Origin of the sequence: Streptomyces sp. NPDC079167, from assembly GCF_040686735.1 — a bacterium.
Classification (GTDB): domain Bacteria; phylum Actinomycetota; class Actinomycetes; order Streptomycetales; family Streptomycetaceae; genus Streptomyces.
Map to the genome: position 1 here is coordinate 400442 of NZ_JBFBLO010000002.1, position 112023 is coordinate 512464.

The 112023-nt window shown below is 70.5% G+C and carries 108 protein-coding genes and 5 pseudogenes (2 of these 113 only partly in view); 39 read left to right on the plus strand and 74 right to left on the minus strand.

All coding sequences use genetic code 11. The features are described 5' to 3' along the window. The 11 genes and pseudogenes from AB0P41_RS05935 to ggt all read right to left on the minus strand — a co-directional run. Positions 1 to 216: the 5' portion of an aspartate aminotransferase family protein gene (locus AB0P41_RS05935; protein WP_365930351.1), read on the minus strand. It extends 1068 nt beyond the left edge of the window; 216 of the gene's 1284 nt are visible here — the first part of the coding sequence; it begins with the start codon at positions 214 to 216; its stop codon lies off the left edge, out of view. Next, complete coding sequence (locus AB0P41_RS05940) at positions 213 to 1055, minus strand: nitrilase-related carbon-nitrogen hydrolase (protein WP_356714420.1); 843 nt, start codon at positions 1053 to 1055, stop codon at positions 213 to 215. The genes AB0P41_RS05935 and AB0P41_RS05940 overlap by 4 nt, the downstream gene beginning before the upstream one ends. Positions 1056 to 1192: 137 nt before the next feature. Then, entirely contained in the window at positions 1193 to 2221 is a 1029-nt protein-coding gene (locus AB0P41_RS05945; protein ID WP_365930353.1) for a serine hydrolase domain-containing protein, read from the minus strand. 4 nt (positions 2222 to 2225) lie between these two features. Beyond that, positions 2226 to 3146 (minus strand): hypothetical protein, encoded by a 921-nt coding sequence (locus AB0P41_RS05950; RefSeq protein ID WP_365930354.1) that lies wholly within the window; start codon positions 3144 to 3146, stop codon positions 2226 to 2228. Next, on the minus strand, positions 3143 to 3874 hold the full coding sequence (locus AB0P41_RS05955; RefSeq protein ID WP_365930355.1) for a hypothetical protein: 732 nt from the start codon (positions 3872 to 3874) through the stop codon (positions 3143 to 3145). The genes AB0P41_RS05950 and AB0P41_RS05955 overlap by 4 nt, the downstream gene beginning before the upstream one ends. Beyond that, positions 3871 to 4053, minus strand: coding sequence for a hypothetical protein (locus AB0P41_RS05960; RefSeq protein ID WP_356714424.1), 183 nt, complete (start codon positions 4051 to 4053; stop codon positions 3871 to 3873). Before AB0P41_RS05960 ends, AB0P41_RS05955 begins: the two co-directional genes overlap by 4 nt. A gap of 212 nt (positions 4054 to 4265) precedes the next feature. Beyond that, positions 4266 to 4630, minus strand: a pseudogene (locus AB0P41_RS05965) (hypothetical protein); the annotation flags it as partial. A gap of 125 nt (positions 4631 to 4755) precedes the next feature. Further along, positions 4756 to 5136 carry a PPOX class F420-dependent oxidoreductase gene (locus AB0P41_RS05970; protein WP_356714425.1) on the minus strand — a complete coding sequence of 127 codons (381 nt, stop codon included), beginning with the start codon at positions 5134 to 5136 and terminating at the stop codon, positions 4756 to 4758. A gap of 19 nt (positions 5137 to 5155) precedes the next feature. Further along, positions 5156 to 5449: a helix-turn-helix transcriptional regulator gene (locus tag AB0P41_RS05975; protein ID WP_356714426.1), complete on the minus strand. Its 294-nt coding sequence runs from the start codon at positions 5447 to 5449 to the stop codon at positions 5156 to 5158. Positions 5450 to 5556: 107 nt separating this feature from the next. After that, positions 5557 to 6231: a glycoside hydrolase family 75 protein gene (locus AB0P41_RS05980; RefSeq protein WP_365930357.1), complete on the minus strand. Its 675-nt coding sequence runs from the start codon at positions 6229 to 6231 to the stop codon at positions 5557 to 5559. Positions 6232 to 6393: 162 nt separating this feature from the next. Next, positions 6394 to 8199: a gamma-glutamyltransferase gene (gene ggt, locus AB0P41_RS05985; RefSeq protein WP_356714428.1), complete on the minus strand. Its 1806-nt coding sequence runs from the start codon at positions 8197 to 8199 to the stop codon at positions 6394 to 6396. Positions 8200 to 8303: 104 nt separating this feature from the next. On the opposite strand from ggt, the gene AB0P41_RS05990 reads away from it, so the two are divergent. The 3 genes from AB0P41_RS05990 (at position 8304) to AB0P41_RS06000 (ending at position 11707) form a co-directional block, all read left to right on the plus strand. Continuing rightward, the gene (locus AB0P41_RS05990) at positions 8304 to 9050 is read left to right on the plus strand and encodes a hypothetical protein (RefSeq protein ID WP_365930359.1); all 747 of its coding nucleotides are present in this window, start codon (positions 8304 to 8306) and stop codon (positions 9048 to 9050) included. Between the two features lie 663 nt (positions 9051 to 9713). Beyond that, a complete protein-coding gene (gene ctaD, locus AB0P41_RS05995) occupies positions 9714 to 11321 on the plus strand; it encodes a cytochrome c oxidase subunit I (protein ID WP_365930742.1) in 1608 nt (535 codons plus the stop codon). Continuing rightward, complete coding sequence (locus AB0P41_RS06000) at positions 11318 to 11707, plus strand: cytochrome c oxidase subunit 4 (RefSeq protein ID WP_365930361.1); 390 nt, start codon at positions 11318 to 11320, stop codon at positions 11705 to 11707. Before ctaD ends, AB0P41_RS06000 begins: the two co-directional genes overlap by 4 nt. Positions 11708 to 11736: 29 nt before the next feature. Here AB0P41_RS06000 and AB0P41_RS06005 read toward each other — a convergent pair whose 3' ends face one another. The 6 genes from AB0P41_RS06005 to AB0P41_RS06030 all read right to left on the minus strand — a co-directional run bounded on the left by AB0P41_RS06005 (position 11737) and on the right by AB0P41_RS06030 (position 22488). Beyond that, entirely contained in the window at positions 11737 to 13407 is a 1671-nt protein-coding gene (locus tag AB0P41_RS06005) for a ubiquinol-cytochrome c reductase cytochrome b subunit (RefSeq protein WP_365930363.1), read from the minus strand. A gap of 123 nt (positions 13408 to 13530) precedes the next feature. Next, positions 13531 to 14541 (minus strand): SDR family oxidoreductase, encoded by a 1011-nt coding sequence (locus tag AB0P41_RS06010; RefSeq protein ID WP_356714432.1) that lies wholly within the window; start codon positions 14539 to 14541, stop codon positions 13531 to 13533. Next, positions 14538 to 16340 (minus strand): glycoside hydrolase family 15 protein, encoded by a 1803-nt coding sequence (locus tag AB0P41_RS06015; RefSeq protein ID WP_365930365.1) that lies wholly within the window; start codon positions 16338 to 16340, stop codon positions 14538 to 14540. Before AB0P41_RS06015 ends, AB0P41_RS06010 begins: the two co-directional genes overlap by 4 nt. Before the next feature lie 26 nt (positions 16341 to 16366). Beyond that, on the minus strand, positions 16367 to 17500 hold the full coding sequence (locus AB0P41_RS06020) for an enolase C-terminal domain-like protein (protein ID WP_365930367.1): 1134 nt from the start codon (positions 17498 to 17500) through the stop codon (positions 16367 to 16369). Next, positions 17497 to 19314, minus strand: a complete 1818-nt coding sequence (locus tag AB0P41_RS06025) for a thiamine pyrophosphate-requiring protein (protein WP_365930744.1) — start codon at positions 19312 to 19314, stop codon at positions 17497 to 17499. Before AB0P41_RS06025 ends, AB0P41_RS06020 begins: the two co-directional genes overlap by 4 nt. 75 nt (positions 19315 to 19389) lie before the next feature. Then, positions 19390 to 22488: an FAD-linked oxidase C-terminal domain-containing protein gene (locus AB0P41_RS06030; RefSeq protein ID WP_365930369.1), complete on the minus strand. Its 3099-nt coding sequence runs from the start codon at positions 22486 to 22488 to the stop codon at positions 19390 to 19392. Positions 22489 to 22769: 281 nt separating this feature from the next. Here AB0P41_RS06030 and AB0P41_RS06035 point away from each other — a divergent pair, with 281 nt between their 5' ends. After that, positions 22770 to 22955, plus strand: coding sequence for a hypothetical protein (locus AB0P41_RS06035; RefSeq protein ID WP_356714436.1), 186 nt, complete (start codon positions 22770 to 22772; stop codon positions 22953 to 22955). 53 nt (positions 22956 to 23008) lie between these two features. Beyond that, on the plus strand, positions 23009 to 23194 hold the full coding sequence (locus AB0P41_RS06040; protein ID WP_365930370.1) for a zinc finger domain-containing protein: 186 nt from the start codon (positions 23009 to 23011) through the stop codon (positions 23192 to 23194). On the opposite strand, the gene AB0P41_RS06045 is transcribed toward AB0P41_RS06040, so the two are convergent. The 6 genes from AB0P41_RS06045 to AB0P41_RS06070 form a co-directional block, all read right to left on the minus strand. Continuing rightward, a complete protein-coding gene (locus tag AB0P41_RS06045; RefSeq protein ID WP_356714437.1) occupies positions 23163 to 23696 on the minus strand; it encodes an SRPBCC family protein in 534 nt (177 codons plus the stop codon). The two genes, AB0P41_RS06040 and AB0P41_RS06045, sit on opposite strands and share 32 nt — an antisense overlap. A 357-nt stretch (positions 23697 to 24053) precedes the next feature. Further along, positions 24054 to 24926: an amino acid ABC transporter permease gene (locus AB0P41_RS06050; protein WP_356714438.1), complete on the minus strand. Its 873-nt coding sequence runs from the start codon at positions 24924 to 24926 to the stop codon at positions 24054 to 24056. Next, complete coding sequence (locus AB0P41_RS06055) at positions 24923 to 25567, minus strand: amino acid ABC transporter permease (RefSeq protein ID WP_356714439.1); 645 nt, start codon at positions 25565 to 25567, stop codon at positions 24923 to 24925. Before AB0P41_RS06055 ends, AB0P41_RS06050 begins: the two co-directional genes overlap by 4 nt. Before the next feature lie 16 nt (positions 25568 to 25583). Continuing rightward, positions 25584 to 26498 (minus strand): glutamate ABC transporter substrate-binding protein, encoded by a 915-nt coding sequence (locus AB0P41_RS06060; protein WP_365930373.1) that lies wholly within the window; start codon positions 26496 to 26498, stop codon positions 25584 to 25586. Between the two features lie 11 nt (positions 26499 to 26509). Further along, positions 26510 to 27253, minus strand: coding sequence for an amino acid ABC transporter ATP-binding protein (locus AB0P41_RS06065; RefSeq protein WP_365930375.1), 744 nt, complete (start codon positions 27251 to 27253; stop codon positions 26510 to 26512). Positions 27254 to 27355: 102 nt separating this feature from the next. After that, positions 27356 to 27817, minus strand: coding sequence for a DUF6278 family protein (locus AB0P41_RS06070; RefSeq protein ID WP_365930377.1), 462 nt, complete (start codon positions 27815 to 27817; stop codon positions 27356 to 27358). 107 nt (positions 27818 to 27924) lie between these two features. Between AB0P41_RS06070 and AB0P41_RS06075 the strand changes: the two genes are divergently transcribed. Further along, entirely contained in the window at positions 27925 to 28704 is a 780-nt protein-coding gene (locus AB0P41_RS06075; RefSeq protein WP_365930378.1) for an SDR family oxidoreductase, read from the plus strand. 63 nt (positions 28705 to 28767) lie between these two features. On the opposite strand, the gene AB0P41_RS06080 is transcribed toward AB0P41_RS06075, so the two are convergent. The 4 genes from AB0P41_RS06080 to AB0P41_RS06095 all read right to left on the minus strand — a co-directional run bounded on the left by AB0P41_RS06080 (position 28768) and on the right by AB0P41_RS06095 (position 32320). Continuing rightward, the gene (locus AB0P41_RS06080; protein WP_365930380.1) at positions 28768 to 29517 is read right to left on the minus strand and encodes a Clp protease N-terminal domain-containing protein; all 750 of its coding nucleotides are present in this window, start codon (positions 29515 to 29517) and stop codon (positions 28768 to 28770) included. Positions 29518 to 29580: 63 nt separating this feature from the next. Then, positions 29581 to 30360: an exodeoxyribonuclease III gene (locus AB0P41_RS06085; protein ID WP_365930382.1), complete on the minus strand. Its 780-nt coding sequence runs from the start codon at positions 30358 to 30360 to the stop codon at positions 29581 to 29583. Positions 30361 to 30394: 34 nt separating this feature from the next. After that, on the minus strand, positions 30395 to 31048 hold the full coding sequence (locus AB0P41_RS06090; RefSeq protein WP_356714446.1) for an MBL fold metallo-hydrolase: 654 nt from the start codon (positions 31046 to 31048) through the stop codon (positions 30395 to 30397). 12 nt (positions 31049 to 31060) lie between these two features. Next, on the minus strand, positions 31061 to 32320 hold the full coding sequence (locus AB0P41_RS06095) for an alpha/beta fold hydrolase (protein ID WP_365930745.1): 1260 nt from the start codon (positions 32318 to 32320) through the stop codon (positions 31061 to 31063). Positions 32321 to 32936: 616 nt separating this feature from the next. On the opposite strand from AB0P41_RS06095, the gene AB0P41_RS06100 reads away from it, so the two are divergent. Then, on the plus strand, positions 32937 to 33551 hold the full coding sequence (locus AB0P41_RS06100; protein ID WP_365930384.1) for a nuclear transport factor 2 family protein: 615 nt from the start codon (positions 32937 to 32939) through the stop codon (positions 33549 to 33551). Positions 33552 to 33614: 63 nt separating this feature from the next. Here the strand turns inward: AB0P41_RS06100 and AB0P41_RS06105 are convergent, their stop codons facing one another. Next, positions 33615 to 33914 carry a hypothetical protein gene (locus tag AB0P41_RS06105; protein ID WP_365930385.1) on the minus strand — a complete coding sequence of 100 codons (300 nt, stop codon included), beginning with the start codon at positions 33912 to 33914 and terminating at the stop codon, positions 33615 to 33617. 184 nt (positions 33915 to 34098) lie between these two features. Here AB0P41_RS06105 and AB0P41_RS06110 point away from each other — a divergent pair, with 184 nt between their 5' ends. Next, complete coding sequence (locus tag AB0P41_RS06110) at positions 34099 to 35544, plus strand: aldehyde dehydrogenase (RefSeq protein ID WP_365930386.1); 1446 nt, start codon at positions 34099 to 34101, stop codon at positions 35542 to 35544. A gap of 124 nt (positions 35545 to 35668) precedes the next feature. Here AB0P41_RS06110 and AB0P41_RS06115 read toward each other — a convergent pair whose 3' ends face one another. The 6 genes from AB0P41_RS06115 to AB0P41_RS06140 form a co-directional block, all read right to left on the minus strand. Further along, positions 35669 to 36433, minus strand: a complete 765-nt coding sequence (locus AB0P41_RS06115) for an SDR family NAD(P)-dependent oxidoreductase (protein ID WP_365930387.1) — start codon at positions 36431 to 36433, stop codon at positions 35669 to 35671. After that, the gene (locus AB0P41_RS06120) at positions 36430 to 36789 is read right to left on the minus strand and encodes a hypothetical protein (RefSeq protein WP_365930388.1); all 360 of its coding nucleotides are present in this window, start codon (positions 36787 to 36789) and stop codon (positions 36430 to 36432) included. Before AB0P41_RS06120 ends, AB0P41_RS06115 begins: the two co-directional genes overlap by 4 nt. 31 nt (positions 36790 to 36820) lie before the next feature. Next, on the minus strand, positions 36821 to 37987 hold the full coding sequence (locus AB0P41_RS06125; RefSeq protein ID WP_365930390.1) for an acyl-CoA dehydrogenase family protein: 1167 nt from the start codon (positions 37985 to 37987) through the stop codon (positions 36821 to 36823). A 55-nt stretch (positions 37988 to 38042) separates the two neighbouring features. Continuing rightward, positions 38043 to 39605 carry an ATP-binding protein gene (locus AB0P41_RS06130; RefSeq protein WP_365930392.1) on the minus strand — a complete coding sequence of 521 codons (1563 nt, stop codon included), beginning with the start codon at positions 39603 to 39605 and terminating at the stop codon, positions 38043 to 38045. A gap of 6 nt (positions 39606 to 39611) precedes the next feature. Then, the gene (locus AB0P41_RS06135; protein ID WP_365930393.1) at positions 39612 to 40283 is read right to left on the minus strand and encodes a response regulator; all 672 of its coding nucleotides are present in this window, start codon (positions 40281 to 40283) and stop codon (positions 39612 to 39614) included. A 168-nt stretch (positions 40284 to 40451) separates the two neighbouring features. Continuing rightward, positions 40452 to 41936: an APC family permease gene (locus AB0P41_RS06140; RefSeq protein ID WP_365930395.1), complete on the minus strand. Its 1485-nt coding sequence runs from the start codon at positions 41934 to 41936 to the stop codon at positions 40452 to 40454. Positions 41937 to 42229: 293 nt separating this feature from the next. On the opposite strand from AB0P41_RS06140, the gene AB0P41_RS06145 reads away from it, so the two are divergent. Then, the gene (locus AB0P41_RS06145) at positions 42230 to 43195 is read left to right on the plus strand and encodes a helix-turn-helix domain-containing protein (protein WP_365930397.1); all 966 of its coding nucleotides are present in this window, start codon (positions 42230 to 42232) and stop codon (positions 43193 to 43195) included. 30 nt (positions 43196 to 43225) lie between these two features. On the opposite strand, the gene AB0P41_RS06150 is transcribed toward AB0P41_RS06145, so the two are convergent. From AB0P41_RS06150 to AB0P41_RS06180, 7 genes are all read right to left on the minus strand, one after another. Beyond that, positions 43226 to 43849, minus strand: a complete 624-nt coding sequence (locus AB0P41_RS06150; protein WP_365930399.1) for a response regulator — start codon at positions 43847 to 43849, stop codon at positions 43226 to 43228. 36 nt (positions 43850 to 43885) lie between these two features. Then, on the minus strand, positions 43886 to 44734 hold the full coding sequence (locus AB0P41_RS06155) for an IclR family transcriptional regulator (RefSeq protein ID WP_365930400.1): 849 nt from the start codon (positions 44732 to 44734) through the stop codon (positions 43886 to 43888). 236 nt (positions 44735 to 44970) lie between these two features. Next, complete coding sequence (locus AB0P41_RS06160; protein WP_365930401.1) at positions 44971 to 46026, minus strand: maleylacetate reductase; 1056 nt, start codon at positions 46024 to 46026, stop codon at positions 44971 to 44973. A 104-nt stretch (positions 46027 to 46130) separates the two neighbouring features. Beyond that, positions 46131 to 47381, minus strand: a complete 1251-nt coding sequence (locus AB0P41_RS06165) for an amidase (RefSeq protein WP_365930403.1) — start codon at positions 47379 to 47381, stop codon at positions 46131 to 46133. Continuing rightward, positions 47378 to 47644, minus strand: a complete 267-nt coding sequence (locus AB0P41_RS06170) for a hypothetical protein (protein WP_365930405.1) — start codon at positions 47642 to 47644, stop codon at positions 47378 to 47380. The genes AB0P41_RS06165 and AB0P41_RS06170 overlap by 4 nt, the downstream gene beginning before the upstream one ends. A gap of 17 nt (positions 47645 to 47661) precedes the next feature. Then, complete coding sequence (locus AB0P41_RS06175) at positions 47662 to 48183, minus strand: flavin reductase (protein WP_365930407.1); 522 nt, start codon at positions 48181 to 48183, stop codon at positions 47662 to 47664. A gap of 114 nt (positions 48184 to 48297) precedes the next feature. Beyond that, positions 48298 to 49809, minus strand: coding sequence for an ATP-binding protein (locus AB0P41_RS06180; RefSeq protein ID WP_365930408.1), 1512 nt, complete (start codon positions 49807 to 49809; stop codon positions 48298 to 48300). Between the two features lie 152 nt (positions 49810 to 49961). On the opposite strand from AB0P41_RS06180, the gene AB0P41_RS06185 reads away from it, so the two are divergent. The 9 genes from AB0P41_RS06185 to AB0P41_RS06225 all read left to right on the plus strand — a co-directional run bounded on the left by AB0P41_RS06185 (position 49962) and on the right by AB0P41_RS06225 (position 60288). Beyond that, positions 49962 to 51104, plus strand: coding sequence for an acyl-CoA dehydrogenase family protein (locus AB0P41_RS06185; protein WP_365930410.1), 1143 nt, complete (start codon positions 49962 to 49964; stop codon positions 51102 to 51104). Positions 51105 to 51143: 39 nt separating this feature from the next. Further along, positions 51144 to 52442, plus strand: coding sequence for an aromatic ring-hydroxylating dioxygenase subunit alpha (locus AB0P41_RS06190; RefSeq protein ID WP_365930412.1), 1299 nt, complete (start codon positions 51144 to 51146; stop codon positions 52440 to 52442). Beyond that, complete coding sequence (locus AB0P41_RS06195) at positions 52435 to 52947, plus strand: aromatic-ring-hydroxylating dioxygenase subunit beta (RefSeq protein ID WP_365930414.1); 513 nt, start codon at positions 52435 to 52437, stop codon at positions 52945 to 52947. The genes AB0P41_RS06190 and AB0P41_RS06195 overlap by 8 nt, the downstream gene beginning before the upstream one ends. Next, the gene (locus AB0P41_RS06200; RefSeq protein ID WP_365930416.1) at positions 52944 to 53897 is read left to right on the plus strand and encodes a PDR/VanB family oxidoreductase; all 954 of its coding nucleotides are present in this window, start codon (positions 52944 to 52946) and stop codon (positions 53895 to 53897) included. Before AB0P41_RS06195 ends, AB0P41_RS06200 begins: the two co-directional genes overlap by 4 nt. 129 nt (positions 53898 to 54026) lie before the next feature. Then, positions 54027 to 55382: an MFS transporter gene (locus tag AB0P41_RS06205; protein WP_365930417.1), complete on the plus strand. Its 1356-nt coding sequence runs from the start codon at positions 54027 to 54029 to the stop codon at positions 55380 to 55382. Positions 55383 to 55653: 271 nt separating this feature from the next. Continuing rightward, positions 55654 to 57585 (plus strand): primary-amine oxidase, encoded by a 1932-nt coding sequence (locus tag AB0P41_RS06210; protein WP_365930419.1) that lies wholly within the window; start codon positions 55654 to 55656, stop codon positions 57583 to 57585. Continuing rightward, a complete protein-coding gene (locus AB0P41_RS06215; RefSeq protein WP_365930421.1) occupies positions 57582 to 58097 on the plus strand; it encodes a hypothetical protein in 516 nt (171 codons plus the stop codon). Before AB0P41_RS06210 ends, AB0P41_RS06215 begins: the two co-directional genes overlap by 4 nt. Before the next feature lie 260 nt (positions 58098 to 58357). Further along, the gene (locus AB0P41_RS06220; RefSeq protein WP_365930422.1) at positions 58358 to 59443 is read left to right on the plus strand and encodes an FUSC family protein; all 1086 of its coding nucleotides are present in this window, start codon (positions 58358 to 58360) and stop codon (positions 59441 to 59443) included. 74 nt (positions 59444 to 59517) lie between these two features. Next, on the plus strand, positions 59518 to 60288 hold the full coding sequence (locus AB0P41_RS06225) for an IclR family transcriptional regulator (protein WP_365930424.1): 771 nt from the start codon (positions 59518 to 59520) through the stop codon (positions 60286 to 60288). A gap of 12 nt (positions 60289 to 60300) precedes the next feature. On the opposite strand, the gene AB0P41_RS06230 is transcribed toward AB0P41_RS06225, so the two are convergent. The 8 genes and pseudogenes from AB0P41_RS06230 to AB0P41_RS06265 all read right to left on the minus strand — a co-directional run bounded on the left by AB0P41_RS06230 (position 60301) and on the right by AB0P41_RS06265 (position 67189). Then, on the minus strand, positions 60301 to 61089 hold the full coding sequence (locus tag AB0P41_RS06230; RefSeq protein ID WP_365930426.1) for an alpha/beta fold hydrolase: 789 nt from the start codon (positions 61087 to 61089) through the stop codon (positions 60301 to 60303). 25 nt (positions 61090 to 61114) lie between these two features. Further along, positions 61115 to 62100 (minus strand): annotated as a pseudogene (locus AB0P41_RS06235) (thiolase family protein); the annotation flags it as partial. Between the two features lie 6 nt (positions 62101 to 62106). Next, positions 62107 to 62495, minus strand: a pseudogene (locus AB0P41_RS06240) (3-oxoacid CoA-transferase subunit A); the annotation flags it as partial. Then, positions 62495 to 62779: a muconolactone Delta-isomerase gene (catC, locus tag AB0P41_RS06245; protein WP_365930428.1), complete on the minus strand. Its 285-nt coding sequence runs from the start codon at positions 62777 to 62779 to the stop codon at positions 62495 to 62497. The pseudogene AB0P41_RS06240 and the gene catC, both read right to left, overlap by 1 nt. Before the next feature lie 6 nt (positions 62780 to 62785). Continuing rightward, on the minus strand, positions 62786 to 63640 hold the full coding sequence (catA, locus tag AB0P41_RS06250; RefSeq protein ID WP_365930430.1) for a catechol 1,2-dioxygenase: 855 nt from the start codon (positions 63638 to 63640) through the stop codon (positions 62786 to 62788). 40 nt (positions 63641 to 63680) lie between these two features. Next, a complete protein-coding gene (locus AB0P41_RS06255) occupies positions 63681 to 64784 on the minus strand; it encodes an enolase C-terminal domain-like protein (RefSeq protein WP_365930432.1) in 1104 nt (367 codons plus the stop codon). Then, positions 64781 to 65680 carry a LysR substrate-binding domain-containing protein gene (locus tag AB0P41_RS06260; RefSeq protein ID WP_365930434.1) on the minus strand — a complete coding sequence of 300 codons (900 nt, stop codon included), beginning with the start codon at positions 65678 to 65680 and terminating at the stop codon, positions 64781 to 64783. Before AB0P41_RS06260 ends, AB0P41_RS06255 begins: the two co-directional genes overlap by 4 nt. Before the next feature lie 531 nt (positions 65681 to 66211). Beyond that, positions 66212 to 67189, minus strand: a complete 978-nt coding sequence (locus AB0P41_RS06265; RefSeq protein ID WP_365930436.1) for a LysR family transcriptional regulator — start codon at positions 67187 to 67189, stop codon at positions 66212 to 66214. A 39-nt stretch (positions 67190 to 67228) separates the two neighbouring features. Between AB0P41_RS06265 and AB0P41_RS06270 the strand changes: the two genes are divergently transcribed. Continuing rightward, the gene (locus tag AB0P41_RS06270; protein ID WP_365930438.1) at positions 67229 to 68188 is read left to right on the plus strand and encodes a serine hydrolase; all 960 of its coding nucleotides are present in this window, start codon (positions 67229 to 67231) and stop codon (positions 68186 to 68188) included. A gap of 83 nt (positions 68189 to 68271) precedes the next feature. Then, positions 68272 to 69315 carry an MBL fold metallo-hydrolase gene (locus AB0P41_RS06275; RefSeq protein ID WP_356714449.1) on the plus strand — a complete coding sequence of 348 codons (1044 nt, stop codon included), beginning with the start codon at positions 68272 to 68274 and terminating at the stop codon, positions 69313 to 69315. 409 nt (positions 69316 to 69724) lie between these two features. Here AB0P41_RS06275 and AB0P41_RS06280 read toward each other — a convergent pair whose 3' ends face one another. Both AB0P41_RS06280 and AB0P41_RS06285 read right to left on the minus strand, forming a co-directional pair. Beyond that, on the minus strand, positions 69725 to 70591 hold the full coding sequence (locus tag AB0P41_RS06280) for a GNAT family N-acetyltransferase (RefSeq protein WP_365930439.1): 867 nt from the start codon (positions 70589 to 70591) through the stop codon (positions 69725 to 69727). Between the two features lie 309 nt (positions 70592 to 70900). Continuing rightward, positions 70901 to 71209 (minus strand): annotated as a pseudogene (locus AB0P41_RS06285) (nuclear transport factor 2 family protein); the annotation flags it as partial. Between the two features lie 552 nt (positions 71210 to 71761). On the opposite strand from AB0P41_RS06285, the gene AB0P41_RS06290 reads away from it, so the two are divergent. Continuing rightward, the gene (locus AB0P41_RS06290) at positions 71762 to 73846 is read left to right on the plus strand and encodes a SpoIIE family protein phosphatase (RefSeq protein ID WP_365930441.1); all 2085 of its coding nucleotides are present in this window, start codon (positions 71762 to 71764) and stop codon (positions 73844 to 73846) included. Between the two features lie 96 nt (positions 73847 to 73942). On the opposite strand, the gene AB0P41_RS06295 is transcribed toward AB0P41_RS06290, so the two are convergent. Then, the gene (locus AB0P41_RS06295; RefSeq protein WP_365930442.1) at positions 73943 to 75391 is read right to left on the minus strand and encodes a cytosine permease; all 1449 of its coding nucleotides are present in this window, start codon (positions 75389 to 75391) and stop codon (positions 73943 to 73945) included. Between the two features lie 68 nt (positions 75392 to 75459). Between AB0P41_RS06295 and AB0P41_RS06300 the strand changes: the two genes are divergently transcribed. Both AB0P41_RS06300 and AB0P41_RS06305 read left to right on the plus strand, forming a co-directional pair. Continuing rightward, entirely contained in the window at positions 75460 to 76101 is a 642-nt protein-coding gene (locus tag AB0P41_RS06300; protein ID WP_356714454.1) for a TetR family transcriptional regulator C-terminal domain-containing protein, read from the plus strand. A gap of 23 nt (positions 76102 to 76124) precedes the next feature. Continuing rightward, positions 76125 to 77750, plus strand: a complete 1626-nt coding sequence (locus AB0P41_RS06305; protein ID WP_365930444.1) for an amidohydrolase — start codon at positions 76125 to 76127, stop codon at positions 77748 to 77750. Between the two features lie 93 nt (positions 77751 to 77843). On the opposite strand, the gene AB0P41_RS06310 is transcribed toward AB0P41_RS06305, so the two are convergent. The 5 genes and pseudogenes from AB0P41_RS06310 to AB0P41_RS06330 form a co-directional block, all read right to left on the minus strand. After that, complete coding sequence (locus AB0P41_RS06310) at positions 77844 to 78206, minus strand: MmcQ/YjbR family DNA-binding protein (RefSeq protein ID WP_356714456.1); 363 nt, start codon at positions 78204 to 78206, stop codon at positions 77844 to 77846. 14 nt (positions 78207 to 78220) lie between these two features. Then, positions 78221 to 78556, minus strand: a pseudogene (locus tag AB0P41_RS06315) (MmcQ/YjbR family DNA-binding protein); the annotation flags it as partial. A 166-nt stretch (positions 78557 to 78722) separates the two neighbouring features. Further along, positions 78723 to 80624 carry an alkyl sulfatase dimerization domain-containing protein gene (locus tag AB0P41_RS06320; RefSeq protein WP_365930446.1) on the minus strand — a complete coding sequence of 634 codons (1902 nt, stop codon included), beginning with the start codon at positions 80622 to 80624 and terminating at the stop codon, positions 78723 to 78725. Positions 80625 to 80664: 40 nt separating this feature from the next. After that, complete coding sequence (locus AB0P41_RS06325) at positions 80665 to 81843, minus strand: acyl-CoA dehydrogenase family protein (protein ID WP_356714458.1); 1179 nt, start codon at positions 81841 to 81843, stop codon at positions 80665 to 80667. Between the two features lie 22 nt (positions 81844 to 81865). Beyond that, the gene (locus AB0P41_RS06330; protein WP_356714459.1) at positions 81866 to 83443 is read right to left on the minus strand and encodes an AMP-binding protein; all 1578 of its coding nucleotides are present in this window, start codon (positions 83441 to 83443) and stop codon (positions 81866 to 81868) included. A gap of 179 nt (positions 83444 to 83622) precedes the next feature. Here AB0P41_RS06330 and AB0P41_RS06335 point away from each other — a divergent pair, with 179 nt between their 5' ends. Then, positions 83623 to 84219, plus strand: coding sequence for a TetR/AcrR family transcriptional regulator (locus AB0P41_RS06335; RefSeq protein ID WP_356714460.1), 597 nt, complete (start codon positions 83623 to 83625; stop codon positions 84217 to 84219). On the opposite strand, the gene AB0P41_RS06340 is transcribed toward AB0P41_RS06335, so the two are convergent. Then, positions 84186 to 85556: an MFS transporter gene (locus AB0P41_RS06340; protein ID WP_365930449.1), complete on the minus strand. Its 1371-nt coding sequence runs from the start codon at positions 85554 to 85556 to the stop codon at positions 84186 to 84188. The genes AB0P41_RS06335 and AB0P41_RS06340 overlap by 34 nt on opposite strands. A gap of 170 nt (positions 85557 to 85726) precedes the next feature. Here AB0P41_RS06340 and rpmF point away from each other — a divergent pair, with 170 nt between their 5' ends. After that, a complete protein-coding gene (gene rpmF, locus AB0P41_RS06345; RefSeq protein WP_356714462.1) occupies positions 85727 to 85897 on the plus strand; it encodes a 50S ribosomal protein L32 in 171 nt (56 codons plus the stop codon). A 398-nt stretch (positions 85898 to 86295) separates the two neighbouring features. Here rpmF and AB0P41_RS06350 read toward each other — a convergent pair whose 3' ends face one another. The 3 genes from AB0P41_RS06350 to rpmB form a co-directional block, all read right to left on the minus strand. Further along, positions 86296 to 86730 carry a transcriptional repressor gene (locus AB0P41_RS06350; protein ID WP_365930451.1) on the minus strand — a complete coding sequence of 145 codons (435 nt, stop codon included), beginning with the start codon at positions 86728 to 86730 and terminating at the stop codon, positions 86296 to 86298. A 256-nt stretch (positions 86731 to 86986) separates the two neighbouring features. Further along, complete coding sequence (gene rpsN / locus AB0P41_RS06355) at positions 86987 to 87292, minus strand: 30S ribosomal protein S14 (RefSeq protein ID WP_365930452.1); 306 nt, start codon at positions 87290 to 87292, stop codon at positions 86987 to 86989. After that, on the minus strand, positions 87292 to 87528 hold the full coding sequence (gene rpmB / locus AB0P41_RS06360; protein WP_365930454.1) for a 50S ribosomal protein L28: 237 nt from the start codon (positions 87526 to 87528) through the stop codon (positions 87292 to 87294). Before rpmB ends, rpsN begins: the two co-directional genes overlap by 1 nt. 68 nt (positions 87529 to 87596) lie before the next feature. Here rpmB and rpmG point away from each other — a divergent pair, with 68 nt between their 5' ends. From rpmG to AB0P41_RS06400, 8 genes are all read left to right on the plus strand, one after another. Then, positions 87597 to 87761 carry a 50S ribosomal protein L33 gene (rpmG, locus tag AB0P41_RS06365; RefSeq protein ID WP_033303001.1) on the plus strand — a complete coding sequence of 55 codons (165 nt, stop codon included), beginning with the start codon at positions 87597 to 87599 and terminating at the stop codon, positions 87759 to 87761. A 43-nt stretch (positions 87762 to 87804) separates the two neighbouring features. Continuing rightward, the gene (locus tag AB0P41_RS06370) at positions 87805 to 88059 is read left to right on the plus strand and encodes a type B 50S ribosomal protein L31 (protein WP_356714466.1); all 255 of its coding nucleotides are present in this window, start codon (positions 87805 to 87807) and stop codon (positions 88057 to 88059) included. Then, complete coding sequence (locus AB0P41_RS06375; protein WP_365930455.1) at positions 88059 to 89213, plus strand: GTP-binding protein; 1155 nt, start codon at positions 88059 to 88061, stop codon at positions 89211 to 89213. Before AB0P41_RS06370 ends, AB0P41_RS06375 begins: the two co-directional genes overlap by 1 nt. A 194-nt stretch (positions 89214 to 89407) precedes the next feature. Then, complete coding sequence (locus AB0P41_RS06380; RefSeq protein WP_356714468.1) at positions 89408 to 89710, plus strand: hypothetical protein; 303 nt, start codon at positions 89408 to 89410, stop codon at positions 89708 to 89710. Positions 89711 to 89949: 239 nt separating this feature from the next. Continuing rightward, complete coding sequence (locus AB0P41_RS06385; protein WP_365930747.1) at positions 89950 to 91428, plus strand: Y4yA family PLP-dependent enzyme; 1479 nt, start codon at positions 89950 to 89952, stop codon at positions 91426 to 91428. Beyond that, on the plus strand, positions 91418 to 92737 hold the full coding sequence (locus tag AB0P41_RS06390) for a pyridoxal-phosphate dependent enzyme (RefSeq protein ID WP_365930457.1): 1320 nt from the start codon (positions 91418 to 91420) through the stop codon (positions 92735 to 92737). Before AB0P41_RS06385 ends, AB0P41_RS06390 begins: the two co-directional genes overlap by 11 nt. A 5-nt stretch (positions 92738 to 92742) precedes the next feature. Further along, entirely contained in the window at positions 92743 to 93948 is a 1206-nt protein-coding gene (locus AB0P41_RS06395; RefSeq protein WP_365930459.1) for an aminotransferase class V-fold PLP-dependent enzyme, read from the plus strand. Positions 93949 to 94031: 83 nt separating this feature from the next. Beyond that, the gene (locus AB0P41_RS06400; RefSeq protein WP_356714471.1) at positions 94032 to 94787 is read left to right on the plus strand and encodes a class I SAM-dependent methyltransferase; all 756 of its coding nucleotides are present in this window, start codon (positions 94032 to 94034) and stop codon (positions 94785 to 94787) included. Between the two features lie 79 nt (positions 94788 to 94866). Here AB0P41_RS06400 and AB0P41_RS06405 read toward each other — a convergent pair whose 3' ends face one another. Continuing rightward, a complete protein-coding gene (locus tag AB0P41_RS06405) occupies positions 94867 to 95478 on the minus strand; it encodes a helix-turn-helix domain-containing protein (protein WP_365930461.1) in 612 nt (203 codons plus the stop codon). Between the two features lie 143 nt (positions 95479 to 95621). Here AB0P41_RS06405 and AB0P41_RS06410 point away from each other — a divergent pair, with 143 nt between their 5' ends. From AB0P41_RS06410 to AB0P41_RS06420, 3 genes are all read left to right on the plus strand, one after another. Then, positions 95622 to 96356 (plus strand): SDR family oxidoreductase, encoded by a 735-nt coding sequence (locus AB0P41_RS06410; protein ID WP_356714473.1) that lies wholly within the window; start codon positions 95622 to 95624, stop codon positions 96354 to 96356. Positions 96357 to 96394: 38 nt separating this feature from the next. After that, on the plus strand, positions 96395 to 97021 hold the full coding sequence (locus AB0P41_RS06415) for an NAD(P)-binding domain-containing protein (RefSeq protein ID WP_365930463.1): 627 nt from the start codon (positions 96395 to 96397) through the stop codon (positions 97019 to 97021). Positions 97022 to 97225: 204 nt separating this feature from the next. Then, positions 97226 to 98074, plus strand: a complete 849-nt coding sequence (locus AB0P41_RS06420) for an alpha/beta fold hydrolase (RefSeq protein ID WP_365930465.1) — start codon at positions 97226 to 97228, stop codon at positions 98072 to 98074. Here AB0P41_RS06420 and AB0P41_RS06425 read toward each other — a convergent pair. The 6 genes from AB0P41_RS06425 to AB0P41_RS06450 form a co-directional block, all read right to left on the minus strand. Beyond that, entirely contained in the window at positions 98047 to 98688 is a 642-nt protein-coding gene (locus tag AB0P41_RS06425) for a hypothetical protein (protein ID WP_365930466.1), read from the minus strand. The genes AB0P41_RS06420 and AB0P41_RS06425 overlap by 28 nt on opposite strands. Before the next feature lie 75 nt (positions 98689 to 98763). Further along, positions 98764 to 99930 (minus strand): ROK family glucokinase, encoded by a 1167-nt coding sequence (locus tag AB0P41_RS06430; RefSeq protein WP_356714477.1) that lies wholly within the window; start codon positions 99928 to 99930, stop codon positions 98764 to 98766. Positions 99931 to 100062: 132 nt separating this feature from the next. Then, on the minus strand, positions 100063 to 100923 hold the full coding sequence (locus AB0P41_RS06435; protein WP_365930469.1) for an ATP-binding cassette domain-containing protein: 861 nt from the start codon (positions 100921 to 100923) through the stop codon (positions 100063 to 100065). After that, entirely contained in the window at positions 100920 to 101969 is a 1050-nt protein-coding gene (locus tag AB0P41_RS06440) for an ABC transporter permease (RefSeq protein ID WP_356714479.1), read from the minus strand. Before AB0P41_RS06440 ends, AB0P41_RS06435 begins: the two co-directional genes overlap by 4 nt. Further along, on the minus strand, positions 101966 to 102946 hold the full coding sequence (locus AB0P41_RS06445; RefSeq protein ID WP_365930748.1) for a sugar ABC transporter substrate-binding protein: 981 nt from the start codon (positions 102944 to 102946) through the stop codon (positions 101966 to 101968). The genes AB0P41_RS06440 and AB0P41_RS06445 overlap by 4 nt, the downstream gene beginning before the upstream one ends. A 240-nt stretch (positions 102947 to 103186) precedes the next feature. Then, positions 103187 to 103948: a GntR family transcriptional regulator gene (locus AB0P41_RS06450; protein WP_365930471.1), complete on the minus strand. Its 762-nt coding sequence runs from the start codon at positions 103946 to 103948 to the stop codon at positions 103187 to 103189. 93 nt (positions 103949 to 104041) lie between these two features. Between AB0P41_RS06450 and AB0P41_RS06455 the strand changes: the two genes are divergently transcribed. Then, the gene (locus AB0P41_RS06455) at positions 104042 to 105046 is read left to right on the plus strand and encodes a Gfo/Idh/MocA family oxidoreductase (protein WP_365930472.1); all 1005 of its coding nucleotides are present in this window, start codon (positions 104042 to 104044) and stop codon (positions 105044 to 105046) included. A gap of 12 nt (positions 105047 to 105058) precedes the next feature. On the opposite strand, the gene AB0P41_RS06460 is transcribed toward AB0P41_RS06455, so the two are convergent. From AB0P41_RS06460 to AB0P41_RS06480, 5 genes are read right to left on the minus strand one after another with little or no spacing between them, the layout of a single operon-like run. Then, positions 105059 to 106255 (minus strand): cytochrome P450, encoded by a 1197-nt coding sequence (locus AB0P41_RS06460; RefSeq protein WP_365930473.1) that lies wholly within the window; start codon positions 106253 to 106255, stop codon positions 105059 to 105061. 11 nt (positions 106256 to 106266) lie between these two features. Continuing rightward, positions 106267 to 106686, minus strand: coding sequence for a PaaI family thioesterase (locus AB0P41_RS06465; protein ID WP_365930475.1), 420 nt, complete (start codon positions 106684 to 106686; stop codon positions 106267 to 106269). Positions 106687 to 106701: 15 nt separating this feature from the next. Continuing rightward, on the minus strand, positions 106702 to 107874 hold the full coding sequence (locus tag AB0P41_RS06470) for a cytochrome P450 (protein WP_365930477.1): 1173 nt from the start codon (positions 107872 to 107874) through the stop codon (positions 106702 to 106704). Positions 107875 to 107904: 30 nt separating this feature from the next. Further along, a complete protein-coding gene (locus AB0P41_RS06475; RefSeq protein ID WP_356714485.1) occupies positions 107905 to 108633 on the minus strand; it encodes a response regulator transcription factor in 729 nt (242 codons plus the stop codon). Between the two features lie 31 nt (positions 108634 to 108664). Next, the gene (locus AB0P41_RS06480) at positions 108665 to 109882 is read right to left on the minus strand and encodes a histidine kinase (protein ID WP_365930479.1); all 1218 of its coding nucleotides are present in this window, start codon (positions 109880 to 109882) and stop codon (positions 108665 to 108667) included. Positions 109883 to 110027: 145 nt separating this feature from the next. Between AB0P41_RS06480 and AB0P41_RS06485 the strand changes: the two genes are divergently transcribed. Beyond that, positions 110028 to 110231 carry a hypothetical protein gene (locus tag AB0P41_RS06485; RefSeq protein ID WP_356714487.1) on the plus strand — a complete coding sequence of 68 codons (204 nt, stop codon included), beginning with the start codon at positions 110028 to 110030 and terminating at the stop codon, positions 110229 to 110231. A gap of 37 nt (positions 110232 to 110268) precedes the next feature. Here the strand turns inward: AB0P41_RS06485 and AB0P41_RS06490 are convergent, their stop codons facing one another. Next, entirely contained in the window at positions 110269 to 111189 is a 921-nt protein-coding gene (locus tag AB0P41_RS06490) for a DMT family transporter (RefSeq protein ID WP_365930750.1), read from the minus strand. A gap of 222 nt (positions 111190 to 111411) precedes the next feature. On the opposite strand from AB0P41_RS06490, the gene AB0P41_RS06495 reads away from it, so the two are divergent. Then, positions 111412 to 112023, plus strand: partial view of a TetR/AcrR family transcriptional regulator gene (locus tag AB0P41_RS06495; protein WP_356714488.1) — the 5' portion only. It continues 42 nt past the right edge of the window; only the first 612 of its 654 coding nucleotides appear in the window; the start codon lies at positions 111412 to 111414; its stop codon lies off the right edge, out of view.

The following is a 112023-nucleotide window of genomic DNA, read 5'->3' on the forward strand; positions in this document are numbered from 1 at the left end:
GATCCGGCCGGCCTGCTCGGAGACGGCCTTGGTCACCTCGGGCAGGGCGTGCGCGGTCATCGTGGTGAGGATGCCGCCGAAGAAGTCGAGGTAGCGGTTGCCGTCCGCGTCCCAGACGTGACGGCCCTCGCCGTGGGTGAGTTCCAGCGGGTGCCGGTAGTAGAGGGCCAGCCAGTCGGGGCTGACGGCCAGGTGCCGCTCGTACAGTCCGCTCACGGTTCCACCAGCCCGTCGTACGCGTCCGGCCTGCGGTCCCGGTAGAACGCCCACTGCTGCCGAACCTGCTCGATCAGCCCGAAGTCCAGGTCGCGTACGACGAGTTCCTCCTCCTTGTCGCTCGCCACCTCACCGACGAACTGCCCGCGCGGGTCGACGAAGTAACTCGTGCCGTAGAAGTCGTTGTCGCCGTACTCCTCCTGGCCGACCCGGTTGATCGCCGCGACGAAGTACTCGTTGGCGACGGCGGACGCGGGCTGTTCGAGCTGCCAGAGATAGCCGGAGAGACCGCGCGAGGTGGCGGACGGGTTGTACACCAACTGGGCTCCGTTGAGGCCGAGTTGACGCCAGCCTTCGGGAAAGTGCCGGTCGTAGCAGATGTAGACGCCGACCTTGCCGACGGCGGTGTCGAAGACCGGCCAGCCGACGTTGCCGGGCTTGAAGTAGTACTTCTCCCAGAACCCCTTGACCTGGGGGATGTGGTGCTTGCGGTACTTGCCGAGGTACGTGCCGTCGGCGTCGATCACCGCCGCGGTGTTGTAGTAGAAGCCGGACTGCTCGACCTCGAAGACCGGCACGACGATCACCATGCCCGTCTCGCGGGCGAGGTCACGCATGCGCACGACCGTCGGCCCGTCCGGAACGGGTTCCGCCCAGCGGTAGTGCTCGGGCTCCTGGACCTGGCAGAAGTAGGGGGCGTTGAACACCTCCTGGAAACCGATGATCTTCGCACCCTGCCGGGCGGCCTCGCGCGCGTGTTCCTCATGCTTGGCGATCATGGATTCGGTGTCGCCGGTCCAGGTCGCCTGGACGAGTGCGGCGCGTACGACGTGGGACATGAGCTGCTCCTTCGACGCGGCGTCAGAGAGCCTCTGCGTTCTCTACGCCCGTAGACACGGTGCATAGGAGGAGAACGTAAGCCCCGCCACACAGCGGGGCAAGACCATCGCCGTGAACCGGCGGAGTCGATCATGTTTCACACCCGAGCGGTCCACACCGTCCCGGAGGGGGCCGCGTCCAGTCCCCGCAAGGCTCCGTACGCGGACTGGACGAACGGTGCGAGCGGGGTCGGAGCCGTGTTCGTGAGCGCCACGAGGCCCGTGGCCGAGCCGGGGAGGAACCCCGCGAAGGCGGTGAATCCCCGGGTGCCCCCGGAGTGGTGGAGCAGCGCGCCGGACGGGCGCGGGCGGAGGTTCCAGATGAGACACAGCCGCGAACCGGTCCTGGGGACGCTCAGCCGCGGCCGCTGCACCTCGGCCAGCGCGGTGCGCAGCGCCGGTTCCGGGGCGGTGTCCGGGTCCAGGAGCGCGGTCAGGACGCGCAGCAGATCTCGGGCGCTGGACCGCACGGCTCCGGCGGCCGTCAGTCCGGGCATGAGCAGGGCGGGGCGCGGACGGCCGTGCCAATGCCCGGTGATCTGGGGGCGGTCGGGGTCGCAGTCCGTGTCGGCGAGGCCGAGCGGGCCGGTGACGCGCTCGGCCAGCAGGGCGGGATAGTCGCTCCCGGTGCCGCCGGCCGCCCTCGCGAGTACGTGGCCCAGCAGGCCGCCGCCGAAGTTGGAGTACAGGACCCGGCTGCCGGGCCGGTGCCGCAGCCGGGTCCTGCGCAGCGCGGCGAGCAGATCGTCCTCGGAGAATCCGGCGTACGGGTTGCTGAGCCACCCGCTGCGTACCGCCCGGCCGAGCAGCCCCGGGGGCAGCCGTGGCAGACCTGAGGTGTGGGTGGCGAGGTGGAGGAGGGTGAACGGGGGGCCGGGGAGCCGGAAGGGCAGGTAGCGGTCGGCGCGGTCGCCGTAGCTGACCTCTCCCCGGGCGGCCAGCTCGGCGAGCAGCAGGGCGGTGAACGTCTTCGTCAGGGAGCCCGTCTCGAACCGGCTGCCCTCCCCCGCCGGTCCCCGGCAGAGCACCGTGCGCTCGGCGCCCCGCACCGCCGCGACCACGGTCGCCTTCCCCTGGGCCGCGTCCAGGAGCAGCTGGAGACCGGTGGCCGGCGGCGGTGGTGTCACGCCGTCACCGCCGCCCCGCCGCCCGGGCGAGCGCGACGGAGCCGGCGACGGCCGCGACGACGACGGTGTGCTGGTGGTCCGTGAAGCGCCGCTGCGGGTCGTCGTCCACCGGGTCGCTGTCCCGGGGTACGAGCCCGTCCTCGTGCTGGAGCGCCGCGACGGCTTCCCAGTCCTCCGCACGGCAGTAGGGGTCCTCGAGCGAAGTACCCACGATGAGCAGCTCCGTGACCAGGTCCCACTGGCCCACCTCGCGCCAGATGTCGATCCAGACGGGGATCCAGGTGCGTACGTAGTCGGCGAGTTCGGGCGGGAGTCCGCCCGGGTCGCCGCCCCAGTCGGTGAGGTGGAAGACGGTGTGGGTCATCGCGTAGGCGGTGATCCAGTTGATGGCCCAAGGCTCGGGCCGGGCACCGAGCCAGGTGGCTCCGGCCAGCGCGTCCAGGTCCTCGGTGTGCTCCAGACCCACCACCCGGGCGGCGTTGGCGACGGCGAGCCGCCGGTTCGGCAGGACCTCGACGGCACTCACGGACCGCATGCGGGCCCGGTGGACGAGGAGGCGGTCCAGCGCTTCGTGGCGGTAGCCGCAGCGGACGAAGGGGGCGTACATCTCCAGCGGGTCCGTCATCAGCGTGTGGCGGAGCTGGCGTTCGTAGATCATGTCGCCGCGCCTGAACTGCTCCCAGGTGAAGTCCATCAGGCTCTGGGCGGCGGCGAGGCGGCCGGGCCCGGCGACACCGTCGCGCAGGATCAGGGAGGCGGCGAGGGTGGTCTCCCCCAAGGGCTTGTAGACGCTGTCGGGGTCGGCCATGGTCTCGGTGGTGCCGGGCGGCAGGCCGCCGAGGTGCCGGTTGGCGTGCAGCCACGACAGCGCCCGGTCCGCCATGGTGCGGGCCGCCCTGGTGACCGGCTCGGGGATCGTCGTCATGGGTGTGCCGCCTCCTTCGGAACCGTGCCGGGCCGCTGCCCGAGGAAGTGACGGGCGATCGCCAGGTCGAGGGCGGCGCGCGGACCCGCCCCGCCCACCAGCCACACGTGTTCGGCCGCGACCTCCGGGTCGATGGGCAGTTCCACGCCCTCGTGGTGCAGCCAGGCCAGCCAGCGGACGAGGCGCACCGCGGTGGGGAAGTCGCGGCGGAGGATCGAGCGGCTGACTCCGCGGCTCAGCGGCAGGGCGCCGCGGCGGGCGGCATCGTGGACCGGGCCGTCGAGGCCGAGCGTGGCGAGCGGGGCGAGCTGTGCCATCCGCACGGACCAGCCGCTCCAGTCCTCGGCAGGGCCGGGCCCGGCGTCTTCTGCGGGTGCGGGCGCGACGGTGCTCAGGGTGTCGTCCCCGGAGAGCCGGGCGAGCAGGACCGCGGTGGCGTGATCGCGCCGGACGACCGCCGCCTCTTCGGGGGCGTCGGACGGCGGGAAGGCGTCGAAGGCCTTGACCACGACGGCGGCGTCCTGCGCCGGGAGAGTGTGGCCGGCCAGGAGATGGGGGCTGAAGACGTCGGCCCCCAGCACCCGGACGGCCGCGAGCGCCGCGAGGGTGTCGGGGGCGTCGTCGACGTACCGCGCCAGCTGCACAGCGCCCCCGGTGCCGCCGAGGGCACCGAGGACTCTGTCTGCCAGGGCGTCGGCCGCCTCGGCGAAAGCGGAGTGGGAACTCACTTGCCCCGGGGCTCCTTCGGCTCCTTGGGAGACAGGAGGAGGAGCGCGAGCAGGACGCCCGCGGCCTCGGGGGTGTAGAGCGGGGCGTCGCTGACGGCCGCCTCGGGCTCCGCCATCAGGGCGCTCAGCGTGGTGGTCTGGGCCGGTGTCGCGGTGAGGGTGATCTCCTGGGTAAGCATGGTGCCTCCACATCACTGGGGGGACATGTGCCACGTGTGCGGCGCTGCCTCGACCGACGATAAAGGGTGATTTCGGATTTATCTCGCCGAGCCCGCGCCCACTGGTGACGTGCATGGGCCACAGCGTCCGAGGACCTCTACGGTGCCGCGATGCCCGCGACCCGCAGCGCGTGGACGACACCCCACTCCCGGGCCGCCGGCACCTCCCGCGCCCCGGCCGCCCGCATCCGCCGGGCCGCGTCGGACTGCTCCCGGAGCATCACACCGAGCCGGTAGACGAGGGCCTGCCGCCCGGCCGCCTGTCGTAGGCGGCCGCGGACGCGGCGCACAGCGCGGCGGCGCGTACGGATGCCCGTGCGGCGAAGGCGGTGCCGCGCACGGCGGCGAGGTCCTGGAGCAACGACTCGACCACGTCCCAGGGCGGGACCTCCGAACCGTCGAAGCAGGCACGCATGCCGTCGGGGTCGCGCGCGCGGAAGACCCCGTACCAGCCCTGCCCGGGATCGAGCCGGTCAGCCAGACCTCGTAGGCACTCCGCGAACGCCAGTACGTCCACCGTGCGCTGATCCACCGTCACCGTCGCCCTCACCGGTCGCCAGGGGCTGGAACCTTCCGGTCCGCGGGCATTCGACCGCAGGCGTGTCACGGGAGGACTACGCACACTTTTCCGGCAGGGTGCGTCGGGAGCCGGGCGCACCCCCGTCAGAAGGTGACGGCGATCCCGGTGTGGGGCCGCTTGCCGAGTCGGGCGATCGTGGCGGGCCGGTCCACGAGCCAGAACTTCCAGGTGTACTTGCGGGCCAGCACCTTGCGGACCGCCGCCGTCCCCGGGGCGTCGAGCAGCCGGGCCGTTCCCTCGGCGCTCGGCGCGCCCTCGGCGACGCGGCCGCGGACGTCGCAGACGGTGACGAGGACCCGGCTGTCGTTGCGCAGCCGCTTGACCTTCCAGGAGTCGGACCGCGTCCAGACGTACAGCACTCCACCGTCCGCCGCGGCCCAGACGGGCGTCGCGACGGGCGTGCCGTCCTTCCGGTACGTGGTCAGGCTGACGTACTCGCTGCGGGCAAAGTCCTGGAGAGTCACGGGCGCGACCCTACTCGGCCTATGCCGAGAGCGGCAGCTCCCCCGGTTCCGGCAGCGGCCCGCGGGCGGGCGTCGGCACACACAGTGCGAGCAGTTCGTCCATCGAGAGCCCGAGGGCTCCCGCCAGCGCCGCGACCGTGAAGAAGGCGGGGGTGGGCGCCCGGCCCGTCTCGATCTTGCGGAGCGTCTCGGCCGAGATTCCCGCGCTCGCCGCGACCGCGACCATGCTGCGTCCGCCGCGCGCCTCACGCAGCACTTCGCCGAGCCGCTCGCCGCGACGGCGCTCTTCGGGTGTCAGGGGATTCCGTACCATGCCGTCATTCTAATACCGCCCTGACCGGTATTGTAATTGGCTTGCCTCGATCCGGGCCGGACGGACGGACGGCCGCACCTCCTGACGGCGCCCTGACCGCACGCCGCTCAGGCTCCCCCGGCGAACTTCCGGGCGAGCGCCTCACCGGCACTCATCGCCGCGGCGGGGCTCTCGATCGGCGACACCTCGGAGTTCTTGAAGAGGATGTAGGTGACGCCGGACGCCGTCCCCCCGGTCCTGGGGTCCGGATCGATGCCGAGCGCCTCGGCCAGGGCGTACGAGCCCTCGCCGATGATCCCGGTGGGCCCCGTGTCACCCACGACGGCGTAGCGGACCTTGCCGTCGTGGATGACGGCGGCCACACCGCCGCCCTTGATCCCCGACTTCGTGTAGTTCCAGAGCGGGCCGGGGCCGGGGACGACGACGTACGGCACCCCGGCCGAGTCCAGGGGCTTGCCGTCCGACCCCTGGAACGCCGTCCGGGGCTGGAACGAGGGGTCGGTCCTGGTGTTGCAGGCGGTCGTGGTCCGGCCGTCGCAGTCGATGTCCATGTCGGCCTCCCAGAAGACGGCCTCATCGGTCCCGCAGACCGGGACCGTGGCGGCGGCGCTGTGGTCGGTCCGGTACTTCCCCTGGGAGATCCGGGTGCAGTTCTTCACCTTGGCCAGCAGTTCGGCCGCACCGACCGGGCTCCCCCCGTTCCCGGCCCCGGCGGCGGGAAGTGCCGAGGCGAGCAGAGCGGCGCCGGAGAGCGCGGAGAGGAGCAGCATTCGCGTACGCACGGTCGTGGATGCCCTTTCACTGGACGCGAGGAACCCCGGTGGGCTCCTCCTTGCGCACGGCGGCGCGCCGTGAAAACGGCCGGCCGTGGAAAGACCTCGGGGCCGGTACGACGCTGCTGGGCGCGACATACCGGCCCCGAGGCCACTGCTACCGCCGGCCGGTCATGAACGACCGCCCGGATGCACCACCATGGCCGAGCCGCCGCCGCGCCGCACCTTTTCGGCGGCCGCGAGCCAGCGCCCGTCCGGGAGCCGCTGGACCCCGGTGGCCGCCCCGATCTCCGGATTCGCCTTGAACACGTGCCCGAGGGCCTCCAGTTCCCCGCGCACCGGGCTGTTCCACAGCCCCGGCTCGATCTCGGTCGTCGGCGAGTTGCGCTGGCTGGCACGGGGCGCGGCGATCGCGTCGACCAGGGGCAGCCCCCGGTCCAGGTGGCCGGTCAGCGACTGCAGGACGGTCGTGATGATCGTGGCACCGCCCGGCGACCCCAGGGCCAGCACGGGCTTTCCGTGCTCCAGCACCACGGTCGGCGAGATGGAGGAGCGCGGGCGCTTGGACGGGCCCGGCAGGTTCGGGTCGTGAACCGCCGGATCGGCGGGCGCGAACGAGAAGTCGGTCAGCTCGTTGTTGAGCAGGAAGCCCCGCCCCGGGACGGTGATACCGCTGCCGCCCGTCGACTCGATCGTCAGCGTGTAGGCGACGACGTTGCCCCACTTGTCGGCGGTCGTCAGGTGCGTCGTGTTCTCACCCTCGTACGTCGTGGGCGCGGCCTTGCCCCCGGTGGCGCAGCGGGCCGGGTGGCGTGGGTCGCCGGGAGCGAGCGGGCTGGTGAGGACCGCGTCGTCCTTGATGAGGCACTCCCGCGAGTCGGCGAAGCGCTGGCTGAGCAGTTCCCGCGTCGGTACGTCCTCGAAGGCGGGGTCGCCCACCCAGCGTCCCCGGTCGGCGAACGCGATCCGGCTCGCCTCGATCAGGCGGTGGAGGTACTGCGTCCCGCTCGCCTTCGAAAGGTCCGTCGACTCCAGGATGTTGAGGGCCTCGCCCACGCTCGTACCCCCTGACGAGGACGGTGCGATGCCGTACACGTCGAGGCCCCGGTAGGTGGTCTTCGTCGGAGCCTGACGCAGCGCGCGGTAGGACCTCAGGTCCCCGGTCGTCAGATCTCCAGGACGCACCACACGCGTGGCCGCCGGGTCCACGGGCGGCTTGCGTACCGTCGACACGATGTCCCGGGCCAGGTCGCCCCGGTACAGCTCGTCGACGCCCTCGCGGCCCAGCGTCCTGTACGTACGGGCGAGGTCGGGGTTCTTGAACACCGATCCGGTCACCGGCAACTCGCCGCCCGGCAGGAAGAGTTCGGCGGTCGCGGGGAAGTCGGCGAACCTCGCCTCGTTGGAGGCGGTCTGGGAGCGGAAGGTCTCGTCCACGACGAAGCCGTCACGGGCCAGCCGCTCGGCCGGTTCGAGCAGCCGCCCGAGCGGCTTGCTGCCCCAGGCGTCGAGGGCCTTCTCCCAGGTGGCGGGCGTGCCGGGCGTGCCGACGCCGAGTCCGCTGGTGACGGCGTCGGCGAAGGGGACCGGCTTCCCGTTCTCCAGGAAGAGCGAGGAGTCCGCGCTGCGGGGGGCGGTCTCGCGACCGTCGATGGTCCCTACCCGGCCCGTCCTCGCGTCGTAGTGGACGAAGTACCCGCCGCCTCCGATGCCCGCCGAGTAGGGCTCGGTGACCCCCAGAGCGGCGGCGGTGGCGACCGCCGCGTCGACGGCGTTGCCTCCCTTGCGGAGCACCTCGATACCGGCCGCCGAGGCGTCCGCGTCGACACTCGACACCGCTCCCCCGTACCCCACCGCCACCGGGGACTTGGGAGGCGGCACGGGTGGCGCGGAGGCCGCGGGGGCCGCCGCGCCGAGCGAACCGATGACGGCGATCACGAGTGGGAACGACACATTCCGGCCGACGGAACGACGCATCCGTACCTCCTGTGAGGGATCGTCCGCGCAGGGTAACGCCGTAACACCCGCATCGTCAGGACCGCCTCGGCCACACGTCCGAACGGCCGCTAATATGCCCGCTCATGAACGACGACGTGCGCAACATCGTGCTCGGCCTCATAGCCGCCGGGATCAGCGCCGCCCTCGGCTGGCTCGCCCGGACGTACCTGTGGCGGCGCAGACTCCGCCGCAAGCAGGCCTTCTTCGGGCTGCCGGGGAACAGCGAATGCCTGCTCGTCGTGAACCGCGACGCCGGCGGCGACGGCGCGGTCCACCGCCACGACGTCTTCGCCCTGCTCGAACTCTCGGCCCTCATCAAGGACTGCGCCGCGCACGCCCAGATCGTGTCGCACGACACCGCCCAGCAGGGCTTCGGTGAACGTACGGAGTTCTGCGTCGGCGGCCCGGCGTCCAACCGGCGCATGGCCGCGCACCTGCAGTCCCTGCTGCCTGGCGTGAAGATCAACACCACCCCGGAGCCGGGCCCGGACCGAGCCGCCTTCCAAGTGGGATCGGAACGCTACCGGCTGGAGCCCGGAACCTCCGAACACGTCCTGCTCGCCCGGCTCACCGGCGGCCAGGACGCCCGGCCCGTCTTCCTCCTCTGCGGCCAGCGCGCCATCACCAACCAGGCCGCCGCCCGGTACCTGATGCGCCACTACGAGAAACTGCAGCGCAAACACCGCGGCGGATCCTTCGTGCTGCTCCTGAAGGTGGTCAACTCCCAGGCCTACGGCCCCGATGTCGTGCAACTGATAGGCGACGTGACACGCGCGGCACAAGCCCCACTGCCCGCCGCCCCCCGCACCTCCCACCGCGCCACCGGCTGAGACCCGCGCGACTCGACGCCTTCGGCCCGAGGGCCCGCCGCGCACGGGAGCTCCACCCTCTCTGCGAGGCCCCCGTCATGCAGTGGCGGCCGTCCTGGCGAGCAAGGGCATGTGCAGTACGTAGGGGGTTCGCGTGGCCGGTGATGGCTGGGAACTGCCTGCGAGCCCGCGCTTACCACGGGGCATGCTGGTTGATCTTGCCGTTCGCTGAATCATCTTGGTGCAGAACGGGGGCTGCACGTCGTGGGATACCCAATTCCTGAGGGCGTCGACACGATGCTCGATGTCATCGGAGTCGGCTGGCCGAATGTCGACGAGGACGCGTACCGCGACATGGCTGACCGCGATCGGATCACCGCGCGAACGGGAACGGGACCGGCCAGCGGCCTTGGAGGAGCAGGGCGGGGCACTCTGTATCCGTTGACACGGCACGGCCTTCACTCCCTCGGAACGAATGCCCGTAATGCGAAGGTTGGCGGGCAGCGACCGCCGTGCCGGTTGCGTGGAGCCGGACAGGGAGGACACATGACGTCGCCGGGCGAGCGGACAGAGGCTGCCGAGAAGGACGCGAGGGAGGAGCGGCGTGGAACCGGCCGACGGGTCGGACAGGGCTCGAAGCTGCTGAGTCCGCTGTCGACGACCGACCACAAGGTCATCGGCAACATGTACCTGGTCACCGCTTTCGGGTTCTTCCTGTTCGCCGGTGGGCTGGCGATGCTGATGCGCGCCGAGCTTGCACGTCCGGGCATGCAGATCGTTTCGCCCGAGCAGTACAACCAGTTGTTCACCGTGCACGGCACGATCATGATGCTGCTGTTCGCCACCCCGACCTTCACGGGCTTCGCCAACGCGATCATGCCGTTGCAGATCGGCGCGCCCGACGTGGCCTTCCCCAGGCTGAACGCCTTCACCTACTGGGTCTATCTGTTCGGTGGCCTGCTGGTCGTCTCCGGCTTCCTCACCACCGGCGGTGCGGCGGCGTTCGGCTGGTTCGCCTACGCGCCGCTGAACGGCCCCCTGTTCTCGCCGGGAACGGGTGAGGACCTCTGGGTGATGGGGCTGGTGGTCTCCGGTCTGAGCACCATTCTCGGCTCGGTCAACTTCATCACCACGATCGTCTGCCTGCGCGCTCCCGGAATGACCCTGTTCCGTATGCCGATCTTCACCTGGAACGTGCTCTTCACCTCCATCCTGGCGCTCCTGGCCTTCCCGGTGCTGACGGCCGCGCTGCTCGCACTGGAGGCGGACAGGAAATTCGGCGCGCATATCTTCGACGCGTCCAACGGAGGCGCGCTGCTCTGGCAGCACCTGTTCTGGTTCTTCGGGCACCCGGAGGTGTACATCGTGGCGCTGCCGTTCTTCGGTGTCGTCAGCGAGATCCTCCCGGTGTTCAGCCGGAAGCCGGTCTTCGGCTATGTGGGTCTCGTGGGCGCCACCATCGCCATCACCGGTCTCTCCGCCACCGTCTGGGCGCACCACATGTTCGCCACCGGCGGGGTGCTCCTGCCGTTCTTCTCCCTCATGTCGTTCCTGATCGCGGTGCCCACAGGTGTGAAGTTCTTCAACTGGATCGGGACCATGTGGCACGGCTCGCTCTCCTTCGAGACGCCGATGCTGTGGTCGATCGGATTCCTGGCCACCTTCCTGCTCGGCGGGCTGACCGGGGTGCTGGTGGCCTCGCCGCCGCTGGACTTCCACCTGACGGACAGTTACTTCGTCGTGGCGCACCTGCACTACGTGCTGTTCGGCACGATCGTCTTCGCCACGTTCGCCGGCTTCTACTTCTGGTGGCCCAAACTCACCGGCAGGATGCTCGACGAGCGTCTCGGCAAGGTGCACTTCTGGACCCTCTTCGTGGGCTTCCAGGTCACCTTCCTCGTCCAGCACTGGCTCGGTGAGGAAGGCATGCCCCGCCGGTACGCGGACTACCTGGCGGCCGACGGCTTCACCGCCCTCAACACCATCTCCTCCGTCGGAGCGTTCCTCCTGGGCCTGTCCACGCTGCCGTTCCTCTACAACGTCTGGAAGTCGTACCGGTACGGGGAGAAGGTGACCTCGGACGATCCATGGGGCTGGGGCCGCTCCCTGGAGTGGGCGACCAGCTGTCCACCGCCACGCCACAATTTCCATGCGCTGCCCCGGATCCGCAGTGACTCCCCCGCGTTCGACCTACACCATCCCGAGGTACCGGTCCTGGGCGCGCCCCCGAAGGGGCCGCCGGGCCGTCACGTCCCGCAGGGCTCCGGGAGCACCCAGGAGGTGACGAGGTGAAGGGCGAGGCGTGGCTGTTCACGGGGGTGGCTCTCTTCTTCGCCGTGACCTGTGCCGTGTACGCGGCCTTCGCGCCCGATCCCGCGGGCATCGCGGCACTCGCGGTGTCCGGCCTGATGGCGGTGCTGATCGCCGCCTACCTGTGGTGGGGGTACACGCGTGTCGGCCCTCGCCCGGAGGACCGCAAGGACGCGCGGGTGCGGGAGGCGGGCGGAGCGCGCGGTTTCTTCCCCGCGCGCAGCTACTTCCCCGTCATCAGCGCGGCGGGCTCCGCCCTGCTCGCCCTGGGCACCGTGCAGGGGCTGTGGCTCTTCCTCATCGGCGTCGGCGTGCTGATCCCCGGTGTGTACGGGTTCGCCTTCCAGAACACCGACCGTGACGACTGACGCGGGACGGTGACCGGCCGGCCTCCGTCTCAGTCCGCGGAGTCCGTGCGCACCCCGCCGGCCTCCGTCCGGTCCGGTCCGGCCAGTACGGCGTCGATCTCCCGCTGCTGCTCCACGCCCACGTGAGGCCTGACCTGGTCGCGGTAGTACCAGTGGCTGAGCGATGACCGCAGCCGGAGCGCGAGCCGCCCGCGGGCCGGGGTCCGCCGGCCCGCACGCGCTTCCAGCGGCCCGGGAATGTCCCGTGCCAGCAGTACGTGACGCCGTCCGGCGGGGAGCGCCCGGTGTTCCGGCTGGTAGCCGCCGTCGACGGACTGGCGTACGTCTCCTGAGGGCTCTCCTTCCTCCAGCAGGTCCCGGTCGTGCGCCTGCAGGGCCAGGCAGAGCCGGCCGGTCACCCAGAAGGCCGTCACCGGCAGCACGAACAGAGCGACGCGGAAGGTCCAGGTCAGAGCGTGGACGGGCACGTCGAAGACGAAGGCGAGCACGTCCTGGGCGCCGGCCAGCAGCAGGACCGCGTACGCCGTGAGCGCTCCGACGCCCAGGCCGGTGCGGACCGGCCGGTCCCGCGGCCGGTCGCACAGGTGGTGTTCGCCGGTGCCCCGGGTGATCCAGCGTTCGAAGAAGGGATAGGCGTACAGCACCATGAACAGGGCGCCCGGCAGCAGTACTCCGGGGACCAGGGGGTTCCACATCAGGGTGTGTCCCCACAGCCTGGTCTCCACTCCCGGCATCAGCCGCAGGGCGCCTTCGAGGAACCCGACGTACCAGTCGGGCTGGGAGCCGGTGGAGACCTGGTCGGTGCGGTAGGGGCCGTAGTCCCAGACCGGGTTGATCTGGGCGACCGCGCCCAGCACGGTGAGCACGCCGAAGACCATGAAGAACAGGCCGGCCGACTTCGCCGTGTACTGGGGGAAGAACGGCTTTCCGACCACGTTCCGTCCGGTCCTGCCCGGTCCCGCCCACTGGGTGTGCTTCAGGTGGACGATGAGCAGCAGGTGCAGGCTGATCAGGGCGAGGAGAAGGCCGGGTACCAGCAGGATGTGCACCGGGTAGAGCCGGGAGACGATCTCCTCCCCGGGATATTCGCCGCCGAAGACGAAGAAGCTCAGGTAGGTGCCGACGACGGGGACGGACAGCATGATGCCCTGCGCGGTCCGCAGGCCGGTCCCGGACAGCAGGTCGTCGGGGAGCGAATAGCCTGCGAACCCCTCCAGCAGGGCGAGGAGGAACATGGTCACTCCCACCATCCAGTTGGCCTCACGCGGCCTGCGGAACGCCCCGGTGAAGAAGACCCGCAGCATGTGTACGCCGATGGAGGCCACGAAGAGCAGCGCAGCCCAGTGGTGGATCTGACGGACCAGCAGCCCGCCCCGGACGTCGAAACTGATGCGCAGGGTGCTGGCGTACGCCTCCGACGTGCGGACTCCCCGCAGCGGGCCGTACGAGCCGTGGTACACCGATTCGGTCATCGACGGCTCGAAGAACAGCGTCAGGTAGACACCGGTCACCATCAGTACGACGAAGCTGTACAGCGCGAGTTCGCCCAGGAGGAAGGACCAGTGGTCGGGGAAGGCCTTGCGCAGCAGTGACCGGGCCGCCTCGGTGAGCGGGAGCCGGGCGTCGACGGCGTCCACCGTTGCTTCCGCCGTGCGCCGGGCCCCGCTCCGCAGACGTGCCTTCTTCCTTGCCAGCAGCATCGGTGCGCTCGCTCCCGTCAGCCGATCGTCGAAGAGTCCGAAGTGAGCCGTACCACGCGCGACGGTCCCGGTCCCGCAGTTCGGCCCCCAGGCCGGTCGGCTCGGCGGGCTGCGGCCGCCCGGTCAGCGGAGCCGGCGTCCGGTCAGCCGCTTGCACGCCCACCCGCCGCCGAGGGCGGTGCCCGTCAGGAGAGCGGATGCCAGAACCGGGTGGTGGGAGAACCACAGCTGGGGGGCGCGGGCGTGGGAGCGTTCGTCGAAGGCTCCGTGGGCGCCGAAGTCACGCTCGTCGTCCACCGGCTCCCAGAGGTTGTGGCGGCCTTCATGGTGGTCGGGCCGGTCGGTCTCCTGGGACCTGTAGCCGGTGCGGGCGAGGTAGCGGTCCAGGAGCCCGGGGACGATCTTGTCGGCCAGGACGGTCGCGGCGGTGCTGGCGCCGACGTAGTACTGCTTGCGTCCGGGGTGGTCAGCCGCGTGGAGGACGGCCCGCGCCGCGACTTCCGGCTGGTAGATCGGCGGCACCGGCTGCGGGCTCCTGGAGAGGCGGGAGAGTACCCAGGAGAACTGCGGGGTGTTGACGGCCGGCATCTGGGCGAGGGTGATGCGCACACCGCTGCCCTCATGCATGAGTTCCGTGCGTACGGAGGAGGTGAAGCCGTTGATGGCGTGTTTGGCGCCGCAGTACACGGACTGCAGGGGGACGGAACGCGAGCCGAGGGCGGATCCGACCTGCACGATGGTGCCGCGGTCGCGCGGCATCATGCGGCCGAGTGCCGCCCTGGTCCCGTTGACGAAGCCCAGGTACGTCACCTCGGTGGCGCGCCTGTACTCCTCGGGAGTGATCTCGGTGAACGGTGCGAAGACCGAGGCGAAGGCGACGTTGACCCACACGTCGATCTGTCCGAACGCCGCCACGGCCGCGTCGGCGGCGGCTTCGGTCTGCTCGGGGTCGGAGACGTCGGTGGGCACGATCAGGGCCTGCCCTCCGGCCCGCTCGACCTCCCGGGCGGCCGCGTCGAGCCCGGCCCGGCCGCGTGCGAGGAGTACGACGTCGGCACCGCGGGCGGCGAACGCCCGGGCGGTCGCCCGGCCGATGCCGGCGCTGGCGCCGGTGATGACGACGGTCTCGGTCATGGGGTCCTCTTTCGGAGTCCGGGGACGCCGGAAGGCGCGCCGGCGAGCCGGGTGGCGGTTTCCAGCATCAGGGCGTGCACGAAGGCTTGGGGCAGATTGCCGCGCAGCTGGCGTTGGCCGATGTCGTACTCCTCGGTGTACAGACCCGGGGGGCCGCAGGCCGCGCGGTTGCGTTCGAACCAGCGCAGTGCTTCTTCCTGGTTGCCCTGTTGGTGCTCGGCCAGGGCCATCACGTAGCCGCACAGCAGGAAGGCCCCCTCGGCCTCGGCGAGGGGGCGGTCGTCGTGGCGGAAGCGGTAGGCGTAGTGGTCGCGCGTCAGCTCCTGCGCGTAGGCGCGCAAGGTCCGCAGCGTTCTCGGGTCGTCGGCGGGCAGGGCACCGCGCAGCGGAGGCAGCAGCAGGGAGGCGTCCAGACCGGGGTCGTCCGGTGAGCGCTGCCACCGGCCGGTGGGATGGGTGCTCGTGGCCGCGGTCTCCGCGACGAGGGAGTCCGCGAGGCCGGTCCAGGTGCGGGCGGGTCCGGCGGGGGCGTCCTGGGCGAGCGAGCGCAGTCCTGCGGCACAGATGAGCCGGCTGTGGGTCCAGGCCCGGTTGTCGAGTTCCCAGATGCCGGCGTCGGGTTCGTGCCTGCGGCGGGCGATGGCGTCGGCCGCGGCCCCGGCCGCCCGCCAGCCGTCGGAGTCCAGCCGGCCGTGGCGGTGGGCCGCGGCGAAGAGCAGGAGCGCCTCGCCGAACGCGTCGAGCTGGAACTGCCGGCTGACCCAGTTGCCCACGCGGTCGTAGCCCCCGGGGTAGCCGCTGAGGCCCAGCGTGCTCTGGTCGGGGATGCGCCCGCCGTCGACCGTGTAGGCGGGGGCCATGCGCGCGCCGTCCTGGTGCAGGCGCGCGGAGACGAACCGCACGGCGTCGTCGAGCAGCGGATGGGGACCGGCGGCCGCCACGGCCTGGCCCGCGTAGCACTGGTCGCGGATCCAGACGTACCGGTAGTCGTAGTTACGGCCCTCTTCCGCGCGTTCGGGGAGGCTGGTGGTGACGGCGCCCACCATGCCGCCGGTGGAAGCGGTGAGACCACGCAGAACGGTGTAGGCGTGGCGGGAGTCACCGGGGGCGAGGTTGTTCTCCAGATCGGGCACCTCGCGCCGCCACGCGCTCTCGGTGGCGCTCCATGCCCGGGAGGGGTCCGGCTTCCTCGGCAGCGGCTCCTCGCTCAGTTCGAGGACGAGGTCGTGCGAAGCACCCTGGTCCAGACGCAGGTCCATGGCCAGGCCGGCCGTACGGCGGCCGTCGGACCGGGGGCGGGCGGCGCCCGCTCCGGACCAGCGCCATCGCAGCGCCCCGCTGCGCCCGTGCCAGGTGCCGTCCTCGTCGCGCCGTACCTCCCGCAGGTCCCCCGAGCCGAAGTCGGCGTGCGGCTCCAGCTGGACCGTGAGGTGCGCTGTGCCTTCGACCGCTGTGATCCGTCGCAGCAGCACGGCGCGGCGCGGATCGCCGGGGAAGGCGAGGGCCTCCCTGCTCTCCACGATGCCGCTTCCGGTGATCCAGCGGTTGCGCCAGATCAGGGTGCCGTCCTCGTAGTAACCGCCCCAGACGAACCGGCCGCGCGGACTGACCGTGTAGTGGCCGGATCCGCCGATGAGGGAGGAGAAGAGCGCACCGGCGTCCCAGCGGGGCGCGCACAGCCAGACGATGTCCCCCAGCGGTCCGACGAGGGCGCCGCGCTCGCCGTCGGCGATGAGGGCGTACTCCCGCAGGACGTGCGGAGGGGGCACATCGTGCTGCGGCAGGTGCGGACGAGTCACACGGTCTCCGTTCCGGGCGGGGCGGGTCAGCGAAGTCGGACCCTGTAGCGTTCGGCGGCTTCTGTACGGAAGGTGAGGCCCAGGCCGGGGGCGCCGGACCCGCCGGGGCTGACCGCACCGCCTGCCGGGTCGAGGACCCCGTCGAACAGGAGCTGCTCGACGCGTACGTGGTCGTGGAACCATTCCAGGTGGCGGAGGTTGGGCACGGCGGCGGCCACGTGGGCGTGGACGTGCGGGGCGCAGTGGCCCGAGATCTCCAGTCCGGCCGCTTCGGCGAGTGCGGCGGCACGGAGCCACACGGTGATGCCTCCGCACCGGGTGGCGTCGGCCTGAGGGCAGTCCACGGCGCCGGCGTCGAGCAGCTGCCGGAAGTAGGGCAGCGCGTATCCGTACTCGCCCGCCGCCACGTCGGCGGTGACCGCGGCCCGGATCTGCGCCAGCCCCGTCAGGTCGTCGGAGGAGACGGGCTCCTCGAACCAGGTGACGTCCTGCTCCGCCAGGAACACCCCGAGACGGACCGCTTGCTTCCGCGTGTAGGCGCCGTTCGCGTCGACGTACAGTTCCGTCCTCGCTCCGATGCTCCGGCGAGCGCGGGCGATCCGGTCACGGTCGCGGTGTTCGGCCCGGCCCCAGGACTCCCCGGTCTTGATCTTGACCCGGGGGATGCCCTGGCCCTCCACCCAGGTACGGAGCTGACGGTCCTGCTGTGCGTCGTCGTACGGGGTGAATCCGCCGCTGCCGTAGACGGGCACGTCGCTGCGGCTCGCTCCGAGCAACCGCACGAGGGGGAGGCCCAGCAGGCGGGCCTTGAGATCCCACAGGGCGATGTCGACGGCCGACAGCGCCCCGGCGACCAGCCCCGGGCGGCCGGTGTTGCGGACCGCCCGGCTCATGGCCTCGTTGGCCGCCGGTACGTCCCAGGCGCTCCGGCCGCTCACGAGTCCGGCGAGCTCCTGCCGCACGACCTGGGCGGTGGCCGCCGCACCATAGGTCCAGCCCAGCCCCGTGGTCGCGCCCGCCCGCACACGGACGAGCACCAGCGTGGTGGACTGCCAGGCCAGCGTGCCGTCGCCCTCCGGGGCGTCGGTGGGGACCGTGTACGCGGCGGCCTCGACCCCGTCGATCACGGGGTCCGCCCCCCGCGCGGGGGGTGACGTCATTTCTCGCTCTGCCCGCCCGTGGCTCCGTCGCCGTGGTGACGCCCGGGAAGGAACTCCTGCACCTTGGCCTTGATGCCCTGCTTGATCATGCCGCCGCGGTCGCTGTCCCCCTTGACGATGGAGGAGACCACCGCTTCGGCCTGGTCCCGGGTGGCGTGCGGCGGGATGGGCGGCACGGCCGGGTCGGTCCGGAAGTCGATCACGAAGGGACGGTCGGAGCCGAGCGCCTGCCTCCATGCCGCCTCTACCTGGTCGGGCTTCTCGACGCGGACGCCGCCGAGGCCGATCGACCGGGCGAAGTCGGCGTAGGGGACGTCCGGGATCGCCTGGGAGGGCAGGAACTGGGGGGCGCCGGACATGGCGCGCATCTCCCAGGTGACCTGGTTGAGGTCCTGGTTGTTCAGTACGGCGACGATCAGCCGGGGGTCCTGCCACTCCTGCCAGTACTTGGCGGCGGTGATGAGTTCGGCCATGCCGTTCATCTGCATGGCGCCGTCGCCGACGATCGCGATGGCCGGGCGTCCGGGGTGGGCGAACTTGGCGCCGATGACGTACGGCACGCCGGGACCCATCGTGGCGAGCGTGCCGGACAGGGAACCGCGCATCGTCCCACGCATGCGCAGATGACGGGCGTACCAGTTCGCGGCGGACCCGGAGTCGGCGGCCAGGATCACGTCGTCGGGCAGGAGCGCGTCGAGGCTGTGGACGACGTGTTCGGGGTTGACCGGGTCGGCCTCCACGGCGGCACGGCCTTCCATGACCTCCCACCAGCGGGCGGTGTCCTTCTCGATCTTCTTGCGCCAGGCGCCGTGCTTCTTGCGCTTCAGCCGCGGGAGCAGCGCCAAGAGGGTCTCCTTGGCGTCCCCGACGAGATTGACCTCGAAGGGGTAGCGCATTCCGATGTTGTGCGGGTCGATCTCGATCTGGACGGCACGCGCCTGGTCGAACTCCGGCAGGAACTGGCTGTAGGGGAAGCTGGAACCCACCACGAGGAGCGTGTCGCAGTCCATCATGAGCTCGTAGGAGGGCCGGGTGCCGAGCAGCCCGATCGCCCCTGTGACGTACGGCAGGTCGTCGGGCAGCGCGTCCTTGCCGAGGAGTGCCTTGGCCACTCCGGCCCCGAGCAGCTCGGCGAGTTCCTGGACCTCGGCCCTGGCGCCCCGGGCGCCCTGGCCGATGAGGACGGCGACCTTCTCTCCGGCGTTCAGGACCTCCGCGGCCCGGGTGAGGTCCGCGTCGGCCGGCACGGGGGCGGAGGTGGCGGTGCCGAGGCTGGAGGGAACCATTTTGAAGGCGTGTGTGGGCGGCGAGTAGTCGAGTTCCTGGACGTCGGCCGGGATGATCACGGCCGTCACCGTCCGCCTGCTGTAGGCGGTGCGCATCGCACGGTCGAGGACGTTGGGCAGCTGTTCGGGGACGGTGACCATCTCGCAGAAGTCGGAAGCCACGTCCTTGTACAGGCTCAGCAGGTCGACCTCCTGCTGGTAGGAGCCGCCCATCGCGCTGCGGTTGGTCTGCCCCACGATCGCGACCACGGGGACGTGGTCCAGTTTCGCGTCGTACAGGCCGTTCAGGAGGTGGATCGCCCCGGGCCCCGAGGTCGCGGCGCAGACCCCGACCTTGCCGGAGAACTTGGCGTAGCCGACGGCTTCGAACGCCGCCATCTCCTCGTGCCGTGCCTGGACGAATTTCGGCTGGTTGTCCGCGCGCCCCCACGCCGCGAGCAGCCCGTTGATGCCGTCGCCCGCGTAGGAGAACACATGGTCGACCTCCCACTCGCGGAGGCGCTGCAGGACGTAGTCGGACACCTTCATCGACACGTGTTTTCCTCTCATCTCAACCGGTGTGTGTGGTTCGTCGACGGGTTGCCGTGCTGCTTCCGGTGCCGCTCACCTCCGCGTCCGGCGCAGGACCGCCCACGTCGCGGCGGCCGTGGCCGAGCCGGCGGCCACCACGGCGGCGGTGGCCGCCAGACGTGCGTCACGCTTCGGCGCCGCGGGGCGGTCGGTGCTCTTCTCGGGGTGATCGGCGGGCAGGACACCGTCGAGGCCGAGTGCCAGGGCCTCGGCCAGGTGCATGGTGCGGCGGCCGGTGTCTCCCTGCTCGATCTGGGTGCGGCAGCTGAACCCGTCGGCGAGGACCAGGGCGCTCGGCGCGGTGGCCCGTACGGCGGGCAGGACACCCTGCTCCGCGACGGTCATGGACACCTCGTAGTGGCCGCGCTCGAATCCGAAGTTGCCCGCGAGTCCGCAGCAGCCCTCGTCGAGGACGTCGGCATCGATACCCGCGCGGCGCATCAGCTCCCGGTCGGCGTCGTACTTCATCACCGCGTGCTGATGGCAGTGGGTCTGCACGGTCGCCGTCCGGGCGAGCCGGGGCGGGCTCCAGTCCCGCGGGGCGTCGTTGACCAGGAGCTCGGAGAAGGTGCGGAACTGACCGGACAGCCGCTTGACGTCCTGGTCCTCCGGCATCAGCTCCGGGGCGTCGCTGCGGAAGACGGCGGTGCAGGACGGTTCGAGGCCGACGACGGGTGTCCCCGCCTCGATCCAGGGGCGCAGGACGTCAACGGTGCGGCGCAGCACCTTCTTCGCGGTGGCCAGTTGTCCGGTGGAGATCCAGGTCAGACCGCAGCACACCGCCTCCAGCGGTACGGCGACCCGGAAGCCGGCACTCTCCATGACCCGCACCGCGGACTTGGCGACGGCGGGGTGGAAGTAGGTGCTGAACGTGTCGGGCCACAGCACGACCGTGCTCGGGTCGGCCGGGTCGGGTTCCGGCAGCCCGCGCGCGGCCCACCACTGGACGAAGGACTCCTCGGCGAAGACCGGCGCCTCCCGCTCCTCCGCCACACCCGCCAGTCGCTTCCCCAGCCGGGCCAGGCCGGGTGCGCCGAGCACGGCGTTGACCGAGCGGGGCGCGATGCGCGACAGGCGTGCCCACAGCGGGAGCCAGCCCATCGAGTAATGAGCGGCGGGACGCAGGCGGCCGGCGTAGTGGTGGGAGAGGAACTCCGCCTTGTAGGTGGCCATGTCCACGCCCACGGGGCAGTCGGACTTGCAGCCCTTGCAGGACAGACACAGGTCGAGGGCGTCCTTGACCTCGGTGGACCGCCATCCGTCCGTGACGGCCGAGTCGGCGTGGCCGCCGAGCATCTCGAACAGCAGCCGTGACCGCCCGCGCGTGGAGTGCTCCTCCTCGCGGGTCGCACGGTAGGAGGGGCACATCACGCCTCCCTCGTGGCTGCGGCAGTTGCCGACCCCGACACACCGCATCACGGCCCGGGTGAAGGAGTGTTCGTCCTCGGGGTAGCCGAACTCGGTGCCGTAGGAGCGCGGACGCCACAGCGGTCCGAGCCTGAGGTCGGCGTCCGCGCGGTGCGGAGCGGAGACCTTGCCGGGGTTCATCCGGTTGTCCGGGTCGAAGACGGCCTTCACCTCCGCGAAGGCGGCGACCACCCTCTCACCGAACATGCGCGACAGCAGTTCCCCGCGCGCCTGACCGTCCCCGTGCTCCCCCGAGAGTGACCCGCCGTAGGAGACGACCAGGTCAGCGGCGCGGAACAGGAAGGCCCGGAACCGGCCCACCCCCTCGGCCGTCTTCAGCTCGAACGGGATACGGGTGTGGACGCAGCCCTGGCCGAAATGCCCGTAGAGCGAGGGGTGGTCGTAGCCGAACTCCGCGAAGAGTTTCCTCAGGTCCCGCAGATAGTCACCGAGCCGGTCCGGAGGGACCGCGGAATCCTCCCAGCCCTCCCACGTCTCGCGGCTGTCCGGCGGCCGCGCGGTGACCCCGAGGCCCGCCTCGCGCGCCTTGAGCATCTCCTGCTCGCGCCGGGGGTCGTCCGAGAAGGAGACCCTGTTGTCGTCCTCGCTGCGGCCCAGAGCCCCGAGCAGAGCGTGGGCCTGCGCGTCGACGGCCTCCTGCGTGTCACCGCTGAACTGCACCAGCAGCCAGCTCTCACCGTCCGGGAACTGGTCGAGGGACGACAGATAGGCCCCCTCCGCCCGCATCAGCTGTGCCATACGCCCGTCGATGGCCTCCAGCAGTTCCGGCTCGCAGTGCTCCAGCAGACGGGGCACATCGTCCGCCGCGTCACAGATGTCGCTGTAACCGAGCACCACCATGGCCTCATGGGGCGGGACCGGTACGAGGTCCAGCTCCGCGCGCAGCACCGTGACGAGCGTGCCCTCACTGCCGACGAGCGCCCGGGCCAGGTCGAAGCCGTTCTCCGGCAGCAGGGAGTCGAGGTTGTAGCCGGAGACCCTCCGCGGGATGTCCGGGTAACGGCGCCGGATGTCCCCCATGTAGCGGTCGACGATGTCCTTGAGCTGCTGGTAGAGCTCGGCGCGACGGCCCCCCGCCGCGACGACGGCCTCGAACTCCTCCCGCGACGTGGGCCCCACCCAACAGCGCATCCCGTCGTAGGTCAGGATCTCCAGGCGCCGCACGTTGTCCACCGTCTTGCCGTACGCCTGGGCGGAGGCCCCGCAGGAGTTGTTGCCGATCATGCCGCCGATCGCACAGTGGCTGTGGGTGGACGGCTTCGGTCCGAACTTCAGCCGGTCGCCGGCCAGCCGCCTGTTGAGCGCGTCCAGCACGATCCCCGGTTCCACCACACAGGTACGCGCTTCCGCGTCGACCGACACCACGCGGTCGCAGTACTTGGTCCAGTCGATGACCACCGCGGCGTTCGTGCACTGTCCGCCCAGGCTCGTGCCACCACCGCGGGACAGCACCGGCGCCCCGAACTCCGCGCACACGGCGACAGCCTCCGCGCCGGCGTCGACGTCGTGCGGGATCACCACCCCCAGGGGAACCTGCCGGTAGTTGGAACCGTCGGTGGAGTAGGCGCCCCTGCTCCCCGCGTCGAACCGCACTTCGCCGCGCACCCGGGCGCGCAGAGCCGCCTCGACCGCGGCGGCTTCCGGAAGGGCGTGAGACGCGGCGTCGCCACCGCCCCGGACGTCACCCGTCGGTTCCGGGCTCATGGATGCCTCCTGGTCTCGGGCGTGGCGCCTGACGTGGGGAGCCGTGCTCCGACAAGCGCGTGGCCTGCGCCTGACCGCCGGGCACCGGGGCAAACGCAAGCGGCAGGTAATAAGAGGCCAAAGCCGTCCTCCGCGCGGAAGAGATAGCCGCGAAGCCCCGAAGCGAAACCCGGCTCGCGCCGTTCGGCGGGCGGGCGGAGGCGGCCCTCTCCCCTCCGCCGGGTCCGTTACGGGGCGGCCTCCGGGTCGCGTGCGGAGGGTGATCGTCGTACACAGGGAGCATGAGCGAGGAGAAGACGTCATGGCATCCGGGCGAGGTCGTGCCGGACAGCGGCATCTACGAGTGTGACTGCGGGGGCGGGCATCACTGGAGTACGGACGTGAAGGGACACCGTTTCCCGCCCTTCCCGCACGCCTGCACAGGCGGTTCCTGGTCGCTGCGGACCGAGACCCATCCGGACGCCTGACCGAGTGAATCGTGGCTGCCTCCTGAAGAAGGACATCGGACCGGTGGGGACCCGTGCCCGGGCTGCCTGACGTCGAGGGATTCCGCCGGCAGTCGGCCGACCGCGGCCGGCCCCTGGAATCGATCCGCCTGGCCGGCCGCCGCACGGTCCTGTGCCCGCACTGCCAGACCTGGGGGTGGCTGACGGCCGGGGGCGGGACCCCGGCCGTCAGCCCTGGCGGCGCTCCGCCGCGGCCTTGATGCCTTCGAGGGTGGCGTCCATGCCCTTGCCCAGCTCGTCGAAGCGGTAGGCGATGATCGCCTCCTCGTGCTCGGGCGTACGCTCGATGTAGTCGCTCAGTCCGCTGCGACCGGGGCCGATGGTGACCGACTGCCGCAGCACGGTGCCGTCGCCGTCGGGGGCGAGCGTGAAGGACCAGGTCGCCATCCGGTTTTCCGGGGCGTCGGCCCTCTCGCCGTAACGGCCGTCGACGTCCAGGACGCACCAGGAGAGGGTCCGGCCGGGCTCGAACTCGGTGAAGTGGGCGATGGTGCGCCAACGGCCGTTCACGGGATGCTCGTTGTGCCCGATGTAGCGCGCACCCGCCGCCGGGGAGGTCGCGCCGTCCTGCCACTCCACCTCCAGCAGCTCCGGACTCCATCCGGCCATGGCCTCGACATCGGCCACGGTCTCCCAGACGCGCGCGGGGCCGGCGGAGATCCGGATCTCACGGTGCGTGCTGGGCCCATCGGCGTATCGCATGACAACTCCCCCTGCGGGAACGGTCGTCCGCCGTCTCCGCGAGGAGGATTCTACGAGCTCCTTCCGGGGAGACGCCCGGGGGTACGACCGCCCCGTCGCCCCTCCGCGGACCTGCACGGTCGGGCACCGGGACGGCACCGGGACGGCCGTTTCCCCGTGGGCGTGGAGCCGCGCTCCACGCCCACGGTGTCCAGGCCGGTCACACGTCACCTCGTGACCTTCGCCGGTCCTCACCGCAGCGGCCGCGGCCCGGCCGGCGCGCAGCTGACCTTCTCCCCCGCCGGGCGCCCGGTACGGATCGCGTACCGGTTACGGCTGCGAGGAGTGATCACCGGCTGCTGCCGGGCGGATCGAGGGCTACCGCGGACGGCCCGGCAGCACCGTTCCGGGTTCGGCGGCGGCGACGCCCGTCCCCTCCGTCTTCGGGTTGCGCCGCTGCCGTCTGGCCACCCAGGTGGCGAACCAGGAGAGCAGCATGCACATCCCGATGTAGATGGGCGAGATCACCATGACCACGGGGATGAACGGGAGATCGTAGTCGAGGTTCGAGGCGATCAGCTTGCCGGCGTGGAGGAACTCCTCGTAGGTGATCAGATAGCCCAGCGAGGTGTCCTTGAGCGCCACCACCAGCTGGCTGATGATGGTGGGCAGCATCGCGCGGACGGCCTGCGGGGCCAGGACGTGGGTGGTGACCTGCGTCTTGCGCATACCCAGCGCGTACGCCGCCTCCCGCTGCCCCCGCTCCACGGAGTTGATCCCGGTCCGGAAGACCTCGGCGAGCACGGACCCGTTGTAGAGGGTCAGTCCGGCGACCAGCGCCGGCAGCGGCTGGACCTTGAGCGCGACGAAGATGAAGAAGATCATCACCAGTACGGGCATGGCCCGGAAGAACTCGACCAGCAGCGTCGAGATCCAGCGCACCGGTCTGTGTTCGGAGAGCCGCCCGACGGCGAGTACCGCCCCGAGTGCGAGGGAGAGGACCGCCGCGTAGGCGAACGCCTTCAGCGTGTTGCCGAGCCCGCGCAGCAGCAGCTCCTGGATCCCCGTGTAGATGAAGGGCGTCCACTTCTCGCTGGTGAACTGGTCGGTGTCGAAGAGGAGATAGAGGATCCAGCCGAACAGTGCGAGGATCACGGCCGTCGCCAGGACCCCGTAGAGCATGTGCCGCTTACGGGTGACGGGCCCGGGGATGTCGTAGAGCGCGGAGGCGGAGGCGGTGGAGTGGGTCATCGGGCGACTCCCCAGCGCTTCTCCAACAGGTTGAAGATCGCACTGATGGCGAGGGTGATGATCAGGTATCCGACGGCGATCCAGATGAAGGACCAGATGATGCTGTAGCCGAGTTCGTTGAGGGTCTTGTAGGTGCCCAGCAGCTCGGTGACGCTGAAGGCCCCGGCGATCGCGGAGTTCTTGGCGAGGGCGATCAGTGTCGATCCCACCGGCGGGATGACGGACCGGAAGGCCTGGGGCAGCACCACACTGCCCAGGGTCTGTCCGAAGGACATCCCGAGGCTGCGGGCCGCCTCGCCCTGCCCCGTGGGCACGGTGTTGATGCCGGAGCGCAGTGCCTCGCAGATGAAGGCCGAGGTGTAGCAGCCGAGGGCGAGCACCGCGAAGACCTGGAAGGGCAGGACCAGGCCGAAGCGCGGCAGGCCGAGCAGCACGGCGAAGAACAGCAGGGTCAGCGGGGTGTTGCGGAGCACCGCGACCCAGACGGTGCCGATCATCCGGAGCGAGCCGACCGGCGCGACCCGGAACGAGGCCATGACGAAGCCGAGCACCAGGGCCAGGGCCGAGGCGTAGACGGTGAGTTCGACGGTGCCGAGGAAGCCCTTGCCGTAGAGCGACCAGTTGTCTGTCAGTACATCCATGGTGGTGGCCGGCCCCTCAGTTCGACGGGTAGCGGTCGATGGGCGGCGGCTTCGGGGCGGGTACCCCGGACAGGCCCAGAGTCGCCTCGAACGCCTTCTTCCAGTTGCCGTTCTTCTCGTTGGCCTCCAGGGCGTCGTCGAGAGCGGAGCGCAGCGCGTTGTCGCTGCGCGGGACGCCGATGCCGTACGGCTCCTCGGAGAAGGGCTTGCCGACCACCTTCATCTCGTCCGGTGCCTTGGCGGCGAAGCCGAGCAGGATCGCGTCGTCGGTGGTGACGGCGTCGACCTGGAAGGTGAGCAGGTTGTCGACGCAGATCGAGTAGGTGTCGTACGCGACGAGATCCGCTTTCGGGAAGTCCGCGGCGATGCGCTGGTACGGCGTGGACCCGGCTGCCGAGCAGACGGTCTTGCCCGCCAGGTCCTGCGGACCGTGGATGTCGTTCTCGTCGGTGCGCACCAGCAGCCCCTGGCCGGCCATGTAGTAGGGCCCGGCGAAGCCGACGAGTTTCTTGCGCATGTCGTTGATCGTGTAGGTGCCGACGTAGTAGTCGATCTGCCCGTTCTGGAGTGCCGTCTCCCGGTTGGCGGAGGCGATGGTCCGGAAGCGGATCGTGTCCGGGTCGAAGCCGAGGGAGGCCGCCATCATGCGGGCGATCTCGATGTCGAAGCCGGAGTAGATCCCGCTGGCCGGGTCCTTCTCGCCGAGGTAGGGCTGGTCCTCCTTGGCGCCGACGACGAGATAGCCACGCCTCTTGGCCTTCTTCCAGGTCCTGGATTCCGGCAGCGAGAAGCCGGTGTCGACCTTGTACCGGGGCAGCGCCTCGGCCTTCGGCCCCTTGACCGGCGGGCTGCCCTCCCTGCCGCAGCCGGCACAGAGCGCGGCGATCAGGAGGCAGACCAGCACGGCCGCGATGTTCCTTTGACGCAACACGGTGCCCCCTGTCAGTGCTTGAGGATCTTGGACAGGAAGTCCTTGGCGCGGTCGCTCTCCGGGGAGGTGAAGAAGTCCTCCGGGGTGCGGTCCTCGATGATGCAGCCGTCGGACATGAAGACCACGCGGTTGGCGGCGGACCGGGCGAAGCCCATCTCGTGGGTGACGACCACCATGGTCATGCCCTCGCGGGCGAGTTGCTGCATGACCTCGAGGACCTCGTTGATCATCTCCGGGTCCAGCGCGGAGGTGGGCTCGTCGAAGAGGAGCGCCTTGGGGTCCATGGCGAGGGCGCGGGCGATGGCGACGCGCTGCTGCTGGCCGCCGGAGAGCTGAGCGGGAAACTTGTCCGCCTGCGAGGCCAGCCCGACCCGCTCCAGCAGTACCCGGGAGCGCTGGTCGGCCTCGTCCTTCTTGCGCTTGCGGACCTTCAGCTGGGCGAGTGAGACGTTCGCCAGCACGGTCTTGTGGGCGAACAGGTTGAACGACTGGAAGACCATGCCCACTTCCGCACGGAGTTCCGCGAGTCCCTTCCCCTCCTCGGGGAGCGGCTTGCCGTCGATGGCGATATGACCGGACTCGACCGTCTCAAGCCGGTTGATGGTCCGGCAGAGCGTGGATTTGCCCGATCCGGAGGGGCCGATGACCACCACCACCTCCCCGCGGCCGACGGTGAGATTGATGTCCTGCAGTACGTGCAACTTCCCGAAGTACTTGTTGACGTCCCGCAGCTCGATCAACGGATCGACGGCCATACGCTGCCCTACCCACTTATCGCTTGTGTCGAGGTCAGCGCAAACTATCCGGGGAGAAGACGCACTTCGGGGCCGACACGCACCAACGGCGCATAAGGCTGTTTATCGCGTTTTGATCTCCGGGCCGCTCTCCGCCGACTCCGCGTACATCTCGGAGAGCTCGGGGCTTCCCGACATCGCCCAGTCCAGACCGGCGGCGACCACATCGATCTCCCGCCCGGAACCCAGTCGCACCACGGGCTTTCCGCCGGCCAGGATGTCCCAGGCGGCTCCGGGGACCGTGCGCACCAGTACGGTGCCGAGGTAGAGGCCCGCGTCGTTACCCACCCACGGCAGCTCCTCCGGGTCGTCCCGCCAGATCGGCGGCAACTGGTCGAGCGCGGACAACGAGGCGGGGCTGTCGTCGAGTTCGAGGCCACACTGCCCTGCCCGGGCCCTCAGCAACTCGCATTCCGCGAACAGCTCGGCCACGCCGTCCGGATCGGTCTCGACGGCGGCCGCGAGAGCCATAGCCCGTGTACCGCCTCGGCGCTTCCGCCAGTTGTCCAGGAAGGGAATGTTCATACCACCAGGGTCCCACCCCGGACGGGTACCGCACCGCAGGGCGCGCGACTGTTCCGGTCCCGGGACCCGCCCCGTACACCCGCCGGCCACCTCTTTAGGGTACGAGGATGACGTCGCAGAACTATCTTTCCGAACTCTTCTCGCTGGAAGGCCGGGTCGCCGTGGTGACCGGCGGCAGCTCCGGCATCGGCCGGGCCGTCGCGGGCGCCCTCGCGCACGCCGGCGCGAGCGTCGTGGTCGTGGCACGCAGGGAGGCGGAACTGGTGCGGACCGTCGGTGAACTCGAAGCCGACGGCTGCCGGGCGGCCTGGGTGAGCGCCGACCTCGGGACGACCGAAGGTGTGCGCACGGCCGGCGAGGGGGCGGCCGCCGCGTTCGGCGAGCCCGACATCCTCGTCAACTGCGCGGGCGTCAACCTGCGGCCGCCGATGAGCGAGCTCGACGAGGACGTCTGGGACATCACGATGACGGTGAACCTCAAGGCCCCCTATCTGCTGGGCCGCCGGTTCGGGCCGGGCATGGCGGAGCGCGGCTTTGGCAGGATCATCCACATCACCTCCCAGCAGGCACACCGGGCGTTCGTGCAGAGCGGCGCGTACGGGGTCTCCAAGGGCGCGCTGGAGTCGCTGGCCCGCTCGCAGGCCGAGGCGTGGTCGCCGTACGGGGTCACCTGCAACACGCTGGTGCCCGGATTCGTGATGACGCCGCTCAACGAGCGGCTGTCGTCCGACCCGGAGCGGGTGGCGGCGCTGGCCGCCCGCACGATGGTGGGACGCAACGGACTGGCCCAGGACTTCGCCGGCGCCGCGGTGTTCCTCGCGAGCGCCGCCTCCTCCTACGTCACCGGGCAGTCGCTCTTCGTCGACGGCGGGTTCTCCGTGCACTGAGGCGGTCCGTCGACGCGGAATACCGCCCCTGGCCCAGGGCGGCATCCGCAGCACTTCTCCTCCTCAGCTCCGGGCGTCCGGGGCCGGCTCCCCGGCTTCGGCGACGACCGCCGCGGCGACGTCGGACGACGCCACGTCCTTGTCGACGCCCAGCCCCGTGAGCACGCCCGCGCCTCCCTCGAACTCCAGGACGGCCAGCACGATGTGCCCGGTCCCGATGAAGTCGTGGCCGAGGCGCAGGGCCTCCCGGAAGGTGAGCTCGAGGACCTTGCGGGCCCCCGCGTCGTACGGGACCAGCTCGGGGACCTCGCCGGCCGGGGCGGGCAGGGCGAGCGCCGCCGCCTCGCGGACCGTTTCCAGCGCGATCCCCTGGCCGACGATCACCTGTGCGCCGAGCGAGTCCGGCTCGGCCAGGAGGCCCAGGACCAGGTGCCCCACCCCCACCTCGTCATTACGGGCGGCGTGGGCCTCGTTACTGGCGGCCATGACGGCGTTCCTGGCCTGCTGGTCGAACTGCCCGAAGCCCTGGGACGGGTCCAGGGTCGAGGCCTCACCGGGCTTCTTGGGCACGAACCTCTTCTGGGCGGCCTGCCGGGTGACGCCCATGCTCCGGCCGATGTCCGTCCACGAGGCACCCGAGCGGCGCGCCTGGTCCACGAAGTGGCCGATGAGGTGGTCGGCGATCTCACCCAGGTGATCAGCGGCGACCACCGCTCCGGAAAGCTGTTCAAGGGTGTCGCTATGGGTCTCCTTGATCGCACCGATCAGGTCGTCGAGGCGGATGGGCGGATTGGCGCGCAGCGGCTTCGTCATGAGGCAACCCTAGGTTGACACTTATGCCCCGTCAACCCGACATTGACACTCAGGTTGCGGCTGTCAGACGTCGAGGTCCACGACCACCGGGGCGTGGTCGGAGGCACCCTTGCCCTTGCGCTCCTCACGGTCGACGTAGCTGTCCTTGACCGCTGTGGCGAAGGGGGTGTTGCCGTAGACCAGGTCGATGCGCATGCCCTTGTTCTTCGGGAAGGACAGCTGGCGGTAGTCCCAGTAGGTGTACGGGTGGTCGTACTTGAGGGGGCGTGGCACCACGTCGGAGAGGCCCTTCTCGCGCAGCCCGGCGAGCGCGGCCCGCTCGGCGGGGGTCACGTGCGTGGAGTTCTCGAAGAGTGCCGGGTCCCAGACGTCCTCGTCGGTCGGCGCGATGTTGAAGTCGCCGAGCACCGCGAACGGACGCGCACCCGCCGCGTCCGTGGCGACGGCCTTCTGCAGGGCTTCGAGCCAGCGCAGCTTGTAGGCGTAGTGGTCGTGGGCGACCTCGCGGCCGTTGGGGACGTAGACCGACCAGACCCGGGCGGGCCCACAGGTCGCCGAGACCGCCCTCGGCTCCTGCACACCCTCGTATTCCGGGCCGTCGGGCAGGCCCGTCACCACGTCCGCGAGACCGACACGCGAGAGCAGCGCGACGCCGTTCCACCGGCCGGTGGCGTTGATCGCGGACTCGTAACCCAGCTCGCGCAGCGCTTCGGCGGGGAACTGCTCCAGCGTGCATTTGGTCTCCTGGAGGCAGAGCACGTCCGTGCCGCTGCTCTCCAGCCAGGCCAGCAGCCTGGGGAGCCGGGCGGTGATCGAATTGACGTTCCACGTGGCGATGCGCATGCAGTAAACCTAACCGCTCCCACTGACAACCGGGTCAGAGACGGGTCGCGTCGCCCGGGGCCAGCCGGCCGTGGTCCGCGCCGCCCAGTGCGCCGATCTGCGTGTCGTAGATCGGGCGGGCGAGGTCGGTGAGCAGGGCGTCGTGGATGTCGATCGCACGGCGCGGCTTCACCTCGCGTACGTAGTCGATGACCTCGGAGATCTTGCTCCAGGGGGCCATGACCGGCAGCATCAGTGTGTCCACCGGGTGGTCGGGCACCGTGAAGGCGTCCCCGGGGTGGAAGACCGAACCGTCCACGAGGAACCCGATGTTGGTGATCCTCGGGATGTCCGGGTGGATCACCGCGTGCAGCTCTCCGTGCACCTGTACGTCGAGTCCGGCGGCGGTGAACGTGTCACCGTGGCCGACGGTGTGCACGCGCCCCGGGAACGCGCCGGACAGTTGCTCGGCCACGCTGCGCAGGGTCCACACCCGCGCGGCGGGGTTGGACTCCAGCGCCGCGCGCAGCCGCGCCTCGTTGAAGTGATCCGGGTGCTCGTGCGTCACCAGGATCGCGTCGGCACCGACCGCGGCGTCGTCCTCGGCGAAGCCGCCGGGGTCGATGACGAGCGTCTGCCCGTCGCGCTCCAGACGGATGCAGGAGTGGATCTTCTTGGTGAGGGTGAGGTCGACAGACGAAGCGTTCATGCACCCATCCTGCTATGCGGGCGGGGTGGTTTCCTCCTGGATCACGGACTGCGCGATCTCGAACGCCGCACCGGCCGCCGGGATGCCGCAGTAGACGGCGGTCTGGAGCAGCACCTCCTTGATCTCGACAGGTGTGAGCCCGTTGCGCAGGGCGGCCCTGACGTGCTGCGCGAGCCCGCCCAGGTGCCCGGACGCGACGACCGCGGTGAGGGAGACGCAGCTGCGGGCCTTGCGGTCGAGACCCTCCCTGTTCCAGATCTCGCCCCAGGCGTAGCGGGTGAGGAGGTCCTGGAAGTCGTCGGTGAACGCGTCGGAGGCGGCCGTGGCGGCGTCCACGTGCGCATCGCCCAGTACCTCGCGCCGGACCTTCATCCCCTGGTCGAACCGGTCGCTGCGACCGGTGGAGGCGACGTCGGGCAGGTCGACCGCGGCAGTGATCTCCGCGACGGGGACGACCGGGGCGAACGGAGCGGCGAACCCCGGGGACGGCGGCACGGGGATCGACGCCTGGGTGTCCTGCCAGGCGGTCGAGAAGTGCATGAGCAGCAGGTCGGTGACGGCGGCGGGCTGCTCGACCGGGGCCAGGTGGGAGGCGCCGGGTACGAGGGCGAGCCGGGCGTCCGGGATGCCCGCCACCAGGGTCCGGGCCTCGGCGGGGCCGGTGACCTTGTCCTCCGCCCCCACCAGGACGAGGGTCGGCACTCCGATACGGGGCAGTTCCGTACGGATGTCGAAGGCGGCCAGGGCCTCGCACGAGGCGATGTAGCAGCCGGGGTCGGTGGTGCGGACCATCTGGACGGCCCACTCGACGATGGCCGGCTGGGCGGCGGCGAAGCCGGGGGTGAACCAGCGCTCAGGGGAGGTCCGGGCGATCGGCTCCAGGCCGTTGCTGCGGACGATCACCCCGCGCTGCCGGAATTCGTCGGCGGTGCCGAAGCGGGGCGACGCGGCGATGAGCGCGAGGGCGGCGACCCGGTGAGGATGGCGCAGCGCCAGGTCGGCACCGACGGCTCCGCCGATGGAACAGCCGGCGTATCCGAAGCGCTGGACGCCGACGCTGTCCAGTGTGGCGAGGACGCGGTCGGCGAGGTCGGAGACCGCGGCGGCGGGGTACGCGGGGGCGCCGCCGTGCCCGGGGAGGTCGTAGCGGAAGATTCTCCAGTGCTGCGAGAGCTCCGGTATCTGGCGGTCCCACATGTGCCATGTGGTACCCAGGGACGGCCCGATCACCAGGACCGGAGCGTCTTCTGGCCCGTCAAAGCGGTATTGCATGGTGTTCGGTGGTGTCTCGGTCACCCGGAAAACCCTCTCATCTGTCACGAGATGTCACATCGCCGGGGTGGACCTAGCCAGTCTCGGCTCTCTCACGATGCCAGCTCCGGCGCCGGGACCCTCAAGAGACCAGGTGTGGCGCACCGGCATGTGCCCGTGTCCGGGGTCATCCTGGCGTGCCTTTCTGCAGGCCGTCCCACGTGGTGGCGGCCCCACGAAGATCCTTCACATCCGGCTTGACGTACCACCGCTTGGTCGTCCTGATATTCGTATGCCCGGCCCATCGCGCGAGGATGTGGTCGGGCACGCCGTTGTTGGCCAGGAAAGTGAAGCAGGACGAACGTGCGTCGCAGAGCCTGACCCGACGGAGCCCCAAAACCTCCGAGGAACAGCTTGAGCCGGGGCGCGCAGCTTCTCTCTCCCCCCCAGCCGCCGACCGACTCCGACGGGTTCAACGCGCGTTCTGTGTGGGCCGGAGGTCACCGGTGAGACCGGGGGCGCCGCCTACCAGGGCCAGCGGCCGTTGTCCGGCCCACTCACGTCCGCCTGACAACGGTGTTTCGGTCAGTGGACCGCACGCTGGCGGTCCGGGTGTCTCGAAGGCACAGTGCGAACCATGACCGACCAAGCAACGATCGACGCGCTCGTGCGGCGCGTCGAAGTCCTTGAAGCGGAGGCGGACATCCGCCGCCTTCAGGCCCGTTACATGTTCCTCTGCGATACTCCTTGCCCCGAGTTCGGCGTGGAGAACGACAAGCAGCGCATCGAGCTCATCCTGGACCTCTACTCCGAGGACGCCATCTGGGAGGGTGTCGGGGAGTACTACGACAACCAGTTCGGTCGGTGTGTGGGCAAGGACCAGCTTCGCGCCCACTTCAGCAACTTCTGGCCGGAGCGGCAGGATCCGAAGCTGATGATGAACGCGCACTGGCTGACATCGGAGCAGATCCACGTGCACGGTGACGAGGCCGACGGTCAATGGATCCACTTCCAGCCTTGGCTCTTCTCCAACGGTAAGGCCCTCGTCCGGGCCAGCCGGCTGAACAATGCCTTCCGCAGAACCGACGGCGAGTGGAAGATCACTCGCACGCGCACGGAGAACGTGGCGATCGTCGACCTGCCTGACTTCTTCGCCAGCAGCTACCCTTCGAAGTCAGTGCTCCTCAAGGCTCCGGGCACCAATCACACCAACGAGCACGCTCGGGACGCCGGACGACCGAGAACCTCCTGAAACCGAGGGTGCCGGGAGCTTCCCGCTGTCACACGTGGCAGCCGAATCCGCTGGGCAACTGGGTCAGCAGTTCTTCCTCGCGGGCCGGGTCCGCAGACCGATCATCGCGGTCGGGGTAGTGCCGGACCCGGCCCCGCCACAGTGCGAGACCGCGGAGCGGAATACACGGCTCATGATCCGCTCGTGTACGTCCCGCGCGGAGAGGGGGACCACGGCCCGGGGCCTCCGCACGTCTCGCACCTCCAGCGGCATGATCTCCCGGCACAGCCGGCACAGGCCGGCCAGGCCGCCCACGTCGCCGATGGGTCCCCGGGCGTGGGCGCTGTCGAAGGCGTGGTGGAAGGCTGTCCGGCCGTAGGCCACAGGTGCATGACTGACCGCCGTTGCGTGCACGCCGGCGGCCGGGTCCGGGTCGCGGAGCCGTGTGCATGCCGTGGCGACTGCCCGTGCACTCCGCGGCGGACCGGACGGCCACAACCGCGTCAGGGTCTGACTCAGTCCCGTCCCGACCGTGTCGATACGGGCATCGGACAGTGAGGAGACCTTGATGGACCATCGTCACGAGCATCTGTACATCGGTGGAGCCTGGGTGCGGCCGGCCACCGACCGCCTCATCACGCCGGTCAACCCGAGCACCGAGGAGACCTTGGGCTCGGCACCGGAGGCGGTGGAGGCGGACGTGGACGCCGCGGTCCGCGCGGCCCGCGAGGCGTTCGACGCACCTGGCGGATGGGCGGCCTGGGAACCCGGGCGGCGGGCGGATGTGATGGAGCGGTTCGCGGCGGAGCTGGATACCCGGGCGGAGTCCATCGCCTCGGCCGTGAGCAGCCAGAACGGCATGCCGATCGGGACCGCCCGGCAACTGGAGGCGGGGTACCCCAGCGCGGTCCTGCGCTACTACGCCCAGTTGGCGCGCACCTCGGAGTTCACCGAGACGCGCCCCGGACTCCTCGGCGGTCAGGTGGAAGTGCGCCGCGCCCCCGTGGGGGTGGTCGCCGCCATCGTGCCCTGGAACTATCCGCAGGTGTTGTCGACGTTCAAGATCGCCCCCGCCATGACCGCCGGCTGCACGGTGGTCCTGAAGCCGTCACCCGAGGCTGTACTCGATTCCTTCGTCGTGGCCGAGGCGGCCGTGGCCGCGGGTGTGCCGGCCGGCGTGCTCAACATCGTTCCGGGCGGCCGGGAGGCGGGCGCCCACCTGGTGTCCCACCCTGGTGTCGACAAGGTGGCGTTCACCGGTTCGACGCCGGCCGGCCGGGCCATCGGTGAGGTGTGCGGGCGGCTGCTGCGGCCGGTGACCCTGGAACTGGGCGGCAAGTCCGCCGGCATCGTGCTCGACGACGCCGTGCTGGACCCGGACGCCATGGGCGAGGACCTGGTGCGGGCCACCTTCACCAACAACGGGCAGACCTGCTTCCTCAGTACGCGCATCCTGGCGCCCCGTAGCCGGTACACGGAGGTGGTGGACCTCGTCACGGGTCTCGCCCGGTCCCTGCCGGTCGGCGACGCCCTGGACGAGCGGACGCTGATCGGCCCGCTCGTCACCTCGCAACAGCGTGACCGGGTGGAGGGATACATGGCGAAGGGGCGTGCCGAGGGTGCCCGGCTGACCACGGGAGGCGGCCGGCCCGCCGGGCTGGACCGGGGCTGGTTCGTGGAGCCCACGGTCTTCGCCGATGTGGACAACGCCTCGGTGCTCGCGCAGGAGGAGGTCTTCGGACCGGTGCTGTGCGTGCTGCCGTACGACGACGTGGACGACGCCGTCAGGATCGCCAACGACTCGGACTACGGCCTGGGCGGGACGGTGTGGACGGCGGACCCGGAGCGCGGTGCGGCGGTCGCCCGGCGCGTGCGCACAGGCACCGTCGGGGTCAACCGCTACCTGCCCGACCCCGTGGGGCCCTTCGGCGGCATGAAGGCCAGCGGGCTGGGGCGGGAACTGGGGCCCGAGGGTCTGCACGGGTATCTGCAGGCACAGTCCCTGTATCTGTGAGCGTCCACCACAACGGGTGAGGGGGCCCCGGCCGTCGAACGGCCGGGGCCCCCTCTTCGAGGGTCGGGGCCGGGGTCGCACACACCCCGCAGGGACCGCACACAACTCCCTGCCCCCTGGAGGGTCAGCGCATGAAGAGGCCCCCGTTGGCGTCCCAGCACGCGCCGGTGACGGCGTCTGCGTGCTCGGCCGCCAGCAGGACGACTGTGTCCGCGATGAACTCGGGCCGGCCGAGGCGGCCGACCGGGATCATCGCCTCGGTCCGGGCCAGCTTCTGCGGGTCGACGGTCCGCCGCACCACCGGCAGGTCCTGCGGCCCTGGGGAGACGGCGTTCACGGTGACGCCGCTCGGGCCGAGGTCGCGGGCGAAGACCTTGGTCAGGGTGGCCACACCGCCCTTGGCCGCCGCATAGTGGGCGCCCGTCGCCGTGCCGCCGTTCTGTCCGGCCAGGGATGCGATGTTGACGATGCGCCCGTCTCCGCGCTCCGCGAAGTACGCCCCGAAGACCTGGCAGCCGTAGAACGTGCCGTTGAGGTTGGTGTCGACCACCGCCGTGAAGCTCTCCGGGGTGATGTCCATCAGCGACTCGATCTTCGAGTGGCCCGCGTTGTTCACCAGGACGTGGACGGTTCCCCACCGCGTCACCAGGTCGTCGAGCGCTCGGCTGAAGGCGTCCTTGTCCCGCACGTCGAGGACCAGGCCGACGGCGCTCTCGCCCGTCGGGTCGAGTGCGGCGGCGGCCTCGGCGGCGGCCTCGGCGTCCAGGTCCGTCAGGGCGACGCGGTAGCCCTGGGCGTGCAGCCGGGCGGCGATGCAGCCGCCGAGGCCGCCGGCCGCGCCGGTCACCAGGGCGACCCGGCGGGCACCTTCGGGGGTGTGCGGGCTCATCGGGTCACGTCCGGCAGCGGACGCCCGACGCGGGCCTCGATCTTCATGTAGCGCCACAGTCCGTACTCGCCGACCTGGACGGTGCGGAAGAGGTTGCAGGCCGCGGCGACCGTCGGCTGGTCGGCGACGTCCGCGAGCACGTAACAGGTCCAGGGCCAGCCGTCCGACGGGCCGACCATGTGCTGGTCGTCGTCGATGGTACCGAGGACATCGACGCCGGGCAGCTCGTGCAGCTGCTTGAGCATGTCCACGGTGCCGGCCCAGACATCCTTGTGCTGCCCCGTCGGCAGGTCGAAGAAGTTCTGGTTGACACCGAGACAGAACAGGACGCGCAGCGGGGTGTCTGAGGAGGTCACGGGTGGTGCCTTTCGTCGGGGTGCGGACGGGTCAGAGGTAGCCGGGGAACGGCTGGGTGCCCATCAGGACGGCGCCGGCGCCGTCGTACATGCCCTCCTGGAGGAAGGCGTGCTGCGGCACCACGGAGGCGTCCCGCAGGTAGCGCTGCATGGGGCTGCCGTCGGTGATGGCCCGGATGCCGGCCAGCTGGTAGGCGGAGCGCACCACCTCGAAGGAGGTCCTGGCGAGGTGGGCGGAGGCCAGCCGCAGCAGACTGGCCTGCTGCGGGGTGGCCGCGTCACCGCGTTCCACGGTCTGCCACACCTCTTCGGTGATCTCGTAGAAGAAGGCGCGCACCGATCGCAGCGCGGCCTCGGCGCGGCCCGCGGTGATGCGGTAGGAGGCTCGGTCGGCGGCGACGGGCCCGCCGGTGTAACTGGCCCGTCCGCCTTCGGCGATGACCTGGTCCAGGGCCGCGCGGGCCACGCCGGCGCCGACGACGGCCAGCACCTGGGCGGCGTAGGGAATGACGGGGTAGCGGTACAGAGGTTCGTCGACGGTGGGTTCCCCGCCCCGGACGAAGGTCCACTCCTCCGGTACGACCTGGCCGTCGACGATCAGGTCGTGGCTGCCGGTACCGCGCATGCCGATGACATCCCAGTTGTCGACGATGTCGACCTGGCCGGGGCGGAGCAGGGCTGTCCGGGGGCGGCCGGACCGGTCCCCTTCCACCTTGACGCCGACACCGAGGATGTCGGCGCCCTTGGAGCCACTGGCGAACTTCCAGCGACCGGCGATCCGGAGTCCGCCGTCGACGCGCTCCGCGGGCTGGACGGGGAACAGGCCGCCCGCGAAGGCGATGTCGGGACCGTCCGCGTACAACTCGGCCTGGGTGTCCAGCGGAAGCGCCGCGAGGTAGATGAGGGAGGACCCGAAGCTCGCGACCCAGCCCGCCGAGCCGTCGACCACGGAGATCCGCTCGATCAGCCGCAGGAACCGGGCCGGCGGCAGCGGCTCGCCCCCGAAACGCCGCGGCGCGCCGGCCCGGTAGATGCCGGCCTTCTTGAACTCGGCGATGACGTCCCTGGGTATGTGCCGCTTCTCTTCGAATTCCTGCCGCCGTTTCGCGACCACGTCGAGGACGTGCTCGAAATACTGCGTTCGCGTGTGCTCTTCGACTGTGCCGGACGGCGAAGATGTATCCAGCGTATGCGTCATGAAATGATCCTCTGGCAACGGCCGGGAGATGTCCGATATCGCTTCGTCATCGAAACTATTCCGGTGCGCTGCTCACCGGCAATTGGGGATCCGACGGCACGTGTAGGGGTTTTCCCTTACGGTGCAGCGGCAGCCGGAAACGGAAGACGGTGCCGCACGGTTCGTTGGCGCCGGCCTCGATCTCGCCGCCGTGCCGGGTGATGATGCGGTGGCTGAGGGCGAGACCGATACCGTGGCCATCGCCCTTGGAGCTGAACGCGCCGTCGAAGATCCGCCCGGCCCGCTGGGCGGGGAGCCCCTGGCCGGTGTCCCGTACCTCGACCTCGGCGTGTCCGCCGCGCCGGTGGGTCGCCACCACCACGGTTCGCTGCCCTTCGGGTGAGCGGGCCATCTCCTCGATGGCGTTGAAGGCAAGGTTCATCACCACCTGGCCGATGAGCACCTTCTCGCACCGCACGGGAAGTTCCTCGGCGGAGTGCTCCCAGCGCACGGTCACCGACTGCTGGCGGGCTCGGACGTCCACGAAGTAGGCACAGTCGGTGACGATGTCGTCGACGTCGGCCCACTGTTTGGACTCCTCCAGGCGCACGACGTACCCGCGCAGGCTGCGCAGGATCAGCGCGGCCCGGTCCAGTTGCCGGGTGGCGTTCTCCAGCCCCCAGCGCAGGCGCTCGGGGTCCGGGTCGTCGGCGAGGCGGCCGCCGACGCCGGCCACGAAGTTGTGCGCGGCGGAGATCGGCTGGCTGACCTCGTGCGCGATGGCCATGGCCATGTCGCCCATGGCGTTGTAGCGGGCCAGGTGGTTGAGGTACTGGGCGTCGCGGCGGTGTTCCTCCTCGGTGCGCACCAGGGTGGTGATGTCGTGGAAGAGCAGCAGTGTGCCGCACAGGTCGTTCTCGACGTGGATGTACTGGCAGCGAGCGGCGAACCAACGGTCCGGGCCGCCGTCGCCGTCCGGCACGGCCAGTCGGTAACGGGTGTCGGTGACCCGGCCGCCGCGGGCGGTCGAGGTCAGCGCGTCACGCAGCAGACGGGTGGAGTCCGGGGCCAGGAAGTCGGTGAAGTCGGTGCCGACGAGTGCGTCGAGTCCGCGACCGAGGAGGGTCCCGGCGGCGGCTCCGGCGTACAGGACCCGGCCGTCGCCGTCGAGGACGACGATGCCGGCGTCGAGGCTGCGCAAGAACGCCTGGAGCCGCCCCTCGGTACGGAACAGGTCCCTGCGGGTGGCCTTCTCCTCGGCGATGTCCCGGAACTGCACCATGACGACCGGGCCCCGGGCGAGGTCCACGTGGACGGCTCTGGCCTCGCTGAGGATGTCCGTTCCGTCCTTGGCGCGGTAGCACCACTCGATGGTGCTGCTGCCCTCGTCGACGGCACGCTGCAGCCAGGCGCGGCCTTTCGCGCGGGCATAGGGCCGGGCGTGGGAACTCATGTGGGGAGCCTTCAGCGGGCGCAGTTCCTCGAGCGTGAAGCCGAGGGCGGCGCAAGCGGCCGGGTTCGCCCACAAGATGTCCTTGGTACGCGCGTCGTGCACCAGTACGCAGTGTTCCAGCGCCGCGAACAGTGCGACCAGGTCCGAGTCGGTGAAGCCGGACGGCGTGCGGGCAGGTGCGGACACCCGGCATCACACCCGGGACTGGTCGAGGCCGCAGCGCATCATGTCGCCGATCAGCGCGCCCAGGGTGTCGGCGCCGGTCTTCTCCCGGATGCGCGCCCGGTGGGCGTCGACCGTCTTCAGGCTGATCCCCAGCCGCTTGGCGATGGTCCTGCTGGGAACGCCGCCGATCACCTGGCGCAGGGTATCGCGCTCGCGGGGGCTGAGCGCGGCGAGCCGGTCCTCGACCGTCCGGCGGGCCGCTCGCCGCGCGTACCGTTCACCGGCCGTGTGCAGGCCGGCCTGCACCACGTCGAGCATGCGCTGCGGGTCGTAGGGTTTCTCCAGGAAGTCGACGGCCCCCTGCTGCAACGCCCGTACCGACATGGGTATGTCGCCGTGGGCCGAGACGAAGACCACGGGCAGCACCGCGTCCTCGGCGTTGAGCAGTTCCTGCACGCGGAAGCCGCCGGTACCCGGCATGCGGACGTCCAGGACCAGGCAGGCGGGGCGGTCCGGATCGTAGGCCGCGAGGAAGGCATCGGCGTCCGTGAAGCACTGGGTGCGGATGTGCACCGACTCCAGGAGCCAGGCCAGGGACAGGCACAGTTCGTGGTCGTCGTCGAGGACGTAGACGAGGTCGGCCGCGCCGGCGGGCGGTGTTCCCGGGCGATGGGGCTGGGAGAGCGAAGTGACGGTCATCGTTCCTCGTTTCCGAACAGGCCGTGTCCGGCTGCCACCTCACCCTCCCGGGCGGCGGCGCGACGCGGTGGTGCCGCAGACGTTAGGTGGGCTCGCCCGGGCGGCGTTCGCCGACGGGTGCACGGGAAACCGCCAACCTGTGCACCGCGCGCATACGCGTCGCCGCCTTCAGGCGGACGCCGGCACGTCCGCCGGGTCCACGGGGACGCCGTCCACCGCGTCGTCGGGCGGCCCGCCCGGCCGCAGCCGGCCCAGCACCACTCCCCCGGCGAAGACCGCGACCACCGTCAGCTCCAGCACGAGGGCCACCGCGGGGGAAGCGGAGATCAGCGTGGTGAAGTTGTAGAGGGCCAGAGCCGTCGCGCCGAGCAGCAGGGCGATGGAGACGAGCGGCGCGATCAGGGTGTTCCACCGCCTGCGGTCCAGTCCCGTACGGCGGAAGAAGACGATGACCGAGAGGGACGTGAGCAGGTACAGCAGCATCAGAGCCAGTACGCTGACGCCGCCGCCCCAGGTGAGCAGGGTCAGGACGGGATCGGCGCCTGCGAGGGCGAACGGCACGGTCAGCAGCAGCGCGAGGACGCTCTGCAGCAGTCCGGCCGCGTAGGGCGCTCCCTGGCGGTTGGTCCGGGACAGCCGGCGAGGCAGGACACCGGCGCTGCCCAGGGAGTGGAAGTAGCGGTTGATGCCGTTGTGGAAGGCCAGCACACCGGCAAGCAGCGAGGTGGCCAGCAGTATCTGCATGGTGTCGGTGGCCCAGGAGCCCAGGGTCTGGGTGACGGGAGTGAGGACCACCGCGGTCGCGTCCCCGGTGCGCAGTGCCTCCAACGCAACCGCCCCCACCCGGTCGGCGCCGTAGAAGCTCACGATCATCCAGGACACGAAGGCGAAGAACACCGAGATCAGTCCCACCGCCAGATAGGTCGCGCGCGGTACGGTCCGTGCCGGGTCGCGGGCCTCGCGGGCGTACAGGGCGGTGGACTCGAAGCCGAGCACGCAGCCGATGGCGAAGGTCAGGGCCACCCCGGGGGCCCCGCTGAAGAAGGACGAGGGGGTGAAGGAGCCGGCGAGGTCGAGCCCTCGGGGGCCGCCGCCGGACAGCAGTTCCCAGCAGGCGAAGACGAGGAGGAGCGAGGTCTCGGCGACGACCAGGACCGCCAGGAGCTTCGCCCCGAACTCGATGTTGAGGATGCCGAATCCCTGGACCAGGCAGATGGTGGCGACGGTCCAGAACCACCAGGGCAGACCGAGCCCGGTGTACCGCTCGACGATTCCCTGTACGACGACTCCGTACAGGCCGTACAGGGCGGCCTGGGTGGCGCTGTAGCAGAGCACCGCCGCCTGGGAGGCCCCCACGCCGAGGGGCCGGCCCAGTCCGCGGGTCACGTAGGCGTAGAAGGCGCCGGCGTCGGTCACGTGCCGGCTCATGGCGATGAACCCGACCGAGAAGAACGCGATCATGGCGCCGACCAGCAGGTAGGCGCCGGGGGCCCCGCCTCCGTTGCCGAGGCCCAACGGGACGGGGAGGGTACCGGCGACACCGGTGAGCGGCGCTTGCGCGGACAGGACGAAGAAGACCATGCCGGCCACCCCCACGGCGCCTTGGCGCAGGTGGGTCCGGTGCGGCGGGCTCGACGAAGGCTGCTGAGTCAAGAGGACTCCTCGGGTGGGGCGGCGGGCGTGCGGTGCAGAAGGGAGCGGCACGGCGGGAGCGCTCGGCGCCCCGGTGAGGAGTACTGTGCGCGCGCCCGGTTCCGTCGAGGTGGCATCAGGTGCACTCCGTGCCGCCATCGCATGCACGGGTACCGAGCAGCTGCCGCCGCCGCGGTCCGCTCACCGGGCCGACTCTTTACGCGCCGTGTCCCGGGGTGAAACATTGCGGATCAGGCCGGTGACAGAAGGCGGGTTACCGTCTTCGAGCAGACATCCCGCAGGTGGAGCGCGCTATGACGTCCTTGGTGACCACCGAGACCATCCTCCGTGCGAAGCGGTTCGAGCACTGGGCGCACGAGATGTCCCAAGTGTTCGGCGGCCTCGACAGCCGCCCGGTCGACCGGTCCCCCTTCCACGGCGTGGCCGTCAGCGGCTCGGTGGGCTCGCTCCGGCTCGCCTCGATCGAGGCGGGCCCGCTCTCCGTGCGCCCCTCGGCGCGCCGGACGGCTCCGGAGGAGCGGGACTGCTACAAGGTGGCGCTCCAGGTTTCGGGGACCTGCGTGGTGGAGCAGGACGGCACCCGTGACACGCTCACGCCGGGCGACATCGCCGTCTGCGACACCTCCCGCCCCTACGCCTTCACCTACGGCTCCGAATTCCGCACCGTTCTGATGCTATTGCCGCGCCCCCTGCTTCCGGTGCGCCCGGAGGCGATACGCGGTATCACGGCGCGACGGCTCACCTCGGAGGGCGGCGTCGGCGCGGTCGTGGCACCCTTCCTGCAGTCGCTCGGCGCGCAGAGCCGGGCGTGCTCCGGACCGGCCGCGCTGAGCCTCATGGACGGTGCCGTGTCCCTGGTGACGGCACTGGTTTCGGAGAAGCTGGCCCAGACGTCTCCACCGGCTCCGCACGAGGCGATGATGACGCGCATCCGCGGCTACATCGAGACCCGGCTGCCGAACCCCGGCCTGACGCCGGACGCGATCGCGGAGGCCCACGGCATCTCCCGGCGCTACCTCTTCAAACTCTTCGCCGCCGAAGGCCTCACCGTCGCCGGGTGGATCAGGACTCGCCGGCTGGAGCGCTGCGCCCGGGACCTGGCCAGTCCGGTGTCGGCCGAGCATCCGATCAGCATGGTCGCCGCCCGCTGGGGCCTGCTCGACGGCCGGCACTTCAGCCGGGTGTTCAAGTCGGTGTACGGCGAGACGCCCCGGGACTTCCGGCGGCGTGCACTGGCCGAGCACACCTTGGGCCGCTGACCCCGGGCGGGAGGTGCGGCGGTCGGCCGTTCAGATGTCGATGCGGTGCAGGAGGACGTCCCTGACCAGGGTGCCCATGTTCTCGGCGCCCGTCTTGGCCTTGATCCGCGCTCGGTGGACGTCGACGGTCTTCACGCTGGTCCCCAGCCGCTGCGCGATCGTCTGGCTCGGATGACCGTCCACGACCAGCCGGAGCACCTCTCGTTCCCTCGGCGTCAGGTGTTCCAGCCGCTGTTGGACCTGCCGGTGTCCGGCGTGGCGGGTGAACGCCTCCTCCGCGGCCCGCATGTGGGTCTGAACGATCTCCAGCATCCGCTGCGGCTCGTAGGGCTTCTCCAGGAAGTCCACGGCGCCGCCCCGCATCGCGCGGACCGACATGGGGATGTCGCCGTGTGCGGAGCAGAAGACGACGGGGGCGGGGTAGTCGCGCCGGACCAGTTCCTCCTGCAACTGAAAGCCGCTCAGGCCGGGCATGCGAACGTCGACGATGACGACGGCGGGCTCGCCCGGGTCGAACTCCTCCAGGAAGCTGGCCGCGGTCGGGTAGGTGAGCGCGACTATCTCCACGCTCTGCAGCAGGAAGATCAGCGACTGCCGTACGTCCTCGTCGTCGTCGATGACGTGGACCACAGGAGCGTTGCCGGTTTCCGTCACGGTGTGTCCCCTCGTGGGGTGGAGCATCAGGGCGGGTCATCCGGCGGCCATCACCCGATACCCGGAGTCGCTCCACGGCTCGGCGGCTCCGCGGTGCAGGCCCCGGCCGATGTCGGCGGCGGTGGCCCACAGGACCCGGATCAGGCGTTTCTCGTCCCGCCGCGCCACGGGCACGGTCGCGGAGACGGCCGCGATCAGGTGATCGCCGCCGGGGTACACGACCGGCACGGCGAAGGTCTTGAAGCCCGGTACGCACCGTTCGCGTTCCTCCGCCCAGCGTCGGGTGCGGATCTGGTGGAACTCGGCGCGCAGCGCGGCAGCGCCGGTCGGTCCGGGAACCGGGCCGGACGCGTCCAGGACGGCCCCTTCATCTTCGGCGTGTGCGAGGAACAGCCGCCCCGAGGCCGTCAGCAGGCTGGGCATCCGGCTCCCGACCACCGAGACGAGGGCTGCCTCCCTGCGGCCGGCGAGGCGCTCCAGGTAGACGCAGTCAGTGCCCTGCGGAACAGCGAGGTGGATCACCGCCCGGGTGGCCGCCCTCAGATCCATGAGGGCCGGCCGCGCCACGGTGCGCAGGCCGGCGGGACCGGGTACGAGCTGGCCCAGTTCGAAGATGCGCCAGCCGAGTTGGTACCCCCTGGCTGTCCGGGCCAGGAAGCCGAGCTGGACGAGTTCGCCGCCGATCCGGTGCACGGTGGCCTTGGGAACTCCCGACCGGCGGCTCAGCTCGGTCAGTCCCAGACAGGTCGCACCGGAGGAGAAAGCCCCCAGCAGGAGATGGGCTTTGCCGAGAACGGAACCGGAGTACAGATCGGGAGTTGAGGTCCCGAATACAGGAGTCTCCGTCTCCGGGCCTTCGAGGTCCGCCTGTGCCGTCACGTGCATACCGCGTCCCTTTGCTGTTTTCCATGTGGACACCGGTAATTGTTGAAGTCTTTTGTTTCTGTTGGCAACCCCCTGAATCGGGACAATGCAAACCGCGTACCGTCCTACGCCTGTAATTTTCTGAGAACGGAGGCCTTTCATCAAGGAGACGGGTCCGCTGGGCGGACCGGTGCGCGACGGCCCGCCGCGTGACCTTCTTGACGAGTTCCCTGCTTCCCGACGAACTGGGTAGCGACTCATCGAGGTGTTCCTCCCTCCCAGGCCGCGCTCAGCAGTGCGGTGACACGGGCCGCGGTGAGCGGGGCGGGGTTGGCGGCGGGAACCGCGGCGAGGACAGGCTCCACAGCCTGGAGGACGCCGTCCCGCGGCATGCCCAGGTCCCGCAAGGACGCCGGAGCGCCCAGCCGCGCACACAGATCGCCGAGCCCCTCGTTCGCGGTGGCCGCGTCGAGCGCCTCCGCGATCCTCCTCTCGGCCTGCGGAGCGTGGGGGGCGTTGAGGGCCAGGACATGGGGCAGAACGACGGCGTGGGTGGCGGCGTGCGGGAGGTCGAACATGCCCCCCAGCACATGACAGATCTTGTGGTGCAGTCCGGAACCGGCAGAGGCGAAAGCGACCGCGGCGAGGTAGGCACCGTACAGCGTCTGTTCGTGTCCGTGCTGTCGGCGGGGGTGGGCGGACGCCTCGAGCAGGCCGTCGCGCAGGGCCCGGAGCCCCTCGCCGGCGAGCGCGCGGTCGATGGGATCGGCTCGGGGTCCCCACATCGCGTCGATACCGTGGGCCAGGGCGTTGAGTCCGCTGGCCGCCACCAACCTGCCCGGCAGGGTGAGCAGCAAGGAAGCGTCGTACACCACGGTGGCGGGCAGCGCCCGCGAGTCCGTGCCGGTGGTCTTCTCCGTGCCCTCGCTCAGGCCCCAGACGTCCGTCGCCTCGGATCCCGCGTAGGTGGTCGGCACGGCGACGACCGGGAGCCCACTGGTCAGGGCGACGGCCTTCGCTAGCCCGGTGGCTGCGCCGCCACCGACGCACAGCAGGAGGTCGGCGTCGCAGGTCTGCGCGGCCTCACGGGCTCGCTCGGCCACCGCGACGGGCACGTGTCTGACGACCTCCCGGTGGATGTGCGCCACGCCGAGGCCGTGGGAGAGCGCGTCGGCGAGGGCGGCGGACGACGGCGAGACGATGATCATGACCCGCCGCGCGCCGAGCCGGGTCACCTCCTCGGTGACCGCGCGTACCGCCTCTCCGGGGGCGAAGACGACGCGCTGGGCCAGGGTCCGGTGTACGAATCTCATACGACGCACCCTGCCGGGGCCGGGGCCGCGAGGCACGACCGGGGCCCGGTACGCGGACCGTTCGGTGCAGCGGGAACGTCTGGTGCGGAGGGCATCCGGCGTCCTCAGCCCAGTCTCTCCTCCATCCAGATGCTCAGGGCCAGCAGTTCGCCCTCCCCGCGGGCCGGGCCGATCGCCTGGACACCGAGCGGCAGTCCTGCCTCGTCCCGCAGGCCGGGGATCGACACCACGGGAAGGCCGAGGGCCTGCCAGGCCCTGCTGAGCACAGGGTCACCGGTCTCCTCCGTGCCCGCCGGGGCGGCGCCCGGCGCGGCGGGGCCCACGACGGCGTCGTACGACGTGAACAGAGCGTCGACACAGGCGCGGGCGTCTGACACGACCCTGCGTGCGGCGAGACAGTCGGCGTCGGGTGTGGCGGCGCCGGTACGCAGCAGCCGGGCCAGCGGCTCGCTCAGCCGGTCGACGAGGGGCAGCTCCGCGGCACGCTCCCGGGCTGCCTCGTACGCCATCACCACGGGGTGTGCCGACGTGACGTCGGCGACGAGCCGCTCCTCGGGGAAGTCGTCCACGACCGCCCCGGCGGCGGTCAGCCGCTCGCGCAGCAGGCCGAGGGCCTGGCCCATGCCGTCCTCGACCACCCCGAGGGGCGCCGCGGTCCACCACAGGACGCGTGGCGGCCGGGCGGACGGGGCGGTGGGCCTGCCGCCGGTCAGGGCGGCCCAGGCCACGGCGAGGTCGCGGGCGCCGGCGGCGTACACCCCGTGGCTGTCCAGGCTGGGGCTGAGGCCGACGACACCGTCGACGGGGAAGCGCCCGTGCGTCATGACCAGGGAGGCGACACCGCAGTAGGCTGCGGGGCGGGTGACCGATCCGGCGGTCTGGGAGCCGATGGCCAGCGGCACCTGGCCGGAGGCCACGGCGGCGGCCGAACCGCTCGACGACCCGCCCGGGGTGTGCCCAAGGGCTGCGGGGTTCCTCGTGGGGCCCGGTGCGAAGAAGGCGAACTCCGTGGTGACGGTCTTGCCGACCGGTATCGCGCCGGCAGTCCGCCAGGCCCGTACGATCGGCGCGTCGGCCCGCGCGGCCGGCGCGTCGGCCCGGAGCGCCGAGCCGCACCGGGTGGGCAGTCCGGCCACGTCGATGATGTCCTTGACCCCCAGCGGTACTCCGCCCAGCACGCCGAGCGCCGCACCCGCGTCCGGCGACGGGTGCCGCTCGACCCACGCGGCCAGCTCCGGTTCGGTCTCCGCGATGCGCGAGCGGGCCCGGTCGAGGGCCGCGGCCGGGGACGTGGCGCCGGTGGCGAGGTCCCTGACCAGGTCCCGCAGGGGCCAGGGTGCGTACAGACCGCTCATGACTGCGCCCACGCCGCGTCGGCCTCCCAGTAGTCCATGCCGGCGGGACTGACCGCGTGGCGCCACGGCGAGGTGCGGCGCAGGGTGGGCTCCACCTTGCGCGTGGCCTGGTCGGCCGCCCGGGGCCCGTCGGCGTCCACGGCCCAGTGCACCCAGTTCAGTTCCCGGCCGTCGGCGTCGCGGGTGAAGAGGTCGACGTGCCGCCAGCCGTAGCCGAAGGTGTCGTTGTAACAGGTCAGGGTCATCCGGGGCGTGTCACTCACGTCGGGTGCTCCGCCTCTCAGGCCGTCAGCGACGTCGGGATGGGATGGAACCTGCGACGGAAGTACACCAGCCCGCCGTCGCAGTCCTCGCCGACGATCACCTGGGCCGCCTCGACGAACATGACGGTGTGCGAGCCGCGTTCCGCCGTGCCCGTGATGCGGCCGAGGACCGACGCCGCCGACCCGCGCAGCACCGGAGCGCTGTGGGAGTGGTCCCAGACGCTCTTGGTGACGGTGAACCTCTCCTCGGCGGGCACACGGCCGGCGAACGCCATCGCCACGTCCTCGTGTTCGGGACGGAGCACGTTGATGCAGACGTCCCGGTTCTCCCGGAAGATGTCGTGGCTGCGGCTGGAGCGGTTGACGCACACCAGCATGGTGGGTGGCGCGTCGGTGACGGAGCAGACAGCACTCACGGTGAGGCCCGCTCGGCCGCCGGGGCCGTCGGTGGTGACGATGTTGACGCCTGCGGAGAGATTCGACATCGCCTCGCGGAACATCCGTTGTGTCGGCGTCAGTTGGGTGAGGTTCTCAGCCACTGTTCCTCCTGCCGGGACCTGGGGCACCCGGGCGGACCCCGAGTAGGTCGACCGTAGAGCGCCGCGCATGGTCGGCGGTATCGAGAGTTCTTCCGTCCTCACTGAGGATTTCCCCTACACCGCCGGGGCGGTGGGGAACGCGAAGCCGAAGAGGGAACCGCCTTCGGGCCGCGGTTCGCTCCAGATCCGGCCGCGCTGGCGGGTGATGATCCGATGGCTGAGGGCCAGACCGATACCGCTGCCGTGCTCCTTGCCGGTGAAGGACTCGGTGAACGGGTCCCGGCGCAGCCCGCGCCCTCGGTCGGCCACCGTGAGCACGCCTTCTCGCGCGCCGCCGTCCCCGTCCGCCGCGGTGGTGATGAGCAGACGGCGGACGGATCTGTCGCACTCCGCCAGTTCCTCGATTGCGTCGAAGCACAGGTTGAGCACCACCTGTCCGGTCAGGACGCGTTCGCACCGCACCAGGACCGGCTCCGGGGACAGGCGCAGTTCGAGTCCGATGCCGGCGGGGTCCGCCCGCAGCCGGACGAACGGCAGGCATTCGCGGACGATCTCGTTGAGGTCGACGACCTGCTGGACGTGTTCGAGGTGTCCGACGAACGCCCTCAGGGTGCTGACGATGGCCGCCGCCCGGTCGATCTGGCGGCTCGCTCCGTCCAGGCCGAACAGCAGCTTCCCCTCCGTTTCCCGGCCGGACGCGGTGGTGTCGACATGAGTCCGTGCGCCGGCCAGGAAGTTGCGGGCGGCGGCGAGGGGCTGTCCGAGTTCGTGGGCGATGGCCATTGCCATGTCACCCATCGCGTTGTACCGCGCGAGGTAGTCCTCCCGGCGCTGCTCCAGCTCGCGCAGCGCCTCGTCCCGCACGCGGTCGGACACGTCGTGCAGGATCAGCAGGTAGACGTCGGCGGGCTGCTGGGGCAGGCGCTCGGCACTCCCCTCCAGCCAGGCAGACCGCCCGTGCGTCTGCTCCGTCTCCAGCCGCACGGGCAGGATCGGATCGGCGCCCCGCACCACGTCGCCCCAGGACGCGCGGGTCGCGCCGAGGTGGATGGTGGCGAGGGACGTCAGCGCGTGCCGGCCCGGTGCCAGGGGGTGACCGCTCAGGCCGAGATGCCCGAGCGCGGTGTCCGTGGCCGAGAGGATGACACCGGCGGCGTCCACCATGAACGCGACGGTCGAGGTGTGCCGGGTCAGTGTCTTCACGTAGGACGCGGCCAGCCGCTGCTCGGTGTCCGTGCGGTGCTCACGTTCGATGTCCCGGTACTGCACCATCACGGCGGGGCCGCGGGTCAGTTCCACCCGGACCGCGAACGCGTCGGTGGGGATGATCCGGCCCGATCTCGACCGCAGGCGCCACTCGACCCGGCCGGCACCGTGGTCGATCGCGTCCTGGAGCAGGGCCCGCGCCACGACCCGGTCGTACTGCTGAGCCGCGCTGCTGATGTGGTTGGCGCGCAGCGTGACGATCTCGCCCAGGCCGAAGCCCAGCATCGCGCAGGCGGCCGGGTTGGCCCAGAGGATCTCCTTGGTCCGCGCGTCGTGCAGCAGGACACAGGTGTCGGAGGCGTTCATCATCGCGACGAAGTCGGTGTCGGTCGGCCCGGGCGTCCGCGTGTCGACGGTCATGGGCGCCAGAGTAGGCCGACCGCGCGCGCGGCCGCATCGGCAGCTTCCGGCGTCCCGCTGAAGAAATCCCCTACGCCCAGCGAGGCCATTCCCAATTGGCCGGGTTCCCCGGCTTGCCTAGCGTCTTGTGCACCGACCGACGAAGGAGCGACGTGACGAAGCCACAGACGCCTGCCGCGGTGGCCGCGGTGACGTGGGAGTCGGCGCTTGACGAGCTGGCGCGGCGCCGCGGCGAGTTCCACGCCAAGGGTTACGTCCCACGTGACTTCATCGACCAGCTGATCGCACTCGGCGTCTACCGGGCGGCGACCCCTCGGCGCTTCGGCGGCGAACCGATGTCCCCGGCGGACTTCGTCCAGGTCGTCGAGCGGGTCGCCAGGGTCGACGGTTCGGCCGGCTGGGTCGTCGCCTTCGCCTCGGCCCTCACCTATCTGGGAGCACTGCCGCTGGACACGCAGGCCGAGATCTACCGGAACGGTCCCGACGTGGTGTACGCGGGCGGGCTGTTCCCGCTGCAGGCCGGGAAACCTACCGAGAACGGGTATCTGATCGACGGCCGCTGGAAGTTCGCCAGTGGCTGCATGGCCGCCGACTGGATCAGCGTGGGCATCCCCGGCGACGACGACAGCGGTCTGCCCCGGGCCGCGGTGCTGCGCCGGGACCAGGTGGAGATCGTGCAGGAGTGGGACGTCACCGGCATGCGGGGCTCCGGTTCGTTCGACGTGGTCGTCGACCGGGTGGAGGTGCCACGCGAGTGGACGTTCGTACGCGGCGGTCCGCAGAACCTCGACGAACCGCTGTTCCGCTATCCGCTCATCGGATACCAGGCCCAGGTCCACTCGGCCGTCGCTCTGGGAGTCGCGCGGGCCGCGCTGGACCACGTGCGGGAGGCCGGTGCCCGCACCGGCATCACCGGCGCTCCCCCGCTCGCCGCACGTGCCTACTACCGCACCACCTTCGCCAAGGCGTACGCCGCTGTGCACTCCGCGCGGGCTTTCTACCTCGATGCCGCCGAGGAGGTGTGGCAGACCGTGCTGGCGGGTGACGTACCCGGCCCGGAGCAACTCGCCCGCATCCGGCTGTCCTCGGCGAACGTCGCCGACGTCTGCGCACAGGTCGTGCACGACCTCTGCTCGATCTCGGGATCCGGGGTCATCAGCAACCACCACCCCATGCAGCTGCTGCACCAGGACGCACACGTTCCGCAGTTGCACGCGACCCTCGGCCAGGCCATGTACGACGGCGCGGGCGCTGTGCTCATGGGCCGGCCCTCGACCGTCCCGGGCTTCCTGTGAGCCGCACGGACCTCTCTCCCGAACCTGGAGGACCCTTCCATGACTGTTGAGTTCACCGCGGACACCGTCCACGGCCTCGCACCGAGCGATCTCGTGCGGGAAGACCGTGTGGCCGGGCGTATGTACACCGATCCCCAGCTCTTCGAGCTGGAGATGACGAGGATCTTCGAGCGGACCTGGGTGTGGGTCGCGCACGAGAGCGAACTGCCGAAGGCGGGCAGCTTCAAGTCGACCTACGTCGGCCGGCAGCCGGTCATCGTGGCCAAGGACCGCAAGGGCACCGTCAACACGCTGCTCAACCGCTGCCGGCACCGCGGCGCCAGCCTCTGCGAGCAGCGCACCGGACACGCCAACGGCTTCACCTGTCCGTACCACGCCTGGTCCTACGGCCTGGACGGCAAGCTCCGCGGCATCCCCTACCCGGACGGGTACGAGGGCATCCTGGAGAAGGGCGAGCTGTCCCTGCGCAAGCTGCGCACCGAGTCGTACGGCGGCATGGTCTTCGCCACCTTCGACGAGGGCATCGAGCCGCTGGCGGACTTCCTCGGCGACGTCAAACTGTGGATCGACCGCTTCATGAAGCAGGGCGGCGGCTACCCGGTGAAGGTGCTGGGCACCCACCAGTTCAAGTTCCACGGCAACTGGAAGATCCAGCTGGAGAACACCACGGACGGGTACCACTTCCCGATCGTGCACCGTTCCTGGATGGCCTCCGTGGACGCGGAGACCGCGGACATGATGTCCTTCATGACCGACCCGGCGGCCATCACCCACGGCCTCGGCAACGGCCACAGTGTCATGCAGATGGTGCCCGAGCACTCCGACCTGGACATCGACGACGGCACCGAAACGCTGCAGGCCCGCTTCACCACCCTCGTCACCGAGCTGAAGTCGGCCGGACTGGACGACGCCGCCGTCCGCAAGCTGGTCCGCGCCATGCACGGCACCGGCTTCAACCTGAACCTTTTCCCGAACGTGTCGATGTCGAACTCGTTCCTGCGCATCCTGCGACCGATCTCGGTCAACGAGACCCTCATCGAACACGTCGCCCTCGGCCCCGACGGGCCGGCGGAGATCGTGGACCCCGTCAACCGCGAACGCCTGCGCATCCACGAGCACTTCCAGGGCCCCTTCGGCTTCGGCACCCCCGACGACGCCGAGGGCTGGGACCGCGTCCAGCGCGGCGCCCAGGCCGCCCCCGAGATGCCGGTGCTGGTCAACCGCGGCCTGGCCCGCGAGACCGCCGGCCCCGAGGGATGGCCGACCTCCCACGTCACCGACGAGACGGGCATGCGCGCGGCGTACAACCAGTGGAAGCAGATGATGAGCGATGACTGAGACCCTCATGAGCACCGCGGGCACGGGGCTGACCGACCCCCGGGTGATCCGGGCGATCCAACTGGTCTGGCACGAGGCCGACCTGCTCGACCGCAAGCGGTACGAGCCGTGGCAGGACCTCTACGCCGAGGACGCGTACTACGTGGTCCCGATCGACTCGGAGACCGAGGACTTCGCCAACACGCTCAACATGGTCTACGACGACGCCCGGATGCGGGGGATGCGCGTGACGCGGATGACGGAGGGCTACGCGATCGCCGCGGTCGACTCGGCCCGCACGGTCCGTACCGTCTCCCGGTTCGTGGTCGAGAACGTCACCGACGACGAGGTCACCCTGCGCTCGGCACAGGTACTGGTCGCCTACAAGCGCGGCCGGCACGACCTGTGGGCGGGCGAGGTCACCCACCGGATCAGGCTGTCGGACGGCGGCGACCGGATCGCCCTGAAGGTCGTACGGCTGGTGGACAGCGAGGACGCGGTCCCGGCGGCGGGGTTCCTGCTGTGAGCGTGTCCGTCCGGGTCGCAGAGGTGATCGCGGAGACCCCCCAGATCCGTGCCCTGCGCCTGGTCCGGGAGGACGGCGCGCCGTTCACCCCCTACCGGGCCGGCGCCCACGTCGACGTCACGGGACCGACCGGGGTACTGCGCCAGTACTCGCTGTGCAGCCCGCCCGAGGACGCGTCCTCGCTGCTCATCGCGGTGAAGCGGGAAGCGGAGTCGCGCGGCGGCTCGGCCGCCCTGCACGAGGTGGGCGAGGGCGACCGGCTGGAGGTGGGCGAACCCCGCAACCTGCTGACGGTCGCCGACGACGCCGATCGTCACCTTCTGGTGGCGGGCGGCATCGGCATCACGCCGCTGCTGAGCATGGCGTACGAACTGCGGCGGCACGGCGCGGAGTTCACGCTGTACTACTTCGCCCGCTCGCGGGAGGAGGCGGCCTTCGTCGACCTGCTGGAACGCCGGGTGGAGTTCGGTGACCGGGTGCGCCTGCGGTTCGGTGTGCCCCGCACCGAGCAGCCGGCGGTGCTGATGCGGGAGGCCGCCGGACTCACCGCCGCCTCCCATGTGTACACCTGCGGCCCGCAGGGCTTCATGGACCAGGTGACGGCGGTGTTCGAGCCGGTGGTCGGCAGCGAGAACGTACACGTCGAGAACTTCACCGCGACCGAGATCGACACCAGCGGCGACCAGCCGTTCACCGTCGAACTCGACACCGGTGAGGTCTTCGACGTCCCGGACGACCGGTCGATCCTGTCGGTCCTGGAGGAGAACGGCATCGACGTCTTCAAGTCGTGCGAGGAAGGCATCTGCGGTTCCTGTGTCTCCGGTGTGCTGGAGGGCACTCCGGAGCACCGGGACAACTGCCTGTCCGCGGCCGACAAGGCGTCGGGCACGCAGATGGCCCTGTGCGTCTCGCGGGCCAGGAGCAGCAAGCTCGTCATCGAGCTGTACTGAGCCGTACCGGTTTCCCCGCGCACCGTCCGTGCGCCGTTCACACCACCCCCCGCACGCGCCCGCACGCGCCATTCCGGGGTGCCCTGTCCATGGGCTCCCGTCGTCCCCCTCCCCTGTCCTAGGAGACCCATGGCTTCCTCTCGGGTTGCGGCCCCCTCGCCGAGCGTCCTGCGCATCGGTATGGCGGCCGGTGTCGGCACCTCACTGGAGTTCTACGACTTCGCCATCTACGGCACCGCCGCCGCCCTGGTGTTCGGTGACGTCTTCTTCAAGACCGGTGACGCCTGGTTCGGCACGTTCATGAGCCTGGCCACGTTCGCCATAGGGTTTGTGATGGCACCCCTCGGCGCCGCCCTGTTCGGTTCGATCGGTGACCGGCGGGGCCGCAAGGTCGCCCTGCTCGGCGCGTTCGTCCTGATGGGCGCGGCCACACTGGGCATGGGGGTCCTGCCGTCGTACGCGGCCATCGGCATCGCCGCTCCCGTCATGCTGGTGCTGCTGCGGCTGTGTCACGGCCTCGCGCGGGGCGGGGAGAACGCGGGCGCCGCGGTCTTCGCGATCGAGCACGCCCCGGCGGAACGCCGGGGTCTGTACGGCTCGTTCGTGGCGATCGGCTCTCCTGTGGGCGTGATCCTGGCCAACGTGGCTTTCGCCCTGGTGCTGCTCCTGCCCGACCGGTCGGTAACCGACTGGGGTTGGCGCATCCCGTTCCTGATGGGCGGTCTGGTCGTGCTGGTCGGCCTGTGGATCCGCAAGGGTGTCACGGAGAGCCCGGAATTCGAGGACATGGCGCAGGCCGACGGAAATGACCGGGGGCCTGCGCGGATGCCGCTGAAGGAGGTGTTGCGGACGAACTGGAAGCGTGTCGCTCTGACCGCCGGCGTCAACATCGGCCTGAACGCCAGCACCTTCGCCCTGGCCACCTTCATGCTGTCGTACGCCACCGCGGACGCCCCGGAGGGCCTCGGCCTGCCCCGCCAGCCGATCGTGAACGGCAGTCTGATCGCACTCGTCTGTCACGCCCTGACGAACGTGGGCTCCGCCTGGCTCTCCGACCGAGTGGGGCGCAAACCCGTCATGATCACCGGAGCCGTGCTCTCCCTCGCCTCGGCCCTGTTCATGTTCCACGTCACCGCGTCGGGCACCGTCGCCGCCGTCAACACGGCCGTCATCGTCGGGTTCACCGTCACCGGTGTGCTGTTCGGCCCCATGTACACCTACTTCGCCGAGCTGTATCCCCGTGAACAGCGTCAGTCGGGTGTCGGGGTCGGGTTCCACGTCGGCGCGGTCCTCGGCGGCGGCATCTCACCGATGATCGCCAACCGGATCATCTCCTCGTCGGGAAACGCCCTCAACGTCGGCTACTATCTGGCGGCTCTGCTGGTTGTCTCCCTGCTCTGCCTGTTCGCCCTTCCGGAGACCTCTCCGGCCCGGCTGCGACGGCACCCGGCCGCGGTGCCCGAACCGGTCCCGGCGGTCGACTGACCGCCTTGTCGTCGTCTCGCGGCCCGCAGAACCACCGCAGGGCGGCAGGGCCACGTCGACCCCGCGGTCGTGTCGGGAAAGGCACCGTCCATCCAGTGCGCCGCGCCTGCTCCAGTGTCTCCTGACCGACCTCCTGGTGTCCCGTCCGTCGGTCCGCTCAGCGGACCGGCGTCATCACACCGGGCCGCCGAGCCGCCATGGATCGAGGCGGTCCTCGCCCACCTCACCTGAGCCCGCACCCGCCGGCCGCCCCCTCAGAAAGGAAGCACCTGTGCACAGTTCTCTGTTCGACGCCCTGACGGCTGACGAGATCCGGCGCGCCTCCGCCGCCATCCGCCGCGCGAGGATAGGTGGCTCGCGTCCCGGCTTCGGTGCCGTCTTCACCGACGAACCGGACAAGCACCTCCTGCGGGACGGTGGGACCGTGTCGCGCCGGGCGCGCGCCATGGTGCTCGACCGGGACAGTGGCACCTCCTACGACGTGGTGGTGGACCTGGACACCGGCAAGATCGTCTCGTCCACCGAGGTGGAGCACGGCAGCGTGCCGATGCTGGAGTCGGAGTTCGAACTGGTCGCCGACATGATCAAGAACGACACCCGGTACATCGAGGCCCTCGCCAAACGGGGCATCACGGACCTGAGCCTGGTCCAGCTCGACCCCTGGGGAGTCGCCAACCGCGCCGAGTTCGAGGTCGAGGGAAAGCGCCTGTGGGGCACCACCTCCTATGTGCGGCACTTCCCCGGCGACAACCCCTACGCCCATCCCGTCGAGGGTGTGATCGCCGTTGCCGACCTCGTGGCACGCGAAGTGGTCGCGGTGCACGACTTCGGTGTCCGGCCGATGAACCCCGAGCCGAGCAACTACACGGCGGAACACAACCAGCCGATGCGCACCGACATGGCACCTCTGGAGATCACACAGCCGCAAGGGGTCGGGTTCCGGCTGGACGGGCCCCAGCTGACCTGGCAGAAATGGCGCTTCCGGATCAACATGCACCCGCTGGAAGGGCTCGTCATCCACGGCGCGGAGTACCTGGACGACGGTGAGTACCGCTCCGTGATGCACCGCGGTTCGCTCTCCGAGATGGTGGTGCCCTACGGCGACCCCCACGCGGAGCACTACTGGCGCAGCGCCTTCGACGCCGGCGAGTACGGGCTGGGCAAGCTGGCCAACTCGCTGCGCCTGGGCTGCGACTGCCTTGGTGAGATCGTCTACTTGGACGCGGTCCTGGCCGACGAGAACGGCGAGCCCACGACGATCGAGAACGCCGTCTGTATCCATGAGGAGGACGCCGGAATCCTCTGGAAGCACACCGACTGGGTCACCGGCGAGGCGGACGTCCGCCGCTCGCGCCGGCTCGTGGTGAGTTTCATCGCGACCGTGGGCAACTACCACTACGGCTTCTACTGGAACTTCTACCAGGACGCGTCGATCGAGGTGGAGGTCAAACTCCTGGGCATCGTGCAGACCCGCGCCGTCGAGGACGGCGAGAAGTACGCGCACGGCACCCCTGTCGCACCGAGCCTGATCGCGACCTACCACCAGCACCTCTTCTCGTTCCGGCTGGACATGGAGGTCGACGGCTGGCGCAACTCGGTGTTCCAGAACGACAGCCACTCCCTTCCGGTGGGCGAGGCGAACCCGCACGGCAACGCCATCGGTGTGACCAAAACCCTGATCGCCCACGAAAACGACGGTGACTGGTTCACCAATCCGCACACGTCACGCAGCTGGACCGTGGTCAACCCCCACAAGAAGAACAGGTGGGGCATGCCCGTGGGCTACAAGCTCCTTCCTGGGTGGGCCTCGGCCACGATGCTCGCGCAGCCACCGGCGATGGTCGCCAGGCGTGCGGGATTCGCCGCCCGCAACATGTGGGTGACTCCGTACGAGCAGGACGAGATCCGCTCGGCGGGTGAGTACCCGAACCAGGACCGCTCCGGTGCCGGGCTGCCGGCCTGGACGGCCGGGAACCGGCACGTCCAGGACAGCGACGTGGTCCTCTGGCACACACTGGGTGTCACGCACATCCCGCGGGCGGAGGACTGGCCGGTCATGCCCGTCGAGAAGGCCGGGTTCCACCTGTTGCCGGTGAACTTCTTCGACAAGAACCCGGCGCTCGACGTCCCGGCGAGCACCTCGGCTCACGGCCTCGCGGACGCCGCGTCGTCCGGTGACACCTGCTGCCACCCGGGCGAGTGACCGTGCCACACCTGCTGACGGCCGCCGCACTGCTCGCCGCGGCCGTCGGCACCGGCCGCTGTCTTCTGTCGTCCCGCGACGGCGCGGATCTGCCGGGCGCCGCCGCGATGACGGTGATGCTGGCCGGGATGGTGGACGTGATGGCGCTGCGTTGTCGGCTGCTGACCGCGAACGGCTGGGCGGTGGCCCTCCTCGTCCTCGCCGCGGGCGTCCTGGTCACCTGCCGGGGCTCGTCGCTGGGAGCGGCCCGGGCGCTGCACCTGGCGGTGATGGGCGCGCTCACCCCCGGCATGGCCGGGGGACATTCCCACACCGCGGGGCACGGTACGCGCACCGCCCTGTGGCCGCCCGTCCTCGCGGTGTCCGCCGCACTGCTCTGCGGCCTGGTCTATGTCGGTTGCATCGCGTTCAGCGGCCGGAGAGCGGGGCCGCACTGCCGCACCGCACTGCGCTGGGAACTCGTGACCGGCACGGTGTCGGCGGCGGCGATGAGTGCCATGCTCGCTAGTTGAGCCGCACCCCTGCTATGACGTGAACCACGCCGTTCCGTTGAGCGGACCGCAAGGTCCACAACGGAACGCACCTGCGTGCTACCAAGAAGTCATCGGTCAGCACACCGCCCCGCGCATCCGCGCCCGACACGCCTGCGGACGCCCGGGCATGCCCGCCCCGAGACCTTCCGGCTCCTCACGATCCATCCACGGGGCTGTGCGGCCTGCTCGGTGGCATTCCACGAAAACGGGCGGTGAACACGCAGAGGGGACGGTCGGAGATGAGCGGCTGGACGGCCGGAGAGGGACGGCACCGCGGCGCGTCGCACCTCGGACAGGTCTGGCGGGAACTGGTGACCGTGCACCCGCACGCCACAGCCCACTGGGGGGCCCTCCGGGCTGCGGTCGGTGTCGCCGTCCCGTCCGCGTACGTGCTGGCGGCCGGCCGCCCCGAATGGCTCGGCTACGCGAGCTTCGGCTGCTTCGTCGCCGTCTACGGCCGGCACGCCACCTGGCGGGCCCGCCTGGAGACCCAGGTGGGCGTCGGCATCACACTGACCGCCACCGCGGTGCTCGGTACCGCCGTCGGTCTCGCCCGCCCCGGCGGGGTCCTGACCGCCTTCCTCCTCATGTTCGTCTCCGGTACGGGTCTGCTCCTGGCCAGACGCCACGGGTGGGCGCCGGCCCCGTCCGTCTTCCTGGTCTTCGCCGCCGGCGCGACCGCCTCGATGCCGGTCACCGCGGCCGATCTCGTACCCGCCGCGTGCGTCACCGCCGGTTCCGCCGCGCTGGGTGTGGCCATCGGTCAGCTGGGGCGGCTCTTCCCCACGGACGACCGGGAGCGGACCGGCCGGCTGCCCACGGCCTACCTGGCCCTGTGGCGCGACCCGATGGCGGCCCGGGACGTCTTCTGCTACGCGGCCGGTCCGTTCCTCGCCACGGTGCTGGCCGTCCTGGCGGGCTTCGGCCACCCGTCGTGGGCGGGAGTGGCGGCCACGATCCCCCTGGCCGGTGCCACCGTGGTCGTGCAGGCCGCCCGGGCCACGCTGCGTTTCGTGGGCACGCTGGCCGGCATCGCCGTGACCTATCTGCTGCTCGCACCCGGACCACCGACGTGGGTGCTGTGGATCGCCGTCGTGGCCTCCATGCTGCTGGCCGAGCTGTTCATCGCCCGCCACTACGGCATCGCCGTCATCGGCATCACCCCGACCGCCTTGCTGACCGTCCATCTGGCCTCCCCGGCGCCGCTGCGGTCGCTTCTCGGCGACCGGGTGGTGGAGACCGCAGTGGGCGTGCTCGTCTCGGTCGTGCTCCTGCGCGTGGTGCGCTCTTCCGTGAGGCGCGTTCCGGCGTGCGCGGGAGGATGAGGGCGGGTGACGGGTGGCATGGCGATACCGGATGCCCGGGCCGGCGGAGCACATCAGACACGTGAGGGGACCAAGTGGGACACGAAGTGAACCCCCAGCCGGCGCGGAACAGTGTGCTCGGCAAGGTCCAGCTGATCCTGGAGTCCTTCTCCCACGACGACCAGCGTCTCAGTCTCTCGGAGATCGCACGCCGCTCGGGCGTCGCCAAGGCGTCCGTCCACCGGCTGGCCCAGGAGCTGCTGGACTGGGGCGTCCTGGAACGCCACGGTCAGGACTACCGACTCGGGCTGCCCCTGTTCGAGCTGGGGCAGCGCGTCCCCCGGCAACACATCCTGCGCGACACCGCCCGCCCGTACATGGAGGATCTGCATCAGGCGACCAGGGAGACGGTCCATCTCTCGATCCCCGACGGCCTCGACGTCCTCTATCTGGAGAAGGTGTACGGGCACGGGGTGGTGGCCTGGCCGTCACGGGTGGCCGGCCGGATGCCCCTGCACGGCCCGGCGACCGGAAAGGTGTTCCTCGCCTTCGGTCCCGCGTCCCTGCTCGACGAGGTCCTGGCCGCGCCCTTGATAAGGATCACGCCGCGCACGGTGAGCACGCCCGGGGCCCTGGCCGCGGAACTCGAGCGGGCACGGAGCCTCGGCTACGTCGTGGAGAGTGAGCAGGCCCGGCTCGGGCACGTCAGCGTGGCGATCCCCTTGCACGGCGCCACGGGCTCCGTCATCGCCGCCATGTCGGTGACCGCACCGCTGCACCGCGCTGCTCCTGCGAGATACGCGGCGCTGCTTCGGGAGGTGAGTCACCGGTTCACCCGGTCGATCGGGGCGACGGACTTCACCTGAGTGGGCGGCGGTTCAGCCGGCCGGTGCGTGGACGGCGTCCAGTACGCCCCGAACCGCGGCCGGGTCCTCCAGGGCCAGGTGAGCACAGTCAGCGGTCCTCAGGACGGCACCGGGGATGCCACCGGTGAGTTCACGAGCGTGCTCGACCGGTGTGGCCACGTCCCGCTCACCGCCGACAACCCAGGTGGGCGCCTGGATGTTCGGCAGCTCAGCACGCAAGTCGAACGTCGCGAGGGCGTCGCAGCAGGCCGCGTAGCCGGCCGGGTCCACCGTCGCGAGGCCACGCACCAGCGAGCGCCCGAACTCGGACTCGGCCGTCCCGGCGTCCCCGAACCAACGGGCGGGACTGCTCTTTACCAGCGGCTTCATTCCTTCGCGGCGCACCAGCTCGGCCCGGTCGAGCCAGGGCTCCGGGCCACCGAAGTGGGCGGAGGTGCAGATCAGGGCCAGTGCGCTGATCCGGTCGGGATGTCTGGCCGCGAGCCAGGTGCCGACCGCCCCGCCCAGGGAGATGCCCGCGTAGCAGAAGGTTTCCCGGCCCTGCTCGTCCGCCAACGCGAGGACAAGGTCGGCGAGGGCCGCCAGCGTCGTGCGTCCGGGGCGCGTATCCACCAGTTCCCGGGCCGGTGAAGCGCCGTGACCCGGCAGATCGAAACGGAGTACGCGATATCTGTCGGCGAGGTCGCCGACGTACGGCTCCCACAAGGTGCGTGAGGTGCCCAGCGAGGGACCGAGCACCAGCAGGGGTGCGCCCGGCGGTCCGCAGACGTCGTGGTCGAGTAGGGGTCGGTCAGTGGTCAAAGCGAGCTCCTGATGTCGGGAACGATCAGCGTTCGAGGACGAGGGCGCGGCCCTGGCCGACTCCGATGCAGAGGGTGGCGACGCCGGTGCCGGAACCCTGGCGGGCGAGCTGGTGGGCGACGGTCCCGGCGAGCCGGGCGCCCGAGGCGCCCAGGGGGTGGCCGAGGGCGATGGCCCCGCCCTGCGGGTTGAGGACCGCCGGGTCGAACTCGGGCCACTCGGCGACACAGCCGAGGACCTGCGCGGCGAACGCCTCGTTCAGCTCCAGCACGTCCAGGTCGGCGGAGGTCTTGCCGGCCCTGGCCAGCGCCCGGTTGACCGCCTCGACGGGGGCGAGTCCGATGTAGTGGGGGTCGAGCGCGGACGCCCCGGTCGCGGAGGTCCGCGCCAGCGGCTCACGGCCGGTGGCCTTCAGTCCCTCCTCGTCGACCAGCAGCAGCGCGGCGGCGCCGTCGTTGAGCGGCGAGGCGTTCCCCGCTGTCACCGTGCCTTCGGGTTACGGAAGGACGGCTTGAGCTTCACCATCGCTTCCAGGGACGCGTCCGGGCGGACGCACTCGTCGGCGGCGAAGTCGACCGGATCGTTCTGGCGCTGCGGCACCGGCACCGGCACGAGCTCGACGTCGAACAGGCCGTCCGCCTGCGCCTGCGCGGCTTTGCGGTGGGAGGCGAGGGCGAACTCGTCCTGCTGATCCCGCCCGATCTTGTGCTTGTCGGCGATCAGCTCCGCCGACTCGCCGAGGGGGATGGTCCATTGCGGGTCCATCCTCGGGTTGACCATCCGCCAGCCCAGGGTGGTCGAGTACAGCTCGGCGTGCCCGGCCGGGAACGGCCGGTCCGACTTGGGCAGCACGTACGGGGCCCGGGTCATCGACTCCACGCCGCCCGCGAGCACGATCGAGGCGTCCCCGACCGCGACGGCACGGGCGGCCTGAATGACCGCCTCCAGACCGGAGGCGCACAGCTGGTTCACGGTCACGCCGGGCACGGAGGTGGGCAGGCCGGCCAGCAGGGGCCCGCCGTCGGCTACCTGCGTGCCCACCCCGGCGGGGGTGTAGAACGCGGGGACGCCCGCGCCGCCGGCCCTCAGCCGCTCGGCCAGCGTGCCCTGGGGGATCATCCCGACCTCCAGCTCACCGGCCAGGTACTGCCTCGCGAACTCCTTGTTCGCCCCGATGTAGGAGCCGTCACCCGGGCGATCCGGCCCGCGGCCAGCAGCACCGCGAGCCCCGACTCCGTCGCCCCGCAGTTGTTCGACACCACCGCGAGAGAACCGACCCCACGCTCGTACAGCGCTTGGATCAGCACGTTCGGCACACCGCTCAGGCCGAATCCCCCGACCGCCAGCGACGCGCCCTCCGGCACATCAGCCACCGCCTCCGCAGCGCCGGCCACCACCTTGTCCATCAGCCGGCCGCCAGATGCGAAGGGTGCTGCGCCAGAGGCGTCACCTCAACCGTCATGTACGGGAAGAGAGGGAGGCTCCAGAGGATGCGGTGCATCGTTTCGTTGTCGGCGACGTCGAAGACACTGATGTTGGCGTACTGGCCGACACAGCGCCAGATGTGCAGCCACTCTCCGGACTTCTGCAGTTCCTGGCAGTAGGCCTTCTCACGGGCCACCAGGTCCGCGCGGACCTCGGGGGCGAGGTCACGCGGGATGTCGACGTCCATGCGTACGGCGAAGAGCATGTGCGATCACGCCCTGTCGAGAACGAAGTCGTAGGTGACCTCGTGGTCATTGCCGTTGCCGGTCGGGGTCGGATCCAGAATCAGCTCGGGCTTGACCGCGGAGGCGATGTCGTTGTCCACGTACTCCCCACCGGTGAAGTAGAGCTGTGTGGTGACGAGCTGGTATCCGGGCGCCGAGACCTTCAGATGCAGGTGAGCGGGGCGCCACGGGTGCCAGCCCGCCGCCGAGATCAGGCTGCCGCAGGCACCGTCGGTCGGGATCTGGTACGGCGCGGGCTGGATCGTGTGAATCTTGAAGTGACCCGTCTCGTCGGCGGTCACGGTCCCGCGCAGGTTCCACTCGGGCAGGTTCGGCGCGAACTGGGAGTAGAAGCCGTCGTCGTCGGCCTGCCAGATCTCCACCTTCGCGACCGGCAGCGGCGTGCCGTCCACAGCGGTGACCTGGCCCTTGAAGAGAAGCGGCGTGCCGGCCTCGTCCTCCCGCATGGGCAGCGTCGCCTCGGCGGGCAGGGCGGGCGCGTCCGGCACGTAGTACGGGCCCTCGATGGTTCCCTTGCTGCCCTCACGGCTCTCGCCGGCGACCTCCTCGACCACGTGCTCGACCCAGACGTCAAGAAAGAGCGGCCATTCGCCGTCCTGGCCGACCTGGATCAGCCATGCCTTGAGCGCGTTGTACTCCTCGTAGGTCACCTTGTGGCGACGGATGATGTCGTGCGTCGCGGTGAGCAGTGCGGTGACCAGGGTGTCGACGCGCTCGGTGTCGGACCCGGCGGCCGCGGGAGCGATGCGGTTGCGGAACTGCTCGGTGGCGGCGGCTCCCGAAGCGGCTGCGGTGGCCTGCTCGGTGGTGGTGTCGGTCATGGTGTCCGTCCCTCTCCTTCGTGGTGCGGCTCGTGCCGGGTCAGGCGTCCTGGCGGTAGCGGGCCAGCTTGTCGGGGTCGATGTCGATACCGAGTCCGGCGCCTTCACGGACTCGCAAGGTGCCGTTCTCGATGGTCAGAGGCTCGGTGAGGAGGTCGTCGGTCATGTCGAGGAAGTTCGACAGTTCACCCGGGTAGCGGGCGCTGTGGCGGTGCGCGGCTCCGAAGGCGACCGAGCACAGAGTGCCCACCTGGCCGTCGATCTGGTTGCCCATGACCACCTCCACCCCGAGTCCCTCGCACTCGTGCAGCACCCGCTGGGAGGCGGTGAAGCCGGTGCGGGCGGTCTTGACACTGATGGCGGTGGCGGAGCCGCCGAGCAGTTCCCGGGTCACCTCACCGGCGCGGGTGGCGCTCTCGTCGGCGATGAACGGCACCGGGCACCGCTCGACCAGCCACCGTCGGCCGAGCACGTCGTCGGCGGGGCACAGTTCCTCGGCGAAGGCCAGGTTGAGGTCGGCGAGTTCGCGCAGAACCCGGGCGGACTCCGGGGCGGTCCAGCCGCGGTTGCCGTCGATGTACAACTCCACGTCGTCGCCGAGGGCCTCGCGCAGTGCACGGCAGGCGGCCACGTCCTCGGTGTACGGGCGGCGGCCGACCTTCACCTTGAAGGTGGTGACGCCGTGCGTGTCCCGGATACGCTCCGCCTCCGCGACCATCCTCTCCGCAGGGGCGAAACCAACCATGTGGCTCACCCGCATTCGGTCGGTGTATCCGCCGAGCAGCCCGGACACCGGCATCCCCGCGGCCTGCCCGATGATGTCCCACAGCGCCATGTCGATCGCGGCCTTCGCGGTCGGATTGCCGACCGTCCGGTCCAGGCGCTCGTGGACCGACTCCCGTTCCAGGGGCGTCAGTCCCAGGATCTGCGGGGTGAAGAGCTTGTCGACGACCGTGACGATCGACTCCTGTGTCTCGCCGTAGGTGTAGGGGCGGGGCGGGGCCTCGGCGGTGCCGACGAGACCCTCGTCGGTGTGCACCCGGACCAGGACGTGGTCGGCGGTGTGCACCTCGCCGCTGGCGAAGCGCAACGGCTTGGCGTACGGGATGGCGAACGGAATCGCCTCCACCTTGATGATCTTCATTCCACTCCTTCGAGGAAGACGTCGTTTCGCTCCAGCACCTCAAGGAGGTTGCGCACCAGCACTGAGTCGTCGTCCCTCCTCCACGCCAGGTCCAGTCGCACGGAGTGGGCGTCCACCAGTTCCTTGCACACAACGCCTTCGCGAGGAGCGGAGCGGATGGAGTCCGGCAGGACAGCGATCCCCAGGCCGGCGGCAACCAGTGCCAGAGCCGCGGATGTCTCGCTGACCTCGTACGCGAGTTGCGGGTAGTAACCCGCGCCCAGGCACGTACGAACAACGGCGTCGTTGAGAACCGACCCGAGCGAGGCGCCGTACATGATGAAGCTTTCGTGCTTGAGCTGATCCGCTCGTACCGATTCGGCTCGTGCCAGTTCATGCTGTTCAGGCATGGCAACGACCAAGGGATCGTCGGCGATGGGACGGTGGAGGATGCCCTCCTGGCGTACCGGGGGACGCAGCACACCTACATCGATGCGACGCTCGATGAGCGCCTTCTCCTGGGCAGGAGTCAACATCTCGGTGTGCACCTCCAACATCACGTGTGACATCTCGCGCTTCAACAGCCTTGCAAGTGCTGGTAGTTGTCGATACGAAGCGGAACCCGTCAAGCCGACTCTCAGTACTCCTTCCACGCCGGCCGCGAAGCGCGCCACCCGCGAGACCGCCTCGTCAACGGCCTTGAGGATGTGCTCCACATCCGTGCGGAAAACCTCGCCCGCCCGGGTCAGGGCCACCTGTCGAGTCGTACGGGTGAAGAGCTCCACACCCAGCTCGGCCTCCAGGCGACGGACCGCCTGGGAAAGCGGCGGCTGAGCCATGTGCAGTTGCTCGGCGGCCCTGCCGAAGTGACGCGTCTCGGCGACGGCCACGAAGTATCGAAGATTCCTCAGTTCCATCGAATGCCCTTTCGTTGACCGAGGCCCTCGATGTCGCCCCAGCGTAAGAAGTCCGTCCCATACAACACAAATACTTGATAGCGACGGATTAATACTTTCCAGATACTGAAGAGGATCCCGAGCCGCTTTGCACTAGGCCAGTCCGCTGGGTGGACCGCCCTGTGCGCGAGGGGGACGCGGAGCCGCGTCCGGCCGTGCGCGGGTTCGTCTAGGTGCTTGGTCATCGGGCCGGGAAACGTTGAACCGCCTTATTGCCGCACCGCTGGACGCCCTCTCGCGGAGTTCGGCGGTGATCCGTCGACTGCACGCTTCCGCCGGCCAGGGAACGCCCGAGTCGCCATGGTGCGGGCTGCGCAGCACGCTGGTGACCACGAGCGACTGGGGGTCGACCGGAGTCCCAGCCCCCTTCCTCGCCTCCTCCCGAATCGGACCGGGCTTCACATCGTGCAGCCAGGACAATTCCCTCGGCCTCAGCTCCCCGACACGAACCCCAGGAAGGCGGCCACCGGTCGTCCGCCGGGTCGAGACCGCCTACCAACGCGATGCTGTTTCGTCGTACACCACCGCCCATGGGCGGGGCGGCTCGGTATCTGCGGGCGCGCCGTCCTGCCGGTGCAGGGGCGCCGGGCGATCGCGGGCGAGTACGTCGGCTGCGAGTTCGGCGAAGTGTGGGGCGGCCGGGTGAGAGGATCGGTCGGCGGGCCAGACTCCGCCGGTTCGCTGGGTGAGGGGGCGGCCTGCCAGTGGCCGCCATACGACGCGGGGCTCCTTGCCGGCCACCGGCCCCTGGTCGAAGGCAATGCCGTGCCCCGCGGTAACAAGGGCCAGCAGGAGCTCGGGGCGCGAGGCATGCCGCAGTCCGGTGGGAACGAAGTCCCCGGCCCGGCATGCGTCCAGAATCCGGTCGTACCAGCCAGGGGCCTGCGCACGTGGAGGGAGCACGAGGTCGTGACCGGCCAGCTCGGCCAGCGCGACCTCCGGCAGCCTGGCCAGTGGTGAGGCGCGGGGCAGGACGACGCCGAGTTCCACGCGCGCCTCCGGACCGAGGCGGAGGCCGGTGACGTCCACGGGCTGGTGGACGAGGCCGACGTCGAGTTCGCCGGACGCGATCAGCCGCAGTTGCTCGTCGGTGGTGATCTCCTGGAGATCGACGGACATGCCCGGATAGTGTTCCGCACATCCGCCGAGCAGCAGCGACAGCGTGGCAACCGTCGTGCCGGGGGGCACGCCCGCGCGCAAGGTATTCGCATCACCCTCGCCGGCGCGGCGGGCCAGCGTCCGCAACCGTTGCTCCCCCAGTAGCAGTTCACGGGCTTCGTCCAGCAGTACTGTGCCCGCAGGTGTCAGTTCGACCTGTCGGCGCGACCGGTCGAACAGCTCGGCGCCGAGATCCTTTTCCAGCCTGCGTACCGCCTGGCTGAGGGGCGGCTGAGCCATACCGAGCTGGTCGGCGGCCCGGCTGAAATGCAGCTCTTCGGCGACGGCGACAAAGATGCGCAGGTGGCGCAAGAGATCCACAGTCAGGGACCTTACGTGAGGGGCTGAGAAATGGTCGAGGATCAGATCCGTGAGGTCTTCGCGGGGGCGGGGGCCGAGGGGTTGTTGCACGCGGTCCCCATCGATGGGGTGCTGGGCTGTGAGGAGGTGACGAGCGGCAGGTGTTCGGCAGACGACACGGTGGCCGTGGGCGAGTGGGCGTCAGCCGACGAGGTTGCCGTGGGCGCTGACGAGCCCGTCGTGATCGCCTCGATCTTCAAGGTGTTGCTGGTCCTGGAGTTCGCGCGCCAGGTCGCCGCCGGTCAGCTCGACCCGCGTGCGCGGGTCCGGGTCACGGGCGCGGACCGGCTCGGGGGCTGGGGTACGGCCGGTTGTGCGGACGATGTCGAGCTGTCCTTGCGCGACCTGGCTCTCTTCGCGATCTCGGTGAGCGACAACTCGGCGGCGGACCTGCTGCTGGCGCAGGTCGGTCTGGACACGGTACGGATCCTGGTCGAAGAGCTCCGCCTCGACCGGACCAGAATCGTGGGCGGCCCTCGCGACGTGTTGCAGTCGATGCTCAGCGAGGTCGGCGCACGCGACGAAGACGAGTTCGCCCTCCGCTACCCAACGCTCCCGGACGAGCGCAAGAGACGGATGAGCGTGCTGGATCCCTCGCGGACCAACGCCAGCACGCCCCGCGAGATCACCCGGCTGCTGCGTCTCATCTGGCGTGACGAGGCCGGCTCCCCACAAGCCTGCTCGCTGGTGAGAGAACTGATGTCCCGCCAGCTCTTCCGGCACAGGCTGGTGTCGGGATTCCCCGACGAGGCGACGGTCGCGGCGAAGACCGGAACCCTTCCCGGCCTTCACATGGAGGCGGGGGTCGTCCGGTATCCCGACGGCGGCCGCTACGCGGTCTCCGTCTTCGCCCGCACGAGGGAATTCGCCGCATCACGTACGGCCGTCGACGCGGCGATCGGTACAGCGGCTCGAATCGCTGTGGACTTCCTCCGCCGCCATAGCCGGTGACCTGGTCTCATACGGGTATACGTATGAGACCGCGTGAAAACCGATCTTGGACTGTGGCGCGTGTTTCCTGATCTCCTGGCCGTATGAGCGACGACACAGACGCCCTCCGTCCGAAGCGGCGCATTCAGGGTTTCGGCCGGCGCACCGTGCTGCGCGGCGCCGCGTTCGGCGCGGCCGCCCCGCTTCTCGCCTCCCCTGCCCACACCACCGCCACCGCCATGACGCGCACGGCCGCGCCACCTGGTTCGACGTCCTTCCGCTGGCTGGGCACGTCCGGCTGGCGCATCGACGTCGAGGGGCGGACAGTGCTCTTCGACCCGTACCTCACCCGGTTCAGAACCGGCCTGTTCGACGGTGGTCTGGAACCGGGTACGAAGCTGAGGTCCGATCCTCAGCGGGTACGAAAGCACATCGGCCGCCCCGAGATCGTCCTGGTCAGCCACTCCCACTGGGACCACATCGCCGACGTCCCGTACATCGCCAAGGCCACCGGTGCCCGGATCGTCGGCACGGAGACGACGTTTCATCTGCTGGTCGCGTTCGGCGTCGACCCCGGGCAGATCTCGGTGGTCAAAGGTGGCGAGGTGCTGGACTTCGACGGAATCACGGTTCAGGTGGTGCCGAGCCTGCACAGCCGCAACAAGCGGCACACCTACTTCGCGCCGGGAACGTTGAACGCGACACCGTCGGCTGTCCCCCGTACCATCTCCGACCTGCCGGAGGGCGACACGCTCGCTTTCCAGGTGACGGCCGGCAGCGGCGCGCCCTCGGCATTCCTGATGGGCGCAAGCGACTTCTCCGAGCGTGCGGTCCACGGGCTCAGCCCCGAACTCGCGATGATCGCGGTGCCGTCCAGCGCCGCGACGTCCCTGTATGTGCCCCGGCTGTTGCGAGCGCTCGGGCAGCCCGGCGTCGTCGTACCCGTCCACTGGGACAACTTCGAAGAACCCCTGAGCGAACCACCGCGCCGCGACCCGGCGATGGACCTCGACGCGTTCGTCGCGCTGGTCCACCAGGAGTCCCCGACGAGCCGGATCGTTGTCCCGGACTACCACACCACCTACGGCGGAGACATGCGGCCGAAGCCGCGCCCCGCGCCGAGGAGCGGGGATCACCAACTGCCGTGAAACGGGGACTCCTGCGGCGGGATGCAACCCAGTCGGCCAGCACACGGTCAGCGAAGCCGCTTCAGCAGGTTCTCGGGCGCATGCAGAGGCCCGACTCGCGCCCGGCGGCCTGTCTGCGGGCTACGCGCCGACCGGGCGCCGGGACCGCAGCAGGATCATTGCGGGTAAGCAGGTGACCGCCCAAACGCGGCCCTCGTGCCTCACCGGATCACAGACTTCGTGAGGCGCGGACCGCACGGCGCGGCATCGTCGTCTCAGAGCTGCGCGCAGAGACCCCGTCAGGTTGGTCCCGGTCGCTGGAGCCCGCCGTCTTCAGTGATCACCGACCAGTGGTTGGCCGTGCGCTCAACCGCCGGATCTTCGCGTGCGTGTGTGACTCCGGAGTCACACAGCCGATCGGGTGCAGGGATCAGCAGATGTCGAACCCAGCCGAACGCAGGGCGTCCAGTGCCGGACAACGGCGTGGCTCGGGAACCAGCACGAGGTCGGCGTGGTAGGTCGAGGCAGTGAATACCGGAACTGCGGCGCGGGCCAGCGGTGCGAGGACGGCGGCCAGCAAGCCCGGTTCGTCGAGACCGTGGTACGGGTCGGCGTCGTACAACGCGACCCAGCGGTCTTGGACCGGAACGGAGGAACCGGCGGTGCGGATCACCGTCAGCCCCTCCGGAGCACGGACCAGAGCCAGCCAGTGGTCGTCGTTCGGCTCGCGCAGCTCCGGGTGGTGTTCGAGGGAAAGGGCCCCGTCCAGCACCCGGAGCCGTCGCGTCGGACGGGTCGGCTCGTCAGTCAGGCCGATGCTGAAGGCCACGCGGGCGAGGCCGGGTCCGTCGTAGTCCTTGAGGGGGTTGGAGGCGGCGAAACCGAGGCGGGTGTGGAAGTTACGCGAAACGGTGTTCTCGGGACTGGTGACACAGCGCACGTACCGGCGGCCCTGCGACCGGACGAGCGCAAAGAACGCCCGGTAAAGAGCTCTTCCGATGCCCTGCCCGTGCAGTGCGGGGTCCACGCCGGCGAAGTGTACGTAGGCGGTGTCCGGCTCCGTCTGCGACAGGAAGCCGACGAGGAACGCGGCCAGCTCTCCGTCGGGGTACTCGACCAGGAAACTGGTCGAGCTGAAATGCTGAAAGTACAACCGGGGCAGCAGCAATGCCCGCTCCAGCGCTCCCGCCTCCCCCTTCATCCCGCCCCACCACTGGTCGAGTACGGCAAGCACCCGTGGGTGGTCATCCGGGGTCGGGTGTCGGACAGAGAGGGAAGCTGGAAGACCGTCGATCACCCGCGCAGTGTGGCATCGGCGCGACAACGCCCGCCACCGAGATTACGCGGCACCGTGCCAACTGTCCCCGGCGCTGCCCGGAGGAACCGGCTGCGCACCTCGATGAGGGCCCTGTTGCGCACAGCTGGTCGGAGGACCAGGTGCTGACCGCCGGGGTGCAGGCCCCTGATCGCGGAGTCCTTGGCAAGCTTGAACACCCGGGCACTGTGCACCGGACCACGGCCGCGGTTCGCCCGAACCGAATGCGACCACCGAGCACGGCCCGCGCAGCGCCGTGTGTCCGACTGCCCCCAGCAGCCGGCACTGATCTTTCGCTTCGAATGCCTGGGCGACAGCCAGGCTGTCCTCGTAGACATGGTGCGGGGTGACCAGGCCGCCTTCGACGGTGAGATGCAGAGCCAACCGCGCCTGGTGGGCACGTCCGGTGGGCAGCGCGGTCTGCCGGATCTCGCCCAGCACGACCGCTTCGCTTCCGTCGATCAGGATGCGCTCGATCTCGGTCGCCCCATGCTCCGGCACGTGGTTCTCGGCAAGCTCGCGATAGTGGGCTGCCGCGTCGGCCCGGGTGGACCGGTGACGGATCCACGGCGTGGCAGCACGGCCGTGCTCGGCCTCCGGCGGTCTGCGTCTACTACAAGGCCCGCGACGTCCCAGGCCACCCGCCGCAGGGGTGCCCGGGGGAGGTCGCGAACGCGGTGCGCGGGGAACCCGGCCCGAAGTACGAGAACCTGCGCCTCCCGGCGCCTTGTGAGGAGTGCGTCGTCCGCGCTGAGGCAGGCGCCACCGGGTTGCTGGGGCGCGGCCTGCAACCATGAGCGTGGTGACGCCGACGCCGTGCGTCAAAAGGGCTGTCGCGCAATCCGTGGTGGATTACGGGTCAGCCCCTGGCCGGTCTCGGCTCCCTCACGATGCCACCTCCGGCTCCGGGACCCTCAGGAAACCAGGTGCATCACCGGCTTGTATTCGTGTCCGGCGACATCCTGGCGGCCCTTCCCCAGGTGGCCCGGGGCACGGGCCTTCCCCGTCCAGGACGCCTGACCGTGGCCGGGGTGCTCCCGAGGACGCGTTCGGAGGCGGTTCCGCGCAGAATGGTGATATCGACCGCCCCTGGTGCGTGGCCCGTCGTCCCGGCCCGTCGAGCACTCAGCGGAGCCGGTCAGTAGGAGGTTCATGAGCCACTCCTTGGAACCGAACGGCGGACTCGGCCCGCGGGGCCGTCCTCAGGCCGCGGCCCGTGTCGCTCTGGCGGTCAACGGCATGGGCAGCTTCACCTGGGACCTGGCCAGTGGCGAGATGCGCTATGACCGCGGCGGCCTTGCCGTGATGGGGTTCCGGCAGGGTGAGTTCGACGGACGTCTCAGCACGCTCGGTGAGCGGATGCTCCCGGTGGAGCTGCCCGCGATCGAGGAGCAGGTGGAACGTGCGCTGCGGGAACGTTCCGGCTTCAGCCTCTACTTCCGGATCCGCCGGCACCGGGGCGGCGCGCTGCGATGGACCCACACCCAGGGCCACGTCGTCTGCGACCCGTCGGGGCGCCCGGTCCGCGTCATCGGGATCATCCGTGACGCCACCCAGGAACTGCGTGCCGTCGACCAGACCGAGCAACTGCGCATCGCCAGGAACGACCGACGCCGCCAGGCCGACATCGTCGGACACGTCAGCGACGCCCTCGTCCCGACCCTCACCGTCGAGGACGTCGCCGAGGCGCTGACCACCACCCGGCTCCTGGAGCAGATCGGCGCCTCCAGCATCGTCCTCGGCCTGGTCGACAACGGCCGTATGGGACTGGTCGGAGCGAACGGCGTGGCCGACGAGATCGTCCGCGACTTCCACCTGTCCCGTCTGGACGAACCCCTTCCGCTCACCGATGCGGCCCGAACCCGGGAGGCGGTCTTCCTGACCGACCGGACGGACTTCGTCGAGCGGTACCCGGCTGTCGAGCCCTATCTGACGAAGTTCCCGCGGGCCGCAGCAGCGGTCTTCCTCCCGCTGATCGCCCACGACACCCCGATCGGCGCAGTCGGGCTCACCTACGAGGGCAGGGCCGGCTTCCCGCAGGACGAGCGGACCGTACTGACCGCGCTGGGCAAAGTCATCGCCCAGTCGCTGCAACGGGCCCTGCTCTACGACCAGGAGCACGAGCTCGCCGCCGGACTGCAGACGGCGATGCTCCCCGGGGTCCTCCCCGACGCCCCCGGCCTGACCCTCGCGACCCGGTACCGGCCCACCCGCGCCCGGGGAGGCATCGGCGGCGACTGGTACGACGCCCTCACGCTGCCCGACGGCCGGATCGCCGCAGTCATCGGCGACGTGCAGGGCCACGACGTGACAGCCGCTGCCGTCATGGGGCAGCTCCGCGTCGCCCTCCGGGCGTACGCCGCCGAGGGCCATCCACCGGCCACCGTCATGGCACGCACCTCAGTCTTTCTGACGGAACTCGCCACCGACCGCTTCGCCACCTGTCTCATCGCCCTGCTCGACCCACGCACGGGGATGACCTCGATCGTGCGCGCGGGGCACCCGGAACCCCTGCTGCGGAGCCCGGACGGTGGCGCCGCGTGGCTCGGCATCCCTGGTGGGCTCCCGCTCGGTCTCTCGACTCAGGGCACCCAGCCCGTGTACCCGGCCTCGGAGACGGTCCTGGAGCCGGGGTCGACGCTCGTGCTGTGTACGGACGGACTCGTCGAGGCCCGCGCCGAGGACATCGACGTGGGGCGCGGCCGGCTCCTCCGGGCCCTGCACACCGGGCCGCAGCAACCCGACGAGCTCGCCGACCATCTGCTGCGCAGCATGGCCGATCACACAGGGGAGGAGGACGATGTGGCGCTCCTGATCCTGCGGCGGCCCCGGGGAAGGCCCGTCCCGGCCCCGAAGTGGGAGACCGACATCGCACCCCATGACCCCGACGCGCTGCGGGCAGCACGGCTCGGGCTGCGTACAGCGCTGAGCAACTGGTCACTGGAGGCCATCAGCGACACCGCTGAGCTGCTCGCCTGCGAACTCGTCACCAACGCCCTCCTGTACACGGGCGGCGCCACCACTCTGACGGCCAGGCCCGTACGGAACGGCGGGCGGGCCCTGCGTCTGGCCGTCAGCGACACGTCACCGGCCTCCCCGCGACGCCGTGCCGCGACGGAACTGCACACATCCGGCCGGGGCCTGATGCTCGTCGAAGAGCTCGCTGACACCTGGGGAATCGATCCCCGCGGCAACGGCAAGACCGTGTGGTGCGAGATACCCCTCGCCGTGCCCTGAGAGGAGCCTGGAAAGGCAGGGGGGCGGCTCCGACGGACTGGCTCCCCCACGGCGCGTCGTTCCGGCACCAGCGGTCGGAGCCTGAGCGGTTCTCGTTCACGAGCGCACCAGCACACGGCCGGAGACTCGCGTCAGGGCGGTGTACAGGACCGAGGCGACGACGATGCCGACGGGCAGCGCCACGTCCACACCTCCCAGCGCCTGGGCGACCGGGCCGGTGTACAGGGTGTTCACGCACAGGGCGGCCGCGGTGACGCCACCCGCGAGTGCGATGGTCCCGGCGGGATTGAATCCGGCGGTGTACCAGAAGCGGCTGCCCGGGGACTCGTCCATGAGCGCGGGGCCGTCGTAGCGGTTGCGGCGAAGCAGGATGTCCGTGGCGTACACGGCCATGGCGGGTCCGAGAAGGACGACGGTGAGCTGGAGGACGTTGCTGACGGTGTCGAGGAAATCGGATATGAGCAGCCCGTACAGGGTGAGGGAGACGGCGGCGGTCCCGTCGACGAGCACACTGCGGGTGCGGCGGATGCGGATGCCGACGGCCTGGAGGGCGAGGCCGGCGCTGTAGGAGGTCAGCGCGTTGATGGCGATCGTGCCGAGGACCAGGGCCAGCAGGAAGACCGGGGTGAACCAGACGGGCAGGATCTGTTCGAGGCCGGTCTGCGGGTCGCTCATGTCGACCGCGGTCGCGGCGCAGGCTCCGAGGGAGCAGACGATGACACCAGGTACGAACCCGCCCAGGGTGGTCCAGCCGACGACGGCCTTCGAGGAGGTCGTGCGGGGCAGGTAGCGCGAGAAGTCGGCACTGGTGGTGTAGGACAGCGGGCCGGAGCCGATGAGGGTCACACCTGCGATGAGGACCGACCAGAGACCGATGCCGCTCAGGGGCTCGGCCGGGGTGTGGCCGAAGTCGGTGTGCCTGAGCACCGGGACGGCGACCACGGCGAAGACTGCCGACAGGACGAGCGTGATCGGGAGATACAGCCTGGTGATCATGGCGTGGCCGTAGACGCCGATGGCCAGGGTGAGGGCGGCGATGACCACGACGACGGTGATCTGGACGCCGGTGTTCGCGGTGATGCCGGCTTTCTCGACGAGGGAGAAGGCGGCGGTCGCGGCGGCGGCCAGATTGAGGGCGAAGTAGCAGACGGAGATCATCCAGCCGACGATCGCGTTGTTCACCCGGTTCCCGAGCACGCCGTAGATCGCCCGGGTGATCACCTCGCTCGGCGCGCCCGCCGCCGGGCCCGAGATGGAGAGAAGCCCTGTGAGCAGCCAGAACAGGTTGCCCACGACGATGACCGCGAGGGCCTGCCACAGGCTCAGACCCATGAGTACCAGGGCGCCGCCGGTGACCAGGCTGAGGTAGTTGACGTTCGCCGCCGCCCAGATGGAGAACAACTGCCGCGGGTGACCGTGGCGCTCCTCGTCGCCGATGTGGTCGATGCCGTGGGCCTCGACGCGGCTCGCCCGGTCCGAGGGGGGCCGCCCTGCCTCATCGGCGGGGTGTGTGCCGGGTTGCGGGTCGGGAATCGTCGCTGCCATCGGGCTCCTCCGGATGCTGCGTACCCACCTGGTTGTTTATTGGTCGCAAACTCAATAGCATCGATTCCATGCCGTCAAGCGTCCCGCACAAGCGAATCCGCAGATCTCCCGCCGCCAGACGTGCGGAAATCGTTGCAGCGGCCTCGGTGGTCGCACTGACGGAGGGTCTGGAATGCATCACCCTCCGGCGCATCGCCGAAGAGCTCGGCGTGCGGCCAGGACTGATCAGCCACTACTTCCCGGCCGTCGAGGACCTCGTCGCGGAGGCTTACGGCGACGCCGCCGGGAGCGAGCTCGACAGCCTCCTTCCGGCCGACCGGGCCGGCGCCACCCCGACACAGCACCTGGCGCGGTTCTTCGCCCGGGCGGCAGGCGAGGCGTACGACGACATCAGCCGGCTCTGGCTCAACGCCCGGCACCTCAGCCGCTACCGCCCCCTGTTGCGTGACCGCGTCGTCGCCCAGGAGAGCGCATGGCGCGGCCGGCTCGAAGGGGTCATCCGCGAAGGCGTCGAGCAGGGCGAATTCCGCACGGATGACGCCCTCGTGACCGCCGTCCAGATCCTTGTCGTCATCGACGGTCTCGGGGCCCACGCCAACACCGCCACCGCGGGCCGTCCCCCCGAGCTCGCACGGATGGCCGCCCTCACCGCAGAACGCGGCCTGGGCCTGCCTCCTGGCGCCCTGACCGACGCCACCGTCCCCAACTGACCTGACGTTCCAAGGAGTTCTCTGTGCGTACCTCTCTCGTCCTGCTGTCGGCCGGTCTGCTGGACCCCGGCTCGGGAGCCCTCCTTCCACAGACCGCCCTCGCCGCGGCCGGAGGGCGGATCACGGCACTCGGCGACAACCAGCAAATCCGCGCGCTCGCGGACGCCTCGACCACGGTGATCGACCTCGATGGAGCCGTGGTCACCCCGGGACTGGTCGACGGACACCTCCACCCGGTGTCCGGCGCCGAACTCACCCACGGTCTCGACCTGTCGCACTGCACCGGGATCGAGGACGTCCGCGAGGCACTCGCACGCGGGGTGCGCTCGCTCAGGCCGGGGGCTTGGCTGCACGGCTGGGGGCTGGACCCCAACGTCTTCGGGGACCTGCCCGTCGGCATCGCCCCCTTCGACACCGTCCTCGACGGTGTCCCGGCCCTCCTGCTGCTCTTCGACGCCCACTCCATGCTCGCCAGCCGGCGTGCCCTGGAACTCGCCGGGGTCGACGGGCCGCGCACCTTCGCCCAGGCCTCCGCCCACATCGTCTGCGACGACCGGGGCCGGCCGACCGGTCTCCTGCTGGAGGACGCTGCCTGTGAGGTCGTGGAGCGTGTGGCGCCCCGGCCCACACGGGCGGAACGCCGCGACCGGCTCGCCGCCGCCCTGCGGTCCATGGCCGCCGCCGGCCTCACCGGCGGCCACGTCATGGACGCGAACGGCGACAGCCTCGCCTTCTACTCCGAGCTCGACGCCGCCGGCGAACTCCCCCTCCGGCTCCGCGTCGCACCCTGGTGCCAGCCCGGCGCCGGCACCGACGAACTGCGTGCCCTCGTCGAGCAGCAGGGCACCGGCGGGAAACTGTGGCGCACCGACGGCGTCAAAATCTTCATGGACGGCACGATCGACAACGGGACCGCTTGGCTGGAGGACCCGGACCTGCACGGCGAATCCACGCGTGCCTTCTGGCCCGACCCCGCCGTGTACACGAGGATCATCGGAGAGCTCCACCGGGCCGGTGTGCCCACCGCCACCCACGCGATCGGCGACGCGGCCGTCCGGCATGTCCTCGACTCCGTCGAGAAGGCCCAGGCCGAGGGGGGCCGCGAGGTACGACACCGTGTCGAGCACATCGAGACCGTCCCCGACGACACCGTGCGCCGCTTCGCCGAACTGGGGGTCATCGCCTCGATGCAGCCCACTCACTGCTGCGACTTCACCCGCGCCGACCACACCGACAACTGGTCCCGCCGCCTGGGCCAGGAGCGCGCGGCGCGCGCCTGGCGCTGCCGCGACCTGTGGGACTCCGGCACCACCGTCGTCCTCGGCTCCGACTGGCCCATCGCCCCCTACCCGCCGCTCGGTGTCATGGCCGGGGCCCGCCACCGACGCCCGTCCCGCGACGTCACGCTGCCGCCGCACGGCCCCGAGCAGGCACTCACACCGCTGGAAGCCCTGCAGGGCATGACCGTCAACGCGGCACGGGCCGCGGGTGAGGAGCACGAGGCGGGCCGAATCGCCGTCGGCCACCGAGCCGACCTGACCGCCTACGCCGACAACCCGCTCACCACCGCCCCCACCGAACTACCGGATCTGCCCGTCCTGCTCACGGTCCTCGACGGACGGACCACACACCGGGCCGCCGAGGTGTGACCGGCCGGAGTGACGCGCAAAGCCAGGCGTTCCCGGCGGTGGACCGTCACGGCCACCGCGCCGCACAGCAGCCTCCTCGGTTGTCCCGGGCGGTCACGGGGGCCGACGGCCGCGAGGGACTGTGTCCAGCACCAACCGGTACGAGTGGTCGACGAGGTCGGCGACCAGGTCCGGATCGACGCCCCGGCCCTCCCCCACGGAGATCCAGTGCCGCTTGTCCAGGTACCGGCCCGGCGCGATCGACGGATGGTTCCCCCGCAGCAGCCGACCGTACTCCGGCTCCGCCTTGACCGTCACGATCAACTCGTCCGGGTCCTCGGTGACGATCAGGAAGACCTTGCCCGCCACCTTGTACACGTCCAGGTGCTCGGTGAACGGCCGGCCGCGCGTGACACCGGGCAGCGCACCGGCCGTGGTGCGCGCCGTCTCCTGGAGGTCCTCACCGCCGAAGGGCATGACACAACCGCCGATCAGGCCGTACGGGCGTACGTGCGCGGGTCGACCGGCCGCTCACGACGGGGCAGCTTGCCGACCACCAACCGGTACGACTCGGTCGCCAGCTCCTCGACCAGCTCACGGTCGACCGAGTCTCCGCCTTCGAGCGTGACCCAGTGCTTCTTGTTCATGTGACAGCCGGGAGTGATCTCGGCGTACTGCTCACGCAGGGCCGCCGATTCGTCGGGGGCCGACTTGAGGATCACTATCGGCTCGCCGGTCACCCCGGTCATCAGCATGAAAACCTTGCCACGCACCTTGTAGACCTCCCACTCAGGGCCGAAAGGGTGTTCCAGCCCAACACCCGGAAGGCCGTTCTCCCTGCGTCCCCGTGCGCCGGCCGGACGAGATCGGGGGCGCGCGACTTCGTCCCCGGCATCGTCGGCGCTGCCGGCGGCCACGGCAACTCCGTTCCGCCCGGTACTCCGTGCCGGAGCGAGGAACGAAGGACGCGGATCCGTGCGGTCACGTCCCTCCCTACCCCGTGACGATCGGGAAGCGGGGGTCGGGCCGGTCGGTGAGTGTGCCGAAGGTGAGCAGGGTCCGTGTGTCGCCTTCGACCGCGGCGTCGCCCCCGGCGATGGCGTCGGCGAGGGTGGTGGCCCTGCTCATCACGGCATCGAGGACGGTACGCGGGAGCCGCAGCGTCACATCCGGATCCTCCCCGCGCGGGGCGCCGCCTCGCATCGGTGTGAGCGCGCCGTTGGACAGGAGAACGGTCCAGGTCTCGGTCGTGCCGGAGCTCCCCGGCGGCGCGGGGTCCGGTGCGGTGATCTCCCAGCGCAGGAGCATCCGGCCGGCCGCCGCCGCACGGGGTCCGTTGATGCGGACGGCCATGGACCGGAAGATCTGCTCGACCGTCAGCGCGGCGATGATGTCGGGGGCGCCCCGGGCCGGGGTACCGAGTACGCCGTCACGTAGCTCCGCGGCGCCCATGAGATAGAAGTTGCGCCACGGGCCGCACTCAGCCCCGTGGCCCAGCCGTTCGAAGGCCGAGGCCTGCAGGGTGCGGGCCTCCGCGTGCTCCGGCCGGGCGAGCAGTACATGGCTGAGCACCTCCGCGGTCCAGCGCAGATCACCGGCTTCGAACGACGCACGGGCCTTGTCGACCACGGCGTCCGCCCCGCCCATGAACGCGACGTACCGCTCCGCCGCCTCCTGCGGGGGATGCTGCCACAGGTGCGCGGGGTTGCCGTCGAACCAGCCCATGTACCTCTGGTAGACCGCTTTGGCGTTGTAGCTGAGTGAGCCGTAGTAGCCGCGGACGTGCCAGGCGTGCTCCAGCGCGGGCGGGAAGCGCAGTTCCTCCGCTATCTCCGCGCCCGTGCGGCCCGCGTTGATCAGCCGTACGCACTGGTCATGGAGGAAGGCGTAGGCGTCGCGTTGTTCCTCCAGGAAACGCACCACGCGGTCCTGTCCCCAGGTGGGCCAGTGGTGGGAGGCGAACACCACGTCGGTGTCGTCGGCGAACAGGCCGAGCGTCTCGGTCAGGTAGCGGGCCCAGGCGCTGGGGTCGCGGACCAGGGCGCCGCGCAGGGTCAGCACGTTGTGCAGTGTGTGGCAGGCGTTCTCGGCCACGCACAGGACGCGCAGCTCCGGCAGGTGGAAGTTCATCTCGGCCGGGGCCTCGGTGCCGGGGGTGAGCTGGAAGACGAGGCGTACGCCGTCGACGGTCTCCGTCTGTCCGGTGGTGGTGATGTCGAGGGTGGGGGCGACCAGCGAGATGCTGCCGAGCGAGGTGGTCTGCCCCAGCCCGCAGCCGATCTGCCCCGCGGGCCCCTTGGGCAGAGCGGCTCCGTACATGTAACCGGACCGGCGGCCCATGGCCGGGCCGGTCATCACGTTCTCGCCGGCCGCGTGCTCCAGGAACCCGACGGGAGCGATCACCGGCACCCGGCCGGAGCCGGCTTCGGCGGGGTCGATGATGCCGCGCACCCCGCCGAAGTGGTCCACGTGGCAGTGCGTGTAGACGACGCCAGTCACCGGGCGTTCGCCCCGGTGGGCCCGGTACAGGGAGAGGGCGGCCGCGGCCACTTCCGTGCTGATCAGCGGGTCGACGACGATGACCCCGCGCCGGCCCTCGATGAAGGTGATGTTGGAGAGGTCCAGGCCGCGCACCTGGTAGACGCCCGGTACCACCTCGAACAGGCCCTGCCGGGCCACCAGCCGGCTCTGCCTCCACAGCGACGGGTGCGCCGTGCTCGGGCAGTCCTCGTCCAGGAAGGCATAGGCGTCGGCGTCCCAGACAAGGCGGCCGGCGGCGTCGTGAACGGTGCCCGGTTCGAGGCGGGCGACGAAGCCGCGGGCGGCGTCCGCGAAGTCCTCACCGTCGTCGGGCTCGCAGGGAGGGGGCGTGTGTGCCCGCGGGGTGTGGATCATGCGTGCGGTCTCCTCTCGGGTACGGGGGCTGAGCGCGTCCTCAGGCAAGCGTGACCAGCGACTTGGCGATGCCGTTGCGCTGGATCTCGGAGGTTCCGGTCAGGACGCGGAACATGCGCATCTTGCGGAAGAGGTACTCGATCTCGTTGCCCTGGGTGAGCCCGTCCTTGCCGTGGATCTGGACGGCCTGGTCGAGGACGCGGAAGGCTGATTCGGCGACGAACAGCTTGCACATGAACGCTTCCGCGCGGACGTCGGCTCCGCTGTCCAGGGCGACGAGGGCGGCGTAGGTCATCGAGCGGGCCGCGTAGAGATCCGTCGCCATGTCGGCCAGCTTGTGCTGGATCGACTGCAGTTCCATGAGGGGGCGGCCGCCTGCGCCCTTGCGGGTCAGTGCCCGGTCGCGGGTGAGCTGGAGTGCGCGGCGGGTGGCGCCGATGGCGGTGGGGCAGTGCAGCAGCCGGTTGCTCGTCACGCGGCCCAGCGCGATCTTCAGGCCCTGGCCCTCTTCCCCCAGCAGGTTGGCCGCCGGGACGTGGCAGTCCGTCAGGATGATGTCGCTCTCGATGTGCTCGCCGGACATCGGAGTGGCCCCCTCCGCCACTTCGCAACCGGGGCTGTCGAGGTCGACCAGGAACGCGGAGAAGGAGTTCTCCGTGCCGGCCGTCCTCGCCACGACGATCGCGAAGTCGGCGAAGGGGCCCGCCGAGCTGAACACCTTGTGGCCGGTCAGCCGGTATCCGTCACCGTCCGGTGTGGCGGTGGTGGTCATGGACCGTACGTCGGAGCCCGCGTCGGCCTCCGTGAGGGAGAAACAGCAGGCCCGTTCACCGCGTACAAGAGGAAGAAGGTAGGTGGTGAGCTGGTGCTCCGTGGCGTGCTTCAGGATGTCCCCGGCCCGGAGCGGTCCGCCCATGTCGCCGAGTACCGAGTGTCCGAGGACTCGGCCGCAGGCTCCGATCTCCTCCTTGAGCGCGGCGAGCCGTACGTTGCTGAGGGCCTGGCCCCCGTACTCCTCGGGCAGGTGGATGCCGTAGAAGCCGAGTTCGCGACTGCGCCGCCAGACGGGTTCGAGGTCGGCACGGGTGAGCCGGGTGTCACGCGTGATGCCCCGGTCCCGCTCGTAGTCGGCGAGTTCACCGTCCAGGTAGGTACGCAGACGGTCGACGAGGCCGGCGAGGTGCGGGTCGTCGTAGGTGGGGCGGAACGAGAAGGTCATGTGCGGTCTCTCCTGAGGGTGTTCAGTGCACGCGTCGGTCGGCGCCGGCCCAGTAGGGCTCACGCACGGCCTTGCGGTCGAGCTTGCCGTTACGGTTGTGAGGAAGCGCGGCCACGAACTCGACCGAGCGGGGCTTCTTGAACCGGTCGAGGCGGGTGCCGCAGAAGTCGGCCAGTTCCTGCTCACCGACGTGCTGTCCGGGGCGGGTCACGACGACGGCCTTGACCGCCTCGCCCCACTTCTCGTCGGGCACCCCGACCACACATGCCTCCTGCACGGCGGGGTGCTCGTACAGGGCGGTCTCGACCTCGGTGCTGTAGATGTTGAAACCGCCGGAGATGATCATGTCCTTCTTGCGGTCGACGAGGAACAGATAGCCGTCCTCGCGCATCCAGGCCAGGTCACCGGTGTGTACCCAGCCGTCACGGAAGGTCTCTGCCGACAGTTCGGGAGCGCGCCAGTACTCGCGTACGCAGTCGGGACCGCGCACGATGACCTCACCGATCTCGCGAGGCGGGAGTTCGTCACCGCGCTCGTCGACGACACGGACCTCGGAGTCGTACGCGGGGCGCCCGCACGACCTGAGGAGTTCCTCGTCCTCGGTCACTGCCCGCAGGATGTCCGCGCTCGAAAGGCCGGCCACCACGCTGGTGGTCTCCGCGAGCCCGTAGCCCTGGGCCACGACCGGCCCGAACAGGGCGACCGCGTCGCGCAGCCGCTGGGGGGACACCGGGGCTCCACCGATACGGACGCTCGTGAGGCTCGACAGATCGCGCTCCGCGGCGCCCGGGTGGGCCAGCACCATGTTGAGCATGGCGGGTACGAGGAATGTCGAGGTGATCCGCTCCCGCTCGACGGTGTCGAGGAAGCCCTCCGCGCTCCACGTCGGCAGGATGTGCGTGGTCGCACCGCCGAACACACCCGCGAGCAGCACCATGCCGGTGGCGTGGGTGATGGGCCCGCAGGCCAGGTAACGGGTGGCGGGGCCGGGCCGGGACTCCTCGCTCATCAAGGTCTTCCGCATGTTCGCGAGGCGGTTGCCGAACGTCTGCACCGCCGCCTTGAGAGCACCGGTCGAACCGGAGGTGAAGTTGAGTACCGCCGGGTCGTGTTCAGCGGTCTCCACGGCCGTCACGCCGTCTTCCCCCTCGGCCAGCAGGCCGGCGTACGAGACCGTCGCGGGCCCCGCTCCCGGCCTGTCGTCGGCAGTGGGGTCGAGCAGCACGGGCAGGCAGCCGGTGCCCGCCGCCTCGACGGCGGCCAAGGCGTCCTCCCGGTGCGCCGCGTCGAACACCAGCACGCGGACGGGAGCGTCCCGCAGGATGTGCTCGATCTCGGCGCGGCCCAGCCGGGCATTGACCGGGACCCGGGTCAACCCCGCCTTGTACAGGGCGAATTCGACCTCCACGAGTTCGGCGCGGTTCCACGCGAGTGACGCCACGGCGTCGCCGGGACGCAGCCCGCGCCCCCGCAGTGCGGAGGCCAGCCGATTGGTGGCGGCCTCCAGCCGGCTGTACGACCAGGTCTGGTCCCCGCACACCAGCGCGGGGTGAGCGGGCCAGTGGCGGGCGCTGCGCGTGAGGTACGTACCGAGGTTCATCGGGCGGCTCCTGAGACCGGTCACATGCGGGAGTGACACACATCGGCTGGGTTAAATCGACGTGATGCAAATTTCCGGACAGTCTGTTCAGTAACAGGTGGACTGTCAAGGCTTCCGTACACTGGGCCGTCGCACCCACGGCAGGGGGCCCGGGCGCGGCAAGGGAAAGAGGGACGGCGTTGGCCGAGGACAGACGCGTCCGCAAGACGCGCAAGGCACTGCGTGACGCTTTGGTGGAACTCGTGCTGGAGCGGGGGTTCACCGCCCTGAGCGTCGAAGACATCACCCAGCGGGCGGACGTGGGCCGCGCGACCTTCTACAGCCACTTCCGCGACAAGGACGAGCTCTTCGCCCGGGTGACCGCAGACCTCCTGGCCGAGCTCGACGAACGGCTGCGCCCCGTGGTGCGGGACAGCGCGGTGGGCTTCACGGGCAGACCGATCCTGCAGATGCTGCGCCACGCGCACGACGAGCGTGACCTCTACCGGATCGTGCTGCGCGGGGAGGGGGACGGCAAACCGCTGCGGATGTTCACGGATGCCTGCGCCCGCGTCGCCGCCCAGGAGTTCCGCGGCCGCTCCGAGCGCAACGCGGTCGAACCGAGGATCGACCCCGAGGTGCTGGCCAGGGCCTGGGTGGGCGAGCAGGTCGGAGTCCTGCAGTGGTGGGTGGAGCAGGACGTGCCCCCCATGCCGCCCGAGGAGGTCGTGCGCATGCTGCTCGACCTCGCTCTGCGCGGTCGCTACTGGGCCACGGGCTTCGACACACCCGCCTGAGGTGTCGGGCCGGGAGCCCCCGCGGGATTCAGCCGCCGGGCGTCCCGCTCGGGGCGGATGGTGGCGATCGCCAGCAGCCCGCACACGGCCATGACACCTGCGGACAGCAGGAACGCCACGGTGTAACCGGCCGTCTCCGTGGCCGCACTGTCGACAAGATGACCGGTCAGGTAGGGGACGAACAGGCCCGGCAGGGTTCCCGAGGCGGCCACGACCCCGAATACGGCGCCACGGCGGCCGTCGGGAACGACCGTGGCCGTGGTGACGTAGTGCAGCGGGAGGGCCACCGCGTGGCAGCCGAACGCCATCGCGATCAGCAGGAGTTGCACCGGCCCTCCGCCGGCGAAGGGCAGCAGGGCCAGCGCGCAGCCCGCGACCAGGACCGCCGCCCCCTGCGGGATGCCGTCCGCACGCCTGCTGGGCACACCCCGGCGCTTGAGGCGGTCCACATAGGCGGGCACGGACAGCAGGAGCACCAGGCTCACCACCGAGACCCCGCTGACGACGGTGGAGGCGCCGGTCGCGGTCATGTCCATCTGCGTCTGCAGGTAGACCGGCAGCCACGCGCTGGACAGGGCCAGCGCCCAGTGGGACCCGAAGGCGCTGAGGATGCCGCCCATCACGGTGCCGTTCGTCAGCAGGGCCTTCAGCGGCGGGCCTTCCGCACGCACCGGACGGCCCGTGACTGCGACCGGCTTCCGCTCCGCGCCGAACGGCCCGTCATGCCCGACGAAAGGCCAGACAAGGCACCACGCGACGCTGACGAGCATGAGAGCCACGAAAGCCGAACGCCAGCCGTGGTCCACGATGAGCCAGGTCAGCAGCGGAGCGGAGACGGCCGTTCCGAGCGCGGCGCCACCGATCTGCAGCGCGGACGGCAGCCCCCGCCGGCCGGCCGGGAACCACTTGTACAGCGCGTGCATGGACATGGAGGCGGCAGGGCCCTCCGCGAGGCCGAGCAGAACCCGTCCGGCGATCAGCGAGGGCACGGCGGCCACCAGCAGGACCGGCAGCTGGGCGACGGCCCAGAGCGCCGCCATGGCGAGGAGCAGGGCGCGGCTGGAGATCCTGGCCGAGAAGAAGCCGACGACCAGTCCGGACAGGCTGAACAACAGGTAGAAGGAACTGGAGATCAGCCCGTACGTGCTCTTGCCGATGCCCAGTTCCTCCATCAGCGGCACCGCCGCCAGACCGAGGACGGCCTTGTCGGCGTAGCTGATCATCATGAAGACCACGATCATCACGAGGATCACCCACGCCCGGCGGCCGGTGCGGCGCGGAACGCGCTCGGGGCGGGATGAGGATTCTACGGGCGCGGTGTCGATGGAGCGTGGCACGGGACTCCCTTGACGCGTAACTGAACAGCTTGTCTATTAACATGCTGTTAGTCCGGCAACGTAAACGTCTCGGGTCAGGAGGTCAACGGTTCGAGCGGAGACCGCCAAATTGATAATGACTATCGTTTCCATGTAGCCTCGATGCCGACGACAAGAGAACGGTGATCTCCATGGCAGTCCCGAAGCGGAAGATGTCCCGCAGCAACACCCGCCACCGCCGCGCCCAGTGGAAGGCCACGACGGTTCAGCTCGTGCCGGTCACTGTCGACGGCTCCGTCCACCAGGTGCCGCAGCGGCTGGTGAAGGCGTACGAGCGCGGCCTCCTGCACCCCGAGGACTGATCCTTCACGGCGTAGGGCCTGCTGCCCGCCGCCGGTCTTGCCGGGCGTGGGCTCGACCAGTACGAGCGAGAGCGTGAGCAGCTCGACGCCGCGCCCGGCCGTCCGGACCCTGCGGCCCGCATCGTGACCGACGACGTGTGCGAGCGCGAGCACCCGGCCGCCGTGGCGTCCCACCTCTGAACTCCGGACCGGACGATGGTCGCAGCCACGGCATCGTCCGGTCCGGTTCGTACCCGTGACCGGCAGGGCCCCGTCGAGGCATCGGCCGACGGGGCCCCCTTGCGCGGCTCAAGAACCTCCCGCCCTGGGGGCCGCTACCCGCGCAGCGGGGCGACGGCAGGCCGTCGTCCCTCGAAAGGGCAGCAGGAACCGGCCGGGCGGGCACGCATGAGCGTTTCTCAGCCCGTACCGTCGGACGCGCAACCGGGGCAGGTGCCCGTCGCCGCGACAGAGTGCCGCACGTCCGCGAACCCGTGACGGGGCCCGAGCCGCGCGACCCAGCCCTCCAGCCCCTGCCAGAAGAACGCGACGCCGGCCCCGCAGACCCTGCACGTCAGGTGGTGCTCGTGGACCGGCGGCAGGTACCGGTACGCCTTCGCCCCCCGGCGCGTGTAGACCGCTTCGAGCCGTCCCTCCGCGTCCGCGGCGGTCAGCGCCCGGTACACCGTGGTGAGGCCGATGCGGATTCCCTGCCGCCTCATCGACGCGTGGAGTCCCTGGGCGCTCAAGAACCCACCGTTCTCACGGAGGGCAGCGATCACCTCAGGCCGGCGGTCCGCCGCTCGAGGACGCCGGGGCCGATCGGGGACTGCGGCCGACGAGACGGTGGTCATCGTCGCCTCCTTACGGGCGGGCAGGTGCAACTGCTGGTCACGTCGGCCCTCCGGAGCCGGCCCGCGCACGGGCTGCCGCCGAGGAGGGCCGGTGCCGGGGAGGAGGGGCCCGGCACCGGCCCACGGAGAGCGCCTGGGCTTCTGATGGACCGCCTGGCGCTCCGTCAGATGCCCCGCCCCGCACTCTAACCGAGATGGTAATCATTTCCAATTAATTGGATGAAGCATCGCCGGAGCCGGCGGAGCACCAGAACTGTCACCAGGAGGACTTGGTCACTCCGGGGAGGAACCCGGCGTGCGCCTGTTCGCGCATCCGGACCCGGGACAGTCCGAACTTCCGCAGGTGACCGCGCGGACGGCCGTCCACACTGTCCCGGTTGCGCACCCGGGTGGCACTGGCGTCGCGCGGCTGACGGCGCAACTCCCCCACGGCGGCGATCCGCTCGGACTCCGGGGTGCCCGGCCTGCGGATGATCTCCTTCAGCTCCGCGCGCCGGGCGGCGTACCGCTCGACGGTCGCCTTGCGCTTCTCGTTCCGGGCGATCTTGCTCTGCTTGGCCATCAGACCTTCACCCCCCGGGCCCGGATGCGGGCGACCGCCGCCTCGATACCGATGGTGTCGATCACCTTGATCGCCCTGGCGCTCAGCACCAGGCGCACATGCCGCCCCTCGCTGGGCAGCCAGTAGCGCTTGCGCTGGATGTTCGGGTCGAACCGGCGCGACGTGCGCCGGTGCGAGTGGGAAATCCTGTTGCCGAAGCCCGGCTGCGCGCCGGTCAGTTGACAGTGGGCGGACACGGGGTTACCTGCCTCTCGTCGAGTCGGTTCCATATTGAAAATGGAAACCATTGCCATATAGTAGCGGCATGGCTCGCAACGAACTACGCCCGATCATCAAGCTCCGCTCCACCGCGGGGACGGGCTACACCTACGTCACCCGCAAGAACCGGCGGAACGACCCCGACCGGCTGGTCCTGCGGAAGTTCGACCCGCTCGTCCGCCGCCACGTCGACTTCCGCGAAGAGCGCTGACACCGCCCCTCCCCTGCCCGACTCCGACCTCCAGGACACCGCCATGAAGCCCGGGATCCACCCCGCCTACCGCCCCGTCGTCTTCCGCGACAAGGCCGCCGACTACGCCTTCCTGACCCGCTCCACCCTGACCAGCGACCGGACGGTCGAATGGGAGGACGGCCACACCTACCCGGTCGTCGACGTCGAGATCTCCTCCGCGAGCCACCCCTTCTACACCGGGACCGCCCGCGTCCTGGACACCGCGGGACGCGTCGAGCGCTTCGAGCGACGCTACGGCCGCAAGGAGGGCCGGTGATGGCAGGCGGTCACAGGCTCCCCGTCGTCATCGTCGGCGGACTGCACTCGGACGCACGCCGCACGGTCGTGGAGGGGCTGCTGAGGGACGTGTCCCACGGCGTCGCCCTGCACCACGACCTGGCGACGGCGGAGAAGGGCGCGGTGCACCGGACCGTGCGCGACTCCTCCGGGACGCTGTCCAGCGGCGAGGCCCCCTTGGTGAACGACTGCGCCTGCTGCGCCCTGCGCGAGGACCTGATGCCGGAGCTGGAGCGCCTGGCAGCCGACGGTACGACCCGGATGGCCGTCGTCGAGCTGTGGGACTCCGTCGAGCCCAGGGCGATGGCCGAGGTCGTCGCCGCGCACGGTGAGGGCCTGGTCGAGGTGACCGGCGTGATCACCGCCGTGGATCCCGCCCTCGTACTGCCTTACCTCGTCAACGGGGACGACCTCGCCGAGGTGGGTCTGGCAGCCGCGGCCACCGATCGGCGCACCGTCGGCGACACGTGGGCACGACAGCTCGAGTACGCGTCGGCGGTCGCCCTCGTGGACGACGGCCAGGCCGGTGAGGAGGACCTGGCGCTGATCGGCCAGTTGCACCCGACGGCTCCCCGGGCGGCGGCCGGTTCGAAGGAGCTGACAAGGCTGGCTCTCGCGGGATTCGACGTGGAAGCGGCCCGCGCGGGCCAGCATCCGGCCTGCGCGCTGCTGCCCCAGGAGGCCGACGAGGCAGGTGTCAGCACTCTCGTGTGGCGCAAGCACCGGCCGTTCCATCCCGAGCGCCTGTACGAAGCGCTGGAGGAGCTGAGTTGTGCGGCCGCACGCAGCAGGGGCCGGTTCTGGCTCGCCGACCGCCCTGACACCCTCCTGTCCTGGGACGCCGCGGGCGGTGCGCTCTGCGTCGAGAACAATGGCCCCTGGCTCGCGTCCCTGCCGGACGCCGCCTGGGACATGATTCCGCCGGTCCGGCGGGCCGCCGCCGCACTGGACTGGCACCCCGAACACGGCGACTGCTGCCAGCACCTGGTCTTCGTCTCCCCCGGCCTCGACCGGGACGGGCTGACCACCCTGCTCGATTCCTGCCTGCTGACCGATGCCGAGTACGAAGCGGGCCGCACGGCGTGGAAGAGCCTGCCGGCCGCCTTCGACGCGCTTCTCGACCCGGTCCACTGACCGACCCGCACCGGTCGTGACGAAGGGTGACGCTCGAATGCTCCGGGTGCTGAACCGGGCTGCGGCAGCGGGCCCGGAGGTGCCCGCACCCGGACGGGCTTACGCTGCCAGATATGCCGGACATGTCCATCTCTTCCCTCTTGCGGGCGCGTCCGGCGTGTCCCGGAACCGCGACCGACGAAGGAGTCAGCGAGATGTCCACGACCACGGCGCACCACCCCCACCCCGCGCACGCGCACCAGCACGCCCCGGGGTGCGGCCACGTGGCGATCCCGCACAACGACCACATCGACTACGCGCACGACAGCCACCTGCACCGCGCCCACGAGGACCATGTGGACGAGTGCGTGAATCCGGCCCACGCGGTGCACGAAGGGCACGAGCACCGGCACGGACAGGACTGCGGCCACGTCGCCGTGCCGCACGACGACCATGTCGACTACGTCCATGACGGCCACAGGCACGCCTCGCACGACGGGCATTGGGACGACCACTGATCGGTCACTGCCGCCCGTCGGCGTCGGGAGACAGGCGCATATGACAGGCGCCGGTGCGGAGTCCCGCACCGGCGCCTGTCGCTGTTGACGTTCATGCATGGGGCAGGCATAGAGGCCGTTCGGCCTGGACATTATGAATACGACAATCATCCCGCTGAGTTGATCCATCACCTGCGGCGGCGTGCCGACCAGTGCCATGGCAGTCGAGCTGCCGCTGCCCCACTGAGAGGCGAGTGCCGCTGTTGGCTGTCCCCTTGTTCCTGGACGCGAAGCTCGAACCACCCCTCACTTCCCTGCTGGCCTCCTCCCGCTTCCTGCACGACCTCGTGGACGGGCTGGGATCGCCCCTCAACGTGGTGCTTCCGGACCGGATCGCCGAGAACGTCACACGGTTTCGGTCCGTGTACCACCGCCACCGTCTGAGGGGGGAGATCAGCTTCGCCCACAAGGCCAACCGGTCGAGCGCACTGGTACGCCGGCTCGCCACCACCGACTCGGCCATGGATGTGGCCTCTCTCGGCGAACTGCAGCACGCGCTGGCCTGCGGATTCACCCCTGACCGCATCAGCGCGACGGGACCCAAGGAACCGGAATTCCTCTGGCTGGCCGCACGAACCGGCATCACGGTGAACATCGAGGAACAGGCCGAGCTGCACTCACTCGCCGCGCTGGTGCGCCACCACGCGCTGCCCCGGGTGCGGGTGCTGCTGAGACTGTCGGACTTCTCCGGCACCCCGGTGAAGGTGCTGAGCCGCCGCAGCCGATTCGGCGTCCCCGCCTCGGAGTTGGCCGTCCTGCTGGACGCTTGCGAGCGGCACCAGGAGACCGTGGAGGTCATCGGCGTCTCCTACCACCTCGACACCACCAGCATCGAGGAGAAGGCCCTCGCGCTGGAGGGCTGCGTGCGGGCCATGGACGCCTGCAGGGAGCGGGGGATGCGTCCCCGGGTCATCGACATCGGCGGCGGATTCGGTGTCAGCTATCTCGCCGACGGAGCACAGTGGGAGCGCTACACCAGCCAGATGACCCTGGCGGCGATGGGCCGGCGCGAGGCTCTCGCCTGGCGCAACCACACGTACGGGCTGAGCAGCGAAGGGGGCACCCTCCGCGGAAGCCTGGATCTCTACCCTTCTCATCGCCCGGTCGCCGGGGCCGACTATCTGGACGAACTCCTGCGCAGTCCCGCCCCCACGCTCGGCCGCCCGCTGGCGACGTTGCTCCTGGAGAACCTGTACGACCTGTGCGTCGAGCCGGGCCGGGCCCTGCTGGACCAGTGCGGGCTGACCTTGGCCCGCGTGCTGGAGACACGGCGCGAGACGGACGGCACACACTCCGTACGCCTGTCGATGAACGCCGACGACTGCGCTCTCGAGGAGCACGGCATCCTCATGGACCCGGTCGTCCTCCGTCGGCACAAGCCCTGGGAGGCGGCGGACGGCTCCGGGGACTCCTTCGGGGTCCACCTGTTCGGGAATCTGTGCCTCGAATCCGATCTCATCACGCGCAGGCTGGTCTCCCTCCCCCTTCTGCCGGCTCCGGGTGACCTTCTGGCGTTCCCCAACACAGCCGGATACTGCATGGATTTCAACGCCCACCACGCCCAGCGACGCCCGCTCGCCCGCAAGGTGGCGGCCTTCCGAGGACCCGACGGCTGGCAGTGGCGTCTCGACGACCAGTACTGGCCCTTACATTCCGCAGAGGACGCGCATGAGGTATGACAGCATCATCGAAACCGTCGGCAACACGCCCTTGGTGCGTATCGACCCTCACGTCCACGGTCTGCGGAACATCGACCTCTACGCGAAACTCGAGTTCTGCAATCCCTTCGGTTCTCTGAAGGACCGGGCAGCGTGGAACATGGTCCGCCCCGGCCTGGCCGCGGCAGTCGAACAGGACAGCCGGATAGTCGAGTTGTCCAGCGGGAACACCGCCAAGGCGCTTGCCGCCATAGCCGGGATGCACGGGATCGGGTTCAAGAGCGTCACCAATCGAATGAGAATCCCGGAGATCAAGGAGATGCTCCTCCTGCTGGGCGCCGAGATCGAGGAACTGCCGGGGCAGACCGAGTGTCTCGATCCCACGAACTCGGAAGATCCTCTGACCCTGTTCCACCGCAGTCTCGGCGATCCCGGAAGCACCTACCTCCACACCGATCAGTACTACAACGCGCGCAACCCGGAGGCCCACGAGCACGGCACCGGCCCCGAGATCGTGGCCGACCTCGACGGCCGGGCGCCCGACTGGTTCATCTCCGGTGTCGGCACGGCCGGTTCCTCCACCGGTGTGGCGCGGGCGTTACGGGACCACAACCCGAAGGTCGGAGTGGTCGGGCTCGTCGCGGACAAGTCGGACTTCATTCCGGGCATCAGGAACATCGACGAGGTCCAGGAGGTCGGGATCTTCGATCCCCTCACCTACGACACCATCGAGAAGGTCACCTCCTCCGAGGCCATCGACGGAATGCTGACGCTCGTCCGCCGGTGCGGAATCCTGGCAGGACCGACCGGCGGGGCCGCGTACTACGGAGCGGTCCGGCACCTCCGGGACATCGGGCCGCAGCTCACCGAGCCCGCGACAGCCGTCTTCATCGTGTGCGACCGTGTCGAGAGTTATCTGAGCTACATCAGGAAGCGTCGGCCCGAACTCCTCGGTCAGCGGCAGCGGCATAACTCCGTCGCCTCGGTGGCCGCCGAGGAGCTGCTCACGACCGCCGCCGTAGGAGTCTCCGAGGCGCAGAAGTGGATCGCCTCGGAGAAGCCCCTGGTCGTGGACATGCGCAGCCCTTATGCCTATGCGGCCCTGCACATCGAGGGATCGATCAACATCGTCGACGAGCTGTTCGAGGACCTCGTTCACGGAGGGCTGCCGTTCAGCAAGTCCCGGCCGGTGCTGCTCGCGTGTCCTGTCGGCGAGAGATCGCTGCGGTACGCGGCCCTCCTGGCCCGTATGGGCCATCCGGATGTGCGCAGCCTCGCCGGAGGCATCATCGCCTGGCGGGATGCCGGCGCGCCGTTGGTGCGGGAGTGAGGCCCGTGCCCGGCGGAGCGGCGAAGCGGGAGGCGGAGGATCTGGCCGCCTGGAGCGACGACGTCCGCGCGCAGTTCCCGATCGTGGCGGGCAACGCCGGTCTGGCCTATCTGGACAGCGCCGCCACCGCGCAGAAGCCGCAGGCCGTGCTGGACGCGGTCCAGGAGTATCTGACGACCTCCAACGCGAACGCGGGGCGCGGGACCTACCCGTGGGCCAACAGGACGACGAACCTGATCGAGGAGGTCCGGGAGCGGGTCAAGGTCTTCCTCGACGACCCGGATCCGGATACCTCCGCAGTCCACTTCGTCAGCGGTACCACCGAAGGGCTGCGCCTGGTGGCCCTGGACTGGCTGGCCCGTGAACTCCGCGACGGGGACGAGATCATCGTCCCGTTCGCGGATCACGAGGCGAACCTCTCGCCCTGGCTGGAGGCGGTCGAGTCACTGGCCCGCCAGGGCACGCGCGTCACGGTCAAGGAGATGCCCTGTCAACCGTCCTCCGGTGATTACGACACGGACCGGCTCACCGGCCTCGTATCCCCCCGGACGCGGTTCGTGGCGCTGACCCACGTCCACCACGTCTACGGCGGTGACATGAACGTGCACCGGATCCGCCGGGCGGTGGGACCCGATCCGGTGATCTGCCTGGACGCCGCCCAGAGCGTCGGCCATCTCCCCGTCTCGATGAAGGCGCTGGACGTCGACTTCGCGGTCTTCTCCGGGCACAAGGCCCTGGCGCTGCCCGGCACCGGCGCGGTCTGGTCCCGCGGCGTACGCGGGGCGCCGTTCACGCCGCGCGGCTGGAGCGGCACACCGAACACCGTGGGCATCGTCAGCCTGGGCGCCGCCCTGGACTGGCTCGACCGGGTCGGAACGGAGCGGATCGAACGCTGGACCGTGGAGCTGGCCGCCCGGCTGACGGACGGGCTGCGGACGCCGGCGCCGTACGAGGTGGTGGGGTGCCAGCAGAGTCTGGCCGTGGACTCCCCGGTGCAGCAGCGGCACGGCATCGTGACGTTCAGGCACCGGGACATCGATGCGGCCGACCTGGGGTTCATCCTGTTCAGCCACGGTTTCATGGTGCGGGCGGACGGCCTCTGCCAGGGCCGGGGCGGTGAGAACCGCAGCTCCGTACGGGTCAGTCTGCATGCCTACAACAGCCGGCACGAGATAGACCGGTTGCTGGAGGTACTCGCCGGACTGACCTAGCGCCTGATGCCGATGACAATCGTTTTCAGCTGTAGATTCGGGGTCACAGGACGGAACCGAGCACGTAGAGGTGGTACGGGAAGATGAGCGTGAGCATGTCGACGGCCCAGCGATGGGTGGACCGCTGGGAGCAACAGCAGCAGAGATACGCGATCGACCGTGAGGAGCGCTTCACGGTGGTCGCGGATGTCGTGGAACACGTGACCACCGGTCATGAGGTGCCGCGTGTTCTCGATCTGGGGTGCGGCCCCGGCTCGCTGCCCGCACGGCTGATCGAACGGCTGCCGCAGGCCGAGATCGTCGCCGTCGACATGGACCCGCTGCTGCTGGCACTGGCCCGCGCCCGCCATCCGGACGCCGCACGGTATGTCGAAGCGGTGATCGGCGAGGAGGGCTGGACGGGCGCCCTCGGACTCCAGGGGCCGATCGACGCGGTCGTGTCCACCACCGCGCTCCACTACCTCCCCGACGGAATACTGCGGAGCACCTACGCCGAGCTGAGATCCCTCCTGCGGCCCGGCGGCGTACTGATCAACGCCGACCACCTGTCGCAGGACGGGGCCGGGTTCGCGGAGATCGCGGAGTTCGTCGGTGTCCGCCGGGCCGAACGCCGTCATGCCTTCGACCACGAGGACTGGGAGACATGGTGGTCCGCCGTCGAGAACGAGCCCGAGCTGACGCAGCTGTGCGCCGAGCGCCGTAAGCCAGGGTTCGTCCACGCCGACTGCGCCGTCACGCTCGGCCGGCACGTCGAGCTGCTGGCCGAAGCGGGCTTCGGACATGCCAGTCCGGTCTGGCAGGTGGGCAACAGCTACGTCCTCGTCGCCATCCGGCAGTAGCCGGGGCGGCGATCCTGAGACGGAAGGTCATTCCGCCGCCCGACCGGCAGCGTGTCCACTCCGGCCGCGGAGTGCCACGTCAACTCGACGCTTCTCCCGGTCGCCGGTCATCGTCGGCCGCGGCGGGGATCGCCTTGTCGATGAGGACGGCGGCGATGGCCGCGGCGGTGGGAAAGGCGTCGGCGTCCAGGACCCGGGTACGGGCAGCGGCGCCGTCGATGAGCAGCGCGAGCTGCTCGCCGAGTTGTTCGGGGTCGGCGGCCCCGGCTTCGCGGGCGGTGTCGGCGAGCCGCGCGGCGACGGCCTTCTTGTAGTCGCGTGCGTACCGGGATGCGGAGTGCTGGGGGTCGTGGAGTTCGACGGCGGCGGCGATGTAGGGGCACAGGGGCGTGGTGGGAGGGATGTCGAAGGCGGCGAGGAGCCGTTCACGGGGCGCGAGGTCGGGGCGGTCGAACACATCGGACAGAACGGAGGGGTCGAACGTGCGCAGGTACTCGGCGACGAGTTCATCCTTGCCGGCGAAGTGCTGGTAGGCCGTGCGCTTGGACACCTGCGCCGCCGCGCAGAGCTGATCCATGCCGGTGCGATTGATGCCCTGCTCGCGGAACAGTTGCCGGGACGCGCCGAGGATGCGCTCACGAGCGCCCCGGCCGCGGCGGACGCCCGTGGGGCCCTTCTCCATCTCCGTCATGGGTCCACCGTACCGCAGCCGGGTAACGCCCGGTGTACATAGTTGCGCCCTCGTCGTCCGCCCAGTAGCGTAAGCACACAGAGCGGTGTACTTAACGCCGTCACTCCAGGTACACACGGCACCACCGACGCGAGGGAACGACCATGGGAAAGCTCGACGGCAAGGTCGCGGTCATCACCGGCGGCACCACCGGCATGGCGTTGGCCGGCGCGAGGCTGTTCGTCGACGAGGGAGCCCACGTCTTCATCACCGGCCGGCGCCAGGAGGCCCTGGACGAGGCCGTGCGGCAGATCGGCCGCAACGTCACCGGCGTGCAGGGCGACGCCGCCGACCTGGACGACCTGGACCGCCTGTACGACACCGTCAAGCGGGAGAAGGGAAGCCTCGACGTGCTGTGGGCCAGCGCCGGAGGGGGCGAGCCCGCCCCGCTCGGCGAGATCACCGAGGCCCAGTTCGACACCTGGTTCGGGCTCAACGCCCGCGGCACCCTGTTCACCGTCCAGAAGGCCCTCCCGCTCCTCAACGACGGCGGTTCCATCCTCATGACCGGCTCCAACGCCTCTCTGGGCGCCTTCCCCGGCTGGAGCGTCTACGCCGGCAGCAAGGCCGTCCAGCAGGCATGGGCCCGAATCTGGCTCAACGAGCTCAAGGACCGGCGCATCCGCGTCAACGTCCTGACCCCCGGCCAGGTCGCCACCGCCAAGCAGGAGGAACTCTTCGACGAGGCCACCAGGCGCCAGTTCGAGTCCCTCATCCCCCGCGGCCATATGGGCCGCCCCGACGAAATCGCCACCGCCGCCCTCTTCCTCGCCTCCGACGACTCCAGCTACGTCAACGGCATGGAACTCGTCGCCGACGGCGGCACCACCGCCGTCTGAACCGGACGACCACACCCTCAACCTGGGCAGGACATCTCATGAGCGACATCAGCATCATCGGCACCGGGAACATGGCCCGCACCATCGGAGCGCGGGCCATAGCGGGCGGCAACACCGTCGAGGTCATGGGCCGCGATCAGTCCAAGGCCGCTGACCTGGCCGAGGCTCTCGGCGGCGGCGCCACGACGGGAGAGTGGGGCACCGCACCGGCCGGGGACATCGTCATCGTGGCCCTGCTGCACGACGGCGTCGTGCCGGTCGTCACCCGGTACGGAGCCGCTCTCGCGGGCAAGGTCATCGTCGACATCAGCAATCCCTTCAACTCCACGTTCGACGGGCTGGCCCACCGTGAGGAGACCTCGATCGCGCAGGAAGTCGCCAAGGCGGCCCCGGCCGGCGCCGGCGTGGTGAAGGCGTTCAACACCGTCTTCCGCCACGTCCTGGAGAAGGGCCGGCCCGACGTCTTCATCGCCGGCGACGACGCACAGGCCAAAGCACGGGTGGAAGCGTTCATCGAGAGCCTCGGGATGCGCCCGCTGGACGTCGGTGGCCTGAAAATGGCGCACTGGCTGGAAGGAGCGGGCCTGGTCACGGTCGGCCTCGCCAACCACGGGGCGGGGAACCTGGACTTCGCCCTCGGCCTCACCGCACTTCCGTCCGAGTGAACGGTTGACGGGTCACCGAAGCGGCGCGCCGGGCGAGGCCGTGGAGGAGCCCGGATCCGCGGTCGTCTGACCCGGCGGAAGCGCCGCGCACTTCTCCGTACGCGGCGAAGGCCGTTGCCGCAGGGCTTTCGCCGGGGGCCGGGGAGGGGCCCGGTTCCCGCGATCCGTGGCAGGAACCGGGCGGCGGATGAGAGCGTGACGGTCATGAATCCCGACGTCAGCAATCCATCGGCCGACGGCGCCTGGGTGAGGCGTTTTCACCGCGCCGACGACAGCGTCCGCCTCGTATGCCTCCCCCATGCCGGCGGCAGTGCGGCTTTCTACCGTCCGATGTCAGCGGCGCTGTCGCCGGACGTGAGCACCTTCGCCGTTCAGTACCCGGGGCGGCAGGACCGCATCAGGGAGCCCTGCGTCGAGAGCATCCCCGAACTCGCGGACGCGATCTTCGACGCACTCGCACCCCTGGCCGGCGAGTCCCTGGCTCTGTTCGGTCACAGCATGGGAGCGACGCTCGCCTTCGAGCTGGCCGTACGCATGGAGAAGCGTCTCGGGAGGTCTCCGTCCGCCCTCTTCCTCTCGGGGCGCCGGGCGCCCGCCCACTTCCGGGCCGAGGCCGACTTCGTCCACACCCGCGACGACGCGGGCATCGTCGCCGAGCTGGCGGCACTCAGCGGAACGGCCCCCGAGCTCCTGGAGAACCAGGAGATCCTCGACATGGTGCTGCCGATGCTCCGCAGCGACTACCGGGCGATCGAGACCCACCGGGGCGGAGTGGACGACGTGGTCTCGTGTCCGGTCACGGTGCTCACCGGGGAGAGCGACGACCGGGTCTCCGTCCAGGAGGCGGCAGGCTGGGCGGCCCACACCCGTGGGGACTTCGCCCTGGAGACCTTTTCCGGAGGCCACTTCTTCCTCGACGACCACCGGGACGCGGTCGCCGGCATCGTCCGCGCCGGCCTCAAGGGCACGCGGAGTGAGGCGCGCCCGGCTTCCCGTCAGGGGGCTTCCCGTCAGGGGGCTTCCCGTCAGGGGGTCGACGCGGAGACCACGTAGACGACCGGGGCCGCCGGATCCGTCATGTTGACGGTGATGTCCTGGGTGGGGCGCGGGTCCTTGTTCTTGTGGACCGTGCCCGCCCAGTCGACTCCCGGGCCGAAGTACCAGCCGGTGATCTTGATGTCCCGTTCCGCGATGGTGACCTTGCCGGTCTCCAGTGCGGCACGGCCGGTGCCGACACCGCTCAGGAAGCGGTCGAGGCCGGCGGAGGTCGTACGGAACTTCACGTACATCCGGCTGGCTTTCCAGTTGTTCGTCTCGTAGTACTGGACTCCCTGCGCGTTGCCCGGAATGGGCAGCTCGAAGATCCGGCGCTGCATGCCGGACGGCCAGTCCTCGCGCAGCCCCTGGGCGGCGGCCTCGGCTTCCTTGTCCTTGCCGGAGCGGCGGCTCTGGCCCGCGGAGATCACCAGGTAGCCGGCCGGGATGCCGATGAGCAGCACGATGATGGTCAGCGTGATCAGGCGCCGTCTGACCACCCTGCGCCGGTCCTCCGGAGGCATACCGTCGCCGCCCGCCGAGGCACCGGAGGAACCGGACGATCCGGAGGACCCCGAAGAGCCGGACGTGGGGGGCTGGCGCGGCACGATGTGGTGTTCGGCTGCGGTCATGGTCGGTGATCCCTCGAAGCTGCGGTGCGGAGCGGAGTACGGATGGCCGGGAGCCGCGGCTCGCGCGGCCCCGGGTCACTCGACGGGGCGGGTGCTGCGCGTGTTCCGGATGGTGCTCGCGGCCTGGTCGTAGAACTGCGCGTACCGCTCGTAGCGCTCGACCCGGCGGCGGTTGGTCCGCCGGAACCTGCGGGCGACCAGACGGGCGAGGTCCGCGGCGCCGACCATGCCCGCCTCGGGGCCGAGCTGGGCCTTCGCGATGCGGGCCTCCGGGCGGTAGCCGCGGCCGGTGAGGTGGCGTTTGAAGGCGTCCCTGGCCGGGCCGATCAGCAGGTCGTCGGCGGCGCTGACGCCGCCGCCGATGACGAAGCAGGACGGGTCCAGGGCGGCGGCGAGATTGGCGATGCCGACGCCGAGCCACTGGCCGATGTCCTGGAGGAGCTCGACGCACATGGCGTCGCCCTCGCGGGCCAGTTCGGTGATGAGCGGCCCGGTGATGTCCGGGATGTTGCCCTTGACCCGCTCGATGATGCCGTGCGCCACCGGGGAGTCCGCGGCGGCCAGCTCCCTGGCCTCGCGCACGAGGGCGTTGCCCGAGCTGTACTGCTCCCAGCAGCCGCGGTTGCCGCACGGGCAGCGGTGCCCGCCGGGCACCACCTGCATATGGCCGAACTCACCCGCGACGCCGTACTTGCCGCGCTTGACGTGCCCGTCCTCGAGGATCGCCCCGCCGATGCCGGTGCCCAGCGTGATCATGACCAGGTGGTCCTCGCCGCGGCCGGCGCCGAAGCGCCACTCCGCCCAGGCGGCCGTGTTGGCGTCGTTGTCGACCATCACGGGGACGACCAGCCGGGAGGCGATGGCGTCACGGAGGGGTTCGTCGCGCCATGCCAGGTGCGGGGCGAACAGCACCTTGGACCGGTCCGCGTCGACCCAGCCCGCGGCGCCGATCCCGACGGCGTGCACATCGTGCCGGTCGGAGAGGTCCAGGACCAGCTCGACGATGGTGTCCTCGACGACCTTGGGGCTCTTGGACTTGTCCGGCGTCTCGGTGCGCAGGGTCTCCAGGATGTTGCCGTCGGCGTCGACGACCCCGGCCATCACCTTCGTCCCGCCGATGTCGATGCCGACGGTGGGAACCCTGGGTGCCGTGAGGTGCGAGCGCCGCTCCTTGGTGCCGACAGTCCGCAGGACGGTGGCGCGGGCGGAGCCGCGGTGTGTGAAGTCGCGGTACGTGCTCATCGTCCCTGCGCAGGTCGGGGGGCCGGTCGGTGATCCGTCCGGCGGCGGACGGCGCCCGCCGCACACGATTCTGCCATTCCCCCGCCCCCGGAACCGGTCTCCGGCCCCGGGCGGGGGGTACGGGAACGCGGTTCACGGGGTGCTGTCACCGGCGGGCCGGCCGCCGAGGTGGTCCGGTGAGGGGGCTCGTCCGAGCTCGTGGCTGAGCTCGTCGAGCTCGCTCCCACCGGCCATCTGACGGGTCAGTTCGTCCAGTGTGACGCCGTCCTTCGTGTGGCTTCCGGACATCGCTCCACGCTTGAGCAGCACGAACCGGTCACCCACGAGGTACGCGTGGTGAGGATTGTGCGTGATGAGGACCACGCCGAGCCCGGCGTCCCTGGCGGCCGCGACGTACTTGAGCACGACCCCCGACTGCTTGACGCCCAGCGCCGCGGTCGGCTCGTCGAGGACGAGGACCTTGGCGCCGAAGTACACGGCCCGGGCGATGGCCACGCACTGGCGTTCACCGCCTGACAGGGTGCCGATGGGTTGATCGACGTCACGCAGGTCGATGCCCATGCGCAGCAGCTCCGCGCGGGTCGTCTCGCGCATCCGCCGTACGTCGAGGCGGTTGAAGGGACCGGCTCCCTTCGTCGGCTCGGAGCCGAGGAAGAAGTTGCGCCAGACCGGCATCAGCGGAACGACGGCCAGGTCCTGGTAGACGGTGGCGATGCCCCGGTCCAGGGCGTCGCGCGGGTTGGCGAGCGTGGTCTCCTCGCCCTCGATCAGGAAGGTCCCGGCGTCGTGACGGTGCAGCCCCGCGATGATCTTGATGAGGGTGGACTTGCCGGCGCCGTTGTCGCCGAGGACACAGGAGATCTCCCCCGCGTGCACCTCCAGCGAGACGTTCTCCAGGGCCTTGATGTTGCCGTAGTACTTGCTGACGCCGTCGAGCTCGACGAGCGCCGGGCCGGCCGTGTCCCGGGGGGCCGGAGCCTGGGTGGCCGTCATTTCGTCGCCTCCGCGCGCTTGCGTACCCATGCGTTGAGCAGGGTGGCCAGGAGCAGCATCGCTCCCAGGAAGAACTTGAACCAGTCGGGGTTCCACTCCGCGTAGACGATGCCCTTGCTGGTCATTCCGAAGATGATCGCGCCGATGGCCGACCCGATCGCGGAGCCGTAGCCGCCGGTGATCAGACAGCCGCCGATGACGGCCGCGATGATGTAGATCAGCTCGTTGCCGACGCCCTCGCCGGACTGGACCACGTCGTACGAGAAGAGCAGGTGCTGCCCGGAGACCCATGCGGCGAAGGCGACCCCGAGGTAGAGCCCGATCCGTGTGCGGATCACCGGGACGCCGACCGCGCGTGCGGCGTCGGCCTCGCCTCCGACGGCGAAGATCCAGTTGCCGAAGCGGGTGCGGATCAGGATCCAGGTGGCGATCGCCACGAGCGCCGCCCACCACAGGATGGTGACCTTCAGCTCGACGTCGCCGATGGAGAGGTGGGACGCGAAGACCTTGCGGGCGGAGTCGAAGCCCTCCATGTTCCCGATGGCCTTGGTCGAGACGGTGCCGCTGATCAGCTTGGTGAAGCCGAGGTTCAGGCCCGTCAGCATGAGGAAGGTGCCGAGCGTGATGATGAAGCTCGGGAGCTTGGTGCGGGTCAGCATGAAGCCGTTGAACGCGCCGAAGCCCAGGGTGACCAGCAGCGACACGAAGACGCCGACCCAGACGTTGGCGGTCATCTGGTAGCTGAACATCGAGGAGATCAGCGCCGAGCTGGTCACCATCACACCGGCGGAGAGGTCGAACTCTCCGCCGATCATCAGGAGCGCCACGGGCGCGGCCATGATCCCGATGGTGGAGGCCGCGTACAGCACCGTGCCGAGGCTGGATGCCTGCAGGAAACTGTCGGCGACGATCGCGAAGAAGAGGAAGACGGCCGCTGCCCCGACGACCGAGCCGAGCTCGGGCCGGCCGAGGAGCTTGCGCAGCGGGGAGGTACGCAGCAGGCGTTCGTCGGTGTGGGGCGCCGCCGGTTGCCCGGTCGCTGTCATCGCGTGCCCCGATTCGTGTACTCGGCGAGCGCGTCGGCGTCCTTGGAGGTGATGACCTGCGGGCCGGTAAGGACGGGCAGGCCGCCGCCGAGCACGTTCTGGTTGTAGCGGTAGAGCCAGAGCAGGTCGACGGCCTCGTACCCCTGGAGGTAGGGCTGCTGGTCGACCGCGAAGCCGAGCGTCTTGTTCTGGAGGCCGGTCGCGACGCTCGCGTTGAGGTCGAAGGTGTCGATCTCGGCCTTGCTGCCTGCCGTCTGCTTCGCCTTGACGGCCGCGGCGGCGAAGGGAGCGCCGAGGGTGACGACCGCGTCGATGTCCTGGTCGGAGTCGAGCTTCGCCTCGATGGACGCCTGGACGTCGGGCATGTTGGTGCCGTCGACGTAGAGGTTCTGCATCGTTCCGTCGAAGGTCTTCTTCGCCCCGGCGCAGCGCTGCTCGTGGCCGACGTTGCCCTGCTCGTGCAGGACGCAGAGCACCTTCTTGCGCTTACGCTCGTTCAGTTCACCCCCGACGGCCTCGCCCGCGATGGACTCGTCCTGGCCGATGTGGGTGAGCGCGCCGAAGGCCTTGGACTCGGCCGAGCCGGAGTTCACGGTGATCACGGGGATGCCCGCCTTGACCGCCTTGGCCACGACGGTCTTCATCGAGTCGGGCTTGGCCAGCGAGACGATCAGGCCGTCGACCTTCTTGTCGATCGCGGTCTGGACGAGCTCCGCCTGCTGCTGGCCCTCGTCGCTGTGCGAGTAGAGGAAGTTGATGTTGTCCTTGACGGCCGCCTGCTTGGCGCCCTTCTGGACGATGTCCCAGAAGGTGTCGCCATCACCCGAGTGGGTGACCATGGCGAACGTCCAGCGGGGCGTGTTCACCGCGGACCGGCCTTCGGCGGCCTGAGCGGCGCGCTCCTCCGCCCGCTTGCCGCCGGTGCTGCTGCATCCCGCGAGGGAGGCTGCCAGTACCGCTGCCAGCACGGCGCCCATCGCGCGTACCCCTGTCCGAACCCTTGCCACGACGCCGTGCCCTTCTTGTGCTGCTCGCTGTGCTGCCTGGTGAAGCCGGGGAGGGCGGACTCGCCGCCCGGCGGGCCAAGTATCCCCGAGCCCGGACCGGCGTGGACCGGCAGGGGCGCGGGCCGCGCCCTCCCGTCGTTCTAGCGACCTTGCATGACCGCGTCAACGCTTTTGTCCGAACATCCTTACCGGCGACCGCCCGCCGGGGATTCAGGGCCGGACGAGCAGCTGGAACTCGAAGGCGTACCGCGAGGCCCGGTAGACGTGCGAGCCGAATTCGACCGCCCGCCCGCCGTCGTCGAAGGTGGTGCGTTCCATGGTCAGCAGCGGGGCGCCGGCGGGCTCCGTGAGCAGCTCGCCCTCCTCGGCGGTGGCGGCGCGGGCGCCCACCGTCTGCCGGGCGCTGTGCAGCGTGATGCCCGCGGCACGCATCATCCGGTACAGGCCCGTCGACTCCAGCCGCTCTGTGGAGAGGTCGAGCAGCTGCGGCGGCAGGTGGTTGCGCAGGAGCGCCACCGGTTCGTCGTGCGCGTACCGCACCCGCTCGACGAGATGGACGTGCGCGCCCTCCTCGACCCCGAGCGCGGCGGCGACCTCGGGTGCCGCCGGCTCGACCGTGTTGCGCAGCACGCGGGTCGCCGGGCTCCGGCCGGCCGTGTCCAGGTCGTCGTAGAGGCTGCTCAGTTCGAGCGGGCGCTTGATGCGACTGTGCACGACCTGGGTGCCGACACCGCGCCGTCGCACCATCAGCCCCTTGTCGACGAGCGACTGGATGGCCTGGCGGACGGTGGGCCGGGAGAGTCCGAGCCGTGCGGCGAGCTCCAGTTCGTTGCCGAGGAGGCTGCCGGGCGCGAGCCGGCCCTGCTCGATGGCCGCCTCCAGCTGCTGGGCCAGCTGGTAGTAGAGCGGGACGGGGCTGGTGCGGTCCACGCCCAGCCCCAGGGCGGCGGAGTCGGCGGCGGGTTTGGGCACGGCACGGAGCGTACCTCCTGCCGCCTCGCCACACCCCTCAATTTGTCAGGACATATAGTTGACAGTGCGTCCGGGGGGCGGCACGTTGGGTCCATGCGCATCGGACTCATCGGCACGGGCCGGATCGGTTCCTTCCACGCGGGCGTGCTGGCACGCCATCCCGCGGTCGCCTCGCTCGTGGTGACGGATCCGGACACCGCCCGCGCCTCGGAGACCGCAGCGCGGACGGGGGCCACGGCTCTCGCGTCCGCCCAGGAGGTCCTCGGTGCGGGGGTCGACGCGCTCGTGATCACCTCGGCCACCTCGGCGCACGCGGATCTCATCGGCCGGGCCGCCCGGGCCGGTCTGCCCGCCTTCTGCGAGAAGCCCGTCGCCCTGGACCTGGCGGGCACACTGGGCGCGCTGCGCGAGGTCGAGCGGGCCGGCAGTGTCCTCCAGCTCGGCTTCATGCGCCGGTTCGACGCGGGCTACGCCGCGGCGCGCGCCGCCGTGCGCGGCGGGACCCTGGGCCGGCTGCACACCGTACGGGCGACGACCTCCGACCCCGCTCCCCCGCCCGCCGCCTATCTGCCGCTCTCCGGCGGCCTGTTCAGGGACTGTCTGGTGCACGACTTCGACATCCTGCGCTGGGTGACGGGCCGCGAGGTGACCGAGGTGTACGCGACCGGCTCCGACGGCGGCCCGGCGATGTTCCGGGAGGCCGATGACGTGGACACGGCGGCGGCGCTGCTGACCCTGGACGACGGCACGCTCGCCACGGCGACGGCCACCCGGTGCAACGGAGCCGGTTACGACGTGCGCATGGAGCTGGCGGGCGAGCGGGACCAGATCGCGGTCGGCCTCGACGACCGTACGCCGCTCACGTCCGCCGAGCCGCAGGGGCCGCCCGCTCCCGCCAAGCCGTGGCCGGGCTTCCTGGAGCGCTTCGCCCCGGCGTACGAGGCGGAGCTGGACGCGTTCCTCGCCGTCGTACGCGGAGAGCTTCCGAACCCGTGCGACGGCCGGGAGGCGCTGCACGCGCTGCGCGTCGCCGAGGCGTGCGAGTTGTCGCGCCGGGAGCGCCGCCCCGTACGGATGGCGGAGATCGCCGAGGCCTGAGGCCCGGCCCCGCTACCAGGCCACCGGCAGGCTCAGCGGGCCCCGTATCAGCATGCCCGTACGCCAGGACAGGCCGGCCGGGTCCGCGTCGAGCCTCAGCTCCGGGCAGCGTTCGAGGAGCGACCGGATGGCGATGCGGGCCTCGATGCGGGCCAGCGGAGCGCCCAGGCAGTAGTGGATGCCGTGGCCGAAGGCGACGTGACCTCGGGCGTCCCGTGTGATGTCGAAGCGGTCGGCGTCCGGGTAGCGGGCGGGATCGCGGTCGCAGTCGGCCATCGCGACCAGGACGAGTTCGCCACCGCCGGGGATCACCGTGCCCGAGACGTCGAGCGGCTCGGTGGTGAAGCGGTAGGTGGGCGTCTCGACGGGACCCTCGTAGCGGAGGGTCTCCTCGACCGCGTTGTCGATCAGGCTGAGATCCGCGCGCAGCGCCGCGAGTTGCCCGGGATGCGTCAGCAGGCTGAGGACGCCGTTGGAGATGAGGTTGACCGTGGTCTCGTGGCCGGCGACGAGCAGCAGCCAGGCCATGCCCAGGAGTTCGTCGGCGGAGAGCTGGTCGCCGTCGCCGTCCGAGGTGTGGATCAGCGCGCTCATCAGGTCGTCCCCGGGGGCCGCGCGCTTCTCCTCGATCAGCCCGGTGAGATACGCGGTCATGGCGGCCTTCGCCCGGCCGCGCGCCTCGGCGTCGAGGGACGAGACCGCGGTGTCGGACCATGCGCGGAAGGCCTGCCGGTCCAGGGACGGTACGCCCAGCAGCTCGCAGATGACGGCCATCGGCAGGGGGACGGACAGCGCTTCGACCAGGTCGGCGGAGCGGCCGGGGCCACCGGTCATGGAGTCGAGGAACCCGTCCGTCATCTCCTGGACGCGCGGGGCGAGCCGTTCCATACGGCGCGGGGTGAACTCCCGGGCCACGAGCCGGCGCAGCCGGGTGTGGACCGGCGCGTCGCTGCCCAGCATGGACGTGCCCGCGGACACCTTGCCGACGCCCAGCGAGGGCGACGCCTTGCCCCAGTCCTTGGAGAGCCGCTGGTCGGCGAGGAGGGCGCGTCCCGCCTCGTACCCGACGACCAGCCAGGCCTCGGCGCCCTCCGGGATGCGGACCCGGTGCACCGGACCACTGGCGCGTAAGCGCGCGTAGACGGGATACGGGTCGCGGATGAAGTCGTCGCCGAGGGCGCCGAGATCGAGCAGGGCCTGGGTGGTCAACGCGTCTCCCTTCAGACGGGGCGGGCGGAGAGGACGGTGCCCTGCGCGACCGCGCAGAGCGTTTCCGCCCCCTCGTCGTCCACGGTGTACAGGTCGCAGCGCACGACGGCCTGTCGGCGGCCGGTGTGGACCACCTCGGCGCGGGCGCTCAGGGTGCGGCCACTCGCCGGCCGGACGTACTGGATCGAGAAACCGCCGGTCAGGACAGCCGCTCCCAGCGTCGTCCCGGCGGCGAAGGTCAGCGCGTTGTCGGCCGCGTAGGAGAGCACCCCGCCGTGCAGGAACCCGTTCTGCTGGGTGAGTTCCTTGCGTACGCCGACCTCGAGAACGGCCGCGCCGTCCCCGAACGCCGTGATCCGTGCGCCGACGAGCCCGCTGAACGGCTGGCTGTCGAGGACCTGCTGTGCCGTGTCCAGGGTGAGTCCGGTCATGGAAGCCATCCCACCTCACCAGCGCACCGGAAGGCGGCGGACGCCCCGCAGCAGCAGCCCGGGCAGCCAGTCGAGTTCCCCGCCTTCCGGGTCGCGGGCGAGGCCGGGGCAGCGCTCCAGCAGGGCGCGGATCGCGATGCGGCCCTCCATCCGGGCCAGTGGAGCGCCCAGGCAGAAGTGGATGCCGTGCCCGAAGGCCAGGTGCCCCTGGGCCTCGCGCCGGATGTCGAAGGTGTCCGGGTCCGGGTAGCGGCCTGGGTCCCGGTCCCCGGAACCCAGGGCGACCAGCACGGGCTCGCCCTGCGGTATGACGACCGGGCCGATGGCGACGGGTTCGCGGGTGAAGCGGAAGGTGGCCGTCTCCACGGGTCCGTCGTAGCGGAGCATCTCCTCGACCGCCCCGTCGATCAGCTCCGGCTCGGCACGGAGCAGCGCAAGCTGGTCCGGGTGGTCGAGCAGTGCGCGTACGCCGTTGGAGATCAGGTTCACGGTCGTCTCGTGCCCCGCGACCAGAAGCAGGAAGGCCATGCCGATCAGTTCGTCCGGTGACAGGCGGTCGCCCTCGTCGTCGTGTGCCTGGATCAGGGCGCTCATCAGGTCGTCGCCCGGCGCCCGGCGTTTGTCCTCGATCAGCTTGTCCAGGTAGGCGCCCATGGCGTCGACCGCCTCGTTCTCCTTCTCCGGTGAGACGGGCGTGACGACGGCGTTGGACAGTGCGCGGAAGGCGTCCCGGTCGATGTCGGGGACGCCGAGTAGCTCGCAGATCACGGTCATCGGCAGCGGGAAGGCGAACGCGTCGACGAGGTCGGCGCTCCCGGCGGGGACCATCGCGTCGAGGAGGTCCCCGGTGATCTGCTCGACGCGCGGGCGCAGCGCCTCGATCCGCCGGGCGGTGAATTCGCGGGCGACGAGCTTCCGCAGCCTGGTGTGGTGCGGGGCGTCCATCTCCAGCATGTTGGCGTTGATCGGGTTGCTCGTCCCCGAGAAACTCGCCGTCGTACGCCAGTCCTTGCTGTACCGCTGGTCCGCGAGGGCCGCCCGGGCCTCCTCGTAACCGACGATCATCCAGACGCGCTCGAAGTCGTCGGTACGGACCAGGTGGACCGGCCCCTCGGCGCGCAGTTTCGCGTAGTACGGATACGGATTCGCGCTGAAGTCCGCCGCCCCGCGCAGATCGATCACTGTCATCGTCCCGCCCCCTCATCCGGTCTGACCGGTTCAGCCTAGGCGGCCGTCCGGCGCCCCGTCCTCGTCCTCATGGAGGAGACCCGCGTCGTGCACCAACAGCGCGATCTGAACACGGTTGTTGAGTTCGAGCCTGGCCAGGATCCGGGAGACGTGCGCCTTGACCGTCGCGACGCTCAGATGCAGCGCGGCGGCGATCTCGGCGTTGGAGCTGCCCCGCCCGACGGCCGAAGCGACATCCCGCTCGCGCTCCCCGAGCTTGGCGAACCGCTGCCTGGCGCGTGTCCTGCGGTCCTGGCGGTCGTCCGCCGGGTCGCCCGCCGCACGGGCCATGAGTCTGCGGGTGACGGCGGGCGAGAGGACGGGCTCACCGGCCGCGACGCGCAGGACCGCCTCGACGATCTGCGCCGGCGGGGTGTCCTTCAGGACGAAGCCCGCCGCCCCCGCCCGGATGGCCCGCAGCACCTGCTCATCGGCGTGGAACGTGGTCAGGACGATGACCTCGGGCGCGCCGGGCCGGCGCCGGAGCTCCTCGGTCGCGGCGAGCCCGTCCATGCCCGGCATACGGATGTCCATGAGCAGGACGTCGGGCCGGGTCCGGGCGACGAGGGCTGCGGCCTCGGTGCCGTCGGCGCCCTCCCCCACGAGGTCGATGCGCTCGGCGCCGCCGAGCATCAGGGCGAGTCCGGCACGCACGAGCGGGTCGTCGTCGATGACGGCCAGCCGGACCGGTGGCGTTTCCGGAGACGGGGGAGTGCTCATGCCGGCCACGGCAGCCGCGCTGTCGGAGTTCTCATGCCGGCCACGGTAGCCGGGCCTCGACCGTGAATCCTCCGTCCGGGCGCGGTCCGTGCTCCAGACTGCCGCCGGCCAGGCCTGCCCGTTCGGTGAGGCCGATGAGGCCCTGGCCGGATCCGGGGACCGGCTCGAAGGGCTCGGTGGGGGCCGGGTTGCGGACCTCGATGGTCAGCCCGTCGCCCGGCCCGCCGGCCACGCCGACATGGACGGGGGCGCCGGGGGCGTGTTTACGGGCGTTGGTCAGCGCTTCCTGGGCGATGCGGTAGACCGTGCGTCCGGTGGCCGCGGGCGCCCGGGCCGGGTCGGCGACGCTGTTGGCCAGCGTGACGTCCATGCCCGCCGAGCGGGACTCGTCGATCAGGGCGTCCAGGGTGACGAGGGTGGGCTGCGGCCTGTTGCCCTCATCGCCGTCGCCCGGGGCACGCAGTACGCCGATGATCTCGCGGAGGTCCTGGAGGGCCTCGTGGGCGCTGTCCCGGATGACGCCGGCCGCCCGTGCGACCTCGGCGGTGGGCGCGTCGGGCCGGAATTCGAGGGCACCGGCGTGGACGCTGAGCAGGGTCAGCCGGTGGGCGAGGACGTCGTGCATCTCGCGGGCGATGGCCTCCCGCGCCAGCCGCTGCGCCTGCTCGGCCCGGAGCGCGGCCTCGGCCTCCGCCCGGCGCGCGCGTTCGCGCAGGGTGACGACCAGCTGCCGCCGTGAGCGTACGACCATGCCCCAGCTGAGCACGAGGAGGACGAGCAGCACCCCGATGACGGTGGAGACGAAGAGCGACGCCTCCGGATCGGGGCGCAGCAGCGGCTGCACGGGGGCGACGACGAGGGCGCCCGCGCCGACGAGGGCGACCTGCTTGTACGGACGGTGCACGGCCAGGCTGAACAGCCCGATCAGCATGGCTCCGGCCGCGACGGGCTCCACCAGGCTGAGCACCGTCAGGCCCACGGCGACTCCGACGGGCCACCTCCGCCGGACCCAGAGCACGCAGCACGACGCCGCCCCGATGAGTGAGTCGGCGAGAACGACAGCGTCCGGTGTCGTCGGGTCGGCCTCGATCGCCGCGAGGGCGGCCATCCCGAAGCCCGCGGCGCAGAGGAAGGCCGTGAGGTCGACGGCCCAGTCCCGCACGGTCCGCCGCGAGCCGCGCCGGTCGCCGGACAGTGCGTCGTCGGCCAGGGCGGAGGGCAGCAGCCAGCGGTACTCCGTACGTGTCATGTCGACAAAGCTACGCACGTGGAGGGCCCGGAGACGTCTGTCCGTGCCAGGGAGATACCGAAGTCGCACGATCCGAGACTTCCGTCGGTGGGCCGCATACCGGTGGCCGACGCGGGCCCGGGGCGGCCCACGCGAGGCTCGGGCCATGAAGAAATTCGTGGAGTCGGTGGGGTTCATCGTGTTCGCGCAGGGCGCCGCGGGACTGCTGTACGAGTGGACGGGCTGGTTCCGGCTGTGGGCCGTGGTGGCGAAGCTCGACTTCCTCGACGACTACGGGCTCTTCGTCAACATCGTGCTGGTGGTGACGGGCGGAGCCGTGATGATCGCGGCGGACTCGATCAGGACGTGACGCGGGAGGTGCCGGGGTATGTGGCTCGGGAGCGTCGTCAGGACGTGACGTCCGCGCGGCGGCGCCCCCACGCGGTGCCCGTCAGCACGAGCACCGCGCCCAGCGCCCCGAGCACGCCGAGGCGCTCGCCGCCGATCGCGATGCCGGCCGCGGCGGCCCAGAGCGGCTCCGTGCCGAGGAGGAGGCTGACGCGGGACGGAGAGGTGCGGCGTACCGACCACATCTGTAGGAAGAACGCGAACAGCGTGCAGAACACGGACAGGAAGAGCAGCCCGGCCCACTCGGCGGCGCCGAAGTCCGCCGCCACCGTCCAGGGCGCCGGCCCGGTCCCGGGCACGGCGGCCAGGACGGCGAAGACGGCGACCGCGCTGCCGAGTTGCACCGTGGTCAGGGAGAGCGAGTCGGCGTTCTGGACCGCCTTGATGCGCGCCATCGCGAGGACGTGGACCGTACGGGCGACGGCCGCGAGCAGCATCAGCAGGTCTCCCCCCGAGGGGCTGGTGAAGCCGGCGCCCTGGGTCAGCAGCACCACGCCCGTTACGGAGAGGCCCGCCGCGGCCAGGAAGGCGGCCGGCGGCCTGACCCGGGTGACGGCGGCCTCGGCGAGCGGGGTGAAGACCATGGTGAGGCTGATGATGAGCCCCGCGTTGGTCGCCGACGTGTGCACGACCCCGTACGTCTCCAGGAGGAAGATCCCGCTGAGCACCAGCCCCAGCAGGCCGGCGCCCCGCCACTGCGCGGCGCTCAGCGCCCGCAGCCCGCGCCATCCGGCGACGGCCAGGGCGGGCAGCACGATCGCGAAGCGGAGCACGAGGACGGCGATCACGGTGTGTGTCGTGGTGATGCCCTTGGCCGCGAGGTAGCTGGCCCCCCAGACGGCGGCGACGAGCAGGAGCGGCAGATCGGTGACCCACGCGCGGCGGGGCGGGGCGAGTGCGGGCAGGGCGGCAGCGGACACCTGGTTCTCCTGGTTCTCCACAACGGGAACGATGTGGAGACCTCGCCGGCTCACACGGGGAGCGATCACCGTACCGAACGCCACGGTGCTCGGGAACCTCTGTCCACAGGGTGACTCGGCCACCTGTTCGCAGGAGTCGTCACCGCTGGAAGCGGTCCCCCGGAAGTGCCGGCTCCTCCTAGAATGTCGGTCTTGGGACGCTCGGACACACGGAGTTGGCACATGGGTGGAGCGCGGCTGGACGGACGGGTCGAGCGGGGGAACCAGACCAGGCAGCTGGTGCTGGGGCGCGCGGTCCACGTCGCCTCGACCGAGGGCCTGGAGGGCCTGTCGCTCGGCCGGCTGGCCACGGAGCTGAAGCTGAGCAAGAGCGGGGTGTTCGCCCTCTTCGGCTCCAAGGAGGAGTTGCAGCTCGCCACGGTGCGCGCCGCGGTGACCGTCTTCGTCGAGCATGTGCTGACCCCGACCAGGGCGGTTCCGCCCGGGCTGGGCCGTGTCTGGCGGATGTGCGAGAGCTGGCTCTCCTATTCGCAGCGCCGGGTGTTCAGCGGCGGTTGCTTCTTCTACGCGACCATCGCGGAGTTCGACTCCCGGGAGGGCAAGGTGCACGACGCGCTGGCCTCCACGCAGACGGGGTGGGTCACCTTCGTGGAGGAGACCCTCGAGGAGGCCAGGGTGCGGGGGGAACTCGTCGCGGACACGGACGTCTCGCAGCTGGCCTTCGAGCTCATCGCGTTCATGGAACTGGCCAACGCAGAGTCCGTGCTGCACAACAACAACCCGGGCTACACCAAGGCGACGCGGGCCATCCTGGGGCGGCTCCACACGGTCGCC

Coding starts and splice junctions, on each gene's coding strand:
- AB0P41_RS06465 (WP_365930475.1), bottom strand. CDS start 106,686: ATGACCGGACTCACCCTGGACACGGCACAGCAGGTCCTCGACAGCCAG.
- AB0P41_RS06380 (WP_356714468.1), top strand. CDS start 89,408: ATGTCCACGACCACGGCGCACCACCCCCACCCCGCGCACGCGCACCAG.
- AB0P41_RS06475 (WP_356714485.1), bottom strand. CDS start 108,633: ATGAGCACTCCCCCGTCTCCGGAAACGCCACCGGTCCGGCTGGCCGTC.
- AB0P41_RS06400 (WP_356714471.1), top strand. CDS start 94,032: ATGAGCGTGAGCATGTCGACGGCCCAGCGATGGGTGGACCGCTGGGAG.
- AB0P41_RS06155 (WP_365930400.1), bottom strand. CDS start 44,734: ATGCACGTGACGGCACAGGCGGACCTCGAAGGCCCGGAGACGGAGACT.
- AB0P41_RS05990 (WP_365930359.1), top strand. CDS start 8,304: ATGAACGACGACGTGCGCAACATCGTGCTCGGCCTCATAGCCGCCGGG.
- AB0P41_RS06255 (WP_365930432.1), bottom strand. CDS start 64,784: ATGAAGATCATCAAGGTGGAGGCGATTCCGTTCGCCATCCCGTACGCC.
- AB0P41_RS06425 (WP_365930466.1), bottom strand. CDS start 98,688: ATGACCGCAGCCGAACACCACATCGTGCCGCGCCAGCCCCCCACGTCC.
- AB0P41_RS05960 (WP_356714424.1), bottom strand. CDS start 4,053: ATGCTTACCCAGGAGATCACCCTCACCGCGACACCGGCCCAGACCACC.
- AB0P41_RS06330 (WP_356714459.1), bottom strand. CDS start 83,443: ATGAACCTCGGTACGTACCTCACGCGCAGCGCCCGCCACTGGCCCGCT.
- AB0P41_RS06180 (WP_365930408.1), bottom strand. CDS start 49,809: ATGACCGTCGACACGCGGACGCCCGGGCCGACCGACACCGACTTCGTC.
- AB0P41_RS06300 (WP_356714454.1), top strand. CDS start 75,460: ATGCCGTCAAGCGTCCCGCACAAGCGAATCCGCAGATCTCCCGCCGCC.
- AB0P41_RS06405 (WP_365930461.1), bottom strand. CDS start 95,478: ATGACGGAGATGGAGAAGGGCCCCACGGGCGTCCGCCGCGGCCGGGGC.
- rpmF (WP_356714462.1), top strand. CDS start 85,727: ATGGCAGTCCCGAAGCGGAAGATGTCCCGCAGCAACACCCGCCACCGC.
- AB0P41_RS06030 (WP_365930369.1), bottom strand. CDS start 22,488: ATGAGCCCGGAACCGACGGGTGACGTCCGGGGCGGTGGCGACGCCGCG.
- AB0P41_RS06375 (WP_365930455.1), top strand. CDS start 88,059: ATGGCAGGCGGTCACAGGCTCCCCGTCGTCATCGTCGGCGGACTGCAC.
- AB0P41_RS06275 (WP_356714449.1), top strand. CDS start 68,272: ATGAGCGACGACACAGACGCCCTCCGTCCGAAGCGGCGCATTCAGGGT.
- AB0P41_RS06195 (WP_365930414.1), top strand. CDS start 52,435: ATGACTGAGACCCTCATGAGCACCGCGGGCACGGGGCTGACCGACCCC.
- AB0P41_RS06095 (WP_365930745.1), bottom strand. CDS start 32,320: ATGCAATACCGCTTTGACGGGCCAGAAGACGCTCCGGTCCTGGTGATC.
- catA (WP_365930430.1), bottom strand. CDS start 63,640: ATGACCGACACCACCACCGAGCAGGCCACCGCAGCCGCTTCGGGAGCC.
- AB0P41_RS05940 (WP_356714420.1), bottom strand. CDS start 1,055: ATGTCCCACGTCGTACGCGCCGCACTCGTCCAGGCGACCTGGACCGGC.
- AB0P41_RS06480 (WP_365930479.1), bottom strand. CDS start 109,882: ATGACACGTACGGAGTACCGCTGGCTGCTGCCCTCCGCCCTGGCCGAC.
- ggt (WP_356714428.1), bottom strand. CDS start 8,199: ATGCGTCGTTCCGTCGGCCGGAATGTGTCGTTCCCACTCGTGATCGCC.
- AB0P41_RS06470 (WP_365930477.1), bottom strand. CDS start 107,874: ATGACAGTGATCGATCTGCGCGGGGCGGCGGACTTCAGCGCGAATCCG.
- AB0P41_RS06080 (WP_365930380.1), bottom strand. CDS start 29,517: ATGACGAAGCCGCTGCGCGCCAATCCGCCCATCCGCCTCGACGACCTG.
- AB0P41_RS06390 (WP_365930457.1), top strand. CDS start 91,418: ATGAGGTATGACAGCATCATCGAAACCGTCGGCAACACGCCCTTGGTG.
- AB0P41_RS06045 (WP_356714437.1), bottom strand. CDS start 23,696: ATGCGATACGCCGATGGGCCCAGCACGCACCGTGAGATCCGGATCTCC.
- AB0P41_RS06350 (WP_365930451.1), bottom strand. CDS start 86,730: ATGACCACCGTCTCGTCGGCCGCAGTCCCCGATCGGCCCCGGCGTCCT.
- AB0P41_RS06135 (WP_365930393.1), bottom strand. CDS start 40,283: ATGACCGTCACTTCGCTCTCCCAGCCCCATCGCCCGGGAACACCGCCC.
- catC (WP_365930428.1), bottom strand. CDS start 62,779: ATGCTCTTCGCCGTACGCATGGACGTCGACATCCCGCGTGACCTCGCC.
- AB0P41_RS06190 (WP_365930412.1), top strand. CDS start 51,144: ATGACTGTTGAGTTCACCGCGGACACCGTCCACGGCCTCGCACCGAGC.
- AB0P41_RS06435 (WP_365930469.1), bottom strand. CDS start 100,923: ATGACGGCCACCCAGGCTCCGGCCCCCCGGGACACGGCCGGCCCGGCG.
- rpsN (WP_365930452.1), bottom strand. CDS start 87,292: ATGGCCAAGCAGAGCAAGATCGCCCGGAACGAGAAGCGCAAGGCGACC.
- AB0P41_RS06410 (WP_356714473.1), top strand. CDS start 95,622: ATGGGAAAGCTCGACGGCAAGGTCGCGGTCATCACCGGCGGCACCACC.
- ctaD (WP_365930742.1), top strand. CDS start 9,714: ATGTACCTGGTCACCGCTTTCGGGTTCTTCCTGTTCGCCGGTGGGCTG.
- AB0P41_RS06145 (WP_365930397.1), top strand. CDS start 42,230: ATGACGTCCTTGGTGACCACCGAGACCATCCTCCGTGCGAAGCGGTTC.
- AB0P41_RS06110 (WP_365930386.1), top strand. CDS start 34,099: ATGGACCATCGTCACGAGCATCTGTACATCGGTGGAGCCTGGGTGCGG.
- AB0P41_RS06010 (WP_356714432.1), bottom strand. CDS start 14,541: ATGACCGAGACCGTCGTCATCACCGGCGCCAGCGCCGGCATCGGCCGG.
- AB0P41_RS06430 (WP_356714477.1), bottom strand. CDS start 99,930: ATGAGCACGTACCGCGACTTCACACACCGCGGCTCCGCCCGCGCCACC.
- AB0P41_RS06165 (WP_365930403.1), bottom strand. CDS start 47,381: ATGAGCGGTCTGTACGCACCCTGGCCCCTGCGGGACCTGGTCAGGGAC.
- AB0P41_RS06370 (WP_356714466.1), top strand. CDS start 87,805: ATGAAGCCCGGGATCCACCCCGCCTACCGCCCCGTCGTCTTCCGCGAC.
- AB0P41_RS06075 (WP_365930378.1), top strand. CDS start 27,925: ATGACGTCGCAGAACTATCTTTCCGAACTCTTCTCGCTGGAAGGCCGG.
- AB0P41_RS06485 (WP_356714487.1), top strand. CDS start 110,028: ATGAAGAAATTCGTGGAGTCGGTGGGGTTCATCGTGTTCGCGCAGGGC.
- AB0P41_RS05975 (WP_356714426.1), bottom strand. CDS start 5,449: ATGGTACGGAATCCCCTGACACCCGAAGAGCGCCGTCGCGGCGAGCGG.
- AB0P41_RS06220 (WP_365930422.1), top strand. CDS start 58,358: ATGAGCGGCTGGACGGCCGGAGAGGGACGGCACCGCGGCGCGTCGCAC.
- AB0P41_RS06055 (WP_356714439.1), bottom strand. CDS start 25,567: ATGGATGTACTGACAGACAACTGGTCGCTCTACGGCAAGGGCTTCCTC.
- AB0P41_RS06005 (WP_365930363.1), bottom strand. CDS start 13,407: ATGCTGCTGGCAAGGAAGAAGGCACGTCTGCGGAGCGGGGCCCGGCGC.
- AB0P41_RS06290 (WP_365930441.1), top strand. CDS start 71,762: ATGAGCCACTCCTTGGAACCGAACGGCGGACTCGGCCCGCGGGGCCGT.
- rpmG (WP_033303001.1), top strand. CDS start 87,597: ATGGCTCGCAACGAACTACGCCCGATCATCAAGCTCCGCTCCACCGCG.
- AB0P41_RS06025 (WP_365930744.1), bottom strand. CDS start 19,314: ATGAAGGTGTCCGACTACGTCCTGCAGCGCCTCCGCGAGTGGGAGGTC.
- AB0P41_RS06455 (WP_365930472.1), top strand. CDS start 104,042: ATGCGCATCGGACTCATCGGCACGGGCCGGATCGGTTCCTTCCACGCG.
- AB0P41_RS06295 (WP_365930442.1), bottom strand. CDS start 75,391: ATGGCAGCGACGATTCCCGACCCGCAACCCGGCACACACCCCGCCGAT.
- AB0P41_RS06070 (WP_365930377.1), bottom strand. CDS start 27,817: ATGAACATTCCCTTCCTGGACAACTGGCGGAAGCGCCGAGGCGGTACA.
- AB0P41_RS06035 (WP_356714436.1), top strand. CDS start 22,770: ATGAGCGAGGAGAAGACGTCATGGCATCCGGGCGAGGTCGTGCCGGAC.
- AB0P41_RS05950 (WP_365930354.1), bottom strand. CDS start 3,146: ATGACGACGATCCCCGAGCCGGTCACCAGGGCGGCCCGCACCATGGCG.
- AB0P41_RS06270 (WP_365930438.1), top strand. CDS start 67,229: ATGGTCGAGGATCAGATCCGTGAGGTCTTCGCGGGGGCGGGGGCCGAG.
- AB0P41_RS06050 (WP_356714438.1), bottom strand. CDS start 24,926: ATGACCCACTCCACCGCCTCCGCCTCCGCGCTCTACGACATCCCCGGG.
- AB0P41_RS06205 (WP_365930417.1), top strand. CDS start 54,027: ATGGCTTCCTCTCGGGTTGCGGCCCCCTCGCCGAGCGTCCTGCGCATC.
- AB0P41_RS06020 (WP_365930367.1), bottom strand. CDS start 17,500: ATGACGTCACCCCCCGCGCGGGGGGCGGACCCCGTGATCGACGGGGTC.
- AB0P41_RS06100 (WP_365930384.1), top strand. CDS start 32,937: ATGACCGACCAAGCAACGATCGACGCGCTCGTGCGGCGCGTCGAAGTC.
- AB0P41_RS06420 (WP_365930465.1), top strand. CDS start 97,226: ATGAATCCCGACGTCAGCAATCCATCGGCCGACGGCGCCTGGGTGAGG.
- AB0P41_RS06415 (WP_365930463.1), top strand. CDS start 96,395: ATGAGCGACATCAGCATCATCGGCACCGGGAACATGGCCCGCACCATC.
- AB0P41_RS06065 (WP_365930375.1), bottom strand. CDS start 27,253: ATGGCCGTCGATCCGTTGATCGAGCTGCGGGACGTCAACAAGTACTTC.
- AB0P41_RS06260 (WP_365930434.1), bottom strand. CDS start 65,680: ATGGAACTGAGGAATCTTCGATACTTCGTGGCCGTCGCCGAGACGCGT.
- AB0P41_RS06125 (WP_365930390.1), bottom strand. CDS start 37,987: ATGACGCATACGCTGGATACATCTTCGCCGTCCGGCACAGTCGAAGAG.
- AB0P41_RS06160 (WP_365930401.1), bottom strand. CDS start 46,026: ATGAGATTCGTACACCGGACCCTGGCCCAGCGCGTCGTCTTCGCCCCC.
- AB0P41_RS06090 (WP_356714446.1), bottom strand. CDS start 31,048: ATGAACGCTTCGTCTGTCGACCTCACCCTCACCAAGAAGATCCACTCC.
- AB0P41_RS06320 (WP_365930446.1), bottom strand. CDS start 80,624: ATGATCCACACCCCGCGGGCACACACGCCCCCTCCCTGCGAGCCCGAC.
- AB0P41_RS06325 (WP_356714458.1), bottom strand. CDS start 81,843: ATGACCTTCTCGTTCCGCCCCACCTACGACGACCCGCACCTCGCCGGC.
- AB0P41_RS06445 (WP_365930748.1), bottom strand. CDS start 102,946: ATGGGCGCCGTGCTGGCAGCGGTACTGGCAGCCTCCCTCGCGGGATGC.
- AB0P41_RS06440 (WP_356714479.1), bottom strand. CDS start 101,969: ATGACAGCGACCGGGCAACCGGCGGCGCCCCACACCGACGAACGCCTG.
- AB0P41_RS06085 (WP_365930382.1), bottom strand. CDS start 30,360: ATGCGCATCGCCACGTGGAACGTCAATTCGATCACCGCCCGGCTCCCC.
- AB0P41_RS06310 (WP_356714456.1), bottom strand. CDS start 78,206: ATGCCCTTCGGCGGTGAGGACCTCCAGGAGACGGCGCGCACCACGGCC.
- AB0P41_RS06115 (WP_365930387.1), bottom strand. CDS start 36,433: ATGAGCCCGCACACCCCCGAAGGTGCCCGCCGGGTCGCCCTGGTGACC.